This is a genomic window from Longimicrobiales bacterium (assembly GCA_028823235.1).
In the GTDB taxonomy this organism is placed as follows: Bacteria; Gemmatimonadota; Gemmatimonadetes; order Longimicrobiales; family Gaopeijiaceae; genus UBA2589.
In genome coordinates this window covers 57,672-173,014 of the sequence record JAPKBW010000002.1, presented here as the reverse complement: position 1 = coordinate 173,014, position 115,343 = coordinate 57,672, and the positions used below count along the sequence as shown (strand labels likewise).

96 protein-coding genes (2 of these 96 cut by a window edge) are annotated in these 115,343 nt (G+C 61.6%); 46 read left to right on the top strand and 50 right to left on the bottom strand.

The genetic code is table 11. The features are described 5' to 3' along the window. Nucleotides 1–44, bottom strand: the start of a protein-coding gene (locus tag OSA81_01590; protein ID MDE0897687.1) for a metallophosphoesterase family protein. The gene continues 448 nt to the left of window position 1, outside the view; the window shows 44 of its 492 coding nt (coding positions 1–44); the start codon lies at nucleotides 42–44; its stop codon lies beyond the left edge, outside the window. Nucleotides 45–148: 104 nt separating this feature from the next. Between OSA81_01590 and OSA81_01585 the strand changes: the two genes are divergently transcribed. The 4 genes from OSA81_01585 to OSA81_01570 are packed head-to-tail and all read left to right on the top strand — an operon-like array spanning nucleotide 149 to nucleotide 4,043. Next, nucleotides 149–1,108 carry a PhzF family phenazine biosynthesis protein gene (locus tag OSA81_01585; GenBank protein ID MDE0897686.1) on the top strand — a complete coding sequence of 320 codons (960 nt, stop codon included), beginning with the start codon at nucleotides 149–151 and terminating at the stop codon, nucleotides 1,106–1,108. Nucleotides 1,109–1,139: 31 nt separating this feature from the next. Then, entirely contained in the window at nucleotides 1,140–1,913 is a 774-nt protein-coding gene (locus tag OSA81_01580) for a carboxypeptidase-like regulatory domain-containing protein (GenBank protein ID MDE0897685.1), read from the top strand. A 29-nt stretch (nucleotides 1,914–1,942) separates the two neighbouring features. Next, on the top strand, nucleotides 1,943–2,929 hold the full coding sequence (locus OSA81_01575) for a polysaccharide deacetylase (GenBank protein MDE0897684.1): 987 nt from the start codon (nucleotides 1,943–1,945) through the stop codon (nucleotides 2,927–2,929). Nucleotide 2,930: 1 nt separating this feature from the next. Next, a complete protein-coding gene (locus OSA81_01570; GenBank protein MDE0897683.1) occupies nucleotides 2,931–4,043 on the top strand; it encodes a VCBS repeat-containing protein in 1,113 nt (370 codons plus the stop codon). Here OSA81_01570 and OSA81_01565 read toward each other — a convergent pair. The 3 genes from OSA81_01565 to OSA81_01555 all read right to left on the bottom strand — a co-directional run bounded on the left by OSA81_01565 (nucleotide 4,021) and on the right by OSA81_01555 (nucleotide 8,075). Continuing rightward, nucleotides 4,021–4,218, bottom strand: a complete 198-nt coding sequence (locus OSA81_01565; protein ID MDE0897682.1) for a hypothetical protein — start codon at nucleotides 4,216–4,218, stop codon at nucleotides 4,021–4,023. The two genes, OSA81_01570 and OSA81_01565, sit on opposite strands and share 23 nt — an antisense overlap. A 324-nt stretch (nucleotides 4,219–4,542) precedes the next feature. After that, nucleotides 4,543–7,728 (bottom strand): hypothetical protein, encoded by a 3,186-nt coding sequence (locus tag OSA81_01560; GenBank protein ID MDE0897681.1) that lies wholly within the window; start codon nucleotides 7,726–7,728, stop codon nucleotides 4,543–4,545. 173 nt (nucleotides 7,729–7,901) lie between these two features. Continuing rightward, the gene (locus tag OSA81_01555) at nucleotides 7,902–8,075 is read right to left on the bottom strand and encodes a hypothetical protein (protein MDE0897680.1); all 174 of its coding nucleotides are present in this window, start codon (nucleotides 8,073–8,075) and stop codon (nucleotides 7,902–7,904) included. A 677-nt stretch (nucleotides 8,076–8,752) separates the two neighbouring features. Between OSA81_01555 and OSA81_01550 the strand changes: the two genes are divergently transcribed. Genes OSA81_01550 through OSA81_01540 form a run of 3 tightly spaced genes read left to right on the top strand, consistent with a single transcriptional unit; the run spans nucleotide 8,753 to nucleotide 11,101 of the window. Next, nucleotides 8,753–10,153, top strand: coding sequence for an aminopeptidase P N-terminal domain-containing protein (locus OSA81_01550; GenBank protein MDE0897679.1), 1,401 nt, complete (start codon nucleotides 8,753–8,755; stop codon nucleotides 10,151–10,153). Continuing rightward, on the top strand, nucleotides 10,150–10,632 hold the full coding sequence (locus tag OSA81_01545) for a cupin domain-containing protein (protein ID MDE0897678.1): 483 nt from the start codon (nucleotides 10,150–10,152) through the stop codon (nucleotides 10,630–10,632). Before OSA81_01550 ends, OSA81_01545 begins: the two co-directional genes overlap by 4 nt. A gap of 1 nt (nucleotide 10,633) precedes the next feature. Next, entirely contained in the window at nucleotides 10,634–11,101 is a 468-nt protein-coding gene (locus tag OSA81_01540) for an MOSC domain-containing protein (protein MDE0897677.1), read from the top strand. On the opposite strand, the gene OSA81_01535 is transcribed toward OSA81_01540, so the two are convergent. The 9 genes from OSA81_01535 to OSA81_01495 form a co-directional block, all read right to left on the bottom strand. Then, the gene (locus OSA81_01535) at nucleotides 11,098–12,288 is read right to left on the bottom strand and encodes a hypothetical protein (GenBank protein ID MDE0897676.1); all 1,191 of its coding nucleotides are present in this window, start codon (nucleotides 12,286–12,288) and stop codon (nucleotides 11,098–11,100) included. The two genes, OSA81_01540 and OSA81_01535, sit on opposite strands and share 4 nt — an antisense overlap. A 2-nt stretch (nucleotides 12,289–12,290) precedes the next feature. Further along, a complete protein-coding gene (locus OSA81_01530; protein MDE0897675.1) occupies nucleotides 12,291–13,076 on the bottom strand; it encodes a tryptophan 2,3-dioxygenase family protein in 786 nt (261 codons plus the stop codon). Nucleotides 13,077–13,241: 165 nt separating this feature from the next. Further along, a complete protein-coding gene (locus tag OSA81_01525) occupies nucleotides 13,242–13,367 on the bottom strand; it encodes a hypothetical protein (protein MDE0897674.1) in 126 nt (41 codons plus the stop codon). Between the two features lie 15 nt (nucleotides 13,368–13,382). Next, nucleotides 13,383–15,668, bottom strand: a complete 2,286-nt coding sequence (locus OSA81_01520; GenBank protein ID MDE0897673.1) for a bifunctional salicylyl-CoA 5-hydroxylase/oxidoreductase — start codon at nucleotides 15,666–15,668, stop codon at nucleotides 13,383–13,385. Continuing rightward, nucleotides 15,665–16,834 (bottom strand): acyl-CoA dehydrogenase family protein, encoded by a 1,170-nt coding sequence (locus tag OSA81_01515; GenBank protein MDE0897672.1) that lies wholly within the window; start codon nucleotides 16,832–16,834, stop codon nucleotides 15,665–15,667. The genes OSA81_01520 and OSA81_01515 overlap by 4 nt, the downstream gene beginning before the upstream one ends. A 57-nt stretch (nucleotides 16,835–16,891) precedes the next feature. Beyond that, nucleotides 16,892–17,689, bottom strand: coding sequence for an enoyl-CoA hydratase family protein (locus OSA81_01510; GenBank protein ID MDE0897671.1), 798 nt, complete (start codon nucleotides 17,687–17,689; stop codon nucleotides 16,892–16,894). Between the two features lie 2 nt (nucleotides 17,690–17,691). Continuing rightward, entirely contained in the window at nucleotides 17,692–18,108 is a 417-nt protein-coding gene (locus OSA81_01505) for a RidA family protein (protein MDE0897670.1), read from the bottom strand. Continuing rightward, nucleotides 18,105–18,881 carry an SDR family NAD(P)-dependent oxidoreductase gene (locus tag OSA81_01500; protein MDE0897669.1) on the bottom strand — a complete coding sequence of 259 codons (777 nt, stop codon included), beginning with the start codon at nucleotides 18,879–18,881 and terminating at the stop codon, nucleotides 18,105–18,107. The genes OSA81_01505 and OSA81_01500 overlap by 4 nt, the downstream gene beginning before the upstream one ends. Beyond that, nucleotides 18,878–19,624 carry a creatininase family protein gene (locus tag OSA81_01495; protein MDE0897668.1) on the bottom strand — a complete coding sequence of 249 codons (747 nt, stop codon included), beginning with the start codon at nucleotides 19,622–19,624 and terminating at the stop codon, nucleotides 18,878–18,880. Before OSA81_01495 ends, OSA81_01500 begins: the two co-directional genes overlap by 4 nt. 32 nt (nucleotides 19,625–19,656) lie before the next feature. Between OSA81_01495 and OSA81_01490 the strand changes: the two genes are divergently transcribed. The 4 genes from OSA81_01490 to OSA81_01475 all read left to right on the top strand — a co-directional run bounded on the left by OSA81_01490 (nucleotide 19,657) and on the right by OSA81_01475 (nucleotide 25,169). Next, nucleotides 19,657–21,288 (top strand): benzoate-CoA ligase family protein, encoded by a 1,632-nt coding sequence (locus tag OSA81_01490; GenBank protein MDE0897667.1) that lies wholly within the window; start codon nucleotides 19,657–19,659, stop codon nucleotides 21,286–21,288. Nucleotides 21,289–21,318: 30 nt separating this feature from the next. Then, nucleotides 21,319–21,984 carry a uracil-DNA glycosylase gene (locus tag OSA81_01485; protein MDE0897666.1) on the top strand — a complete coding sequence of 222 codons (666 nt, stop codon included), beginning with the start codon at nucleotides 21,319–21,321 and terminating at the stop codon, nucleotides 21,982–21,984. Nucleotides 21,985–22,021: 37 nt separating this feature from the next. After that, on the top strand, nucleotides 22,022–23,602 hold the full coding sequence (locus OSA81_01480; protein ID MDE0897665.1) for an amidase family protein: 1,581 nt from the start codon (nucleotides 22,022–22,024) through the stop codon (nucleotides 23,600–23,602). Nucleotides 23,603–23,909: 307 nt separating this feature from the next. Then, the gene (locus OSA81_01475) at nucleotides 23,910–25,169 is read left to right on the top strand and encodes an isoaspartyl peptidase/L-asparaginase (protein ID MDE0897664.1); all 1,260 of its coding nucleotides are present in this window, start codon (nucleotides 23,910–23,912) and stop codon (nucleotides 25,167–25,169) included. Nucleotides 25,170–25,363: 194 nt separating this feature from the next. Here the strand turns inward: OSA81_01475 and OSA81_01470 are convergent, their stop codons facing one another. Then, entirely contained in the window at nucleotides 25,364–26,041 is a 678-nt protein-coding gene (locus tag OSA81_01470) for a class I SAM-dependent methyltransferase (GenBank protein MDE0897663.1), read from the bottom strand. Here OSA81_01470 and OSA81_01465 point away from each other — a divergent pair. Continuing rightward, the gene (locus OSA81_01465) at nucleotides 26,040–26,261 is read left to right on the top strand and encodes a hypothetical protein (protein MDE0897662.1); all 222 of its coding nucleotides are present in this window, start codon (nucleotides 26,040–26,042) and stop codon (nucleotides 26,259–26,261) included. The two genes, OSA81_01470 and OSA81_01465, sit on opposite strands and share 2 nt — an antisense overlap. A gap of 208 nt (nucleotides 26,262–26,469) precedes the next feature. Further along, nucleotides 26,470–29,211 (top strand): hypothetical protein, encoded by a 2,742-nt coding sequence (locus OSA81_01460; protein ID MDE0897661.1) that lies wholly within the window; start codon nucleotides 26,470–26,472, stop codon nucleotides 29,209–29,211. Between the two features lie 444 nt (nucleotides 29,212–29,655). Here the strand turns inward: OSA81_01460 and OSA81_01455 are convergent, their stop codons facing one another. Continuing rightward, entirely contained in the window at nucleotides 29,656–29,871 is a 216-nt protein-coding gene (locus tag OSA81_01455; protein MDE0897660.1) for a hypothetical protein, read from the bottom strand. Between the two features lie 126 nt (nucleotides 29,872–29,997). Here OSA81_01455 and OSA81_01450 point away from each other — a divergent pair, with 126 nt between their 5' ends. Continuing rightward, the gene (locus OSA81_01450) at nucleotides 29,998–31,356 is read left to right on the top strand and encodes a hypothetical protein (protein MDE0897659.1); all 1,359 of its coding nucleotides are present in this window, start codon (nucleotides 29,998–30,000) and stop codon (nucleotides 31,354–31,356) included. Between the two features lie 52 nt (nucleotides 31,357–31,408). On the opposite strand, the gene OSA81_01445 is transcribed toward OSA81_01450, so the two are convergent. Then, nucleotides 31,409–31,573, bottom strand: coding sequence for a hypothetical protein (locus OSA81_01445; GenBank protein ID MDE0897658.1), 165 nt, complete (start codon nucleotides 31,571–31,573; stop codon nucleotides 31,409–31,411). A 24-nt stretch (nucleotides 31,574–31,597) separates the two neighbouring features. On the opposite strand from OSA81_01445, the gene OSA81_01440 reads away from it, so the two are divergent. After that, nucleotides 31,598–32,170, top strand: a complete 573-nt coding sequence (locus OSA81_01440) for a hypothetical protein (protein MDE0897657.1) — start codon at nucleotides 31,598–31,600, stop codon at nucleotides 32,168–32,170. A gap of 25 nt (nucleotides 32,171–32,195) precedes the next feature. On the opposite strand, the gene OSA81_01435 is transcribed toward OSA81_01440, so the two are convergent. Then, nucleotides 32,196–34,616 (bottom strand): fused MFS/spermidine synthase, encoded by a 2,421-nt coding sequence (locus OSA81_01435; GenBank protein ID MDE0897656.1) that lies wholly within the window; start codon nucleotides 34,614–34,616, stop codon nucleotides 32,196–32,198. Nucleotides 34,617–34,746: 130 nt separating this feature from the next. Here OSA81_01435 and OSA81_01430 point away from each other — a divergent pair, with 130 nt between their 5' ends. Both OSA81_01430 and OSA81_01425 read left to right on the top strand, forming a co-directional pair. Then, on the top strand, nucleotides 34,747–36,456 hold the full coding sequence (locus OSA81_01430; GenBank protein ID MDE0897655.1) for a multicopper oxidase family protein: 1,710 nt from the start codon (nucleotides 34,747–34,749) through the stop codon (nucleotides 36,454–36,456). After that, entirely contained in the window at nucleotides 36,453–36,914 is a 462-nt protein-coding gene (locus tag OSA81_01425) for a hypothetical protein (GenBank protein MDE0897654.1), read from the top strand. The genes OSA81_01430 and OSA81_01425 overlap by 4 nt, the downstream gene beginning before the upstream one ends. Before the next feature lie 141 nt (nucleotides 36,915–37,055). Here the strand turns inward: OSA81_01425 and OSA81_01420 are convergent, their stop codons facing one another. The 9 genes from OSA81_01420 to OSA81_01380 all read right to left on the bottom strand — a co-directional run bounded on the left by OSA81_01420 (nucleotide 37,056) and on the right by OSA81_01380 (nucleotide 49,632). Beyond that, nucleotides 37,056–40,163, bottom strand: coding sequence for a hypothetical protein (locus OSA81_01420; protein ID MDE0897653.1), 3,108 nt, complete (start codon nucleotides 40,161–40,163; stop codon nucleotides 37,056–37,058). A 104-nt stretch (nucleotides 40,164–40,267) separates the two neighbouring features. After that, on the bottom strand, nucleotides 40,268–41,269 hold the full coding sequence (locus OSA81_01415) for a sugar phosphate isomerase/epimerase (protein ID MDE0897652.1): 1,002 nt from the start codon (nucleotides 41,267–41,269) through the stop codon (nucleotides 40,268–40,270). A gap of 8 nt (nucleotides 41,270–41,277) precedes the next feature. Continuing rightward, nucleotides 41,278–42,447, bottom strand: coding sequence for a Gfo/Idh/MocA family oxidoreductase (locus OSA81_01410; GenBank protein ID MDE0897651.1), 1,170 nt, complete (start codon nucleotides 42,445–42,447; stop codon nucleotides 41,278–41,280). After that, entirely contained in the window at nucleotides 42,447–43,931 is a 1,485-nt protein-coding gene (locus OSA81_01405; GenBank protein ID MDE0897650.1) for an MFS transporter, read from the bottom strand. The genes OSA81_01410 and OSA81_01405 overlap by 1 nt, the downstream gene beginning before the upstream one ends. Before the next feature lie 44 nt (nucleotides 43,932–43,975). After that, entirely contained in the window at nucleotides 43,976–44,704 is a 729-nt protein-coding gene (locus tag OSA81_01400; GenBank protein MDE0897649.1) for a gluconate 2-dehydrogenase subunit 3 family protein, read from the bottom strand. After that, complete coding sequence (locus tag OSA81_01395) at nucleotides 44,701–46,485, bottom strand: GMC family oxidoreductase (GenBank protein MDE0897648.1); 1,785 nt, start codon at nucleotides 46,483–46,485, stop codon at nucleotides 44,701–44,703. Before OSA81_01395 ends, OSA81_01400 begins: the two co-directional genes overlap by 4 nt. Then, a complete protein-coding gene (locus OSA81_01390; protein ID MDE0897647.1) occupies nucleotides 46,482–47,300 on the bottom strand; it encodes a sugar phosphate isomerase/epimerase in 819 nt (272 codons plus the stop codon). Before OSA81_01390 ends, OSA81_01395 begins: the two co-directional genes overlap by 4 nt. Before the next feature lie 107 nt (nucleotides 47,301–47,407). After that, a complete protein-coding gene (locus tag OSA81_01385) occupies nucleotides 47,408–48,142 on the bottom strand; it encodes a DUF1080 domain-containing protein (protein ID MDE0897646.1) in 735 nt (244 codons plus the stop codon). Continuing rightward, nucleotides 48,142–49,632, bottom strand: a complete 1,491-nt coding sequence (locus tag OSA81_01380; protein MDE0897645.1) for a Gfo/Idh/MocA family oxidoreductase — start codon at nucleotides 49,630–49,632, stop codon at nucleotides 48,142–48,144. The genes OSA81_01385 and OSA81_01380 overlap by 1 nt, the downstream gene beginning before the upstream one ends. A gap of 251 nt (nucleotides 49,633–49,883) precedes the next feature. Between OSA81_01380 and OSA81_01375 the strand changes: the two genes are divergently transcribed. Continuing rightward, nucleotides 49,884–50,636, top strand: a complete 753-nt coding sequence (locus tag OSA81_01375; protein MDE0897644.1) for an SDR family NAD(P)-dependent oxidoreductase — start codon at nucleotides 49,884–49,886, stop codon at nucleotides 50,634–50,636. Here OSA81_01375 and OSA81_01370 read toward each other — a convergent pair whose 3' ends face one another. Further along, a complete protein-coding gene (locus OSA81_01370) occupies nucleotides 50,637–51,134 on the bottom strand; it encodes a RidA family protein (GenBank protein MDE0897643.1) in 498 nt (165 codons plus the stop codon). 205 nt (nucleotides 51,135–51,339) lie between these two features. Between OSA81_01370 and OSA81_01365 the strand changes: the two genes are divergently transcribed. From OSA81_01365 to OSA81_01355, 3 genes are read left to right on the top strand one after another with little or no spacing between them, the layout of a single operon-like run. Beyond that, nucleotides 51,340–51,993: a hypothetical protein gene (locus OSA81_01365; GenBank protein ID MDE0897642.1), complete on the top strand. Its 654-nt coding sequence runs from the start codon at nucleotides 51,340–51,342 to the stop codon at nucleotides 51,991–51,993. 4 nt (nucleotides 51,994–51,997) lie between these two features. Further along, entirely contained in the window at nucleotides 51,998–53,356 is a 1,359-nt protein-coding gene (locus tag OSA81_01360) for a Zn-dependent hydrolase (protein MDE0897641.1), read from the top strand. An 8-nt stretch (nucleotides 53,357–53,364) separates the two neighbouring features. After that, nucleotides 53,365–55,227, top strand: coding sequence for an ABC transporter ATP-binding protein (locus OSA81_01355; protein MDE0897640.1), 1,863 nt, complete (start codon nucleotides 53,365–53,367; stop codon nucleotides 55,225–55,227). A gap of 16 nt (nucleotides 55,228–55,243) precedes the next feature. Here the strand turns inward: OSA81_01355 and OSA81_01350 are convergent, their stop codons facing one another. Next, entirely contained in the window at nucleotides 55,244–55,711 is a 468-nt protein-coding gene (locus tag OSA81_01350; protein ID MDE0897639.1) for a hypothetical protein, read from the bottom strand. A gap of 259 nt (nucleotides 55,712–55,970) precedes the next feature. Continuing rightward, nucleotides 55,971–57,185, bottom strand: coding sequence for an MFS transporter (locus OSA81_01345; protein MDE0897638.1), 1,215 nt, complete (start codon nucleotides 57,183–57,185; stop codon nucleotides 55,971–55,973). Between the two features lie 228 nt (nucleotides 57,186–57,413). Here OSA81_01345 and OSA81_01340 point away from each other — a divergent pair, with 228 nt between their 5' ends. From OSA81_01340 to OSA81_01280, 13 genes are all read left to right on the top strand, one after another. Beyond that, nucleotides 57,414–58,190: an SDR family NAD(P)-dependent oxidoreductase gene (locus OSA81_01340; GenBank protein ID MDE0897637.1), complete on the top strand. Its 777-nt coding sequence runs from the start codon at nucleotides 57,414–57,416 to the stop codon at nucleotides 58,188–58,190. Next, a complete protein-coding gene (locus OSA81_01335) occupies nucleotides 58,187–59,413 on the top strand; it encodes an MFS transporter (GenBank protein MDE0897636.1) in 1,227 nt (408 codons plus the stop codon). The genes OSA81_01340 and OSA81_01335 overlap by 4 nt, the downstream gene beginning before the upstream one ends. A 157-nt stretch (nucleotides 59,414–59,570) precedes the next feature. Continuing rightward, the gene (locus tag OSA81_01330; protein MDE0897635.1) at nucleotides 59,571–61,262 is read left to right on the top strand and encodes a M1 family metallopeptidase; all 1,692 of its coding nucleotides are present in this window, start codon (nucleotides 59,571–59,573) and stop codon (nucleotides 61,260–61,262) included. Nucleotides 61,263–61,365: 103 nt separating this feature from the next. Continuing rightward, nucleotides 61,366–62,316, top strand: coding sequence for an acetyl-CoA carboxylase carboxyltransferase subunit alpha (locus OSA81_01325; GenBank protein ID MDE0897634.1), 951 nt, complete (start codon nucleotides 61,366–61,368; stop codon nucleotides 62,314–62,316). A 7-nt stretch (nucleotides 62,317–62,323) separates the two neighbouring features. Continuing rightward, a complete protein-coding gene (ricT, locus tag OSA81_01320; GenBank protein MDE0897633.1) occupies nucleotides 62,324–63,211 on the top strand; it encodes a regulatory iron-sulfur-containing complex subunit RicT in 888 nt (295 codons plus the stop codon). Further along, nucleotides 63,208–64,758 (top strand): methionine--tRNA ligase, encoded by a 1,551-nt coding sequence (gene metG, locus OSA81_01315; protein MDE0897632.1) that lies wholly within the window; start codon nucleotides 63,208–63,210, stop codon nucleotides 64,756–64,758. The genes ricT and metG overlap by 4 nt, the downstream gene beginning before the upstream one ends. Before the next feature lie 217 nt (nucleotides 64,759–64,975). Continuing rightward, nucleotides 64,976–65,908 (top strand): M23 family metallopeptidase, encoded by a 933-nt coding sequence (locus tag OSA81_01310; protein ID MDE0897631.1) that lies wholly within the window; start codon nucleotides 64,976–64,978, stop codon nucleotides 65,906–65,908. 115 nt (nucleotides 65,909–66,023) lie between these two features. After that, entirely contained in the window at nucleotides 66,024–66,803 is a 780-nt protein-coding gene (locus OSA81_01305) for a hypothetical protein (GenBank protein MDE0897630.1), read from the top strand. Nucleotides 66,804–66,921: 118 nt separating this feature from the next. Next, a complete protein-coding gene (locus tag OSA81_01300) occupies nucleotides 66,922–69,141 on the top strand; it encodes a 3-hydroxyacyl-CoA dehydrogenase NAD-binding domain-containing protein (GenBank protein MDE0897629.1) in 2,220 nt (739 codons plus the stop codon). Then, a complete protein-coding gene (locus OSA81_01295; protein ID MDE0897628.1) occupies nucleotides 69,138–69,749 on the top strand; it encodes a nucleotidyltransferase family protein in 612 nt (203 codons plus the stop codon). The genes OSA81_01300 and OSA81_01295 overlap by 4 nt, the downstream gene beginning before the upstream one ends. After that, entirely contained in the window at nucleotides 69,746–70,600 is an 855-nt protein-coding gene (locus OSA81_01290) for an XdhC family protein (protein ID MDE0897627.1), read from the top strand. Before OSA81_01295 ends, OSA81_01290 begins: the two co-directional genes overlap by 4 nt. Then, nucleotides 70,597–70,935, top strand: a complete 339-nt coding sequence (locus OSA81_01285; GenBank protein ID MDE0897626.1) for an XdhC family protein — start codon at nucleotides 70,597–70,599, stop codon at nucleotides 70,933–70,935. Before OSA81_01290 ends, OSA81_01285 begins: the two co-directional genes overlap by 4 nt. Further along, nucleotides 70,907–71,464, top strand: coding sequence for a DUF402 domain-containing protein (locus tag OSA81_01280; protein ID MDE0897625.1), 558 nt, complete (start codon nucleotides 70,907–70,909; stop codon nucleotides 71,462–71,464). Before OSA81_01285 ends, OSA81_01280 begins: the two co-directional genes overlap by 29 nt. Here the strand turns inward: OSA81_01280 and OSA81_01275 are convergent. The 8 genes from OSA81_01275 to uvrA all read right to left on the bottom strand — a co-directional run bounded on the left by OSA81_01275 (nucleotide 71,461) and on the right by uvrA (nucleotide 81,498). Continuing rightward, nucleotides 71,461–71,655: a hypothetical protein gene (locus tag OSA81_01275; GenBank protein ID MDE0897624.1), complete on the bottom strand. Its 195-nt coding sequence runs from the start codon at nucleotides 71,653–71,655 to the stop codon at nucleotides 71,461–71,463. The two genes, OSA81_01280 and OSA81_01275, sit on opposite strands and share 4 nt — an antisense overlap. Next, nucleotides 71,652–72,143 (bottom strand): vitamin K epoxide reductase family protein, encoded by a 492-nt coding sequence (locus OSA81_01270; protein ID MDE0897623.1) that lies wholly within the window; start codon nucleotides 72,141–72,143, stop codon nucleotides 71,652–71,654. The genes OSA81_01275 and OSA81_01270 overlap by 4 nt, the downstream gene beginning before the upstream one ends. A gap of 16 nt (nucleotides 72,144–72,159) precedes the next feature. Further along, nucleotides 72,160–72,852, bottom strand: coding sequence for a thioredoxin domain-containing protein (locus OSA81_01265; protein MDE0897622.1), 693 nt, complete (start codon nucleotides 72,850–72,852; stop codon nucleotides 72,160–72,162). A gap of 180 nt (nucleotides 72,853–73,032) precedes the next feature. Then, entirely contained in the window at nucleotides 73,033–73,716 is a 684-nt protein-coding gene (locus tag OSA81_01260) for an HAD hydrolase-like protein (GenBank protein MDE0897621.1), read from the bottom strand. A gap of 37 nt (nucleotides 73,717–73,753) precedes the next feature. Beyond that, entirely contained in the window at nucleotides 73,754–74,728 is a 975-nt protein-coding gene (locus OSA81_01255) for a threonine/serine dehydratase (protein MDE0897620.1), read from the bottom strand. Next, nucleotides 74,725–77,325, bottom strand: coding sequence for a DNA gyrase subunit A (gyrA, locus tag OSA81_01250; protein MDE0897619.1), 2,601 nt, complete (start codon nucleotides 77,323–77,325; stop codon nucleotides 74,725–74,727). The genes OSA81_01255 and gyrA overlap by 4 nt, the downstream gene beginning before the upstream one ends. 214 nt (nucleotides 77,326–77,539) lie before the next feature. Further along, nucleotides 77,540–78,556 carry a glycosyltransferase gene (locus OSA81_01245; GenBank protein MDE0897618.1) on the bottom strand — a complete coding sequence of 339 codons (1,017 nt, stop codon included), beginning with the start codon at nucleotides 78,554–78,556 and terminating at the stop codon, nucleotides 77,540–77,542. A gap of 104 nt (nucleotides 78,557–78,660) precedes the next feature. Beyond that, the gene (uvrA, locus tag OSA81_01240; protein ID MDE0897617.1) at nucleotides 78,661–81,498 is read right to left on the bottom strand and encodes an excinuclease ABC subunit UvrA; all 2,838 of its coding nucleotides are present in this window, start codon (nucleotides 81,496–81,498) and stop codon (nucleotides 78,661–78,663) included. A gap of 650 nt (nucleotides 81,499–82,148) precedes the next feature. Here uvrA and OSA81_01235 point away from each other — a divergent pair. Continuing rightward, nucleotides 82,149–83,957: an ABC transporter ATP-binding protein gene (locus OSA81_01235; GenBank protein ID MDE0897616.1), complete on the top strand. Its 1,809-nt coding sequence runs from the start codon at nucleotides 82,149–82,151 to the stop codon at nucleotides 83,955–83,957. Here OSA81_01235 and OSA81_01230 read toward each other — a convergent pair. The 3 genes from OSA81_01230 to OSA81_01220 form a co-directional block, all read right to left on the bottom strand. Beyond that, a complete protein-coding gene (locus OSA81_01230) occupies nucleotides 83,954–85,456 on the bottom strand; it encodes a putative glycoside hydrolase (GenBank protein ID MDE0897615.1) in 1,503 nt (500 codons plus the stop codon). The two genes, OSA81_01235 and OSA81_01230, sit on opposite strands and share 4 nt — an antisense overlap. Before the next feature lie 107 nt (nucleotides 85,457–85,563). Next, nucleotides 85,564–85,902, bottom strand: a complete 339-nt coding sequence (locus OSA81_01225) for a rhodanese-like domain-containing protein (protein ID MDE0897614.1) — start codon at nucleotides 85,900–85,902, stop codon at nucleotides 85,564–85,566. Beyond that, nucleotides 85,899–87,281 carry a hypothetical protein gene (locus OSA81_01220; protein MDE0897613.1) on the bottom strand — a complete coding sequence of 461 codons (1,383 nt, stop codon included), beginning with the start codon at nucleotides 87,279–87,281 and terminating at the stop codon, nucleotides 85,899–85,901. The genes OSA81_01225 and OSA81_01220 overlap by 4 nt, the downstream gene beginning before the upstream one ends. On the opposite strand from OSA81_01220, the gene OSA81_01215 reads away from it, so the two are divergent. The 3 genes from OSA81_01215 to OSA81_01205 all read left to right on the top strand — a co-directional run bounded on the left by OSA81_01215 (nucleotide 87,280) and on the right by OSA81_01205 (nucleotide 89,593). Beyond that, the gene (locus tag OSA81_01215) at nucleotides 87,280–87,486 is read left to right on the top strand and encodes a hypothetical protein (protein ID MDE0897612.1); all 207 of its coding nucleotides are present in this window, start codon (nucleotides 87,280–87,282) and stop codon (nucleotides 87,484–87,486) included. The two genes, OSA81_01220 and OSA81_01215, sit on opposite strands and share 2 nt — an antisense overlap. 106 nt (nucleotides 87,487–87,592) lie before the next feature. After that, nucleotides 87,593–88,492, top strand: coding sequence for an SPFH domain-containing protein (locus OSA81_01210; GenBank protein MDE0897611.1), 900 nt, complete (start codon nucleotides 87,593–87,595; stop codon nucleotides 88,490–88,492). 33 nt (nucleotides 88,493–88,525) lie between these two features. Continuing rightward, nucleotides 88,526–89,593: an aminopeptidase gene (locus OSA81_01205; protein ID MDE0897610.1), complete on the top strand. Its 1,068-nt coding sequence runs from the start codon at nucleotides 88,526–88,528 to the stop codon at nucleotides 89,591–89,593. A gap of 138 nt (nucleotides 89,594–89,731) precedes the next feature. Here OSA81_01205 and OSA81_01200 read toward each other — a convergent pair whose 3' ends face one another. Further along, on the bottom strand, nucleotides 89,732–90,973 hold the full coding sequence (locus tag OSA81_01200; GenBank protein ID MDE0897609.1) for a sulfite oxidase: 1,242 nt from the start codon (nucleotides 90,971–90,973) through the stop codon (nucleotides 89,732–89,734). A 57-nt stretch (nucleotides 90,974–91,030) separates the two neighbouring features. Continuing rightward, complete coding sequence (locus tag OSA81_01195; GenBank protein ID MDE0897608.1) at nucleotides 91,031–91,186, bottom strand: hypothetical protein; 156 nt, start codon at nucleotides 91,184–91,186, stop codon at nucleotides 91,031–91,033. A 261-nt stretch (nucleotides 91,187–91,447) separates the two neighbouring features. On the opposite strand from OSA81_01195, the gene OSA81_01190 reads away from it, so the two are divergent. Both OSA81_01190 and OSA81_01185 read left to right on the top strand, forming a co-directional pair. Beyond that, nucleotides 91,448–92,347 (top strand): SDR family NAD(P)-dependent oxidoreductase, encoded by a 900-nt coding sequence (locus OSA81_01190; protein ID MDE0897607.1) that lies wholly within the window; start codon nucleotides 91,448–91,450, stop codon nucleotides 92,345–92,347. 40 nt (nucleotides 92,348–92,387) lie between these two features. After that, nucleotides 92,388–93,743: an MATE family efflux transporter gene (locus OSA81_01185; GenBank protein MDE0897606.1), complete on the top strand. Its 1,356-nt coding sequence runs from the start codon at nucleotides 92,388–92,390 to the stop codon at nucleotides 93,741–93,743. Between the two features lie 84 nt (nucleotides 93,744–93,827). Here OSA81_01185 and OSA81_01180 read toward each other — a convergent pair whose 3' ends face one another. Next, nucleotides 93,828–96,119, bottom strand: a complete 2,292-nt coding sequence (locus OSA81_01180) for a DUF5916 domain-containing protein (protein ID MDE0897605.1) — start codon at nucleotides 96,117–96,119, stop codon at nucleotides 93,828–93,830. A gap of 95 nt (nucleotides 96,120–96,214) precedes the next feature. Here OSA81_01180 and OSA81_01175 point away from each other — a divergent pair, with 95 nt between their 5' ends. Next, complete coding sequence (locus tag OSA81_01175) at nucleotides 96,215–97,954, top strand: formate--tetrahydrofolate ligase (protein ID MDE0897604.1); 1,740 nt, start codon at nucleotides 96,215–96,217, stop codon at nucleotides 97,952–97,954. A gap of 47 nt (nucleotides 97,955–98,001) precedes the next feature. Then, nucleotides 98,002–99,636 (top strand): M20/M25/M40 family metallo-hydrolase, encoded by a 1,635-nt coding sequence (locus OSA81_01170; protein ID MDE0897603.1) that lies wholly within the window; start codon nucleotides 98,002–98,004, stop codon nucleotides 99,634–99,636. On the opposite strand, the gene OSA81_01165 is transcribed toward OSA81_01170, so the two are convergent. Next, on the bottom strand, nucleotides 99,637–102,882 hold the full coding sequence (locus tag OSA81_01165) for a DUF5107 domain-containing protein (GenBank protein ID MDE0897602.1): 3,246 nt from the start codon (nucleotides 102,880–102,882) through the stop codon (nucleotides 99,637–99,639). A gap of 360 nt (nucleotides 102,883–103,242) precedes the next feature. On the opposite strand from OSA81_01165, the gene OSA81_01160 reads away from it, so the two are divergent. Beyond that, complete coding sequence (locus OSA81_01160) at nucleotides 103,243–104,670, top strand: rhodanese-like domain-containing protein (protein MDE0897601.1); 1,428 nt, start codon at nucleotides 103,243–103,245, stop codon at nucleotides 104,668–104,670. Between the two features lie 39 nt (nucleotides 104,671–104,709). Here the strand turns inward: OSA81_01160 and OSA81_01155 are convergent, their stop codons facing one another. From OSA81_01155 to OSA81_01145, 3 genes are read right to left on the bottom strand one after another with little or no spacing between them, the layout of a single operon-like run. Beyond that, a complete protein-coding gene (locus tag OSA81_01155) occupies nucleotides 104,710–106,977 on the bottom strand; it encodes a DUF5916 domain-containing protein (GenBank protein MDE0897600.1) in 2,268 nt (755 codons plus the stop codon). Then, nucleotides 106,974–107,273, bottom strand: coding sequence for a hypothetical protein (locus tag OSA81_01150; GenBank protein ID MDE0897599.1), 300 nt, complete (start codon nucleotides 107,271–107,273; stop codon nucleotides 106,974–106,976). Before OSA81_01150 ends, OSA81_01155 begins: the two co-directional genes overlap by 4 nt. 16 nt (nucleotides 107,274–107,289) lie before the next feature. Continuing rightward, nucleotides 107,290–108,624, bottom strand: coding sequence for a lamin tail domain-containing protein (locus OSA81_01145; protein MDE0897598.1), 1,335 nt, complete (start codon nucleotides 108,622–108,624; stop codon nucleotides 107,290–107,292). A 313-nt stretch (nucleotides 108,625–108,937) separates the two neighbouring features. On the opposite strand from OSA81_01145, the gene OSA81_01140 reads away from it, so the two are divergent. After that, the gene (locus OSA81_01140; protein ID MDE0897597.1) at nucleotides 108,938–109,117 is read left to right on the top strand and encodes a hypothetical protein; all 180 of its coding nucleotides are present in this window, start codon (nucleotides 108,938–108,940) and stop codon (nucleotides 109,115–109,117) included. A gap of 41 nt (nucleotides 109,118–109,158) precedes the next feature. Then, nucleotides 109,159–109,845, top strand: coding sequence for a class I SAM-dependent methyltransferase (locus tag OSA81_01135; protein MDE0897596.1), 687 nt, complete (start codon nucleotides 109,159–109,161; stop codon nucleotides 109,843–109,845). Here the strand turns inward: OSA81_01135 and OSA81_01130 are convergent. Then, nucleotides 109,842–110,507 carry a hypothetical protein gene (locus tag OSA81_01130; protein ID MDE0897595.1) on the bottom strand — a complete coding sequence of 222 codons (666 nt, stop codon included), beginning with the start codon at nucleotides 110,505–110,507 and terminating at the stop codon, nucleotides 109,842–109,844. The genes OSA81_01135 and OSA81_01130 overlap by 4 nt on opposite strands. 659 nt (nucleotides 110,508–111,166) lie before the next feature. Between OSA81_01130 and OSA81_01125 the strand changes: the two genes are divergently transcribed. Further along, nucleotides 111,167–112,114, top strand: a complete 948-nt coding sequence (locus OSA81_01125; GenBank protein MDE0897594.1) for a DUF1684 domain-containing protein — start codon at nucleotides 111,167–111,169, stop codon at nucleotides 112,112–112,114. 163 nt (nucleotides 112,115–112,277) lie between these two features. Here the strand turns inward: OSA81_01125 and OSA81_01120 are convergent, their stop codons facing one another. Together OSA81_01120 and OSA81_01115 are read right to left on the bottom strand one after the other, a co-directional pair. Continuing rightward, nucleotides 112,278–113,852: a M81 family metallopeptidase gene (locus OSA81_01120; protein ID MDE0897593.1), complete on the bottom strand. Its 1,575-nt coding sequence runs from the start codon at nucleotides 113,850–113,852 to the stop codon at nucleotides 112,278–112,280. Nucleotides 113,853–114,217: 365 nt separating this feature from the next. Beyond that, nucleotides 114,218–115,343: the 3' portion of a DUF5916 domain-containing protein gene (locus OSA81_01115; GenBank protein MDE0897592.1), read on the bottom strand. The gene runs 1,103 nt beyond the window's last position; only the last 1,126 of its 2,229 coding nucleotides appear in the window; its start codon lies beyond the right edge, outside the window; its stop codon occupies nucleotides 114,218–114,220.

Genomic DNA, 115,343 nt, shown 5'->3' with positions numbered 1-115,343 from the left:
CGGAGAAGTCCATGCGTATCCGAGATCACGCCGATATGACGCATATATGATTCCTCATCCAGGCCAGTTTGACACCCGTTGCACGCGGGGTGAAGGGTAAGACAGGTTGGGAGGCTTCCGCCCGACACCGCAACAGCGACTGAACGAAATGAATCTTCCTTTTCATACCCTCGACGTCTTCACGGACCGAACCTTTGGCGGAAATCCGCTCGGCGTTTTCCCCGATGCGGCACACCTCCCGACCGCGCTGATGCAGCAGATCGCGCTCGAGATGAATCTCTCGGAGACCGTGTTCCTGGGTCCTCCAGAGACATCGGAAGGCAGCGCTCGGGTACGGATCTTCACACCGGGACGCGAAGTGCCGTTCGCCGGGCACCCGACGGTCGGCGCGGCGATTTTCCTCGCATCCCAGTCTGAGGCACCGTCTAACCTCGACCCGGACGGCAACGGCGACGTTCAGCTCATCCTTGAGGAGAACGTCGGCCCCGTCCCGGTGAAGGTGTGTTTCCAGGGTGGCCGTCCGGTCTCAGCGATGTTCACGACCGCGATGCTCCCGGAGCACCGGCCCTCCTCTCACCCTGTGGCCGAGGTCGCTGCGCTGATTGGGCTCGACGCGTCTGACATCGGCGGAGAGACCCCGGGCTGTGGCCAGCTCGAGATCGAACAGGTGTCGTGCGGACTCGAGTACTTCATCATCCCAGTGAAAACGATGGATGCCGTCCGGCGAACGGTACTCGACATGGCCATGTGGAAGCGTATGCTCGCCGACGCGTGGGCCCACCACGTCTACGTAGTGTGCATGGATGGCGAGGGTAATGGGGTCGACGTTCACGTCCGGATGTACGCGCCGGGGTCCGGAGTCCCCGAGGACCCGGCGACCGGGTCGGCCGCAGCGGCACTGGGCGGCTATCTGTCCAAGGCCGATGGCAGTGAGGAGGCCTCGCTCTGGTGGACCGTCGAACAAGGCATCGAGATGGGCCGCCCGAGCATCATCGAGGTAGGTGCCGATCGGGCGAACGGGGCGACCTCGAGAGTACGGGTAGGAGGCTCAGCCGTTCCGGTAAGCCGAGGCACGATGGCCGTGCCTTACTCGGTATCGGGTGCGTAACCATGCGAGCGCCCACGCGTACACTCACACAATGAATCGTCTTCCTGCCCTCGCTCTGCTAGCGGCGCTCCTTCTTGGGTCGCCGGACACCGCGCACGCGCAAACGATTGTCGGGAGAGTCCTGGACAACATCAACGAGGCGGGGGTTGGTGGGGTCGTCGTCTCGCTCATCACTCGAAGCGGCGAAGAGTCCGTCCGCACGCTTACAGACGTTGCAGGAGCGTTCGTCATCGCACCGCAGGAGGCCGGAGAGTATCTCCTCGTTACGCAGGCATTCGGCTACCTCGAGACCCGTTCTCCCCTTCTCGCCCTGGAACTCGAGGGTGAAGCCACGCTCGAACTCATGGTATCGCCGGCCCCAATCGGCCTTGAGGGGCTGGAGGTGTCGGTGGAAGAGGCAGCAGCCGAACAGCTCAGTATCATGGGACTCAGCGCAAACATCCTCGGGCGACGATGGATCTCAAAGGATCAGATTGAGGCTATCCCGGTGAAGCGCGACCTGGGCACGGTTCTGGAGAACACCTCGCAGAACGGCCTCCGTATCGTCCGCCCCGAGAACCTGACCATGGGCAGCGAGAACATGGGCATGTGCGTATCCATGCAGCGGGCTCGGAGAGCGAACGGCAGCAATACGTGCGCACTCGTGGTTCTGAACGGCGTGCCGATTTCAGGAGTCCAGGCGCTCAACATCGACACGGAAGCGATTGAGACTATGGCCGTACTGACACCCACGGAGGCGGTGATGCAGTACGGTACGCTGGCAGCATCGGGCGCAGTTCTGGTCTGGACGCGCGCCGGGAGATAGGCTCAGGGCAACTCGAAAGGAGCTGCTCCATGAAGTCGATGTCGTCGTCCTTCCGGCACCTGTCTGCCGGCCTGTCTTTCGCCCTTGTCGCTCTAGCCAGCGCTTCGCCCGAACATATCTCCGCGCAGAACCCGGCCGAGCCCTGGAATTGGTCAGAGGAGTACGTTCGTGAGGTAGTAGGTCACGTGCGTGCCGGTCGAGATCTGAATCCCGACTCGTGGCCCGGCGGCGCTCGCGTAGCAGTGCTCCTGTCGTACGATGTCGACAACGAAACCGTTCAGGGCCTGCGCACAGGGGACATCAGCATCGGCCCGCTTTCCCAGGGTCAGTACGGCTCACGAGTCGCCCTGCCCCGGATCGTGAAGCTCATGGACGATGAGAACGTCCCTTCGACTTTCTTCTTCCCTGCGTGGAGTCTCAAGCTCGCACCTGAGCAGGCTGACCTGATCCAGGCGTCCGGGCAGCACGAAATCGCCGTGCACGGCTGGATTCATGAGCTCAACACCGCGCTGGACGGCCCGACGGAGGAGCGGCTTCTCAGACAGGCCGTCGACGAGATCGAAGAGATCACGGGGACGAGACCCGTCGGGTACCGAGCGCCGTCATGGAATCACTCTCCGAATACGCTCCGTATCGTGCGTGATATGGGCTTCCTGTATGAGAGCTCACTCATGCACGACGACCGACCCTACGAGCTGCTTCAGGACGGTGAGGCGACAGGGGTCGTCGAGCTTCCGGTCGAATGGATCCTCGATGACGCGCCGCTCTTCAACCCCCGCGGCAACAGCTACATGAACCCACGGGATGTCATGCAGGTCTGGATCGACGAGTTCGACAAGGCATGGGAGGAGGGAACGATGTTTCTGCTGACCATGCATCCCCACGTCAGTGGGCATCGCTCACGGATCGTGGCGCTCGAAGGGCTGATCGATCACATGAAGTCCAAGGGCAGTGTGTGGTTCGGCACGCACGAAGAAGCCGCGCGCTACGTCCGCGAGCAGGCAGGCATGAACTAGAATGAGATCCACGTACCAGCTCGCGATTCTGATTTCGCTTCCGGCGTGCCTAGCCGCCCAGGAGCGCTCCTTCGTCTCGACGGACCGCAACGTCCTCGGTACTGCTGAGGACCTCACCGCGTCCGTCGCCTTCGTTGATGTAGACGGAGACGGCGACCGCGACGCCATCTATGCGAACGGGCGTCACTGGGCTCAACTCAACGAGGTCTACCTCAACAACGGCGCAGGACAGTTCACGGTGGGCTACGCGCTCGGACCCGAGAAGGCCACGACGTATGCCGTCCCCGCCGGAGATCTCGACGGCGATGGCGACGTCGATGTTGTCGTGGGGAATGACCGAGCGGAGAACTGGGTGTACCTCAACGACGGGAACGGGCGATTTTCTTACGCCTGGGACGTCAGCGGAGACGTCGAGCCGACCCGAAGTGCTCAGCTGTTCGACATGGACGGCGATGGCTCACTGGACGTCCTCGTGACCAACCGCGGCACAGCCAATGGTTTCTACCTAAACGACGGCACGGGACACTTCGGTCCAAAGCGGACGTTTGGTGACCCAGACGGTTCGACCATCGCGGTCGCACTCGGTGACGTCGATTCCGACGGGGATATCGACCTGGTACTCGCGAACCGAGACGGACAGGCCAACCAGATTCTGTTCAATGATGGCAATCTCGGTTTCGCGGAGGTCCGCGAGTTCGGCACCGGGCACGACGAGACCCGATCCGTCCTGCTCGAAGACCTGAACGGCGACGGACGAGTCGACATCGTGGCCGGAAACATCGGCGAGCCGAACGCCGTCTATCTCGGTCATGGCGACGGAACTTTCGAATCAGGTGTCGCGTTCGGGCATGACGAGCAGACTTATATGAGCGTGGCTGCGGACCTCGATGGAGACGGCGACCAGGACCTTGTGATCTCGAACGTCCGCGGACTCAACGCGGTCTATCTGAATGACGGCAGTGGGACCGGCTGGACAGAAGTGTGGCTGGGTGAGGAGGAGAACTCGAGCTATGGCGTATCCGTCGCCGATCTGAACGGCGACGGACTCCCTGAAATCGGTTTCGCCAACTCAGGCGCCATTAACCGGTTGTTCATGAATACCCGCCCGCGCTGACACCGTATAGCAGCGTGCCGAGGTAGCTGCTCAATAGGAAGGTGAACCCCAGGCCCGTAACAGCCGAGACGACGAGTCGCATCGGCGTCGATTTTCCCTGCGCCACCAGCTCCCACTGGGCGCCGGGAATGTAGAACTTCAGATTGACCTCCGTGGTCAGTCCATTATGGGTCACGTCGCCAGCCACACCGACCACGACCACAGTCGCAGTCGCACCACTATGTAATGTGGCTCCCTGTGCTGCTCGCGAAACGCCTCCACCAGCCCTTGAAGCGATCCCTGAACCGCTTCGGACAGGCGTGGAGGAGCAGCCGATCAAGGCACTCCGAACGGGGTCGGCAGATCATCTTGCTCCGGCACCCGACAACAACAGACCTATCTCCCTTCGATGTGACACCAAGGGGAACGGTTAGAATCGATGACTGACCCATACACGAACGGCCCCGACCACAGAGGTCGGAGCCGCTCGCTCCATCATATCCTGCCGAACCGTTCGGCTCTACATAACCATGCAACCTTCCGGCTGCGCACAGCTCGGATCGATCGCCGGCAGGTCGAGTCCACCCAGGATCGCGTTGACCGCTGCGAGTTCCTCTGACCAGATGATGTCGAGCCGGTCCGTGTAGCCCTGCAGCTCTTCTACCAGAATGTCAAAGATGACAGGCATGTTGTTCCCGGGCCGTCCGTCTCCGCGCTCCGACATCGACATAAGGTTCGCGAGTCGGTTGTTCACTTTGATCGGGAAGTTGAGCGGATCCTGGCCCGCCTGATTCTGAACCTGGTAGATGTTCCCCTCGACTTCGGACGCGCTGCCATCGAGCCTAGCGCCAGCGTCCCGGAGGCGTCGGTCGTCCGACCGCTCGAGTCGGTTCTCGAGCTGGGCTTTCATGTTGCGAACCGAAATTACCGCGCTGTTCGCTTCAGTGACCTTGTCACGCACCGCCCGACCGAAGTCGTACTGAGCCTGCAGGTCCGCATCGGTCACATCAGTAATCCAAGGATTTCCCTGAACCGTGAGAGGCACCGTCTGAGTCGCACCGTTCGCAGTCAACCGAACGGAGTAGGTCCCCGGCGGCACAGCCGGGCTGAAGGTGCGCACGCCCCACAGGATCATCCCGGGAAAGACCGCAGCCGGCTCCGTCCGCAGGTCCCAGTGCAGGTAGTTGAGGCCAGCTTCGTTCGAAAGAGAAGGACCACTGTACCTAGCCTCCGGCCCGCCGCTCGGTGCGTCTTCCACGGCCGGCGTGTAGGTGCGAAGCACATCGCCAGTCGCGTCGAGAATCTCGAGCTGGGCGCCGGGGTCCTCATCGCCGATCCACCAGCTGATCGTCACACCGCCAGCCGACCGCGTCGCGGTCGGTGGCGTAAACAGCTTCGACCCGTCCGCGGTCATTCCCGGCATCATCTCACGAAGCGGGGCCATGTTGTCGAGTACCCAAAAGCCACGCCCGTGCGAACCAGCAACGAGCTCGTTCTCCTCAACGATCAAGTCGATAATCGGCAGATCCGGCAGATTCGGATTCAACGCCTGCCAGCGATCTCCGTCGTTGTATGAGATGTATACACCGCGGTTCGTACCCGCGTAGATAAGCCCGTCACGGCGAGGATCCTCACGCACCACGTGGACGTAAGCGTCGGCTGGAATGCCATTCACGATCATGGTCCAGGACGTGCCATAGTCGGCCGTCCGCCAGATGTACGGTGCGAAGTCATCAAGCAGCGGGCGGCGCACGGACATGTACACCCGACCCGAGTCGAACGAAGACGCATCGATCTGGCTGACACGCCCGAAGTCCGGCATGTCCGTGGGCGTCACGTTCGCCCAGTTCTGGCCGTTGTCGCGCGTGACGTGTACGAGCCCATCATCGGAGCCCGTCCAGATGACATCCGCATCGAGCTTGCCCGGTCCGACAGAGAAGATCGTCGCGTAGACCTCGGGCCCGTTCATGTCGCCCGTAATCGGTCCGCCGGTGTGCTGAAGCGTCGATGGATCAGCGCGTGTCAGATCATCACTCAACTGCGCCCAGGTCCCGCCCCCGTCTTCCGTCATCCAAAGGCGCTGGGACGACGTGTACATCCGGTTCTCGTCGACTGTCGAGAAGATGATCGGGAAGGTCCACTGCCACCGTTCACGAATCTCGATGGCCGGCTCCCCCGAGTAGAACCACGGATACGGGTTTACTTCACGCGAAGTCCCGAGTCGACGATTGAATTTGTCGATGTAGGACCCGTTGTTCGTCCCAGAAAAGAAGACATCGATGTCCTTGGGATCGGGCGCGATATAGCCGGGCTCTCCACCACCCGCGCGATACGCCACGTCCATCGAGCCTTCGGTGATCGAACCGCCATCACTGCCGCCCTGACCAAAGCCCATGCGGGACGCATTCCAGTTGCCCGGCAGGCAGAGTGTCGAGTTGTCCTGCTGAGATCCGCAGACATGGAACGGCTCATGCGCCGTCGTGACCACGTGATAGAACTGGGCCGTCGAGAACTCCTGGTCCGTCCACTTCTCACCGGTGTTCACACTGACCGCACCACCACCGTCATTGGCGACCAGAATATGCGTCGGATCGTCCGGATCGATCCACATGTCGTGGAAGTCGCCGTGCGTGCCGTTGTTGATCGACTCGTACGTCTCACCGCCATCCGTCGATCGGAAGAACGATGTGTTTTGCATGTAGACGACGTCGCGATCCATCGGATCGGCGAAGACGTGTGTGTAGTAGAACGCCCGCTGACGAATCGCGCGGTCGGTGTTGATCAACTCCCAGGTCTCGCCGGCGTCGTCACTGCGGAAGAGTCCGCCGTTGTCGTTCTCGTAGAGTGCCCACAGTCGGTTCGAGTCGGCGCCCGAAACTGCCAGGCCGATTCGGCCCACGAGACCTTCCTGAGGCATTCCCGGTGCACGGGTCATTTCCTCCCAAGTGGTCCCTCCGTCGACGCTCTTGAACATCCCGGAGCCCTCACCACCTGAGGACATCTGGTACTCCTTGCGGTACGCCTCCCACAACGCCGCGTAGAGTACGTCCGGGTTGTTGCGGTCGATCACGATGTCGATGGCACCGGTCTCGTCGTTCCGGAACAGAACGCGCTCCCAGGTATCGCCACCGTCCGTGCTCCGGAAGACACCCCGCTCTTCACTCGGAGCGCTGTACTTCCCGAACGAGGCGACGAAGATGATATCCGGATTCGTCGGATGAATTCGGATCTTCGAAATCCCGTGGGAATTCCTGAAACCGACGTGCTCCCATGTCTCACCAGCGTCGCGGCTGCGATACACGCCATCGCCCGGAAGAATATTTCCGCGAATGCAGGTCTCGCCGGTACCAATGAAGACCAAGTCCGGATTCGTCTCGCTGACCGCCATCGCCCCGACAGATGCCGACGAGATCTGGAAGTCGGTCACCGGGAGCCAGTTCTCCCCGGAGTCGGAGGTCTTCCACAGACCCCCACCGACAGCACCGAAGTACCCTTCGGCAGGGCGCCCCTTCACTCCCGACGCAGTGATCGAACGACCACCACGGTCAGGACCGATGTTTCGCCAGTTGTATCCGGCGAGGAGCGCCGAGTCGAGAACGACGTCGATGCCGCGGTCCTGAGCCTCAAGGGGCTGCGATGGGAGTGCGAATGCGGCAAACGCGAAGAGCGCGACCGCATTCGAGTAAAACAATCTCGAGGTCTTCATGGGATACCGTGAACGGATGAGTGAAACGGTGTGGGAGGGCGCTCCAAGGATTCTACTGCAGGGTCGACAAACCGGCACGGGGTAGGTGCCAACCTCTTTGTGTCGGAATCAGTCCGGCAAACGGTTCTTATGCTTCCGGTGTCCCTCTTCGGCCTATGGCGTGCGTTCTCTGCTTACGCCTTGCACCATTTTTTCGCGATCAACGGGAACTGGGGCAGCGGGACCAGAATCCAGCTTGCCCGAGCCAGGCCGATCGAGCCCGCCCACCCCATCATGATGCCGTAGTCGGTGCCCCACATGTTTTCGACGGATACGAGGCCCGGAAGGGTGCCGAACAGCGAGATCACCCTGAGCGTCGCTTACTCAAGCACGTCGCACTGGCTAATCGCTTGCCCCCGAAGGGATTCCCTCGCAACGGTTTCACACCGCCGTTACTGCGTGACTGGTCTCCGCACAGGTCCCTTCTGCCCTGAGAACGAGAATACGCTTATCAGGAAGACCTCGGACTCCATATACGGGTCAACGATCGACGTTGCCCAGGCGTGTGAGCTAGCCGACCTCGGGCTGCATGGCGCGGGCGATCGCATCCTCGACCCTAGCCTGAGGAGGAGCCTGCACGATGGAATCACCGTCTCGATAGACTCGGCATCTCGGGCCTGCATCGGGATTCCGTTCGGCCCACGGATGAGGGCCGGGCGCGACGTCTTCACCGTTCACCAGGACGGACGGCGACCCCAAGTTTTGCCCGTAAGGCGGGCACCTCGGGTCTTCGCTGTCCCACTCGGTCCAGACCGCAGGGATCTCGGCACTTCGGCAAGCAGTCGTCAAAACGACGCGCGCGAGGTCGACGTTCGGACAGCCGGTGTCATACACGAGTTCGATTTGAAGCTTCAGGGACAGTTTCGACCTCCTTGCAACACCGGTCAGTGCATGACCCGACACCGACGTCCGGGGGGGCTAGCGGGCTCCGAACAACACGCCCAACGTACCGAGGTCCCCTAACCCGCGCCCGGTTTTTTGTTACATGCGATCACTGATCGGCCTCTCGCTTCTCACCTCGGCCCTGCTCGCGGCTCCCTCCGCTGGGGCCCAGGAGCCTGAACCGGCCTCCCCCGAAGCCCCCGAGTTCCCACCTGAACAACGCTACGGCGAGTGGGTGCGCCGGCTCGACTTCCGGCCGCAGGAATATTCGTTCCGGCGTAGCAACATGATCCGGCTCCTTCGCCACACGGGCGGTGGAATCATGCTCGTCCCTTCCTCTGACGGGCTCACGCACGGAGACACGTTCAGGCAGCTCGAAGACTTCTGGTATTATACGGGGCTCGAGGTGCCAAACTCGATGCTCGTCCTCGACGCGGACCGCGACCGAACGGTCCTCTTCCTCCCGAAGACCGACTATCGCTTCGAGAACCCGGGCCGCCGAAACGATTTTCCCGGTCGCCCACTGCTCAATGATTTCCAGCTCCGCGGCAACGCAGGCATGGAAGAGTACAGAGATATCGAGGATCTACCCCGGTACCTAGCTCAGCGTGTGAGAGGCCGCACAGTCCTGCGTGTCAACGGAGGCTCAGGCGGCGCACTGCGGCAGCCAGAGGTCGCGATGTTCGGCGCTCCAGACGCTCTCCAGACCATGATCATGAAACTGCGTGTCGACTTCCCAGAAGCCCAGGTTCAGAACGCGTTCGAAGAAGTGGCTCGGGGACGCATGGTGAAAAGTCGTTATGAGTTGCAGAAAATGCAGATCGCGGCTGACGCCACGAGCCAGGCAATCCTTTCCTCGGCTGAATTGATCCGAGCGGGAGTCGACGAGCGGACGCTACAGGGAGAATTCGAGTCGACGTGTCGGGCGCTCGGCTCACAGACCATCCCTTTCACGCCGATCGTGAAGTCGGGGCCAAACAGTCTCTGGCCATGGCGCGTGCTCGCATCGCACTACGGGCGACGAAACCGTCCCATGGAGTCCGACGAGTTGGTCATCCTCGACGTAGGTTGTGAGATCGACGGGTACATCAGTGACGTGGGACGCACCTTCCCAGTGGACGGAACATTCACTCTGATTCAGAGAGAGAAAATGATGGTGAGTATCGTGGCTGCAGACGCCATCATCGCCGCGATCCGACCGGGCGTGACCTTCGCGGAGTTGACCGAGATTGCGTACGCCGCGATTCCGGATGACGAAGAGAAGTACATGCAGACCCCCTCGTTCTTCGGACACCACATCGGATTGAACGCCGGTGATCCCGCGCTGATCAATGAACCGCTCGAGCCCGGCATGGTCTTCACCGTCGAGCCTTGGTACTACAATCATGATCTTGAGATCGCGGTCTTCGTAGAGGACGTCGTGGTCGTTACGGAAGATGGCGTGGAGGTGCTCACGAAGAGCCTCGCACGCACTCCCGATGAGATCGAGGCGGTAATGCGATGAGCGACAAGAACGGCGAAACCACGGGCAACGGCACGGACACCGGCAACGATCCTGCGGAGCTCAAGGCACGTACCGAGAACGGCGACGGCATCCTCTGCATTCGAAATCCCGACACGCACAGGGGGTGGAACGGCATTCAGTACAAGACCGGCATGTCCGCCAAAAACGTCGGTGCCAGCAAGCTCTCCATGAACGTGGCGACCGTGCCGCCAGGCGCCGTGGCTTATGCCCACATCCATGTCGATTTCGAAGTCATGCTCTTCATCCTTCAGGGGCATGTGCGCCACGAGTACGGGGATAACCTCGAGAAAACTATGGACAACCAAGCTGGTGATTTCATCTTTATTGAGCCCGGTGTGCCCCACGAGGTTATCAACCTCAGCGACGCGGAGCCCGTGATCGCGGTGGTTGCGCGCTCGGACGCATCGGAGTGGGAGAACATCGTGAACGTGCCGTCAATGCGGCGCCCGGGAGACTGACATGAACGGACGAGTAGAAGCACTCTGGACCAAGAGAGCGCACCGGGGGGTGATGGACCCCGCGGACGCGATCACCTTGGTCGAGGGGAAAGGCATCGATTCGGACGCGAACCTCGGACGCTCAAAACGTCAGGTGACGATTATCGAGAAGGAGGTACTCGACCAGATCATGGCAGATTTGCCGGACGTCGAGCCCGGCATGCGGAGAGCCAACATCATGGTGAGCGGGATCCGACTGGAGAACACCCGGGATCACATCCTGACCCTCGGTGGCGTTCGTATCCGGCTGTACGGTGAGACGCTACCGTGCGAGCGAATGGACGCTCAAGTAGAAGGATTCACCGCCGCGCTCGATCCGCACTGGAATGGCGGAGCCTACGGTGTGGTCCTGAACGACGGAGAAGTGAAGGTCGGAGACGCAGTCTCGATCGACGCCCCAGTGGCCGAATCGGTGACCGCCGGGGGCTAGAGGACCTCCGAAAGCACCGCAATCGCATCAACGATTTGCGCATCACTGTGATACGGCGCAGGCCCGAAGCGGAGCACCGTCCCGCGGGCATCCGTCCGCACACCTCGCTCGAGTAGCCGCGTGCATAACCCTCCCGCTTCGGGCGCTTCAAGTGCCAGGAAACCGGCTCGCTCGGTCGTCAACACGTCGTGACGCAGGCGTACCGTATCCGGATCGAGATCCAGGCTCCGGAAGGTCTCGGCCAGCAACCCCACCTGATGCTGGCTCACGGCCCTGAGAAAACTCGCATCCAGCCCCTGCTCTTCGAAGAATCCCATGACGGCCGCAGCGCGATACTGCGATGTTGGGTCATATGTAGAGCCCGCAAAGCGTGCTGAGCCAACGCCATAGGGCACCTCACCGGGCGTCCGCGCCACAGCGAGCTCAGCGAATTCCGCAAACCATCCGGTGACGACCGGGCGCATAGAGCACCCCGGAGGGACACGGAGGACACAGACTCCCTCGCCACACTGGAGATACTTGTAGCCCCCGCCGATGACGAAGGCTTGGTCCATGCCCTTGAGCGAGAAGGGGACGACTCCTAGGGAGTGATACGCGTCGACCAGCATCTCCGCCCCAACCGCGCTACACGCTTCCGCCACCCTAGAGAGACCCGAAGCGATCAGACCGCTCCCGAAGAGGACCGAGGATACCATGGCGCAGGAGGTCCGATCATCGACTTCAGCCGCGAGACGTTCGCCGAGCGTATCGACGGGGTCGGCCGAGACCTTAACGACTTCCACTCCCTCTTCCGCGAGTCGATCAAGCTGCCGCCGGACGGAGTAAAATTCTCCATCGGTCGTGACGATTCGAGGCCGGTCACGAAGCGGGAGCGCAGAGAGGAAGCGCACGACCAAAGCATGTGTGTTCGAGTCGAGTGTCAGGTCGCCCTCGCAGCCACCCATGAGCGTTCTGTATCCGGCACAGACACGGTCGACCTGCTCCTGGACCGCATCCCACTTCCCGTCTGCGTGTAGCGCAGCATCGAGCCATGCCTGTTTTTGACCTGCGAAGCCAGCGTCCGGCCAGGCCTGATGGGAATGGCCTGTGAAAAGAAGTTGTTCCGAGACCCGAAAGGACGAATAGTGCGGCGCCAGCGAGTTCTCGCTTGCCTGCAGCGACGTGAGCGTGTGGGGTACGGCAACCATGGCTAAAGCTGAGCCCGGATCTCCCACAGATCCGGAAAAAGCGAAGCGTTGAGGGTGCTGCGAAGATATGCGGCGCCCATCGAGCCTCCCGTGCCCATTTTCACTCCGATGGTCCGCTCGACCATCTTCACATGGCGATACCGCCACTCTTGGATCCCCTCGTCGAGATCCACAAGACGCTCGCAGAGGCTCGTGTTCGGAGCGTCATTACGGTAGATGTCGATCAGGACGCTCTGGATCCCGGATGAGGGCTCGACCGGAGCTACCACATCGCGCTCAAGATGCGCTGCGGGGATCTCGTAGCCCTGGCTCGCCAGGTACTGGAGCACGGCATCCCACAGGGTGGACTGGCCCCACCGCTCCTCAAGCGCGACCCGCGCTCGACTACCCTCGGGAAAGCGATCGAGGGCCGATTGCGACTTCTTCCCCAGGGCGAACTCGAGCTGCCGAAACTGATCACTCTGAAATCCGCTCGCGCTATCCAGTCGCTCCCGAAACGTCAGAAACTCAGTCGGTGTCATCGTCTCCAGCACGTCGAGCTGGGACACCATCACTTTCAAGATGGTGAGTACGCGATGAAGCGTCTTCTGGGCTCTGATCGAGTCTCCCGACCCCAGAAGTCGCTTACAGAAGTCCAGTTCGTGCAACACCTCCTTGAACCAGAGTTCGTAGACTTGATGGATGACGATGAAGAGCATTTCGTCGTGCTCGACCTCATCTCGCGGCTGCTGCAGCGAAAGAAGCTCGTCGATTCTCAGGTACTCCCCGTAAGTAACCGCCTCGGACATCGTCTCTCCTGAAATAGGTCGGCCGGGCTTCGCCCGACCGTTATACGACGGCGTACAGTGTGCCCCAATAGCCCATGTAGACCAACAACATACCTATACCCAACGTTCGACCAATCGGCCGAGCCTTCGAGGCACACAGCGCGAGGACGCCACTGGAGATCAGCATTACGGGGCCGTCGTTCGGGTGCCGAACTCTCCCTGAACCGTCCGATACGTGATCAGACCGAACACGAGCATGCTCGCAAGCGACACCGATACCAGAGTTAGGACCAGCTTGGTCCGGATATCCACAGAGTCCTCCGGTCCCTACTCGCCGCCGAAATGGAACTCGAAACGGGGCGTGTAGCGTTCAACCGACTTGTACTGATTCGGCCACGGCAAGTGATACCCCAGCATGTGCGCCGCGTGTCGGGTCCAGTACGGATCGAAAAGATGGGCGCGGGCAATGAGGCACAAATCTGCGCGCCCAGCGGCGATAATCGTATTCACGTCCATCCACGAGGAGATATTCCCGACCGCCATCGTCGAGATGCCGACCTCGTTCCGAACCCGGTCGGCGAATGGTGTCTGAAACAGGCGTCCGTACACGGGCTGCTGGTCAGGAACGGTTTGCCCCGAAGACACGTCCACCACGTCGCAGCCATGACTTACGAGCATCCGGGACACCTCTACGGTGTCTTCCGGCCCAATACCACCCGGCATCCAGTCGACGGCACTGACCCGAACGCTCATAGGCAGTTCGTCCGGCCACACAGCCCTGCACGCGTCGAACACTTCGAGGGGGAACCGCATGCGGTTCTCGAGTGATCCGCCGTACCCGTCGGCGCGCTGGTTCGTGAGAGGCGAGATGAAGGATGCGAGGAGATACCCATGCGCCATGTGGACTTCGAGCAGATCAAAGCCAGCCTCGTTCGCGTACTCGGTAGCCCTCACATAGTCCCGCAAGACCTCGTCCATGTCCGCGCGGGTCATCTCCCGCGGCGTCTGGCTCCGATCAGGGAAGTAGGGCAGAGGCGAGGCCGATAGCAGTTCCCATCCACCTTCGCGGAGCGGTTCACTGTCTCCCTCCCAGAGGTTTTTCGTAGCACCCTTGCGGCCTGCGTGTCCAAGCTGCATGGCGACCTTGGCCGGACTCTCTCCGTGAATGAAGTCCACGATCCGCTTCCACGCGTCGACGTGCTCAGGCTTGTACAGCCCCGCGCATCCGGGTGAGATCCGCGCCTCCGGCGATACATCGGTCATCTCGGCATAGACCATGCCCGCCCCCCCGACCGCACGGCTGCCAAGGTGCTGCAGGTGCCAGTCGCCAACAGTCCCGTCTACCGCCATGTACTGACACATGGGTGAGACGACGACACGATTCGGAACGACCACCTCTCGGAGCCTGAACGGGGTAAACATCGGAGGCGGCACCGGGCGGCGAGATACGTGCGTGCGGCTCTGAGTTTCCGCCTGATCGGCGACGAGCGCATCGACTGAAACCAGGAAATCTGGATCCCTGAGCCGCAAATCCTCGTGGGTAATCCGGAGACTGCGGGTCAGAAGGGTGAAGGCGAACTGGACTGGATCCAGATCCAGATACCGTTCTGTCGCCTCGAACCATTCCAGGCTGGCCTGAGCCGCTCGCTGCAACGATTCAACCGCTGGCTGACGCGCCTCCTGATAGGCAGACAGCGCTGCCTCGACCGATGACTCTGCGACAAGCGCATCTCGCAGGGCGATCGAATCAAGCATCCCAAGGCGGGTGCCCGAGCCAATGGAAAAGTGCGCGGTGTGCACCGCATCGCCCATGAGAACAACGTTGTCAACAAACCAGTTCTTGCACCGAATCGTGGGGAAACTGCGCCATACGCTCCGGTTCTCGATGAGTTCGTGACCGGCGAGCTCTTCGGCGAACAACTCCGCGCAGTAAGCAGTGACCATATCTTCCTGGGCGTCCTCCATCCCTGCCGAGCGCCAGGTTTCCTCTGTGCACTCGACGATGAACGTCGATCGACCCGGCTCATACTGGTATGCGTGAACGCGCCATAGTCCGTGTTCGTTCTCGCGGAAGTAGAACGTGAACGCGGGGAACGGCTTGGTCGTACCGAGCCACACGAAGCGATTGGGGCGCCAATCGAACGAGGGCTGGAAACGGTCGGCCAAAGCGTCCCTGACGGCGGAATTCGCGCCGTCCGCGCCGATAATGACATCGTAGTCTTCCGGAGCACTGCCCTCCTCACCAAACCCGGCGAACTCGGTCTCAAACCGAATATCGACGCCGAGTTCTGTCGCCTGTTCTTGAAGAACCGTTAGCAATCGCTGACGACTCATCCCGCTGAACCCGTGGCCGGTGGACCGAACTACATCGTCACCGTAATGAACGTCGATGTCGTCCCAACGAATGAAGTGATCGGTGATCGCTCGATAGGTCTCGGGGTCGGCGCTCTCCACATCGGCGATCGTGGCATCACTGAAGACAACCCCGAAACCAAACGTGTCGTCGGGAAGGTTGCGCTCGAGCACGACGACCTCATGAGAGGCATCCGCCCGTTTCATGAGAATCGAAAAGTACAGCCCTGAAGGGCCACCACCGACTACGAGAATCTTCACCCTTCGAGATCCGCGACTTCGGCTTTCGCTTCAGCAATCATCTGGCCGGCGATGATCAGGTGCTGGATCTCGGTGGTTCCCTCGTAGATACGCAGTGACCTGACCGAGCGGTACAGCCGGTCCAACGGATGATCCGCCAGCACCCCGCGAGCGCCGAGAATCTGAATCGATTCGTCGATGATCCGTTGCGCAGCCTCGGTCGCATATGCTTTCGCCATCGCAGCCTCGATCGTGATTCGATCGGCCCCGCGATCCTTCTCCCAGGCAGCCCGGTAGACGAGCAGTCGAGAGGCGGCCAGCTCGATGGCCATGCGCCCGAACTTCTCCTGGATGATCTGGAAGTCGGCGAGCGGCTGTCCGAACTGCTCGCGCCGCACCGCGTGTCCCAGCGCCTCACGCAACGCGCGCTCCGCCATTCCACACGAAGCAGCTCCAACGGTTGGCCGAAGCTGATCGAGCGTCGCCATACCGATCATGAAGCCACGCCCCTCGTCTCCGATCCTGTTGTCCACCGGCACCCGACACTCGTCGAACACGATCTTCCCGAGCGGGTGCGCTGCACTCATGATCTGCGGGCCACGGAAGGTCAGTCCCTCCGCGTCGGCCGGCACAAGGAACGCCGAAATGCCACGGCTACCCTGGTCCGGGTCGGTCGAAGCAAAGACCACGTAGTAATCGGCGATTCCCGCGTTGCTGATGAACCACTTGTGGCCCTCAATGACATAGTCGTCGCCATCGAGAACCGCACGGGTTCGCATAGAGGCGACATCGGAGCCGGCTTCCGGTTCTGTGATCGCGAAGGCACCCATGATCTCACCGGCCAGCGCCGGCTCGACCCACTGTGCGCGCTGGGCGTCCGTACCGGCGATCAGGAGCGGCGTGATGGCCAGCCCTTGGAGGGCCCATACCGCGTCGGCGAGCGGTGATGCCGCCGCCACGAGTTCACGCGCTATGCAACAAGCACGGAGGTCGCGATGGCCAATCGGCGCAAAGATGCCGGCAGCGCCCATGAGCTTCAGAAGCTCCCGGGCCTCTTCTCGCCCGGCAGCGTCATCAACGGGTTCAGGGCGCTCCGCGAGCTCGCGGGAGGCGAACGAAGCCACCTTGTCGTTCCACTCGTGGTGGGCGGACTCGAGAAATGCGCGGACGGAATGGATATCAGACATCTATGTCAGGTCTCCTGCGATTCCCCGCCAGCGGATCCAGGGAACCGAACACACGATTTAGAGAAAGTTCGCGGGACGCTTCTCGATGAATGCGTCGTAGGACTCGCGGAAGTCTGGGTGCAGCATAAGCGCCGCCTGAATCTGAGCCTCGGCCTCGAGCGCACCGGCGAGGTCCATACTCGCCTCACGATTCAGTGAGTCCTTGGTGATCTCGAGTGCGAACGAGGGTCCGCGAGCGAGCTTCTGTGCCAGCTCAGTTGCGGCTTCCACCACCGTACCGTCGTCCACGATTCGATTGTACAGTCCGATCCGATAAGCTTCGGCGGCGCTGATGAAGTCCCCCGTCATGAGTAACTCGCTCGCCTTCCCCATGCCCACGATTCGGGGAAGCATCCAGGCCGCGCCCATGTCAGCACCGGACAACCCCACCCGGGTAAATAGGTAGGCAATCTTCGCTGACTCGGTGCCGATTCTCATATCGCACGCAGTCGCGATTACGGCTCCCGCGCCGGCGACCGTGCCGTTCAGTGCGGCGACAACAGGCTTTCGGCACTTCCGAATCGACAGAATGAGATCGCAGGTCATCCGCGTGAATTCGAGCAGGCCCCGCATTTCACGCTCAAAGAGTCGGCCAATGATGTCCTCAACATCCCCGCCGGTGCAGAAGCCACGGCCAGTGCCCGTAAGCACGATGACCCGCACGTCCTCTTCGTCATGGAGAGCGTAAAAGGCGCGCCGGAGCTCGTCGTACACTTCGAACGTCAGTGCGTTGAGTCGATCTGGACGATTCAGCGTGATTGTCGCGACACCAGTGTCGGCGTCGAGCGAATACAAAAATGACTTGGGCTGGAACACGATCAACTCTCTCCGGATGCAGCGATCACTGCTGTGGTCTCGATTTCGACTTGGCCGCGGGGATCCACCAAGCGAGACACCTCCATCAGGGCCATTGCCGGGAAGTGCCTGCCCATGTGCTCACGGTAGACGCCACCGATCTCCTTTCGGGCCGCACGATACGCATCCAAGTCGGTAACGAAAACTGTCATGCGGCCGATCGACGAGGCGTCACCGCCAGCGGCAAAGACGATCGCGAGGGTCTTGGCGAGAGCGATACCGAATTGCTCGACAAAGTCATCCGTAACTACGTGACCTTCGGGCATGGCGGCGTCCTGACCCGCGACGAACAGCACCCGCCCTCCGGCCGGTGCCAGCATCCCGTTGGTCCAGCCCTTGGGCTCGCCCAGAGCCTCAGGGTTGATGTGCTCGTAACTCACGGCGTCTCCGAAGCATCGAGTATCACGAGTTCTCCGTTCCGGCCGCCCGATTCCTCGAGGCAAAGCGAGACGATTTCGTCTGCTACCTCATGAGCCCGGATCAGGCGAGGCTGGCCTGACTGCCCCAGCAAGGACATCAACGCCTCCTCCCACGACTTGCCCGTGTGGTGCATGATCCGAGAGATCGTCTCGTCGGTCAGAGGGGTGTCTACGTAGCCGGGACATACTGCGTTCACGGTGATGCCCTTCCCTTTGGACTCGATCGCCATCGCCTTCGTAAAGCCGACCACTGCGTGCTTCGCGGCGGTGTAGGCCGAGATGTACTTGTCACCTTCCAAGCCTGCGATCGACGCAACATTGACGATCCGACCCCACCGGCGACTCGCCATCTTTTCGTACACTGCCTGGCTGCACAGAAAGGTGCCGGTCGCATTCACATCCATGATGTGCTGCCACTCGGCGTGCGTGATTTTCGAGAGCGGGTTCGACGTGGCGGTCCCAGCGTTGTTCACAAGGATGTCGATGCGACCCATGGCCTCGGTCGCCGACAAGGCCAGATCGCGCACCTGACGCGGATCGGTCACGTCACAACGAAACGCGAATGCTTCCTGGCCGTTGCGCCTGATCTCGGACGCGATCTCGACCACCTGCGCCTCGTTCCTGGCGGCCAGCGAGACCTTCGCACCGGCCTTGGCCAATGCCAGGCCCGCGGCCGCTCCAATTCCTCGGCCACCTCCGGTGACCAGGGCGTTGTATCGACTGAGAGCGCTCATGCGCCCTCTTCAACAATGGCGTCGGCGAGCAGTGCGCCCAGCGTTTCGATGGTGGCTTGTCCCTCTTCGGCGGTGGCGTCCGCAGGCCAACCGAAGTAAGCCCTCGTTCCGCCGGCCTCTTCAAAAGAGGTGTGTCCCTTTCCGATGGCAGTCGACAACGAAGCCGGATTCGGCTCCAGCTCTCGCGCCTTGTCCTCACGAAACAGCTCAGGGTTCTCCGCGAGGACGATACTTCCCTCGAATCGACCCGCATGGCAGGCACCGGTCTGGAACTCCTCGGTGAGCTGCTCGGCATTGCGTCTTTGCGTGAGATCCAGAAAGACGATCCTGGACCCGGCGGGAGGGTCGGATGCAACGGCACGGAGAGCATCCACGTGCGTCGGATCGAGGTGCGCGTTCGCAATCGCCAACGTCGTGATCCCCTGCCCTTTCAGTGAAGTCGCGATCTGACGAATGAGGTCGGACACGGTGCGTTCGTCCACGCAGATCGTGCCTGGAAAGTTATCCGCAAAGCCAGCCGCGGTATACCACAGCGGCGGGAGAACGAAGGCCACAACCTCACGCTCGCCCAGCTTTTCCGCACAGGACCGGGCCATGGCCTCAGCGATTACCACATCCGTGCCGAGTGGCAGATGCGGGCCATGCGCTTCGACAGCCCCGACCGGAAGAATTGCGACGCTGCCGTCCGAGCGAGCATCGCGTACCTCCTCCCATGTCATCTCTGCGAGACGGTGAATCGACATCGCTCTGGGGCCGTGGGAGTGAGGAGCTACGATTGACCATCATTCTAGCTGTCACGTATCCTCACGCCATGACTGCAATACCACTACAACCGTTGAACATCTACGACCCGTTCGTCCGGCACCACGCCGAGCAGCACGGGGACCGGCGCGCACTCCTGACGGACCGCGGAGAAACGACCTACGGGGAGCTACACGAGCTGGCCGGCCGATACGCGACGCTCCTGCAGGAGGCGGGCCTGAAGCCGACCGACCGGGTGCTCATCGCCCTGCCGGACGGCGTGGATTATGTCGGCGCACTCTTCGGAATTCTCCGAGCGGGTGCCGTAGTAGTCATGGTCAATCCGCAATTGAAGTCGGATCAGACCAGCTACTTCCTCGACTACACCACACCGACCGTCGCCCTCGTGCATACCGAGGTATTCGACGAGTTCAGTGCAGCCGCGACGGAACTGAGCGCGCCCCCTGTGTTCCTCGAAGTGGGGACCGAGTCATTCTCGGAACGACTGTCTTCTGCCAGCCCCGAGCCTGCCTTCCATCCGACCCTCGACGCTCACGCGGCCATGTTCCTGTTCAGCGGCGGTACGACAGGGAATCCGAAAGCGGTCGTTCAGTCACATCGGTCGTTCCTGAATACGACCAAGCTCTACGGACAGGGGACGCTCGGCCTGACGGAAGACGACGTCACGCTCTCGGTACCCAAACTTTTCTTCGGGTACGCGACTGGAAGCAATCTCTTTTTTCCGCTCTATGCCGGTGCGACCGCCGCCCTGTTTCCGGAGCGCTGCACGACCGAGGCCTTCTTCCGCCGCATCGAGCAGTTCCAGCCGACCGTCCTCATCAACGTCCCGACGATGGTGAACAACCTGCTGGGCACCGAAGAACAGATCCCCGACCTCGCCGGCATTCGGCTGTCGACATCGGCGGGAGAGGCTCTGCCGGTCGAGCTGCATCGCAAGTGGGAAGAACAGTTCGGAATCCCGCTGCTCGACGGCCTCGGAACCGCTGAGATGTGGCACATCTTCATCTCCAATCGTCCAGACGACGTCCGACCCGGTACGCTGGGACGTGTCGTGGACGGCTTCGACGTCCGGTCATGTGATCTCGCTGGAAACGATGTCCCAGCCGGGGAAATGGGGATCATGCGGGTCCGAGGAGATTCTCTCGCAATCGGATATTGGCAGGATGATGAAAAAACGCGAGATGCATTCCAGGGCGAGTGGTATGTCTCGAGTGACATGATCAGCATCGACGCTGACGGCTACGTGACATACGGAGGGCGGGCCGATGACATGCTGAAGGTCAGCGGCAAATGGCTTTCTCCGCAGGAGTTGGAGAATTGTCTTCTCGAACACGATTCGGTGCGGGAGGCCGCGGTCGTCGGCGTGAAGACGCCGGACGGGCTCGTGAAGCCGAGTGCTTTCGTCATTCTCAATCGCGATTTTGCGGCTTCAGGTGATCTCGCGGGAGTGCTTCAGGACTGGGCCAAGAGTCGTCTTGAGCCCTACAAGTATCCTCGTGACGTGACCTTCATGACGGACCTGCCGCGGACCCACCTGGGGAAAGTCGACCGCGGCAAGCTATCTCGAGGCGAAGGTCGGTCCTCCGACGAGACGATCAAGGTCCTTTCGGACGGCATCGAAACAGCGGACAACCTCACCGCCTGACCAGGACGGCACGTTATCGATTTCGACGGTATTCAGGCCGAGGTCTGCGCGTGCCGCGCCTGCCCCCGACTCGTCGCATGGCGGGAACAAGTCGCCACCGAAAAGCGAGCCGCATACCGCGACGAGCCGTATTGGGGGCGTCCGGTCCCCGCCTTCGGAGACCCGAGTGGACGCGTGCTGGTCGTGGGCCTCGCGCCGGCGGCACACGGCGCGAATCGCACCGGCCGGATGTTCACGGGCGATCGTTCCGGCGACTGGCTGTACCGAGCACTTCACGGTGCCGGCTTCGCGAGCCAACCTACCTCCACCTCATTGGACGACGGGTTGGTTCTGACCGACCTCGTCGTGACAGCCGGTGTCCGTTGCGCGCCGCCAGCGAACAAGCCTACCCCGGCGGAACGCGACGCATGCCGCCCGTGGCTCGAGGCTGAACTGGACGTCCTGACGAACGTTCGTGTCATCGTGGTTCTCGGCGGCTTCGCTTATCAGCAGACGCTGCGAATCTTGGGAGATCGAGGGCTCTCGATCCCCAGGCCTCGGCCGAAGTTCGGGCACGGAGCCGAGGTCGAGGTGTCGGACGCACTCACGGTCCTCTGCTCCTTTCATCCGAGCCAGCAGAACACGTTCACTGGCAAACTCACCGAACCGATGTTCGACAATATCTGGAATCGCGCCCGAGCGTTAATCTCGAGGTAGCGTCGCGAGTCACCCTGCGGGCTCGTAGCTTGGCTGGATGACTCGACAAAGATCTCGCGCCTTCCGTGCGCTCGCCTCGGCCGCCGTGACCACGGCGATCTTCATCGCCATCCAGCCCGCCGTCCATGCCCAAGAGGTCGGCGGAGTCGAGCTAATCGAGCTCACGATTGCCGAGGCGCACGAGGCGATGCTCGCCGGAACACTTACGTCGCGCATGCTCGTCGAAGCCTACCTCGACAGAATCGACGCGTACGACCGGAACGGCCCGACGATCAACGCGATCATTCTCACGAACCCTCGTGTGTTTGCCCGCGCAGATTCACTCGATACCGCGCTCCGACGCAGCGGTGAACTCACGGGGCCGCTTCATGGGATCCCGTTCATCGTGAAGGACAACTTCAACACGCATGACATGCCGACCACCGGTGGCTCGGCATCGCTCGCAGGGTCGATGGCGGCGGATGACGCATATCAGGTCCGCAAGATTCGCGAGGCAGGGGCGATCGTACTCGCCAAGTCGAATCTGGCCGAGTTCGCGTTCACGGCGCTCGAAACCGTCGGGTCGATGTTGCCCGGATGGACCTTCAACCCGTACGCGCTGAATCGAGTGACGGCAGGATCGAGCGGTGGGACGGCCGCCGCCGTCGCTGCGAACATGGGCCTGATCGGACTCGGCAGTGACACAGGAAATTCGATCCGCGGGCCTTCCAGCCATCAGGCACTCGTTGGGATTCGCTCCACCCAGGGGCTGACCAGCCGCGCCGGCATCATGCCACTCTTCGCCCACAGGGACATTGGCGGTCCCATGGGACGGACCGTCGAGGACGTAGTCCGAGTCTTCGACGTCATCGCCGGGAGTGATCCGGTTGACGCCGTGACCGCGGAGGCCGATGCGCGTCGCCCTGCCTCCTACCTGACGGCTCTCAAGACAGATCTCACTGGGGTCAGAATCGGTGTCGCGAAGCAAATCGCTTATAAGCAGAGCGCAGACGTCGAGATTCTGGCACGCTTCGGAGAAGCGATCCGCGACCTCGAGCGGCTCGGTGCCACGGTGGTCCGCGACTTTGAAATTGCTGACCTCGCCGAGCTCCGGAGAGGGACCGGATGCTCACGCTTTCGATACGATATCGAGAACTACCTCGCGGGGATCCCCGATCCACCTGTCCGCACGCTGAAAGAAATCTCGGAGAGCGGTCGCGTCTATCGAACCGTGCTGCCCTCGGTGATGCGCTTCCTCGAGTTCGAGGGGACACCTGAGACGAACGAGCAGTGCATCCGCGGATTGGAGCAGGAGGCGCGATTTCGCGAGGGCCTTCGTGCCGCGATGGCCGAATACGACGTCGAAGCGATCATCTATCCGAGCTGGAGCAACCCGCCCCGTCTCGTCGGAGACATGACGACGCCCGCCGGGGACAACAGCCAGTATCCGGCCCCACCCACCGGCTTCCCTGCCCTGACGGTCCCAATGGGCTTCGTTCGCGACCAGACATTGCCTGCAGGCCTGCAGGTTCTCGGGGACGCCTGGTCCGAGCCACTGATCATTCGAATCGCATACGCGTACGAGCAGGGCACAATGCACCGGAAGCCACCACCAACTGCGCCACCATTGTCTGACTAACGCACGACGGTCGGATATCGGTCCCGGTAGCTATCGCGGCACCGGGCAGGGGCGCCGAGGTGTTCGCGTCGAGCACGGACCCGATGACTGTCTGACCGACAACGGGCCGGGCGGCGCTGAGTAGCACAACCGCGATGAACGTTCCGAACCACGTCCAGACAAGGCCCGCGGGCTTGTTGTAGTGGCTCATGAGCAAGGACTTGACGAGAGTACGACTCGAATGTGGCAACGATCTGGAGGGCGGGTCCAACCCGCACATGCTATGCTGTCGGCCTGAACGTGTCGTCTCCAACATGACCGTACTCCTATGGACCGTCGAAATTTCGTACGCACCACGGCAGCCGGTGTCGCCGCTGCTGCGACCCCGGCATCTCTGGAAGCAGCCTCCGGCCCTATCGGAAGCCTAACTTCGGGTGCTCAATCGGCGCCCGCGGTTCATCTGAGGCGTGCCCGCCCGCTTTGCATCGCGGATGTAAGCAGCGTGCGCTACACGAATGGTGGCACGGAGACGGGAATCGAGCGTGCGTACCGGGGAATCACCGAAGGTGAGGACATGCTCGACGCGATGGTCGCGGGCGTGAATATCCCTGAACTTGACCCGGAGGAGCAGGGCATCGGGTATGGAGGGCTCCCGAACGCAGACGGCGTGGTCCAACTCGACGCGTGCCTAATGCACGGCCCCCGACACTGGGCGGGGGGCGTGGCTGGCATAGAGGGGATCCGCACTCCGTCACTCGTTGCAAAGGCGGTCGCTGAACTCACCGATCATCATCTCATCGTGGGAGAGGGTGCGCGTGAGTTCGCCCGCTCGCTGGGCTTCGAAGTGGAGGACGACCTAAACACCCCCGCTTCGAGAGAGCTGTGGCTGGAGTGGCGCCGCCGCGTCGACCCCGGCCACTGGCTGGACCCCGAGGAACGGATCAACGGCATGAGTCGGACCGGTGAAGACACCGACCCGGATACCATCCGTCGCCGCGGAGGAATGCAGTATCGCGACCTCGAGCACGAAGCGCGCCTCATGAATTTCCAGGAAGCGGCCCTCGCGGCTGGACTTTCCATGGTGGACGACGGTCTGATCGACCCGGACTCATTCTGGGGTACAACCAGCGTCGAAGCAGTCTCCGCAGATGGCGACATCTGCGGCGTCACGACGACCAGCGGCCTTTCGTGGAAGATCCCTGGGCGGGCTGGAGACTCGCCTATCCTCGGCGCGGGTCAGTACCTGGACAACAGTGTGGGAGCGGCCGGATCCACCGGCCGAGGAGAAGCCAATCTTTACAACTGCGCCTCGTTCTTGATCGTCGAGTTCATGCGCCAAGGCATGTCCCCCAAGGATGCCGGCATGGCCGCCCTGACACGGATCAAGGACAACACCATCGAAAGCCGCCTCCTCAACGAGCGAGGGCTACCCAATTTCGACGTCCGCTTCTTCGTGCTGAACAAAGCAGGTGACTATGCAGGCGTCGCGATGTACGGGTCGGGCGAATCGATGTTCGCGGTGTGTGACGAGAACGGAGCCCGCGAAGAGGCACTGGAAGGGCTCCTCGACGGGTCGCCGCGGGGGTAAGGCCTCCCCGGCCATCAAGTCCGCCCCGGTCAAGTCGCCCATTTCCTCGCGGTCATCCGATACCAGCTGGTATCGGATGTGTCGGAGGGACAGCTCATCGCGAGCGGATGCAACACGTGCCACACCCCTGTTTCGGAAGAATGGCTCGGTCGGGTCCCGAGAGTCCGATCCTGATCGGTGACCACGCGTGGTCACTACTCCGGCTTCCTCGCCACGACCACCCCGATCGGTCCCGCATACCAGACCCGCTCCGCCAGGAAGCCTGAGGAGCGGAGAGCCGTCAGCTCATCTGCTAGTGGCAGGTAGGTGTCCTCCCCCGCCCATTCGCTGAAGTGCTCCCAAGCGCGCTCCTCAAGGATCCCTTCCGACACCATGTGGTCCGCCCAGCCTCGGTAGAGCAGTTCCTGCTCAGCGGCGTCTCTCGGCATCGTGGCGTCCGCGTTCACGAGCACGCCGCCCGGACGCAGCGCGGCGAAGGCTCTCTGGAACAGCAGTGTCTTTGCTGCGAGCGTCGGGATGTGATGCAAGGACAGTGAAGCCGCAAACGCATCGCACGGCGAAAACGGGTCGTCGAACGATCGAAGTGTAAACCGAACCCGGTCGCTGAACCGAGCAAGTCGATTTCGAGCCTGAGCCATCATCTCCGGATCCACGTCGAGTAGCTCGACGATGTCGACTGATTCCTGCCCGAGCATCACCTCCGACAGTCCGCCGGTCCCTGACCCGAGATCAACGACCAGATCAGGCTTCACAGACGCGACAGCCTCGGCTGCAACCTTGAGCATCGTTTCATACCCCGGAATGAATCGCCGAATGGTCGCATCGTATTCGTCGATTTCGAGGCGCAGGTGGTGTCGAACGGAATGAGACATGGCCCTGAACTATCAGCATCTCGCACTCGTCGCGAGTCTTCCCGTCACCCGCGTCAGACACAAAGCGGGGAATCGAAATACCATCCGGTACCCAGGGGGCACCGTGCAGCGCCACGTTGGTCACCTCGGCTGGACCTTGCTCGTCGCACTGCCGAGCACTGCTCAGGCCCAGTCACGCGGCAACCAGCCGATCACCGACGGCCATGGTGGACTGCACTAGACAGTAGCGCCGGCCACAGACCGGTGGGTACGCTTTACGCGTGCCCGCCCTAGTTTGTTGTCCTTGCCTCGCTCCCCCGGGACGTCTAGCCTCCGATCCCTCAGCGCTCCCGTGGGTTTGGGAGTATTTTGAGGACCATCGTGACGGCACGCTCCGACGTGTCGCCCACCCGCCGCATCACCCAAGTCGTCATCCGGAGTCGCTCCACATGAAGTCCCTCCGCCGTGTTCTGATCGTCGCCGCTGCAGTTGCCGGTGTCGCACCGACATCACCTGCCTTGGCTCAGTCCTTGGACGAAGCTGTCCTCACAAATCTCGAGTACCGTGAGATCGGCCCCACCCGCCAGAGCGGGCGCTTCATAGACATCGCCGTTCCGGCGGACGACCCGCACACGTTCTACATCGCGACCGCATCCGGTCACCTGTGGAAGACGAAGAATCGGGGGATCAGCTTCGACGTGCTCTTCGACGATCAACCCGACGTCTTCTCGATCGGCGCGATCGCGGTCTCGCAGACGAACTCCAGCGTCCTCTATCTCGGAACAGGCGAGGGCAACAACTCCCGCTCCTCCTACTGGGGCAACGGGATGTACAAGTCGATGGATGCAGGGGAGACGTGGACGAACATCGGGCTGCCGAACTCGGGCCACTTCGGGCGCATCGTGATTCATCCGACGGACGAGAACACCGTGTATGCTGCAGCTCTCGGACACCTCTACTCAGAGAACGACGAGCGTGGTCTTTACAAGACGACGAACGGTGGGCGCAGCTGGGATCAGGTGCTCGCGCCTCAGGTCGAGGGACGCACGATCGGGGTCGTCGACCTGGTCATGGACCCGACAAATCCGAACACGCTCTACGCGGCGACCTACGACAAGGTACGCCTCCCCTACACTTTCGATCTCGGAGGGCCGGGCAGCCGCCTCTACAAGACGACCGACGGTGGAGACAACTGGATCCAGATCGGTCAAGGTCTGCCGGAAGGCATGCTCGGTCGCATCGGCATCGACGTGTACGAGCGCGACCCGAACGTCCTCTATACAACGATCGAGAACGCCAACAAGGAAGGAATGTCCGACCAGGACCGTCGCCAGGAACTTCTGAACCACGAGGCCAGCCGAGGCATGATCGGTGGCGAGGTCTATCGCTCGGAGGACGGTGGACTCAACTGGGACAAGGTCAGCCCGGACGGAGAGTCGATCGGTGGTGGGCCCGCTTACTACTACGGGCAGGTCATCATCGACCCGAACGATTCGGACATCGTACACGTCCTCTCGGCAGCTTCATGGGGAACGTACGACGGCGGTGAGACGTGGGAGCGTCAGCCATACGGCTTCGGTGGCGACGACCACGCACTATGGATCAACCCGAACGACTCGCGTCACATCATCCTCGGATACGACCACGGCCTCGGCATCTCCTACGATGCCGGCGAGAATTGGTACCACCCGGACTTCCAGTCTCTCGCACAATTTTACGCAATCGGAGTCGACAATTCGCGCCCCTACCGGATCGCAGGCGGCCTGCAGGACAACGGCTCGAGCATGGGTTATCACACGAACCCTGCGGGCGGACCCATTCGCTTCGAGGCATGGGAGCGGGTCGGTGGTGGTGACGGGATGAACAACGAGATCGAGTGGTGCGAGAACCGCTACCTCTACAACGAGTCACAGTTCGGACCGATTGCTCGCACCGACCTCCTAACCGGAGAGAGGAAAGGCATCCGTCACCCAGACGGGGACATCCGCTATAACTGGAATGCTCCAATCCTCGTGTCTCCGCACGACTGCAACGTAGTCTTCCACGCAGGCAACATGCTCATGCGTTCGGAGTTCCGCGGAGAGAGCTGGGACATCATCAGCCCGGACCTGTCGAAGAACGACACTTCGACCCTGACCACCGGAAAGGGTGGGGACGGCAACATTCAGTACGGCACGATCACCACGATCGACGAGTCTCCGCTGAAGGCTGGACTGATCTGGGTCGGGACGGACGACGGCAACATTCAGGTCACCCAGGACGGTGGCGAGAACTGGACCCTCGTGAACGACAACGTGCCGAACAATCCGGAGTACTGGGTCAGTCGCGTCGAAGCATCTCACCACGACCTGGGTACCGCCTACATCTCCTACACGGGGCTCCGGAACGATGACTTCCGCCCCTTCGTCTACAAGACGACCGACTTCGGAGAGACCTGGACGTCACTGGCAGTCGGCCTGCCGAGCGGATCGGTGAACGTCGTCCGGGAACACCATCAGAATCCTGACCTGATCTTCCTCGGGACCGAGCTTCAGGTCTGGGTTTCGAACACCGGAGGGGAAAGCTGGACGAGCATGAAGCTCGACATGCCCACCGTGCCGGTGCACGACATGAAAATACAGGAGCGCGACAACGACCTGGTCGTCGGGACCCACGGCCGGGGCATTTACATCGCGGACATCGCACCACTCGCCGAGCTCACTCCAACCGTGCTCGCACAGAGCGCTCATCTCTTCACGCCGGAGCCTGAGGTCCGCTGGATCGCCACGGACCGCATGAACTACTCCTCGTCAAATTTCGACGGTGAAAGTGAGGAGCCCGGGGCTTCTCTTTTCTACTACCTGACGAATGACGCGGCAGTGACGCTGACCGTGTATCAGGGACACATTCCGATTCGTGTGATCGAACACGGCGGGACCGCCGGTATCAATCAGGTGCAGTGGGATCTGGAGAAGTGGATCGAGCGAACCACTGCAGAGCAGGAACGTCTTGCTGCGGCGGGAGACGGCGGTCGTGGAGGCCGCGGTGGCGGAGGCTTTGGTCGCGGAGGTCCATCAGCCGCTGAGCGCATGCAGTTCGTGATCAGCGACGCCGTGCCCGGCGAGTATCGAGTCGTACTCTCCGCCAACGGAATGGACTACGAAAGCACGGTCACGATTCTCAAAGACGAATGGTGGGCGGAGCGCCGCTAGATCCATGGCATCGACCCTCGATCCTTCATGTGTCAGTGCCCATGGGTCCCCTCCAATTCCTCAATGTCACCCCAGAGAGCCTTCGTAACATCGCTCATCGTCGGAGTCACCTCGCCGTGTCTGCCTGCGCAAACACGATCGAACCAGAGGCCGAGGCTACCGCAGTGACTTTAAGTGAGGCGTCGGGCGGCTTCCATTTCGTCCTTGAGATGGCCAGCTAGCCTGACTCTGGCCACGCCGGTTGCCTATCGTCCTACCGCCCGAGGTGCTGGTCTAGGAAGTCCGTGATCGAGAGGCTGGGCTAGTTCGCAAACGAGAGCGGGGTTTCGCCAAGCAAGGGCAACGGAAAATACACGTCGTTCTTTCAGAGCTTCGATCGGGTTCTGCATGCATATGGATAGGCCGGGGAACAGCTTCGCCACGATTAACCCGACCCCTTCAGGGTCACGCGCCGATCACAACTTCCGCGCAAGCAGCAACACGTGCCGCGACCAACTCCCGCTGGCCAACATCAATCCCGATCTGACCAGGGAAGTAGTCTCCTGTCTCCGACAGACCCAGATCTGCGAGTGGAGCGCCGTAGATAGCCTCAATCGTCCGCCAGACGGCGCACGGCACCTCGATGATCTCATCTGTCTGGTCGAGTGCCCCGGACCCCATCGAGGTCGTAGTTGGTTCACGAGGGTCGATTGAACGATGGTCGTCCAACGTACGGAGCCTGTTGCCCGGTTCCCCCGGGCGACCCCACTTTCCGCCAATCGAATGGATGGCACCCTAGAGAGGTTGATGATGAAGAACGTGCGTATGCTTCTGGCCGCTGCACTCGTCGCTGCGACGACGGCACCGCTGGCCGCCCAGCAGGTCCCGTGGTCCCCCCTTCAGCGTGGCAGTGACAACATCGAGGTGCTCGGTCACCTCCCACTTGGCGCGAGACTGTCTGTCGCGGACATGGATCTCGAGCAGGAGATGCACAGGCCCTACGCCTACGTCGCCCGCATGGTCTACGGCTTCGATGGACCCAAGGGTACAGACATCATCAGTCTGGAAGATCCGGAAAACCCGAAGCTGCTCTACGAGTGGAGGATCGAGGATCAGGACCTCCATCAGCGTACCGGTGGCATGGACGTGAAGCATTTCAAATGGAACGACCGCTACTACCTGGTGCAGTCGCTGCAGTTTGGATCAGGCGGACCAGACAATGATCTCGGAGCCGTGATCTTGGATGTCACGGGTCTGCCCGACCCGTCGACGGTTCGTGAAGTGGCGCGGATTCGTGAGCCCGACTTCCCGGGTGGCTTCCATAACATCTTCATCTACAAGCATCAGAACGACCGGGTCTACCTCTTCACGACCGCCAGCGCGCCCGGAGCACTCATCTACGACCTCGGTATGATTGTCGAAGGCGATCTCGAGAACGCTCAGGTCGGCATGGTTCCGGTACCGGAGTCGGCGCTCGGCAGCGGAGGGGGGCGTGGCTACCACGATTTCTACGTGGGCTACCACCCCGACACAGGTGAGGACCGCTTTTACGGCGGAGGCACCGGCGGGTACTACATCTACGACGTTACGAGCCTGGAAAGCCCCGAGCTCCGTATCACGCTCAACGGAGTATCCGGGGTCAACTACGGTCACACATTCACACCGAGCCCGGACGGTCGGTACGTGATCGCAGAAACGGAGTATCAGTACGCCCCGCTCCGGATCTTCGACCTGCAGCCTGCGCTCGAAGGAGAGCAGACCAACATCCGCTCACCCATCTCGGCCTTCACTGCGAACTGGCAGAACCTCGTGCACAATCACGAGGTCCGCTGGCCATACGTCTTCGTGTCAGGCTACCTCGACGGCCTGCAGGTCTTCAACCTGCAGGATCCGCTGAACCCGCAGACGGTGGGCTTCTTCGACACCTACATCGGACCGCCAAACCCAGTGCGGACCAACATGTTCAACGGTGCCTTCGGGGTGGACGTGCGCAATGAGGACGGCCTGATCGTGATCAGCGACATGTCGACGGGCCTCTGGACGTTCCAAATGGACGGCTTCCAAGGCTGGAACGGTGAAAACTGGGGCATGCCGAACATCTCCTCAGCGCAGGACTGGGATCGACCCGTCGTGACGCGTCCGATCAGCGAGGATCGGGATCACTAACACGGATTGAGCACGCGGTGAGCGTGCGCCCACCGCGCGGCTGACACAGGCTTCATAAGGCCGGACGGCCCTCTGCTTCGGCGGAGGGCCGTTTCTTTGCGAGCAGCATCCATGCGGCGACCAGTGCCACCGGATATCCCACGAGTTGGAGGGTGCTGAACCACATCGGGTTCGGCACGAGGACGCCGGCGAGAACTCCGAGGATGTTGCGAACCACACTGCCTTCAGACTAGGGTCCAGCATGCTACCGCTCGCACTACTCCTGACCGCGTTTGGCTCGTTCGCCACCTCGTCGCCTACAGCTGGGCCGCATCTGGGCGATGCGGGGGGCATACCCGTGGCTGTATGCGCGGCAGAGGGTCCGGCCTATTACGCCTTCGAACTCTTCACTACGAAGAACATTCCGGGCACAGGACTCGCAAAGGGTCAGGTCGAGGTGTCCGTTTCAGGCACGTCACCGTTCTCGATCGCCCTCGGGCCGGACGGCAGCTACGTCTACGACGTTGAGATCGGTCTCGATCGGATGCGCGTGCCCCGGCAAGGCCAACTGGTCGCGTGGGTTACCACGCCGGAGATCGACCAGATCACGCGACTGGGTCCTCTCGACGACAACCTCCGTGGGTCGGGGGTCGTGGGCTGGAATCGCTTCATCGTCGTGATCACGCTGGAGGCGGGCGACGACCCGACAGCAGAACGATGGGCTGGGCCCATCGTATTCCGCGGCATGTCCCGGAGCGGCATGATGCACACGATGATCGGGCACGGTGCCCTGCAGCAGGAAAATTGCCAGGCGTTCGGATACGGCAACGAGTAGGCACTCGCAGTGCAGGCGGATCGCGCTAGCGGAAGCCCATCTGGTCACGGAGTATCGCCACCCTCTGCGGATCACCCCGGAACATCCCCTGAGGAAAAGTCCGATACTCGAGCAGGTCCGAGTAGATCGTGGATGCCGAGTACTGGTTGAGCCCTAGGCCCGCGAGGTACATCAGCCGAAGGCTCTTGTCTCGGTTGAGTTCCGCGTCGGACAACCAGCCGATGAGGTCGTCGGCGCTCCCACCATACGTGCCAAGGACATCGAGCGTCCGGGAGAAACCAGCCTCCGCCAGATCCATCGCGACGTACGAGTGATCCGGTGACATCAGACGATCCGCAAAGCGATGGAGGTCAATAGTGAGGCCTCCCTTCCGCGCGGCCATAACCACGTCATAGCCGCCACCCTGATAGGTGTTGCTCCACACCGACCCGTCGGGGAACACCTCGAAGAAGGTGGCCATCTCGCTCTTCACCGCGGCCTCAGTGCTCTCGTATAGAGGCACCCACTGCGTGATCACGCCGCCCTCGTTCAAGTGCTCACCGACGAGTTCGAAGTACTCCTCGCTGTAGAGAGCGGCCGCGCCCTTCATCCACGGGTGAATCGGGTCGGACGTAATCAGGTCGAAGGTCTCGTCCGTCGTCTGAAGGAAGTGGCGTGCATCGTCAAAGACGACCTCCACCCGCGGGTCAGCTAGGACGTCGTTGTTGGCATCCCTGAAGTAGGCCGAGGATTGTTCGACGACGAGCGGCTCGATCTCGGCGATGACGATGCGGTCGATCCCCGGATGGGTCACGAATGTGCCTGCGGTGACCCCGGCTCCAAACCCGACGATGAGAACACTCTTCGGATCCTCGTGCAGGAGTGCGGTCAGATGCCCGAGCATTCCCTGGAGACGCATGTCCTGGGGTTCGGTCGAGGCCACGATCTTTCCCCCGACGTGCAGATTTCGGATCCCACCATCTAGCTCGGTCACGGCGATAGTCGAGTTCCGACCCTCCCCGACATACAGAGCGTTCACCGGATCGTACGTCGCCGCATACCGGCCGTAGGAAACAAGCAGTTCCGGGACTGGGCCGATGCCAGGAACGAGCAGTATGGCGAGTAGCGCAGCTACTACAGCCCCCGCCCTCGCTCGACCTCGGATCGGTGCCAAGAGGACGAGCGTCGAGAGCAGCGCGGTGACTGCGAGTACCCGCTGTGCGTTTTGCGTACCAATCGTGGACACCACCACGACCCCGAATGCGAGCGCTCCAAGGATCGCGCCGACTGTGTTGGCGGCGTAGATACGACCAACGAGGAAAGCCGGGTCCTGGCCCTCCTCCGCGGCAGCAGCCACGGCGAGGGGGAAGCTGGCGCCCCAGAATAAGGGAGCCGGCACGAGTGCCCAGAGTGCGCGCGCTAGGTCGAGCTGAAAGACGAAGCCCGGGTCCGTCGCAAGCGACGGGTTGATGGGCCAGAAGGGTAGCTGCTCGGTGAGTGCGTGTGCGGTCCAGACAATGCCGAGCATCGCCCCGGCCTGACAAAGACCCAGAAGAACGCGCGGGCTCGACGCGTGTCGCGACGTGAAGGAACCCACTGCGCTGCCAACCCCGAGAGCTGCGAGAAACACCGCCAGAATGATCGAGAAGGTATAGGTGGTCGCGCCCAGCATAAGCGCCATCAATCGGGTCCAGACGACCTCCGATCCAAGCGCTACGAAACCGGACATCCCGATCGCCACGAGAAGTGCTCTATGCCTCTGGTTAGCCAACGACGGGCTGGCAACGTGGGAAACTGCGAGCGGGGCAGGTGTGGTCTCAGGCAACCCATCCGTCTTGTGGGAGAGCCAGTATGCGAGAGCCGCGACCAGCAAGTTGATTCCGACGCCCGCGAATGTCGCGATCACGACATCGTACGTACGAAGCAGGTAGAAGCCCGCGAGCAGGCACCCTACCACGGCACCCGCGATATTACCCCCGTAGAAGAAGCCCATCCATGAAACGCCGGCCGGCGTCGCCTCCACCGATCGTGCGATCGCTGGAAGCGTGGCGCCCATCAGCATGGTAGGCGGCAGCAACAACAACCCAGCCACCATAGCCCGGAATAGGACACTGGCGGTCCCAGACGGGACGACCGCCAGATACGCACCGCCCACGAGCGGGATCATACCCAAAAGGATGATCGCCAGCGCTCCGATAACCAGTTCGAGCGCGGCGTAAACCCGCAGTGGATTCTTCTCGGCGGACACATAGCGAGGCAACGCGAGGCTCCCCAGACACATGCCTCCCATGAACGCACCCAGCAGGACGCCCAGCGAAACACCGGTCGAGCCGACAACGAGCTGAAGCATCTGAAACCAGACGACCTCATAGATGAGGGCCGCGCAGCCGCTCCCCACGAATAGCAGGACAAGCGCCGGCAGATAGCGCGGACCTGTCGAGACATTTTCAGCGGTGGGTGATGTCATGAATGAGAGCCGAGGCCGTCTTGCCCACTTTCGGGGACTCCAACAACCTTCACGAGTTCTGAATGATGAGGCGAGTTAGATTCGCGACCGACGGCACCCTTGAACAGGACACTGAGAGGAATCCATCTCGATGAAGCGACCGAACCAACGCGTACGGGTCCGAGCAATCGGTGCACCACTGCTTAGTGTTCTGCTCGCCGCTGTCATTCTTCCCTCATCAGCGCGCGCTCAACACGACACCCACGACATGGGCATGGGCAGTGGGTGGCGCATGGTCCCCATGGATATGGAAATGCCCATGCTCCCGGGCCTAGAAGGCACGGTCCCGATAGTCGGCCCCTTCATGCCAGGGCTGGGCATGGACCCGGCCATGCTCCCAGAGGCTCGTCCATCCGAGGTCGTAGCGCTGGCTGACATGGACACCCTCGACATCTTCGTCTCCACCGTACGTCGAACCATTGAGGGACATGAGATGATCATGTTCGGCTACAACGGCCAGTATCCGGGCCCTCTGATTCAGGCACCGAAGGACGCCACGATTGTGGTGCGAGTGACCAACGACATCGAGATGCCGACGACGATTCACTGGCACGGCGTCCGACTCGACAACCAGTTCGACGGCGTACCCGGGGTGACACAGGAAGCGATCGACCGGGGCGACAGTTTTACCTACGAAGTGCATGTACCCGACGCCGGCATGTACTGGTATCACCCACATGTCCGAGAGGACGTCCAGCAGGACCTTGGACTTTTCGGCAATCTTTTGGTCACGTCGCCCGACCCCGACTACTACGGACCCGCGCACCGCGAAGAAGTTTTCGTGCTCGACGACATGCTCATCGACGATCAGGGCGCGCTACCGTGGGGTGACCGGGCTCCGACACACGCGCTCATGGGCCGATTCGGCAACGTCATGATGGTGAACGGAGAGACCGACTATCGCCTCACCGCTGACCGTGGAGAGGTCGTCCGCTTCTACCTCACGAACGTCGCCAATTCACGCACCTTCAACGTGACCTTCGGGGGAGCCCGGGTGAAGGTCGTGGCTTCCGACGTCAGTCGATTCGAGCGCGAGCAATGGGTAGGGTCCGTCGTCATCGCGCCCGCTGAGCGATACGTGGTCGACGTGCGTTTCGAGGAGGCTGGTGAAGTCGTGATCGCCAATACGGTTCAGGCGATCAACCACTCCCGGGGTGAATTCTACCCGTCTGTCGACACACTTTCGGTCGTCACGGTCTCGGACACCCAAGCGGACCCTGCGATTTCAGGCGCCTTCGACGAACTGCGAGAACACACTGCGGTTGTGGAGGATATCGACACCTTCCGCCCCTACTTCGGACGAGCACCGGACTACGAGCTCGAGACGACGGTGCGGGTACAGAACCTGCCTCAATCCATCGTTCTCTCCATGGAAGCAGACACGCTGTACGTGCCACCCATGGAGTGGAATGACGCGATGCCCATGATGAACTGGCTCTCCACGGCGGAGCAGGTCACGTGGATCCTGAAGGATCGTCAGACAGGCGCCGAGAACGGGGAGATCGACTGGAGTTTCGAAGTCGGCGAGGTAGTGAAGGTCCGGGTCTACAACACTCCCGACTCCTTCCACCCCATGAACCACCCGATTCACGTTCACGGCCAGCGCTTCCTGGTTCTCTCCATGGACGGGGTCGAGAACGAGAACCTGGTCTGGAAAGACACTGCGATCGTTCCGGTCGGCTCGACCATGGACGTGCTCATCGAAATGTCCAACCCGGGCGAATGGATGGTACACTGCCACATCGCTGAACACCTTCACGCCGGAATGATGTTCAGCTTCACAGTGGGAGACGGTGATTGAACCCTCCGCTCAAGTTTGCCCTGTTCGGAGCAGGCGGACTCGCGATCGCAGTATTAGTGGTGACGGGCGCCGACCGGGTCATCGAGCGCGAACGCACCAAGGCTGAGATCAATCGCCTGAGAGATGACCTCCACCGAGCGCGAATCTCGTCCGATCGATGCCAGGGCTCCCTTCAGACCAGCGAAGCATCCCTGCTGGACCTGGGCGTCACGATCGACTCACTCCGAAATCTCGTGGACTCTTTCGAGACGATGAACGGCAGAGGGGTCCCGGCAGAACGATACCCCGCGTACCTGGAGGTATTCGACAGCTACAACGACTCGGTCGCCTCATGGGAAAAGCGGGAGCAGCGTCTCCGCATTGCCGAGACATCGTGCCGAGAAACGATCCGGGGGCACAACGTGCTTACGGATTCACTGCAGGGCGTGTTGAGTGAAGCGGGTATCGACGCGGGTTGACGCGAACGGTGTACCCGAACTTGCCTGGGACCACATCACGGACGACAGGCCGGTCCGGGCGACACAGAAATGGCCCCGCAACGCTATCAGCGCTGCGGGGCCATTTTCTATTTCAGGCAAGGCAGCACCCGCCGCTCGGGCTCAGCGTGACGGCGCCGTGAGTGCCCAGCTGAGATCCAGCATCTGGGTGTAGTCGGTGCCGTCGACCGTGAGTGTCACAGTGTACTGGCCGGGTGCGGCCATCTGGGCCGGCTCCGTACGTCCGGGGAAGAAACCGCCTCCACCGCCCCGTCGTCCCCTGCGTCTACCCTGTGGCGGCTTCACCAGGTTCTGGATGCGATCCTGAAGGTTGGCTGGAGCCGCATCGCCACCTCCGCCGCCAGCGTCCACTTCGCCGCCCTCCGCGGGACGCTCGATGAAGACTCCGTCATCCGTGAACGGAAGCCCGGCACCACCGCCACCGCCAAAACCGCGTCCGCCACCACCCTGCTGATTCCGCAACGACTCGACGGCCTCCTCGACGGCATCCGACTCCTCACCCTCTTCGATGAGAGAGTCTGCCACCGCTAACAGGCGCGCGTCGATCGCGATGCTGTCACGCACCTCGGATGGCGATTTATCGATCGGCGCGGGTTCTCCCCGAAGCCCCCAGCGGGCCGAGTGCATGCCTCGGGTGCTCGCCACGCTCTGCGACCACATCTCGTTGCCGTCGCCATCCGTGACTTTGAGGTCGGCCTCTTCCGCGTCTTGTCCGAGCCAGTACGTGAACTCAGCACCGTAACCCGGGCTCGCCACCTGAAAGTACGCTTGGGCAGTGAACTCTCCGCCCGTCTTCGCCGTACCGAACTGATACGCCTCGGCGGGAGCAAAAAGGTGGGCATCGGCGTCGACCACCGCCTGTGCATACTGCTGTAGCGGCTTGATGTCAGCGATCCAGATAGAGCGCCCGTGCGTTCCGGCAATGATCTCGCCTTCCCGGGGGTGAATCTGCAGATCGTGAACCGGAACGGTCGGCAGTCCGGTCATGAACCGCTCCCACGATCCGCCGCGATCGAGCGACATGTAGGCGCCCACATCAGTGCCGACAAAGAGCAGATTCGGATTCACGACGTCTTCCCGAACGACATGCGCGAAGTCCGGCTTGCCGGTGGGCAGATTGCTCGAGATCGAGCGGAAGCTGCTACCGCCATCGTCCGAGACGAGGACATACGGCATGAAGTCGCCGCGGCGATGATTGTCGTACGTGACGTAGACACGCCCGGCATCGTGGTGCGATGGCTCTATACGGCTGACATACGTGCCATCAGGAACGAGTGAGATCGTCGCAGCCGTGAGATCAGTCCAGCTGTCCCCGTCATTTGACGACACCCAGAGATTCCCGTCATCGGTGCCCGCATAAAGAACCCCTGGCTGCACGAAGGACTCCGCCAGCGACACGATCGTCGCGAATGTCTCCGCGCCGGTCGCATCAGGCGTGATTCCACCGGTCGTCGTCGTGCTGATCTGGATCTTCTCCGCATCTGCCCGAGTGAGATCTCCGGAGATCAGATAGAGATCGTCACCACGCCAATCCGACTTCATTACACGGTTCGCCGCCGCATAGATGACGTCCGGATTGTGAGGTGAAAGGAAGAACGGAGTGTTCCAGTTGTAACGAAGCTGGAGACTCACCGAGTCTGCGGTCGCCCGAGCTTGCAGGTCCGCAATGCGCGCGCTGTGCTCATTCGGCATCGGCTGAGTGCTGTCCGGCCAGACCATCGCAATCGAATCCTGGAAGACCCGATATGAGTCCTGCCAGCTCGGCCGGCCAAAGCTTTGGCGCTCACCGCTCGCGAGATAGGAGCGACCCATGTTGCCGCCCTGCGACTCGGAGTAGACGCGATTGGGATCCCGCGGGTCCTGCTGCGATACGAAGCCGTCTCCGCCGCTGACCTGAAACCAGTCGTGACTGGTGATTCCACCGCTCGCCTTCCGGCTGGGTCCGCACCACGTGTAGTTGTCCTGGAGGCCGCCGCACACCCGGTACGGCATCCCCATGTCATAGCTGATGTTGTAGAACTGTCCGATCGCGAACGTATTCGGAAAACTGAAATTTCCGCCGCGATCGAAGCTCATCGCGATGCCGCCATCATTTCCGAGGACCATGCGGTCAGGGTCATTGGGGTCGATCCAGATCGCGTGAAAATCGACATGAACGCCCTGCGCCATGTTCCGCATCGTCGTCCCGCCGTCCTCCGAGAAGCGGAGCGATGAAAAGTAGACGCGGTCGGGATCCGATGGGTCGACCGCAACTTCGGAATAGTAGAAGGGGCGAGAGTTGTAGTCGTTCATCATGGTCCAGCTGTCGCCGCCGTCGTCAGACCGGTACAACCCATTCAGGTTGTCATCATCGGAGTCCTCAGGTGCCGCGGCTTCGACCATTAGGTACAGCACGTCGGGTGAACTCGGCGCAAAGGCCACGTTCATCTTTCCGAGCAGTGTTTCTGGAATCCCGTTCCCCTCCACCTCGTCCCAGTTGTCACCGCCGTCGGTGCTCTTCCAGAGGGCGCTGCCTGATCCGCCACTCTGCAGGTAGTAAGGGCCCCGATCCCGCTCCCAGCTCGTAGCAAAGATGATGTCGGGATCCGACGGATGGAGCTTCACATCGACAAAGCCTGCCCGGTCGCTGACGAAGTTCACGAGCTCCCATGAGTCGCCACCGTCGCGCGTGCGATACAGGCCGCGCTCCGGGTTCGACCGCCACAGGGCTCCGAGCGCCGCGACGTATACGATGTCCGGATTGGTCGGATGAACCTGGATGCGACCAATATGTTCGGTCGCTTCAAGACCTTTGAGTTCCCAAGTAATCCCGCCGTCCATCGACTTATAGATGCCGCCGCCAGGGGAAATCGAGTTGCGGGAGTCCTCCTCACCCGTCCCGGCCCAGATCTGCTGATGATCGCTGGGGGCAATCGCGAGGTCCCCCATAGCCACAACGCGCTCGTTGTCGAAGATCGGACGGAACGTCGTCCCGTTGTTCGTGGTCTTCCAGATCCCGCCTGCCGCAGCCGCGACATAGAAGGTCTTGGAGGGGCTCGGAAGCCCTTCTACGTCAGTTACGCGCCCGGACATGTTCGCCGGACCGATCGGACGCCATCGAAGCGCGCCGGACCAAGTCTCGTCGAGAGTCTGCGCAGCGACAGGAGGCACGGTAAAGGCGACGCACGCGAGTGCGCCGAGGCTTGGAACCAGCAGGCGGCGGTACGACATGTTCGTTCCAGGATTCGGATCTTGTGGGATGGGACGGTGATTCTCTGGCTGAGCCCTGCCACGCGCCAGTAGCAACGCGGCGATGGGCCGCCCGGTTCTCGTTGCTAGTCCTCGGAAAAAGCCACGTCGAACGCCGCTTGCGACGTGGGAAAATCGAGGTCCCGAACGAAAGCGCAGGCTTCCGCGGCACCATGCTCCCGATCCATGCCGGAGTCTTCCCACTCAACCGACAATGGGCCGTCGTACCCGGACCGATTCAGCGCACGGATGACCTCTTCGAACGGTACGTAGCCACGACCCAGAGATCGGAAGTCCCAGTATCGATCGCGGTGTCCAAACGGCAGATGCCCCCCGAATACACCTGAAGGCATCGGCTTGTGCGACCACCATACGTCCTTCATGTGCGCGTGATAGATCCGATCACCGAAGCGCTGGACAAAGTCGACGCAGTCCACACCCTGATACGCGAGGTGACTCGGGTCGTAGTTGAATCCAAACGCCTCACGGTGGCCCAGCACCTCGAGCGCACGAGCCGCCGTGACCGAATCGAATGCGATCTCCGTCGGGTGCACCTCGAGCGCGAACCGCACACCCGCTTCATCAAAGGCATCGAGAATCGGGTTCCACCGGTCGGCAAAGTCACGAAATCCAGCGTCGATCATTGGTTCAGTCACGGGCGGAAACGAGTAAAACAGGTGCCAGATCGAGCTGCCTGTGAATCCATTCACCACCGGTACACCGAGGTTTTCAGCGGCGCGCGCCGTGCATTTCATTTCCTCGGCCGCGCGGGTTCGGACGCCTTCCGGCTCTCCATCGCCCCACACGTGCGCTGGAAGAATCGACTGATGGCGTGCATCGATCGGGTCGCACACTGCCTGCCCGACCAGATGGTTGCTGATCGCGAACACATCCAGTCCGTGCGAAGCAAGCAACTCACGCTTGGCCACGCAGTAGCTCGGGTCGTCCGCGGCGCGAACGACGTCGAAGTGGTCTCCCCAGCAGGCAAGCTCGAGGCCGTCGTATCCCCAATCGGCCGCCTTTTCCGCGAGTGCGGCCAGCGGGAGGTCTGCCCACTGTCCAGTAAAGAGCGTCACGGGTCGGCGCATCGGTTCACTCATGAGGGAGGCGAGTAGCTGGCGTCGACCCACGCACGGGCGCGGTTGCTCTCGACGGCTTTGTGAATGAAGTGGACGCCATGGGCGCCGTCCTGAGCGGTCGGAAAATCACAGACGCCGGGGGCCGGGCTCGACGTATTCTGTCCCGAAGCGTCTCCCCGAACCACGGCAGCGACGCCTCGATAGACGTTCGCGAACGCCTCTATGAATCCCTCAGGATGCCCGCCCGGCAGGCGTGAAGCATCCCGTGCCGCTACGGAGGTCGCGCCGGCTCCCCGATAAATGATCCGCTCAGACCCATCTGCCTCGATCAGGCGAAGGCGGTTCGGGTCCTCCTGCGACCAGTCGAGGCCACCATCACTTCCGTAGACACGCAGCCGAAGATGATTCCGCTCACCCGTAGAGATCTGAGACGCCATAAGGACCGCGCGCACCCCTCCCTGTAGCTCGAGCAAGACCGTCGCGTCGTCTTCGAGGATACGACCCGCGACGACCGTACCGAGGTCCGCGAACAGTTGCTGGACCTCTAGCCCTGTTACGTACCGGACAAGATTGTGCGCATGGGAACCGATATCGCCGAGCGCCGAGGACACGCCCGCACGGTCTGGGTCACCTCGCCATTCAGCCTGTTTGTGCCCTTCGGCCTCGAGGAGCGTCCGGAGCCAGCCCTGGCTGTATTCCACCACGACTTTTCTCAACTCACCGAGATCTCCTGCCGCGACCCTGGCCCGAGCTTCCTTCACAATCGGGTAGCCTGTGTAGTTGTGTGTGACGGCGAAAATCAGGCCCGACGTGGCTGCGAGCCGGCACAGCTCCTCCGCATCTACAAGAGTCGTCGTCATGGGCTTGTCGCAGACGACATGGATGCCGCACTCCATGAACACCTTCGCCACAGGATGGTGGAGATCGTTCGGGGTTACGATCGAGACCACCTGGATGCGCTCTTCCGCAGGCAGCGCACTTTCCGCTGCGGCCATCGTCTCGAACGAGTCGTAAACCCGGCTTGGATCGAGCCCGAGCGCGGACCCTGTCTCAGCTGTTCGAGCGGCGTCCGACGAGAAGCACCCGGCCACCAGTTCGTAGCAACCGTCGAGCGAAGCGGCCATGCGGTGGACCGCTCCGATGAACGCACCCGGCCCACCTCCAACCTGTCCGTATCGAATCTTCATTAGGCGTCGGCGATCGACTCGACGCGATAGCCGCCCGCCCGCTTATCAGCCGTGTAAAGACCCAGGAATATCAGGGCGAGCATCGCGCACAACGGGACGACGTATCGGAAGGAAACCCTGCCTCCATAGTTGTCAGCCGGGCCAAGGATCGCCTGAGCCTCGCCCACCAGCCCCTCGTCGGTGTCCGACGCAATCATCGTGCGGAGCGCATTGGAGGTCTCGGGAGACGGGAGAGAGCCCTCGGCCTGATATGCCCGAGCGACGACGGTCATCGCGTCCTTCGTCGCCTGGGCGTCAGAGTCGCTCCGTGGCGCCAAGAGTCGCTCCGCCCGCTGAAAAAGCATGACAGTCTGCTCGACGGGCAGCTCCGCGTGGGCGTATTCGTCGGCAATCCGGCCCATCTGAGGCGCGGTCACCAGACCGACTGTGGCCATGCCCACCGTGCCCATGAGCCCGAGCCCAAGCGCACCCGATCGGGGAACTCGCTCCGAGACCACGCCCAGCATCGTCGGCCAGAAGTAACAGACCCCAACCGCGAATACTGTCGCGGCGCCGAACGTAGCGACCACGCCGCTCGCGTAGCTGAGGGCGGCAAGCCCAACTCCCGAGACGACCGACGACGCGAGAAGCAGCCCGGTGGGAGACAACTTGTGAACCACGGCACCCGCTCGGTAGCGCAGCACCGCCATGAGTCCACTAATCCAGACGAGGACAAGGATTCCGGCGACACCACCAGCCTGTAAGACTGCGGGAACCCATCGGTTCGGCCCGAGCTCTACGGAAGCCGTCATCGCCATGGCAATGAGCATCACCCACATGAAGGGCGTGGTGAACGCGGCCTTGAAGCTCTCAGCTATGCTCACGCCCGCATCAGCACCTTCCGTCGCAGGAAACGGCTCGCGCAGCAGCATCGCGCCGTACGCCAGCGTGGGAATGAGGATGAGCCCGATCTTGATCTGCCACCCGCCAACGCCTGCAGCGTCGAGCCCGAACGCCGCCAGGCCTCCAATGACCGCCCCGCCGGGGAACCAGACGTGGAACTGGTTCAACTTCACCGTCTTGTTATCTGGATAAAGTGCCGCGACCAGCGGGTTACACGCCGCCTCGACGAGTCCGTTCGCCATCGCAATGATCAGCGCGCCGGCGAACAGCGTCGAGAATCCATCAGCGAAGATCATGATCAAGGCCCCCGCGAGGTGCCCAACGAAGGAGAAGCGCAGGAGCGCCCTCATCCCGATCGAGTCTGCTAGTGGCGCGAAGACAAGCTGCGACAACGCGAAGCCCCAGAGCGCAGCGCCTCCGATCCAGCCAACCTCTTCATTGGTCAGAACAAAGTCGCGTTTGAGTGCGAGCATCACCGCACCGACAGTGGCAAAGGCCACGGACGTCGCGATGAGCGCGATGCAGCTGCCCAGAAAGAGCTTGTCCGCATTCACGGGAGGCGCGGCTGATATGGTCGCCGAAGAGGATCCGTTCTTAGTCATATGCCGCGGGGGTATGGAGGGTCGATCATGCGATGGGGAGCCATCTACTCGATGCCGATATGCCGCAGCACTTCCGGCGGAGGTGGGTCCCACTGAGGAAGCGGCACGTTGCCGATATACTGGAGGTCGTCCATGCCCGCCTGTGTCGTCCAGAACGCCGTGGACGTTAGGTCTCTGACTCGATCGAAGAAGCGCGCGCCAACCTCGAATCCAGCCGCAACGTCCGGCTGATAGCAGATGTCGTCACAGATCGCGCGCTTCTGCTGAGAGCTCAGGTCGCGAAAGCGCAGTCCGGTCCCGAAGCGACTCACCGCCTCACGGTCTATCCAGGCGAGTCCGCCCCGAATCGTGACGAGTTCTCGCCGGTGCCCATCGTACGGAGCACTCACCCACTCGTCGATGAAGTCATGAGCACCAATCTGACTGGCGGATGGAGACCGATCGTCCTCCGGAATGATTACATCGCACAACGCAGCAAGGGACTGCAGTTCGTCATCTAGGAGAACCCGCTCCCACGGCACCGACGGTGCGACGAGATCGGGATCCCACGCAGTGCCAGCGGCCAATGGATTACTCGTCGGATTCGGAACAGAGGACGCATCTCCTGCAGCGCTCCCCGCCTCTCCTGGCGAACAACTCCCGAGCCCAGGCGCCGCGGCAGCGATCGCCATGACCTTGAGCGCCTGACGCCGATCCATCGGGAGAAGCGATTCCAGCGGTGGATCTTGGCCGAGAATCGGCAGCGATCGATCCTTACGGTCCAGCCCACTCATCCAATGCTCCTCTGGCCGAGTTGCTGCGCGATGTAGTCCGACGCTCGCCACGCAATCGCCATGATGGACAGAGTCGGATTCTTGTCGGCATTCGAGGCGAAGCAGCCGCCATCGGTAACGAACAGGTTGTCGACCTCCCAAGACTGACAGAACTCGTTGAGCACCGAGCGCGACGGGTCGTCCCCCATGATCACGCCGCCGACCTCATGGATAATCTGGCCGGGTCGCGCGATTGCGTTGGCTCCGTCTTCCTGGACCGTGCTAAGCACCTGCCCTCCCATCGCATCGATGATTCCGGCGAAGGTATGCTGCATGTGTCGGGCCTGGTTCAGCTCGTGATCCGACCACTTCCAGTGGAACTTGAGGGTCGGGATACCGAACTGATCGACCCCATCCGAGTCGATCTCGCAGTAGGAATCTTCGTTCGGGATCATCTCGCCCCGGCCGTTGAAGGACATGAAAGACCCGTAGTACCTGCGGCAATCCTCCTTGAACTGGTGCCCGTATGAGCCCTGCGTGAGAGGCTCGATACCTCCGAACGCACCGTACCCGGGCATTCGCCGGCCACCGCCGAACTCGACGTGATATCCACGCGCGAAGTCGAGCTGTCCGCGCGCCTGCTCCTGATACAGCCACCAGGGCATGTACAGGTGCATCGCGGAAGCACCGTCCGCGTTGTGGGGCGGCATGTTCTCTAGGGTCGGGATTTGACCCGACACACCCGCGCCCACCGTGTCCATTACGTACTTCCCAACCAGTCCGCTGCCGTTCCCGATACCATCGGGGAACGCCCCGCTAGTCGAGTTCAGCATGATACGCGCAGACTCGCACGCACTGGCTGCAAGGACCACCACTCGGGCACTCACATGTTCGTCGAGTCTCGTGTGCTTATCGACGTAGTGCACGCCATTGGCGCGACCGGCCGAATCCACCGTGATCTCACGGACCATCGCGTCGGTCAGGATGTCGAGATTACCCGTGGCGACAGCCGGCGGGATCAGCACCGTCGGGGACTGGAAGTTGGCCTTGATCGAACAACCCCTGCCGCATGGCGTTGCATAGAAGCATGCCGCTCGGGAAAGCATCGATTCGGCAGTCACGCGCTGCGCGAGCGGATTCCCGGGCCACAACGCCTGCGCCAGGCGCTGCGCGTCCTGGCGCTGCGTCATGATCGCCAGATGGGCCGGAATTACCGGAATATCGATATCCGTGCACACTTTCTGCGTCAGAAGTTCTTCCGCACGCGGCGCCGGGGGCGGCTGAAGAACACCAGGCGAAGAGTTCGGCGTATTCTCGAGTCCCTCGTTCGAACCGTACACTCCGACGAGCATCTCTGTCTTGTCGTAGTAAGGCTCCACGTCCTGGTAGGACATTGGCCAATCGAAGCCGAGGCCATCTCGAGAGTATGGCTTGTAGTCATACTCACCCATCCGTAGCGAGATACGTCCCCAGTGATTCGTCCTGCCACCGAGCATCCGGGCACGCCACCACATGAAGTCGGTCCCTTCGGCGCTGGAGTAGGGCTCTCCCGGTACACGCCAGCCTCCATCCACCGTAGCGTCATAGAATCCGAACGGTTTCTCAGCCGTGCCCGCCGCCCGAAGAGGGGCGTCTGCGGGAGTCTGGAACATCGGCGTCTCCGAGACCGGGTCGTAGTCGCGACCTGCTTCGAGCATGAGAACCTTCACGCCCTGGCAAGCCAGCACGTAGGCACACATGCCACCAGCGGCACCCGAACCGACCACGATGACATCATAGTCCTGCTGTGCCTTTCTCCTCATGCAATCCGCTCCTCAAAAGGATCACGAGACACACCGGGCAGAGGTGCTAACGGGGTCGGTCCACGGCCCTCCGTCAAGTGGCGATAGCTCCTCAGTACGCTGTCGAACGGATCGTCGGGCCAGTCATGCTCCACGTACACGTGTTCGAGTCCGTGGCGTTCTCCCTCCGGGATGATCCGGTGGTAGTCGATCACCCCATCTCCGACGTCGACCATGTCTCCACTGGGCGAGCGATCCTTTACGTGTATTGAGCGCACCCGCCCGGCACGTCTGGCGAGTTGAGCCAGAGGGTCCGCGCCACCCTGGACCGTCCAGAACACGTCCATCTGCCAGTCGATCAGGTCGGGCTCAGTGTGGTCGAGCAGGAGATCCATCGGCAACCGGCCGTCCGCCAGCGGCTCGAACTCCCAGGCATGGTTGTGATAGCCGAGGCGGATGCCAACCGCGGCCGCAGCCTCTCCAGCGCGATTGAAGTCATCCGCGACTCGGACGAGTCGCTCGGCGGAGCGCTCGTCACTCGGAACATCCGGCACCACGATCAATTTTTGTCCCAGCGTCTGAGCGACATCCAACGTCTCTGACCACCGACTCCGGACAAGATCCATTCCAACGTGACTCGACGTCGCCGAGAGTCCTTCGCGGTCGAGCTTCGCTCGCATCCCACTCGCGCTGACTCCGTGGAGGCCGGCGAACTCGACCTCGGCGTACCCGATCTCTGCAACCCTGGCGAGCGTGGCGTCGACATCCGCCGCCATTGCCTCACGGAGCGTGTAGAGCTGCACGCCCAGGTGTTCGTAGGGCTGTCGATCATTCATGGCCGCAGACGGGGACCATTGTGAAGGGGTGCGGACCGAAACCCTAGCCCCAAGGTTCGTGCCTAGAAACGCGAGAGGAACCGTCCCGAGGAAAGTGCGCCGATCCATCATTGAATCTCTCTTACTTTGAGGTTCCGGTACCAAACAGGGTCGCCATGATCCTGTAGCCCGATGTGGCCCTTCGCAGCTCTGCCGTACGCGGGCCATTCGACGAACTTGCTGTCGGCGACGAGTGCCTCCCACTCCTCGCCCCCGAGGACGTATTCGACCACGCGGGTGCCGTTGAGCCAGTGTTCGACGTCCGATCCCTCGACGACCACACGCGATTCGTTCCATTCGCCGACCGGTCGCACTACACCCCGCGGCGCAGCGTTCAGCCCGTAGTTGGCACCCGCGCTCGTGAGCGGGTTCTGGCCGTCGGGGTGACGCTCATCGTCTAGGATCTGCATTTCTGGCGCACTGTGATAGATCCACTCCTCACCCTCTGCCGCGCGGTAGAAGATGCCGCTGTTTCCGCCGGGCTCCAGCTTCCATTCCACGGAAAGTTCGAAATCGACGAACTCGCGGTCGGTGACGATGTCCCCGCCTTCACCGGTGCGAGTCAGCATGCCGTTCTCGACACCCCAGCCGCCGGGAAGGCCGTCACGGTTGTATCCGTGCCACCCGTCAAGAGTGTGACCGTCGAAGAGGAGTTGCCAGCCGGCATCCATTTCAACCTGAGTCAGGACATTCACCGGTGTCAGGTGCTCCGCGTCTGTCATAGCAGGGCCGGCCTCGTCCTGAGCAGCCGCACAACCGACCGAGAGGCAGACCGCAGCAATCGCCAGCATAGTTCGGCGCATTATAGTGACCACCCGTCGCGATAGGCCCGCGTGAGGTACGCGTTGGCGTCATCGGAATTTAGTACGCGCATGTTGTCGGCATCGTATGCCATCCGAAAGCCTTGCCCACCCCGAAGTGCTACGAGCCCCAGGAGCATGACCTCGGTCAGCGGGGCGGCATACGAGAACGGGCTCGTCGGCTCGCCGATTCCCATGCATGCGTTGGCCCAGTTCATCTCGTGGCTTTCCTCGATGCGGGCATACGTCTGAGGCACGGAAGCCGCCTCTTCGTGCAGAGACTGCGGATACAGCTGTGGATTCTCCCCATAGGTTTCGTGCATGAGAATGCCCCGCTCACCAACAAAGATCACACCGCCACCACGCTCCAGCTCCACATCCGCGGGAAGCTCAGCTGGGCGCTTCGGCATCAGGCCGCCGTCATACCAGTGTAGGTCAACCGCGGGCATGAGGCCCCTGCGCGGGAACTCATAGTGAACCGTCGTCGCCATCGGGTAGGAGACCGGATCATCGGTCGGCCCTCCCCACGGAGTGGAGGTAGCCTCGACGTGGGTCGGGTAGGTCAGCCCGAGCGCCCAATACGGATGATCGATGAGATGGGCGCCCATGTCGCCGAGAGCCCCAACCCCGAAGTCCACCCAACCGCGCCAGTGGAACGGATGATAGATCGGGTGATAGGGGACGTCCTTCGTGATCGGTCCCAGATAGGCATCCCAGTCCAGCTGCTCGGGCACCTGGAAGTCGGCGTAGAGTCCCGAAGCCTGAGCCTCCCCCACAGAACCCGGCCACCATGAGCGATCGGGAGAAAGAGCATCAAAGTCGGCAGGCATCGCAGCCGGCCGAAGCAGGCCTTGCGCCCAGATGGGGCGATTGGTCCATACGTGCACCTCATGCACGTTCCCGATCACGCCTGCCTGAATCCACTCATTGATGAGCCGCGCTTCGTCGGTGGAATGACCCTGGTTCCCCATCTGTGTGACCACACCTGATTCTTCGGCGAGTGCGGCCAGCGCTCGCGCCTCATGAACAGACCACGTAAGAGGCTTCTGCACATAGATGTGCTTCCCCTCCTTCATCGCGGCTGACGCGATCACCGCGTGTGTGTGATCGGGCGTCGCGATCAGGACAGCGTCGATATCGCCCTGTTGTTCGAGCAGCTCTTCCCACCGGGTGTACTTCACGGCTCGTTCGTATTGCTCGGCCCAGCGATGCCCTTCCTCGCGAGGGTTCCCGTCTCCGTCGGTCATCTCCTCCCGGACCTTGTTCTCGACGAGTCGATGATCGAGATCACAGACAGCCACGATATTCTCAGACCCGAGCTTCTGGGCGTTGCTCGCGCCCATTCCGCCGGCGCCGATGATCGCCACGTTCAAAGTGTCGCTGGGTGCCCGGAAACCGGGCCCACCAATCACATGCCTCGGCACGATCATGCCACCAAGAGCCAACTTCGAAGTCGTTGACACGAAGTCCCGACGAGAGAGCTCGTCTGCCACACTGTCCGCCCAGGTACGAGAATAGGTCGGGACAAACTAGGCGGCCAAGGCCGTTTCGCTACGACGGTTCAGGGATGACCGTTAACAGCCAGCTGAATCAGCGCCGCCCCGCTTTAGCAACTCGCGGCCTTATCGTCATCGTCATCCGCTCCCTTCACCCAACGCAACCGCTCGTGGCCCCACGCGCCAAGAACGTGCACTCGTTCTAGGTTATCGAGACCCGAGGAGCGGTGACAGGTTTCGGAGCGCCAATGATTCAGACTGAAAAAAACCGCCCGGTCGCCTTGATCACCGGCGGAAGCCGAGGCATTGGAGCAGCTACGGCGCACGCGTTCGCAGACACAGGCTTTCGCGTGATCATTACGCATCGCGACTCCGAGGCGGGGGCTGAGGAGGTCCTGGGATCGCTGGACGGCACCGGGCACCGGATTCTCCAGGTGTCGGCCTCGGATACCGCTGGGCTGCAGGAGGCCGCGAAATCCGTAGCATCCAATGAGGGCCGACTCGACGTGCTGGTGAATAATGCCGCCACCACACGAGTGATCGCTCACGACGATCTCGATGGGATGGACGACGCGTTCTTCGATCAGATCATGAGGACGAATGTGCGGGGGCCGTTCGCGACGATTCGCTCGTTCCGACCGCTCCTCGAGCAGGCACCGGGCGGCGTGGTCATCAACGTCTCGTCCGTAGCCGCTCGAACAGCCGCGGGGAGCAACGTAGCCTATTCCGCATCGAAGGCCGCGCTCGACAACATGACCATGTGCCTGGCCCGGGCCCTCGGGCCTGCGGTACGTGTGATCTCTGTCGCGCCGGGCCTGGTCGAAACACACCTCACCCGCGAGTGGAGTGCTGAGCGTCGACGTCGCTACGTCGAGCGGACTCCTCTCGCGAGGCTTGGCACGCCTGAGGACATCGCGCACTCCATCGTCGCAGCAGCCACACGGCTCACCTTCACGACCGGTACCGTGATCTCAGTCGATGGCGGACGACCCCTGGCCTGATCAGCTCCCTTCGGGTGCAGCCGCAATGCACTCGATCTCGACCAGGGCACCTAGCGCGAGGCCACTCCCGGCAAGCGCCGAACGTGCGGGCGGGTCCGACGGAAAGTATTCCACGTAGACTGAATTCATCGCCGCATAGTCATCAATGTCGGCCAAGAAGACCGTGCATTTGATGAGATCCTCCAGCGTCACGTCAGCCGCCGCAAGGACGCTGATGATGTTGTCCATGGTCTGTCGGGTCTCGGCCTCGATGCCACCCTCGATGAGTTGGGGTGGCATAACCCCGGGCAGTGCGCCGAGCGCACCCGACAGGAAAATGAAGTCACCACTTCGAATCGCCGAAGAGAAGACGGGCAGTCGCGCTACGCCCTCCGGCTGAATGACCTGTCGCCGGGTGGACTCCGCTTCAGGTATGCGATCCAGACGGTCCTCGATCGTGCACCCAGTCGCGAGAACGAAGACAAGCCCAGTACACGTGACCCATCGGATAATCCGCATGATTTCGCACTCCTTCCAGTCAATAGATCCGGCGGGCGCACAACCTGGGTGACCCGGGAACGAGGCGCCAGCACGAGGTGCTGTGGGAGGCGCTCGTGACCGGATCAGTCTATTCTGAAATTCGTAGAGCCACCCGGACCGCTCGCCGCTCCGAGTTCCATAACGCACTTTCACGCAGCACTCTAGGAAGACCGTCCATGAGCATGTGCCGCAGGAGACTCGAATTCACTACGTCATCTCGGATGGCGGGCTCGCTCCGAACGTCGTCCCGGCGAAGGCCGAGGTGTACTACTACGTCCGTCACCCCGACGCGGGCGTCGTACGAGAGCTCTTCGAGCGCATGATCGATGTGTCCGAGGGAGCCGCACAAGGAACAGGTACGACGGTCGAACATGAAATCGTCAACGGCGTCTACAACCTCCTTCCAAACACCACCCTCGCCCGGGCGATGTTCGAAAATCTCGAGGAGGTCGGAGGCGTCGAATACTATGCAGAAGAGCTTCGCTTCGCCGAGTTGATGTACCAGACGCTTCCAGGGGGGGTTCTGCCGCTGTCGTCGGCCGGCGGCGACGTGAGTTGGGACGTACCCACGACCGGACTGTCGACCGCTACCCATGTGCCAGGAGTGGTTTTTCACACTTGGCAGGCCGCAGCAGTCTCGGGAACGACGATCGGGACGAAGGGCATGCTCCTAGCGGCACAAACCGTGGCAAGAACCGCTGTGGATTTGATAACCCGACCGGATCTCGTCGCTCAGGCGAGGGCCGAATTCGAGGAACGCCGAGGGACCGGCTCTTACATTCCGTTCGTGGGCGACCGGGAGCCACCACTCGACTATCGACGCTCGACCAGGAACTGACCTCATGAAGAGAAGAGATTTCGCGCGCGTGAGTGGGCTCGCCATGGCGGGAGCATGGACTGGTGCAACGCCTGTCCTTGGCGACCATCGTTCCGGTCCAGGTCGTGGTCAGGCCTTCGTAGTAGATGCGACACGACTCGGCGAACGTATGCGCGAACTCGCCACCTTCGGAGCGAACGCCGCCGGGGGAATCGACCGGGTCGCATTCAGTGACGCCAACATCGAGGCCCGCGACTGGGTCGCAGGCCTCCTACAAGCGGCAGGCTTCGAGACGCACACCGACTTCGCAGGGAACCTGATCGCTCAGAAGCCAGGCACGGAGCTCGGGCTTGCTCCCATCATGTTCGGCTCTCACATCGACTCCGTGCCAGGAGGTGGCAACTTCGATGGCCAGGTTGGATCCATGGGCGCGGTTGAGGTCGCCGCCACGCTGGCCGACGCCGGACGCCAGACGCGACATCCCATGGAGATAGCCTTCTTCACCAACGAAGAAGGGGGCAAAACCGGGAGCCGCGCCCTCGCGGGTCAGGTCGAGAGATTCGAACTCGATATCGAGACTGCCTCGGGCTTCACCATTGGGGAAGGCCTCGACCGGCTGGGGGGGAACGCCGCGCGACTGGCCGACGTCCGCCGCGACGAGGGCTCGCTGACGGCGTTCCTTGAGCTGCATGTCGAGCAGGGTGCGGTCATGGATCAGGACGGCATCGATATCGGCGTGGTCGAGGGCATCGTCGGGATCATGCGCTGGAACGTCACGGTGCATGGAATGACCAACCACGCGGGAACCACACCGATGGACCGACGTGCCGATGCAATGGTCGGCGCGGCCCGCTTCATCACATCGGCGTACCGCATCGCGCACGACACGCCGGGTCGCCAAGTGGCCACCGTCGGTCGGCTCGAAGCCGAGCCAGGCGCACCGAACGTCATTCCGGGGCACGTCCGCATGACGTTGGAGATCCGAGATCTCACGATGGAGGGAGTCGCGGACATATACGCTGCGATCGAGGAACGATCTGCAGAGATCGCCCGACAGACCGGCGTCACCTTTTCTTTCGAGCGCTTCTACACGAGTGGAGCCGCCCCGACCGACCTGCGCATTCGAGACATGGTCGAACGAGCCGCGAACGATCTGGGCCTTAGCCCGGCGCGGATGCCCTCGGGTGCCGGACACGATGCGCAGAGCATGGCCTTGCTCTGTCCGGTCGGAATGATCTTCGTACCCTCCGTGAACGGAGTCAGTCACGCTCCTGAGGAGCACACCGAACTGGAGGACATCGTGAACGGAAGCAATGTCCTGCTTCGGACTCTACTGGCCCTGGATGCAGCCGGCCTCGTGACAAAACAACTCCCGAGGCCATAGCCGCCTACATGAGTCACGCCCCGGACCATGCCGTAGCCCCAGCCAGAGGCATTATCCGCCACTACTGGCATGTGGTGGATGGCCGTTGGTGGCATCTCGCATTACCGATCGGGCTCATTCTGATCGCCGGCGTACTGGAGGGCGCGTCGTTCTCCCTGTTGATCCCGCTTACCGAAGCGATCTCTCAGAACTCGTTCGACTTTCTGGCTGACTCAAGAGCGTTCGGCTGGATCCTGCAGCTCGTACCAGACTCCGTTGTCGACCGCGGAGCTCGAGACTCGTTTCTCATCGTCATGGTCGTATCGCTCCTGATCGTCGGGCGTATTGCCAAGCTCGTCGTCGAATACGCCAGCAAACTCTTCGTCGTCGGACGCAACGAGCGCTACCGGGTCCAGGTCGGGGAGGAAACATTCGGGCGCGTCCTTCAGTTCGGGCGACAGTACTTCGACCGAAATGCTGTCGGACGCGTGGACGCCGAGATCGGGTGGTCGAGCTCGATCATGGGGCTGCTTGTCGCAATCGAGGAGCTACTGCGCAACGGCGTCGGCCTTCTCGTTAAGGCCGCAGTCATGTTCGGAATTTCGCTCCCGCTGTCGATCGCGTTCATCCTGTCGCTGCCCTTGGTGAACTGGCTGATGAATGCAGTCAACCGCGAGGTCCAGCGCATATCACAACAAGGCGTTGAAGTGGACCGGCGCATGAGGACGCGGATCCTCGACGTACTCGGATCGATTCCACTGGTGAAGGCGTACTCACAGGAACAGCAGGCCGCCGGAGCGTACGCAGACGTGCTCCGCGAAGCAGAAGTGCTGGCGGTTCGACGGGGACGTGTCATCAGTCTGCGGTATCCCGTCGAGGAAGTCCTGATCCTGCTGACCATGCTGCTCGTCCAGAGCGTCGTGATCTTCGTCTCGCCAGCCGCCTTCCGCCCCGGCGACCTGGCGGCATTCGGTGCGTTCTTGTTGATCCTCCAGCAGGCCCTGCGTGACTACAAATATTTCAGCGAGTTCAGTCTGAAGGTTTCACAGGAAATTCCCAGACTCGATGCGGTCGCAGACCTTTTTTCGGACGAAGGAAAGTACCTGGTGCCGGCGGGCAACAGACGTTTCGAGGCCCTGAAGGACGGAATCGCGGTCAAGCATCTCGACTTCCAGTATCAAGACGGTGTCGAAACCCTGCGCGACATCAACACGACACTGCGCGCCGGGAAAGTCACCGCGATCGTAGGCCCCACAGGAGCCGGTAAAACGACTTTCGTCGACCTGATCGCACGCTTCTACGATTGCGCACCCGGATCCATCTCACTCGATGGACACGACATCCGCGACTTCTCGCTGGAATCACTCCACGCCCGGATGGCCATCGTAAGTCAGGAGGTCTGGCTGCTAAATCGGACCCTGCGCGAGAACCTGACGTTCGGCCTCGACCGTCCGATCGATGAAGAGGAAGTCCTCGCGGCGCTCCATGACGTGGAGTTGGGCACCTTTGCCGAAGGGCTACGAGACGGGCTCGATACGGAGGTCGGTGACCGTGGCGTTCAGCTTTCAGGCGGGCAGCGCCAGCGTGCTGCACTCGCTCGCGCCCTTCTGCGAGATCCCGACATCCTGATTCTGGACGAGGCCACCTCGGCCCTGGACAGCGTCATCGAACAGCGCGTCGCTCGGGCGATCCAGCAGCGTGCGCATGGTCGGACGCTGATCATCATCGCGCATCGACTTTCGACTATTCGTGACGCCGACCAGATCCTGGTCATGAACAACGGCCGCATGGTCGAACAAGGCGGCTGGGACGACCTGGTCGCGGCTGGAGGAACCTTCTCGGAGTTACACAGGGCCCAGTTCGGGCAGGACTCCGCTCCTCATGCTCCGTGAGTCACAGCGGTGCATGTCAGGAGCGGTTCAAGCAGCCGTTGAGCTGACTGCGGGAGCTGCTCATCTTCAGTCTTTCTCGTCGGACACGATGAGAGAATGCCCGATCAAAGCGTAAGGCTCTCTCTCCCGGTACAGCGCGAACGGATTCCACCCCTGCCCCCTGCAGGGTCATCGCAGAAATCACAGTGAGCCATGGATACTCGGCCGCGCAACAGATTCTCGGCACAGACAGACGGAAGGAAATCGGCAGCGCGACATACTCAATGCCATAAGCCCCCGTTCGAGCGCTTTCGAAGTACGCGAGATTCACGCGCCCGATGCCTTCGTCTTGCATGAAGGTCCTCCCCTGCCCCCACTCCACGTTCGAATCGGAGAGACGCCGATGCCCTTCACGTCCGGCGGCGAGAACGCCCGAATAGGCCAAGAAGTACGGATAGACAGTGAGCACGGAGATGGCCTGCGCCACCACCAGAACTGGAACCACGACACGCCCGACACGAACACCGCGAGTAGTGGCAGGGCTGGCAGGGCATAGCGAACCCCCGTGTTCGGGTCGGAGCGCATGAGGAACGCGCCGAACGCCATGACCCACTGTAGAACACGAGTCGAGTGAATTCCCGTCGAACGTCCCGGACATTCGTACGGAAGCCAAGCGTGTGAGTCCGCCGGCACCGAGTGCCAGAACGGCGATCGCGACTACCGCTTAGCGTGCGGAGAGCCGCGGGGTCATGCGGAGAAATCCGTCAACTGGCGAGCACCCGGGGGTTTGGGACCTTCCGCAGCAGGAAGAGTCCGATAACGAACATCACCGTGATAACCAGAAACGAGGGCCGCTGGTTTCCACCCGCCATTACGGTCGCGGTACCAAAGAGAATGGGGCCCACCGTCGACGACGATTTTCCGCACAGTGCGTAAAAACCGAACAACTCCGATTCGCGTCCATCGGGAATCAAGAGGGACACATAACTGCGGCTCGCAGACTGTACGGAGCCAAGTCCGAATCCGGCCACGACCGCCAAGCCAAAGAACACACTCTTGTCTTGCACGAAAAAGGCTGACACTCCGGCCATGATCCAGAGCAGGAGCACTCCGTTCAGCACCGTCTTTGGACCCCACACATCAGTCGGCTTCGCCAATGCAAACGCCCCGGCGAGTGCCGAAAGCTGAACAATGAGAAAGAGCATGATGCTCTCGCTCGGCGTGAAGGCGAACGTCTCCTCGGCAACGGGACCGGCCATGACGATGATGGTCAGCACACCATCGATGTAAAAGAAGAACGCGATCAGGAAGTTGCGGAGATCCTTGAGTGCCCAGACCTCGGCGACGATGGACCTGAAGTTCGTCAGCCCCCATCCCATGGCCTGGGGTACGGACATCTCACTAGGCTCGTCCTTCGGCAGGTACAGGAAGGCCGGAATCGAGAAGACCAAGAAGAAGAGCGCCACCATGATCCACACCAGCTCGATGGTGTCGACAAGCGGGGCAGCCAGAAGAAGACCCAGTGCGGAACCCGCGTAGCCGACTCCGAAGCCCAGGCCGGAAACCCGTCCCTGCATCTCGCGCGGTGCGATGTCCGGCAGGAAGGAATTGTAAAACACGATCGCACTTTCGAAGCCGACGTTGGCAATGACAAACAGGACAAAGCCCTGGAGGGCCATCCCGGCATCGAGCGTCGTGAACATGGTCACGCCGAACAGACAGAGACCGGTGTAGAAGAGCATGAATTTCTTTCTGGCCCCGCCACGATCGGCCACCGCACCCAGCAATGGCGCGGTCAATGCGACGATCAACGCGGAAGCCGAGACTGCCCAACCCCACAGCTGTGTACCCCGACCGTCATCGCCTCCGACAACGAACCCCGAGTAGTAGGCCGAGAACACAGCGGTCGTGATGACCGCGGGATAGACAGAGTTAGCAAAATCGAACATCGCCCAAGCGCCGACCTGCTTCTTGTTCATCGCGCACCTCAAGAGGAAAATCGTAAGGCACGGTAGTGCGCCCCCGACCGCAACGTAAGGGATCGTCATGACCTAGAGCGGGGCCTGAATGACGCAGCAGGCGCGAACACCCGCGCCTGGGTTCGAGACATCGAGCTGACCCCGTTGCCTGACACCCCGACCTCCCCCAATCTCAGCGCATTCCTGCGGCTGCCGACCCGCTCCAGCGTCTCACTCAACTGCGCTTCAATGAACAGACTCACAGGCAAGCGTGTGCTGATCACCGGCGCCTCCGCCGGAATTGGTGCCGCTTGCGCTCACTACTTCGCAGCCCAAGGCGCACATCTACTTCTATCCGCCCGGCGCCTCGAGAAGGTCCAGGCACTCGCCACGCATCTAACCGAAGAGCATGGCATCAAGGCCCACGCGCACGCCCTCGACGTCACGAATCGCGACGCAGTGAATGAGTACGTCTTTGGACTGGTCGCGGAAGAACTCCTACCCGACGTGCTGATCAACAACGCCGGCAAGGCGAAGGGTCTCGACAAGCTCCAGGATGGGTCGCTCGACCACTGGGATGAGATGATCGACACGAACATCAAGGGTCTTCTCTATGTGACCCGTGCGATTCTCCCTCACATGGTCGAGCGCGACTCCGGGCATGTGATCAACATTGGTTCGATCGCCGGTCACTGGGTTTACCCGATGGGTGCGGTCTACAACGCAACGAAGTTCGCAGTCCGAGCCCTGAGCGAGGCCATGAACATCGACCTGCTGGGCACGAAAATCCGGGTCTCCAGCGTGGACCCCGGCCTCGCGGAGACGGAATTCAGCGAAGTGAGATTCGACGGTGATACGGATCGTGCCGAGGGTGTCTACTCCGCAACCGTGCCACTGAAGGCCGACGACGTCGCCGATGCGGTGGTGTATGTGGCAAACGCCCCCGAGCACGTCGACATCTTCAATCTGGTCATAATGCCGACGGTGCAGCGGTATCCGGGCTACATGGACCGGAACACGGATTGAGCGAAAGTGGGCCCGGGCGGGTCGCGGTCATGCCCTCCCGATTCGAGCCCTACCTCGTCGTCTTCACGCTCTGGCTCTTGGTCTTTTCCTCTGCCAGTCAGACGATGATCCTCTCCCCGATCCTTCCCATGATCGGCGACGAGTTGAGCATCGCGGATGCGGTACTCGGCACACTCGTATCCGTGTATTCGATCATGGTCGGGATCATTGCGATTCTTGCCGGCCCGGTATCGGACAAGATAGGTCGGAAACGCATCCTCATTTTGGGGTGCGGCACGATGACCCTCGCTCTTTGCCTGCACGGCTTCGTGACCGGCTACTTCACATTCGTCGCAGTGCGGATATTCGCAGGATCGGCGGGCGGGATCCTGAGCGGAGCCGCGGTCTCCTACATCGGAGACTACTTCCCCTACGAGCGCAGGGGCTGGGCGACCGGGTGGGTCATGAGCGGGTCGGCCTTCGGCCAGATCTTCGGTATTCCACTGGGGATCTTCATGGCTGCTCGATGGGGTTTTCGATCCCCATTCTACATGTTCGCCGTGACGATGGCCCTGACCGTATTTCTCGTGATTTTCCAGATTCCCCAGCCTGACGTCTTACGGACTAAAGGGAAACTCTCGGTGAGAAAGGCTGCCGGCGACTATCTAGCCATGCTCAAGCGACCCGAGATCGCATGGGCCGCCGCGGCCTTCTTCATGATGTTCTTAGGTGTCTCACTCTTCGTGATCTATCTACCCACGTGGCTCGAACGGGACGTCGGTATCTCAGGCAACCAGATCGCGGTGATGTTTCTGTTCGGGGGCGTCGCGAACGTCCTCACAGGACCGCGGGCAGGAAGGCTCTCCGACCGTATCGGCCGCAAGAAAATTATTCTCTTCGCATGCGTCGGACTGTCTGCGTTGCTGTTGTCGACCGTTTTTCTGGTTACCGGGCCCCTCAGCGCCTACGTCTTCTTTTTCTTGGCAATGGTGCTCGTGGCAATGCGAATCAGTCCGTTTTCGGCTTTGCTCACAGCACTCGTGTCCGATGAGCGCCGTGGCTCACTCATGAGCCTGACCGTGGCTCTCGGACAACTCGGCTTCGCACTCGGAGGCGCCATCGCAGGTCCCCTCTTCGCAACCGTCGGGTACGGGTCGAACACGGTCGTGGCTGCTGGATCCATCCTAGCGATGGGGCTGATCGTCTGGTTCTTTGTTCCTGAGCCAACCGTCAGACCGGCCTGACAGTTCCCCTGTCCCGTCTTCGAACCGGCCGTAAATTGCGATACGACTCACCCCAAACCCCGCCCGCTGACTTGAGCCCAGACACTCCACAAACCGTCCGCGTCCACCATAAGGACTTCACCGAGGTCGAGGCCTTTCAACAACTTGAGACGGACACATGATCAGGCGCCGGATTGCACGCCTGTTGTTGCTCGTGGGAGTCATGGCGCAGAGCGCGGCAGCTCAAGAACCTGAACCGATCCCCGCGGGCGTCGCACCCCCACCGGGCGAGTACGCGCCGGGTGTCGACGTGCTCCACTACGAAGTCGAGGTCGGTCTGGGCTACGGAATCCTCTGGTTTGAAGGGATCACGGAAATCCGCGTCGCAACCACGGCACCATCGCCCACACTTCCGCTCGACTTCTCCGGCATAGGTGTGAACAGCGTGTCGATCGACGGCTCGGACGTCGACTACACACACGAAGAGGGCATTCTCCGGGTCCCACTGGCAGGGACGAGAAGAGGCGAGACCATCACCGTGCGCGTGCATTATGAGGGCACACCCGACGATGGGTTGATCATTCGAGAGAACGTCCACGGAGATCCCGTAGCCTTCGTGGACAACTGGCCCAACCGGACACGCTTCTGGCTGCCCAGCGTCGACCACCCCGCCGACAAGGCCACGGTGCGCTATACAGTCCACGCCCCTGCTGACTGGAAGGTCATCGCGAACGGCCATCTCGCCTCCGAGCCCACCGCTACGCCATCCGATGCGATCGGTCCGGTGGGGCCTCGTCGTAGCTGGATCTGGGAAGTCGGTGTGCCAATCTCTTCGTACAACATGGTCATCGGAGCGGGCGACCTAACCATCACTACGGTCGGACTCGCGGCATGCGGGCGGGCGCCAGCCTCTCGTCGAGACGATGGATGCGTAGAGGTTACGACCTGGGTTTACCCGCAGGATGTGGCGAACGCCGAGCCGTCCTTCCGACGCGCTGCCGAAATGGTGGACTATTTTTCCGAGACCATCGGTCCGTTTCCCTTCGAGAAGCTTGCGAACGTCCAGTCGGCGACGCGCTTCGGCGGCATGGAAAACGCCTCCGCGATCTTCTATTCCGAACGTGGAATCGCGGACGGCAGCAACATAGAAGGCACGGTCTCACACGAGATCGCTCACCAATGGTTCGGAGACGCGATTACTGAGGCCAGCTGGCACCACCTGTGGTTGTCCGAGGGCTTCGCGACCTACTTCGGTGCGCAGTTTTTCGAGGCGGCCGACGGCATCGCGGACTTTCAGGGACGGATGGAGCAGAGCCGTCAGCGGGTCATCAGCTCTGAGGACACGAGTCGGCCGATATACGACCCGGAAGAGACCGATCTCTTCGCACTCCTCAATGACAACAACTATCCGAAAGGTGGCTGGGTCCTCCACATGCTTCGCGGCATCATTGGGGACGAGACGTTCTTCCGTGGCATCCGCACCTACTACGAGCGACACCTGCATACGGCGGTCCTCACTGAAGACTTTCGAGCGGTGATGGAGGATGTGTCTGGCCAGGACCTCGAGTGGTTCTTCCAGCAATGGATCTACGAACCCGGCTTCCCGACCTTCGAGGTCGACTCTGAGTGGATTCCGAACTCGCCCGGACCTGGCGGAAGCCTCGAGCTCACGATCCGGCAGGTGCAGCCGGACCATTGGCCGACATTTCGCGTTCAGATGGACGTCGAAGTCGGCACCGGCTCAAATGCTCGGCGTCAGGCCATCAAGGTATTCGAGCGCGAAACCAAAGTGCGGATCGGCATGACGGGCGAGCCGACCACATCCTTCACGCTCGACCCGGACGGGTGGGTGCTGAAGGGCGCAAACTGAGTCCGTCGTCGTCAGCTTGCGGACCCGACCGCGATCGGGCGAGCTTATCGGCCCTCGTACAACACGAGCTTGAAGCAAACCTGAAGTCATACTGGCTATTGCCGTGCATCTAGATTTTGAGCGTGACATCGTCGAGATCAAGGAACAGATCGACAAACTCCTGGACCTCGCCGACCGACGGGGGATCGACGTCTCCGACGAAGTGACGGTCCTTCGAAGCAAGCTCGAGGGTCTAAAGCAGAAGACGTATGCAAACCTCAAGCCGATGGAGCAGGTACAGGTCGCGCGCCATCCGCAGCGGCCTTACGCCCTCGACTACATCGAGCGGGCATTCACCGATTGGGTCGAGCTGCATGGTGACCGGAATTTCCGTGACGACGAGGCCATCGTCGGAGGCTGGGCACGCCTGAACGGCAAGTCTGTCATGATCGTGGGTCAGCAAAAGGGCCGCGACATGAAGCAGAACCTCCGTCGCAATTTCGGGATGCCACACCCTGAAGGCTATCGAAAGGCACTCCGTCTCATGCAGCAGGCGGAGAAATTTGGCCGTCCGGTGATCTCATTCATCGATACGCCCGGCGCCTATCCGGGACTAGGCTCGGAGGAACGGGGCATCGGTGAGGCGATCGCCTTCAATCTCCGTGAAATGTCCCGCCTGCGCGTGCCGATCGTGTCGGCGGTTCTTGGCGAAGGGATGTCCGGAGGAGCGCTCGGAATCGGGGTGACGGACAGGATCCTCATGCTCGAGCACTCGATCTATTCGGTCATCTCGCCGGAAGGCTGTGCTGCGATCCTGTGGCGTTCCGCTGAACACAAAGAGAAGGCGGCGATCGCCCTGCGGCTGACGGCGACCGACCTCAAGGCCGCCGGCGTTTGCGACGAGATCGTGCCCGAGCCCGACGGCGGCGCGCACACGGACTGGGATGGGGCAGCCTCGAATCTCGCGGAGGCGCTGAACCGCACGCTGACCGCACTTGGGAAGCTCTCGACCAAAAATCTTCTAGAACAGCGATGGGAGAAGTACGAAGCCATCGGTTCTTACCGGCTGGACTGACCCCCTCATGGCCGGCTTTGCGGAGATCCGCTTCAAGGGCACTCGTAAGGGATACTTCTCCTACGTCGAGCTCGACCTGCGGCCAGGACAGCACGTCATCGTACAGGCAGATCGCGGTGAGGACCTGGGCGAGGTCTCCGCGGTTGGCGCAATCGCGGAACGGAAATGCTCCTCTTCGGGTGGCTGTACCACCCCGACGCCGGAGCACTCTATCGTACGACACGCCCACAAAGATGAGATTGCTCGTTGGGAGGTCCTTCGCGGAGACGAGGAGCGCGTCCGCACAGAGACTCGGAAATTGGTCGCAGAACACGGCCTCAACATGAAGGTGACGGAGGCCGAGTGGCAGTTCGATCGTAAAAAAGTGATCATCTACTTTACCGCGGATAAACGGGTCGACTTCCGCCAGCTCGTTCGGGACCTGGCCAGAACCTTCCGTGCGCGTATCGAGCTCAAGCAGATCGGTGTACGAGACGAGGCGGCGCTCCTCGGCGGCGTCGGCCGCTGCGGCAGAGAGCTATGCTGCTCGACCTGGCTCCCGGAACTGAAACCGGTCTCGCTTCAGTTGGCCAAAGACCAGGGCCTCTCACTGAACCCAGCCCAGATCAGTGGATGCTGCGGGCGCCTCATGTGCTGTCTGATGTACGAGCATCGAACCTACGTCGAAGCACGTCGTCGCTTCCCGCGGGAGGGACGGACCGTCCAGACCGACTCCGGTGAAGAGAGGGTGATTGGTGTGGACATCTGGCACGATCAGGTGACCCTCCGCGCGAAGGACGGATCACGACGCACCGTTTCGCTCGACGACCTCAAGGAAGAAGTCGGCCCGCGCGCCAGCCACAGCCCAGAAGAGAAACCTGACACGGAATCTGCGCCCGCCGGAGATATTCATTGAGCTCGACACGCCGGTTCTACACGACCCCGATCTACTACGCCTCGGGCGAACCTCACCTTGGTCACGCGTACACAACGATCCTCACGGACGTCCTCGCTCGCTTCGCCAGGCAGGACGGCCACGATGTGTTCTTCCTGACAGGCACAGACGAGCACGGCCAGAAGATCCAAGACGAGGCTGAGAAGCGGGGCGTCAGCCCGCTCGAGCTGTGCGACACGATGGCTGACCGATTCGAAGCGGCGTGGGGGCGGCTCGGGATTTCTCACGACAGGTTCATCCGTACAACGGAAGAGGAGCACAAGGAGGTCGTCCGCGCCTTCTTGATCCGACTGTGGGAACGCGACCAGATTTACGAGGGACTTTATTCGGGTTGGTACTGCGTCTCCGATGAGCGGTATTGGACCGAGAAGGACATCGGCGAGGACCGCACCTGTCAGATCTGCGGGAAGCCCGTGATCCACGTGGAGGAGAAGAATTACTTCTTCCGGATGGGGAGCTGGCAGGACGCACTCGTCAAGCAGATCGAGGACAACCCCGAGTGGATCGTCCCTGACGTTCGCCGAAACGAGATTCTCGGGTTTCTCCGCCAGCCACTGGGGGACCTCTCGATTTCTCGGCCAAAATCCCGCGTGTCCTGGGGTATCGAGCTGCCGTTCGACTCTGAGCACGTTGCATACGTCTGGGTCGACGCGCTCATCAACTATCTGACTGCGTCAGGCGCCATCGACCCAGCCGCTGCCCCGGGAAAACAAGGCTTCGAAGATGTCACGGGGTCACGGTGGCCGACAGATATGCATGTCATAGGAAAAGACATTCTCACGACGCATTCAGTGTACTGGCCTACCCTCCTCATGGGAGTCGGACTGCCTGTCCCCTCCCGCATCCTGTCGCACGGATGGTGGGTGGTTGGTGAGACAAAAATGTCGAAGTCACTCGGCAACGTCGTCGACCCACTTTCCCTCCGGGACGAGTTCGGCTCCGATGCTGTACGATGGTATCTGATGCGTGAGATGCCGACCGGTGGAGATGCCTCGTATACACCCGAGCGATTCCTGATCCGCTACGAGGAGATCGCCAACGTCCTGGGGAATCTGGCGAGTCGCGCGATCGCGATGATCGCCAAGTACCGGGACGGAACAGTGCCCGAGCACTCGGGCAGCGGCATGGCCGCCGAGATCGCGGCGGCCATGAAGGCATCGCGCGAAGCCCGGGACCGGTACAAGATCCACGACGCACTCGGCGCCGCCATGGACCTCGGGCGTGCTGCGAATGGGTACGTCGAAGATCGACAGCCATGGCGCCAGGCGAAAGATGACGCCCAGGCCGAGGACCTCGACGAGACGCTTGCTACGCTGGCTCGTGCCCTCGTGGTGCTTGCCGCCCTGTTCCAGCCGGTAACACCAACGGCCATGGAAGAGCTCGCGAGTCGACTTGGCCTCAAAGGCGTGCCGCGACTTGATGAGGCCGCCGAACTGAAGGTTGCCGGGCTGAACGTCCGCAAGGGCGATCCACTCTTCCCAAAAGTGGAGCCGTCTTGGCTGGCATAGGAGTAAGCGTGAGTGCCTCGGCGGGCGCACCGAGGGCTTGCACCTTTTTGCACGTAGCCCGCCCCGGGGCTGCTTGACTTCCTTTTCGAAGGCCCCCTAGCTTTAACTGCTAAGCATCTGGCAGGTCCATTGAGCATTTTTGATGGGTCGGCTTCGCACCTCCCCCTGAGCGTGCAGTCGTCTGTAGTTCAAACGTTCGTGGATAAAAGGCGGAATCATGGCCGGAGACAGGTGGACCTTCCTCGTTATGCGAGGACAGGATGACCCGGTCCAACAATATTCGTTGTCGACACGCACCCTAAGAGCGGGTGTGTGGGCGTTAGGGATGGCCGCTATCGCGGTTGTCGCGAGCACGTTGATTTTGGGTACGAGTTCTGTCACACGCGTGAAGTCACAGAACCTCGAGACACGCAATGATGCCCTGGAAACCGAATTGGCCGAGTTCCAGGAGCGCATCCAAACACTGGGATCGACACTGGATCGAGTGGCGTCGAATGACGCACAGTTTCGCATTCTCGCGGGCCTCAAAATCATCGACCCTGATGTTCTGGAAGCTGGCGTAGGAGGGCCGGGACTCGGTCTCCCAGAGACATCGCCTCTATGGACAGTGGACTCGGTCACCACGAAGTCCATCTTCGCAACCTCGTACGACCTGAGCGCCCTCGAGCGTCGAGCGCAGCTCCTTTCAGAAAGTCTGGTGGAGGCAATGGATTCCCTCCTGGCTCATCGTGACCAGCTGGAATCGACACCCTCGATTCTCCCGACACGCGGATGGCTGAGCAGCGGCTTCTCGAAGGCGCGCATACACCCCGTACACAATCGTCCGCTCCCTCATCAGGGAATCGACGTATCCGCACCGACCGGCACTCCGATCTTCGCCTCAGCAAAGGGTCGCGTCATTCAGTCAGGCTGGGTCGTCGGGTACGGACTCACGGTAGAAGTAGACCATGGCTTTGGCTTTACCACGCTCTACGGGCACGCCTCGAAGTTGATCGTGGCGGTCGGAGACGAGGTGACCCGAGGCGATGTGATCGCTCAAGTTGGTAGCACCGGTACGGCAACAGCCCCAAACCTCCACTACGAGGTGAAGATGAACGGCGTGGCACAGGATCCGTCACTGTTTATCCTTCCGGATTACATCCGCAACTGACGGCTCGCCATAGCGTACCCCATGAGTAGGTACCGTCTGAGGTTGATCACCATTTTCAGCCCTACTACCTTGGAGCGCTTCGTGTTCAAAGTTTGACAACTGTTGGAGTTTGTTTATGAGAAGGAATCTACCGCTCGCCCTGAGCCTGCTACTGGCAACCGCTGCGTGCGGACCAGCAGAGGTCGTGGTCACGATGGAGCTCGATCTCCCGAATCTTGACGGAGAAGGCACATCGGCACGCGCCCTGCCCGACATCGAAGTGCAACTGATCCCGTTCGATCGAGATGTGGTCTTCGGAGAGATGGCTACCCTGTACGGAACGCCCGAGCCAGAGATTCCTCAGGAACTCCTTGAGCGCCGCAGCCAAGTCCAGACAGCACAGGCCGAGTGGGATGAGGCCAACCGCCGCTGGGCGACGATTCGGGACACGCTGCAACAGTTGAACAAAGCTATGGAAGGCTACTCACGCGGTGAGGCCGCATACGTGGCTCTGTTCCGCGAGTGGCAGGACTGGGACAGTGAGTACGGCGCAGCCGAGACTGAGGTCGAGCAGACCTTCGACGATTTCGACTCGCTTCAGCAGGGAACGATTCGAGCTTCCGACTCTGTGCGAATCATTCAGGAGCAGTGGGGCGACGAGGCCTTCGCCGACATCGGCACCGTCTTCGCTACTAAGCAATCGGTCACGGGGCTCGACTGGGTCGTAGACACGACCGATGCGAGCGGTGTGGCCCGCGGCGGCCTGAACGTGAAGCCCGGTGCCTACTGGGTGTACGCGCGTTACGAGACTGCTTACACCGAGCTGTACTGGAACCTGCCGATCGTGGTCGAAGGCGGCGAACCGCTCACGGTCAAGCTGAATCGGTCGAACGCTGACGAGCGCGTTAAGCTTTAGACCAAGCCGGAAACAGGGGCTTCAGCCGCCCGGGCGCCTTCAGTGCGCCCGGGCGGCTTCCTTTTGCGCCTCGGTTGCCTATTGTGGTGACGATGCAGCCCCTCGCACACGAGCCGCGATGACACACAGCGCGACCCCAACCTTCGAGATCGACTCCTCCCAGGTCGGTTGGATCACGTTCGACGACCCCGACCGTTTGATGAACGTCCTGACCGAGTCAGTGATGCTTCGGCTCGGAGAGTTGATCGACGAGGCGCGTGGCGCGGCCCGTGAAGGGCGACTCGTGGCGTTGATCGTGCGAAGCGGAAAACCGGACTCGTGCATCGCCGGAGCCGACATCGAGATCATCGGTAGCGTCGAAGACCCCGAAGCGGCCGAGCGAGCCATTCGGATCGGGCAGTCGATCTACGATGACCTCGCAGCCCTCACGGTTCCGACAATTGCGGCGATTCATGGCGTGTGCGTCGGTGGAGGAGTCGAACTGTCGCTCGCGTGCGGGTACCGGGTCCTGTCGGATGCCAAGAAGACGAAGATGGGTCTGCCTGAGGTCCAGCTGGGCATCCTCCCGGCGTGGGGCGGTACAACGCGCCTGCCCCGCCTGATCGGGCTCCAGGCCGCTCTCGACTTGTTGCTGACTGGCAAGCGCATCGACGCCTCCAAGGCGAAGCGTATTGGCCTGGCATCAGAAGTGTTCCCGGCAGGACTGTTCGAGGACAAAGCGAGGGCCTTCGCCCTCGGCGTGGTCCAGAACCCGGATCGTGGCGCGACGGGCAAACGACCGCTTCTGACCCGATTCCTCGACGAAACCGCTCTCGGGCGGCGAATCGTGCTCCGTACGGCACACAAAAAGGTCCTCGCGACGACCGGAGGCCACTACCCTGCCCCACTGCGGATTCTCGATATCCTCCGAGACCACATGGGTGGCCCGATTGAGGCCAGCCTCCTGGCCGAAGCAAAGGCCGCGGCTGAGCTCCTCGTGGCTCCAGTGTGTAAGAACCTCGTTCACGTGTTTCACATGCGTGAAGCCGCCCGAAAGGGCGACGGTGTAACTCACAGGGATGACACGTCCTCGACACCAACGACGAGCGCGACTCCTGGTCTGGAGCCCCCGTTGGTCGACGAGATCGGTGTCCTCGGGGCCGGAGTCATGGGTGGGGGCATCGCCCAGCTTGGTGCATCGAGAGGCATCCGTGTGTTCATGAAGGACATCGATCACGCCGCGGTGACAGGTGGCCTTCGGCACGCGAAGTCGCTCTTCGACAAGTCCGTGAAGCGGCGGCGACTGAGTCGTCGAGAGGCAGCGCAACAACTAGAACTCATTTCCGGGGGCCTCGAATACCATGGTCTCTCGAATGCAGGCTTGGTGATCGAAGCCATCGTAGAAAAGATGGCCGTGAAGAAGGCGGTGCTTCAAGAAATGGAGGTGCACATTTCGGAGCGGTGTGTCCTCGCCACCAATACGTCATCTCTTTCCGTGACCGAGATGGCCGACGCGCTGGATCACCCAGAGCGCTTCTGTGGCATGCATTTCTTCAATCCGGTGCACAGGATGCCGCTCGTCGAGGTCATTCGCGGTCCGAAGACCTCGGACGAGGCCGTACGCCTCGTGTATCGACTCGCGGTTCGCCTCGGCAAGGTCCCTGTCGTGGTTGGCGATGGACCCGGCTTCCTGGTGAATCGAATTCTGGGGCCGTACCTGAACGAAGCCGGATACCTGCTCGCTGACACAGGTTCGATCGAGACGATCGACCGGGTGGCCCTGGAGTTCGGCATGCCGATGGGCCCGCTCCGTCTCATCGACGAGGTTGGCATCGACGTATCGAGTCACGCCGGAGCATCTCTTTACGCCGGCCTCGGCGAACGTTTTGAGCCCGCGCCGATGTTGATCGCTCTCGGCAACACCGGACGTCTGGGGAAAAAGGGTGGCTCCGGCCTCTACACCTATGAGAATGGTGTCGCGAAGGGCGTCGACAATGGCGTCTTCGCAGAACTCGGAATGACGGCCCGAGAGCCCGAACAGACGAGCGGTGCGGATGCCGCCATCCGTCGACGGCTCGTCTTGTCGATGGTAAACGAAGCCGCACGAATTCTGGAGGACGGAATTGTTACTGCCGCCTATGACATCGATCTGGCCATGATCATGGGAACAGGGTTCCCTCCCTTCCGCGGTGGCCTCCTGCGTTTCGCCGACACGCTGCATCCGCGGGGTGTGCTCGATCAGCTGCAGGAACTTCATCGGGAGTTCGGAGCCCGCTTCGAGCCTGCCCCAGTCCTGGTCCGACTCGCTGCCGAAGATAGAGCATTCTACGAGGCGTTCCCGGGTGCGAGCGCCACGTGAATCCACTTCGGTTCGCGGGTGTAGTGCCGGCTTCCGGGGTCTCTCGCCGGATGGGATCTCCGAAGGCCGCACTCATGCTCGGCGACTCCAGCTTTCTGGAGCGCGCGGTCCGGGCGCTTCGCGACGGCGGCTGTGACCCCGTTTATGTGATCGTCGACGAGACTGACGTCCTCGTCATGAGGGAGGCGGAACGAACCGGAGCCACGGTCGTAAGAAATCCGGACCCAGGCGAGGGCCCGATCACTTCCCTCAGGCTCGCCATTAGAGCCGCTTCGCCGGAAACCGATGGGATTGCTTACCTGCCACTCGACTATCCGCTCGTCGAGGCCCAGACGGTCTCACGACTGATCGATGCGGCCGTTGAGTCCGACGCGCCTCTTACACTGCCCGTCCATGGCGCGAAGCGGGGGCATCCTGCGCTCTTCCGACGCAGGCTCTTCGACGAACTCGTCGACCCGGCACTAGAGGGCGGAGCACGGATCGTCGTTCATCGATACCTCGACCGGGCGCGAATCGTGGACTGGCCTGATGCCACTGTGATCACGGATGTCGACACACCCGCCGACTACGAACTGCTCCGATCCAACGGAAATGATCAGGCCCCATGAGCGCGATCTCCGCAGCTGAAGTCTCGGCGTCTCTTCTCTCCGCTGCGGAGCAAGGGCGCACCGCTGTCGGCGTTACCGTCGTCGCGTGTGATCATGCTCACCTACTCGGGCGACGACGACTGCAAGGCGACATCGAGGTTGGCGACCTTGGCACACCACCGCTGAACGAAGATGCCAGCGCACTCATGTCCGCTGCTCGGTCGGATCTGCGTGTCCAGGATGGCTTGCGCACCGTCGAGGTCGAAGGGCTCGGCATCGTCGAGCTGTATCTGGAGGTGCGTCGACCAATCAAGGAGCTACTGGTTGTCGGGGCCGGCCACATCGCTCAACCGATGGCCCACATCGGCGCACTGCTCGGGTACCGTGTGATCGTGCTCGACGACCGGCCGGACTTCGCAACGCGGGAGCGGTTCCCTGACGCGGATCGTCTGGTACGTGCCGACTTCTCAGACCCGTTCGCCGACGTCGTCCTCCATGAGCGCTCTCACCTATTGCTCGTGACCAGAGGCCACAAATACGACTACGAGTGCCTGATTCGGGCGCTCCGGACCGATCCGGCGCCGGCATACATTGGGATGATCGGCAGTCGACGTCGAGTGCGGGCTACCTATGTGCAACTCATCGACGAGGGCGTCGAGCGCCACCTGATCGATCGGATTCACGCTCCGGTCGGTCTCGACATCGGGGCAGAGACACCCGAAGAAATCGCAGTCGCGGTGGCGGCAGAGCTGATCATGCTCGATCGTGGCGGTACGGGGCTCCCGCTAAAGGGAGTCGAGCGAGTCGCTGAGCGATTTTTTGACGCGCCTGAGCCGACGAGCACGGATGACGATGAACAGGACGATTCATGACGCACGAAGATGATCGCACGCTCGCGGGGGCGCTGGCAGAAGCGAGCGCTGCAGGGCGCTCGTGCGTGCTTGCGACCATCGTGAGCACACGGGGATCTACTCCGCGGAAGGTAGGCGCCCGGATGCTGGTCGATCCGGAGAACGGCCTCACGGGAACGGTCGGCGGTGGATGTGGTGAGGCAGAGGTCATCGAGTCAGCCTATCGCGTGCTCGACTCTGGGGCGTCTGAACGTGTGCGCGTCGACCTCACCGAAGATTTCACGACGTGGAGCCCCGCGGTATGTGGCGGCGTGATGGACGTGTTCGTTGAGCGAATCGCCACCGAACGTGCCTGAACACCCCCTGATCGCGATTCACTATCGCCGTCCGCCTGACCGTCTTCGTGTCTACGTGCAGCAAGTCGTGCACGAGCAGGACGACGTCATTGTCACCGTGTCGGAACCCCTGGAACTGGAACAACCGGTGCAGGTGAACGGGGAGATCGTGCTTGAAACAGGCTCCCGCGCTGTGTGGTTCACCTTCCCGGATATGTGGCACGACATCGGTCGATTCCACCGTGCCGACGGATCATTTACCGGAGTGTACGCGAACATTCTGACCCCGCCCGTGATCGACGGGCCCATCTGGCACACGACCGATCTCTGGCTGGACGTCTGGGTGTCGCCAACCGATGTGAGCGAACTGCTCGACGAAGACGAATTTCTGGAAGGCGTTGCCCAGAAGCACATCGACCAGGAGACGGCGGATCGCGCGCGTTGGGAGGCCGAGCAGATCATCGGACGGCACCGACGGGGGCTATGGCCACCGCCGATCGTGGCTGATTGGACGCTCGAGCGCGTCCTTAAGGAACTTTCTGCTCCCTAGTCTTCGATGCGAGCGGAGACCAGTCGACCGACGTCCACGAAGAGCTTCTTCATGACATCGGTGTCCTCGAGGAAGCAGTCGATCAGCCGATCGTATCGATCAGCCGATGCGGCTGGAATTTCGACGGTCTCATGGTGGTATTCACCGTCATCTACAAAGAGAAGTCGAACCTTCACGGTGCAGTCACTCACGAAGTGCCTCCGCGCAGTCGCGGTATTTCAGGAAGCGAGGCTAGGAAGATAAGCGTGATCAGAATCGCTGAGATCACGCAGTACTGGCACCACGCGTTGATGACGAACGCCTCGAGGTAGGTGAGCCAGCCAGAGAAGACGACCCCTCCTCCAGATCCAGTCAACAGCAACCCACCAATCAGAGCGGAATCACGGTGGGCCGGTTGTAGCCCGACGAAGCTCAGAGCCAAAACGACGATGTACCCGAACACGCCGATGGACGAAACGGGTATCGGCCCAATGGTGGCATACTCGGACGACTGAACGGTCGCGCAGTCACCCACACCGCAAACTATGGGGCCGGTGAGTCCCGCGTTGTGCGCCCAGAGGTAGAGCGCCACGCACAAGCCGATGAGTGCCAGAATCGCGATGACCATTCGATTCGTGGGCGGAGCCACAACGCCCCCGACCGGGTCAGTCGGCGACGTTTCGCTCGCGAGATCTGTCACGCCTGAACCCAGTTGATCAGTTCGTGCCTTCCGTGCCAGTCATGTTCGCGATTTCCTGTTGAATGCTCTCGAAATCGAACCGGCTCAGTCGACGGGTCTGACCATTGAAGTTGATGAAGATGCTTGGCGTACCGCTGACACCCATGCGCGTACCCAGCTCCATGTTCGCGGTAACGACGTCCGCGTATTTGTCGCTACTCAGGCACGCGGAGAAATCGCCGCCGTCCAGCCCTACGTCACTCGCATAGTCCTCGAAGGCACTCGACGGCATGGATGCCGTCGCCCATCGAGCCTGATGCCTGAAGAGCGTCTCGTGATACTCCCAATACTTGTCCTGGTCCTCCGCGCAGCGCGCCGCACGGGCAGCGAGGAAAGCGTTGGGGTGAATCGAGACGATGGGAAAGTCATAGAAAACGAACTTCGCTTGACCAGACGCGACGATCGTACCGTCAAGCTGTGGCTTCACGGAAAGCGCGAATGATCCGCATCCAGGGCACTGAAAGTCACCGAACTCGACGATCGTCACAGGGGCATCCGCGTCACCCTTCTCGACGCCCTGCGCGAGCTCTACGAGCGCTTCGTCGTTCCCAAGGTCGAGCTCGATCGGCGCAGAAACTGCGCTACCGAACATGCCGTTCCCTACGTTGTACGCCACGGCGCCGATGCCGATCACGGCCACCGCTGCGAAGAGGTAGTAGAACTTCTTCATTTCGGACTCGGTTTCCCGCGCCTGTCGTCGATCTTCGCCTCTGGACACGTCTCGTTCTCCCTTAAGAGGTCTCGTAGCAATCGAGCCTCAGTGTTTTGTCACGCCACTCTCCAGAGTGGCAGTGATACAGCTGTCAAACATTCGTTTAGGTGAGGAAAATATTTCCGTCACCTCATTCGATCAAGCAATCAGTAGTTCGACCACCCGCTCCGTGTCACTCATATTTTCAAGTAAGTGATCCGGTTCGTGCGTTGCAAGCTCTGCAATCGTGAAGCCTCCAGTCGCCACCGCGAGAGTGCGGGTGCCCCCCGCCCGACCACACTGAACGTCCTTCGGCGTGTCTCCAACGACCACAGCATGCTCCGCAGCCACTCGCTCTCCCCACAAGTCGCGGGCTCGCTGAATTGCGATTGCCGGAAGCTCGTCCCGCTCGGCGTGGTCAGATCCATAGCTGCCGAAGGTGAACCGCTCCCATAGACCACCAGAGCTAAGCTTCAGCCGCGCCCCACCGACCACGTTTCCCGTCAGCAGACCAACACCAACGTCGTCGACATCGTCCAGGGCATCGAGCAGCTCGGGAACGCCAGGCAGCACGGTGACCGGGTCGGCGGGCAGGCGCGCTTCGAGATTGACGAGGTATCGCTCGAACAACAGGTCGAGTCCATCGAGGATCTGTGTGTGGCCGATCCCGGCTCCGGCCAAGAGTTCCCGTGCGATCTGAGGGTCGGTCTTCCCCGCAAAACTCACGCGTTCGAAGTCCCCAGGCATGCCATATGTCTCCACCATGGCATCCACGAAGGAGTGTTTGGCAGGTCCGCCGCGGATCAGCGTACCGTCGATATCGAAGAGAATGATGCGGCGCATTTGCGGCCGGTCGTGTGAGAGGGAGACCGAAGCCCGATCAGGTCAGGCTGGCGAGGATGGACGGGTCTAGGTTCCCACCGCTAATCACTGCCGCCACGCGACCGCCCTTCACGTCGACCTTCCCGGACAGGAGCGCAGCGGTCGTTGCTGCGCCGCTGTATTCGACTATGAGCTTGTGACGTCCGACGAGGACTTCAGTCGCGGCTCGAATCGCCTCATCGTCGACCAGGACGACATCATCAATGAGGTCACGAGCATGCTCGAAGGTGAGCTCCCCGGCGATCACAGGGGCCAGACCATCGGCGATGGTGTCGATCTCGTGGAGGAGTGTCGGAGAGCCGTTGTCGAGCGCATTGCGCATCGATGCCGCCCCTACTGGCTCGACACCGATCACCTTGGCCGACGGTAACATCCGCTTCACTGCAGCGGCGACACCACTCGCGAGGCCCCCTCCTCCGATCGGCGCCAAGACAATATCGACGTCCGCCCAGTCGCGAGCGATCTCTAAGCCAACCGTGCCCTGTCCGGCAATTATGTGACGGTGATCGAACGGTGGAATGACCACCAGGTCTTCGCGCTCAGCGATCTCCTCGGCCCGAGCTCGACGTTCGACTGAAGTCGTCCCCTCAAACACCACCTCTGCTCCGAGTCGCTCCGCTCCATCACGCTTCACCTTCGGGGCGGTGGTCGGCATCACGACGACCACGCGAAGTCCCCTGAGCTTTCCAGCCAGAGCCACAGCCTGGGCATGGTTTCCAGACGAGTAGGTGATAATGCCAGCACTTACCTGATCATCGGAGAGCTGCGAGATGAAATTGAAAGCGCCACGAATCTTGAACGACCCTGCACGCTGCAGGTTCTCGCACTTGAGACGAACCTGAGCTCCGATGCGCTCCGAGATGACGTCGGCAGGGATCAGAGGAGTCGGCACGATGATACCCGCAAGGCGTCGTGAAGCCGCCTTGATCTCGGTCAGCCCAACGAGCCCCTCGCCCTGAACGACGCCGCTCATGACTCGTCGGTGTCTTCGTTACTCGCCTCCGATTCAGGATCACCATCGTCGGGTGCTGCGGCCGAATCAGCTTGGTCATTCACCGGGGCGACTGTCTCGTCGGCTTCGATCGATCCGCCCTCGCCGTCGAGCTCCTCATCGTGTCCGTCGTCGATGACCACGCGGGCCACGTCTACAACGACGTCACCGTCGTCCAGATTCATCAGCTTCACGCCTTGAGTCGCTCGGCCGATTACGCGGATCGCTGAAACGTGCTGGCGATTCACAACACCCTTCTTCGTGATCATCATCAGCTGTTCACCTTCGTCCACGGCACGTACCGCTACCACCTCACCGGTCTTCTCGGAGACCTTAAGATTGATGACTCCGGACCCGCCGCGCTTCTGGTGGCGGTACTGGGAAAGCTCGGTACGCTTGCCGAGTCCATGCTCGGACACGGCCAGAATAGTCGAGTCCTCGCGCGCGACAACCATCCCGACGACCTCATCTCCTTCCTTGAGCCTGAGTCCGCGAACACCGCCCGTCGCACGTCCCATCGGCCGCGCGTCAGCTTCGTTGAAGCGGATGGCCATGCCTTTTCGACTCGCGATGAGGATCTCGTCTCCGTCCGACGTGACGCGCACCTCAATCAACTCATCGCCTTCCATGATGTTGATCGCGTTGAGCCCCACGGTGCGCACGTTCCCATACGCGGACAGTGCCGTCTTCTTCACCACACCCAGGCGAGTGCCGAAAATGAGGTACCGGTCCTCGCTGAACTCACGCACCGGGACGACCGCCGCGATCCGCTCATCCGGACCGAGGTTCAGAAGGTTCACGATCGGCTTTCCACGTGAAATACGACTGCCGACCGGGATCTCCCAAACCTTCTTCCAGTAGCACTGGCCCCGACGCGTGAAGATCATCACGTAGTCGTGGGTCGACGCGACGAAGAGATGCTCGACCCAATCTTCGGCCTTGGTGTCCATCCCTCGGAGGCCCCGCCCACCTCTGCGCTGGGCCCGATAGGTGTGGACCGGAAGACGCTTCACGTATCCCTGATGAGATACGGTCACGACCATGTCTTCCTCGACGATCAGATCTTCGACGTTGAAGGCCCCGATCGCATGGACAATCTCGCTCCTGCGGTCGTCACCGTATTTCGCTGAGACCTCTTCGAGCTCGTCATTGAGGATGCCCATCCGGACCTCCTCCGAACCCAGGATCCTCTGAAGCTCGGTGATGACCGCCTGGACCTCCGCCAGCTCCTCTTCGAGCTTCTCGATTTCGAGGCCGGTAAGCCTCGCGAGTCGCATGTCCAGGATCGCCTTGGCCTGCCGTTCGGACAGCTCGAAGCTCTCCTGCAACTCGGAGGAGGCGGTTTCCGTGTCCTTGGACCCTCGGATGACCTTGATGACCTCGTCGATGTTATCGACGGCGATCTTGAGGCCTTCGAGAATGTGCTCGCGATCCTGCGCTTTCCGGAGATCGAACTCGCTCCGCTTGACGATGACGACGAGTCGATGGGTGATGAAGTGCAGGAGCATTTCCCGCAGCCCCATGACCTTTGGCTCGCCATCGACAAGCGCCAACATGTTGGCGCCGAACGTCGACTGCATCTGCGTGTGCTTGTACAGTCGATTCAGCACGATTTCCGGCACGGAGTCACGCTTGAGCTCGATTACGATACGCATACCGTCGCGATCGGACTCGTCCCGCATGTCGCGAATGTCGGTGAGTTTCTTGTCGCGGACGAGCTGTGCGATCTGCTCGATGAGGCGCGACTTGTTCACCATGAACGGGATCTCGGTCACAACGATCCGCTCGGAGTTCGCGTCGATCTGTTCGATCTCTGCACGAGCGCGCATGACCACCCGACCGCGGCCCGTGCGGTATGCGTCTCGGATCCCTTCGGTCCCGCAGATGAACCCGCCGGTCGGGAAATCTGGCCCGGTAACGATCGACTCCAACTCTTCCTGAGGGAGGTCCGGGTCCACGATCAGCGCCGTAGTGGCGTTGACGATCTCACGGAGATTATGGGGCGGAATGTTCGTCGCCATTCCAACGGCGATACCTGACGAGCCGTTGATGAGCAGGTTTGGAACTCGGGCCGGCAGGACCGTCGGCTCCTGGTGGCTGCCATCGAAATTTTCTGCGAAGCGGACAGTCTCTTTCTCGATGTCTGCCAGCAGTTCGGTGGCCAACGGTTTGAGGCGCGCTTCCGTGTACCGATACGCCGCTGCTGAATCTCCGTCGACAGAACCGAAATTTCCCTGTCCATCGACCAGCGGATAGCGCAGGGAGAAGTCCTGCACCATGCGCACCATAGAGTCGTAAACCGCGGAGTCACCATGGGGATGGTACTTACCGAGCACTTCACCGACGACCGTCGCAGACTTCCTGTAGGCGCGCCCCGGGCTCAGGCCCGCCTGGCTCATCGCATACAGAATGCGTCGGTGGACCGGCTTCAGGCCGTCGCGCACATCGGGGAGGGCTCGCTGGACGATTACGCTCATCGAGTAGTCGATGAACGACTCTCTCATTTCGTCTTCGAGCAGGCGGGCCAGGACAGTCTGTCCCCCCCCTTCACTACCTCCGAGCTCGAGCTCGTCACTCATACGCACACACTTCCGGTCGTGGCTTGCGGCAGGGTCTCCCGGGCGGCAAAAAGCGCAGCGCCGGGAGGGTTTTTAAGACCATAAAAAATAACCCCGTCCCCACCCTTGACCAACCCGCGAAAAGCCTTTTCCCACAACGGTTTTCTGCAGATCGCAGACGCATCACGGAACCCTCGATGAAATGCGGCATGCGAAACCGAACGAGAACGACGGATCAGGCCACCGCGACGAAGTCTTGAAGGACGCTCAGGCCCGCGCCTCGCAGCTGCTCGAGAATGCGCTCGCGGGCTCCAACCTGGCCGACCGCCGCGAGGTGCAAGGGCATTCCTTCAGCCCCTGAATCCGCGTACCGACTGAGTGTTTCGTCTGGTGAAAGCACCGGGGCACCATGAATCTCTTGACCGATTTTCCTTGGGTCGAGTTCCACGAAGGCTTCCACCGAGGTCCCCTCCGCCTGCAGGGCCCGGGCCATCGTCTTCCCTACCGGCCCCGCTCCCCAGATCACAACCGGGCGTCCTCTGGCGAGCAGCGTCTCCCGCAGGTAGTGGACCTTGCAGCGCAGAAATGCGGACGGCGCGTACCGACCGTCTGTCCTGGAAAGGCGCTCGGGTCGCTCGCGCCAATAATGTAGAGCGCTCGGAACCTTTCCGAGCCTGTGGCCAGCCTCCCAGAGCCTCAGCACCAGATCGTAATCCTCGGGCCACCCTCGATCGACGTAGCCACCCACACCCTCGACAACATTGGATCGCAAGAAGAATGTCGGATGTGCGAGTGGGCATTCGACGAAAATCGAAGCCGCGATCTGCTCCGGGCTCACGAGGGCGTTGAGCCAGGCCTCGTAGCGGCGAGCGCCATCACGGACGACCTCCGGTGGAAAGTACTCGACATCACACCCGCAGCCGGCGAGTCCGGGAGAAAGCTCCATGAGGTCGAACTGGATCGCGAGGCGGTCGGGGTGGGCAATGTCATCGGCGTCCATTCGGGCCAGATACCGTCCCCTCGCGATCGATCGGCCGTGCTCGAGGGCCGCCACGATCCCCAACGGCGCCTGCCTCAGCACCGTGACCCTCGTGTCGCGTTCGCCCCAGGCCACGATGGCATCTCTTGTTTCATTGCTCGACCCGTCATCGACCAGAACGATCTCGAAGTCATCGAGCGTCTGGGCGAGCATCGACTCCATCGCCGACGCGAGCAGCTCTGACTCATCCCGGACCGGCATCAAGACGCTCACGCTCGGATCGCTGAGGCTCATGGATTGCCAAGGGGAGGGTAAAAGTTGAGAAGGCAGCTCGAGGACGACCGCCTAGAGAGTGAGTACATGAAAGAGCGGGGTGCCTAGAGGCGCCCAGCCACCTCAAGTATCGCCTCGGCGAGATATCGCCCGGTATGGCTCTCCGGAATGCTCGCAATCGTCTCCGGTCTACCCATACCGACGACCTGACCTCCTCGGGCGCCGGCACCCGGACCTAGGTCGATCACCCAGTCCGCTAGACGGATGACGTCGAGGTTGTGCTCGATCACGAGAACCGTGTTGCCCGCGTCGACGAGACGTCCGAGCACCTCGAGGAGCTTTCGGACGTCTTCTCCGGCCAAACCCGTCGTCGGTTCATCGAGGATGTAGAGCTTCCGGCCTTTCTTCCCAGACACCCGTGCGAATTCCCGCGCGATCTTCAGTCGCTGAGACTCTCCTCCAGAGAGCGTCGTCGCCGGCTGGCCGAGGCGGAGATAGCCGAGTCCTACCTGCTGAAGCTGCCAGAGCGTCTTCCCTAGCTTCCGCTCACGGATGAAAAAGCGGATCGCTTGGTCGACAGTGAGTTCGAGAACCTCAGCGACATTCTTGCCACGCACTTTCACATCGAGGACCTCGCGCTTGTATCGACGGCCGCCGCATCCGGCGCACGGCACGTAGACATCGGCCATGAAGATCATTTCGACCTCCACAGCCCCTGCCCCTTTGCACTCCTCGCATCGCCCACCCTCGACGTTGAAGCTGAAGTGCCCGGGCCCGTACCCGCGATCGTGAGATAAGGGCGTCTGAGCGAAGAGCTTCCGCACAGTATCCCAAGCCTTCACATACGTGACCGGATTCGACCTTGGCGTCCGACCAATGGGCGATTGGTCGACCAGCACGACTTCGTCGACGTGGACCAGCCCCTGGAGCGAGTCGTAGGCACCGACCACCTCACCGAGATGCTCCTTCGCACTCGTCTCGCCAGAGCCCAGCTCGCGCTCCGCGGCCCGGTACAGCACGTCGTGGATCAGTGTCGATTTTCCCGAGCCCGACACCCCGGTGACCACCGTCATGGTGCCCAGAGGAATTTCGATATCGACGCCCTGAAGGTTGTGCTGCCGCGCACCAAGCAGCGTGAGCGCTCGTCCTCCGACGTCCCGAGCTTTGCCCGGCAAGATAGGCTCCTTCCCAGACAGGTACCGGCCGGTCACGGTGTCCTGCCCCTCCAGTTCCGCAGGAGAACCCTCGAAGACGATCTGTCCACCATGCTCGCCAGACGCCGGCCCCAATTCGACTACGTGGTCGGCCACGCGGATTGCCAGCGCGTCGTGCTCTACGACGACTACCGTGTTTCCAGCCTCGCGAAGTTGGCCGAGGAGGTCGAGGAGTGCGCTGGTATCCCGCGGGTGCAGCCCAACGGTTGGCTCATCGAGGACGTACAACGTGTCGACCAGTGCCGAGCCGAGTGAGTTTGCGAGGTTGATGCGCTGTGCCTCGCCCCCGGACAACGAGCGCATCTGGCGACTGAGCGAGAGATACCCGAGTCCGACGTCTACTAGGAAGCCAACTCGAGCGGTGAGCTCGCGCAAGATGGTCGCGGCGATCTGCGCTTCCATATCGGACAACTCGAGCGAGGCCAGCCATGGCTGAAGGTCCTCGAGCGGCAGATCGGAGACATCGGCGATACTACGATCGCCCACGTGCACATAGAGCGCTTGAGCACAAATGCGAGCGCCGCGGCACTCCCGACAGATCTTGGGAGCCTGGTACTTCCGCAAAAATACGCGAATATACTGCTTGTATCGTTTGTTCTCCTTCGAGACCAGGAAGGGAATGACGCCCTTGAAGCCTTTCGTGCCGTAGAGAATCTGCTCTTGAAATTTCGATGGAAGATCCTGCCACGCAGAGTGTAGTGATACGTCCGCCTCCGTAGCGAAGGCTCGCAATTTTTCTCTCTCCTTCTTGTACCTCGGGGCGGCCCAAGGGTCTACCGCCCCATCTGATATCGACCGCATCTCGTTGGGGATCACGAGCTCAGGGTCGTAATCCAGCGTCGCGCCGAAGCCCGTGCACAGCGAGCAGGTACCGTACGGGTTGTTGAACGAGAAGAGCTGCGGAGTCGGATCCAGGAACGCGACGTCCGGGTGATCGGGGCATCGGAAGTGTTCGGTGAACCGAAGCCTGTCGGGCATGTCAGGTTCCGGGTCGGCGACAAGAACAAGCGCCTCCCCATCTCCCTCGATGAAACAGGTGCCGAGTGAGTCCGCGAGTCGCTCCGACTCATTCGGATCAATCTTGAGGCGATCAACGACCACGAGGAGTTCATTGGACACGGCGACGTCTCGCCCAAGAGTCTCGGGAGTGTCCGTCTCGGGGTCAGACAAGTCAACCGAGTCACCGTCGACGAGGAGTCGGACAAATCCCATCGCGCGCAGGTTCGCCACAACGAGTTCGTGCTTGATCGACTCGCTGCGGGGCAACGGAAAGGCCACGGAAACTCTGGTCCCCGAGGAGAGCACCTGCGTTCGGTCCACCGCAGATGTCACGGTATCCGGCTGCACATGCCGACCGCACTCGGGACAGTGGGATCGCCCCACCCTCGACCAAAGCAGTCTCAGGTAGTCGTATACCTCGGTTGCAGTTCCGACCGTTGATCGACTCGACTTGGTCGGATTCTTCTGCTCGATGGCAACGGCCGGTGAGATCCCTTCGACCGAGTCGACATCAGGTTTCTCCATCCGTTCCAAAAATTGTTTGGCGTAAGTGGAAAGAGACTCCACATATCGCCTCTGTCCCTCTGCGAAGAGGGTGTCGAGCGCGAGCGAACTCTTGCCGGACCCTGAGGGCCCAGTGATAACGGTGAGGCTTCGCCTGGGAAGATCGAGGTTGATCCCCTTCAGGTTGTGTTGGCGGGCGCCACGGATTCGAATCGGCTCGTTCATGGAGACATGATAAACGATGCGGCCAGATGTCGTGTGAAGGGCGCCCAGCTCGGGCGTATGGCTTGACGGTCATCGCAGTACCAGCCAAGCGTCCACTGCGGCGGAGAGCGAACGCATTCGACTCGCTTCCGCGGCCAAGACCTCGGGTCCGTAGCCGGACACGGAGTAGTACCGCTGACGTTCGGTGTCTCCTTGTCCCGATAGATCCGATACTCCCCCCTGTCCGGTTCGTGTGACGGCACAAGCTCCTCCTGCCATCATCGCATGTCGATCGGCTCAAGCCATGCCCTCATCCGCCAAGTGCCGGATATAGCGACACAGATCCCCGAGTTCGATCCGGATCCCGCCGCGACTCCTCGACTCGATCTCCTTCACGATCCCGTACCCGTGCAGGTCACCATCAGTGAGAACCAGAAGAATGTGGTACTCGGCGGACCTGTTCGATGGCGTGTGCGGGAGATCGTGAGAGAAAGGCCCTCACCAGAAACTATGATTTTTGTGCGTATATACTCATGATGATCACACACAGGCGCGAGGGTATCTCGCAGGGCCAAACAGCTCCATCTTCCCGGACCGGCGCATCTCCGTCCGGGTAACCGCAGCGCTCATACTTTTGACCGAAATCACCATCCGAGGACCCGCCAACCCGTATGGCTGACGCCGCGAGCTTTCAGGAAGAAGAGACACTCGGTAAGGCATACGACTCACGCCTCATGCGGCGCCTCATTCAGTATCTGCGGCCATACTGGAAGCATGTAAGTCTGGCACTGCTAATCCTGCTTCTGGGCTCCGCCATGGCGATTGCCGGGCCGTGGATTAGTCGGCTCGTCATCGACGAAGCGATCGAAAATCAGGACCGGTCGCTGCTGGCCGTTCTCGTCTGGGCCTACCTCGCGACGGTCGTCGTCGGATTCGGTCTCGAATACGCTCGCGCCTTGGTGACGACATGGCTCGGCCAGTCGGTCATGTACGACCTGCGCACGGAGATCTTCGCGAAGCTGCAGCAGCTCGACCTGAAGTTTTACGATCGAAATCCGATCGGCCGCCTCATGACGCGCATCACGAACGACGTCGAGACCTTGAATACGCTCTTCAGTTCAGGCCTCGTGACCGTCTTCGGAGACATCTTCACGCTGCTGTTCATCTTCAGCGCGATGCTACTCATGGATTGGCGACTGTCGCTGGTGACCTTCAGCGTCCTGCCCTTCGTCTTCTTCGCTGCGTTCCTCTTCCGCGCGAAGGTCCGCTCAGCGTATCGGGACATCCGGGTACGGATCGCCCACATCAATGCATTCCTTCAGGAACGCATCACGGGGATGCGCGTGGTACAGCTGTTCAATCGGGAGAAGGCCGACGCGGCGCGGCTAGCCGAGTTGAACGACAGCCACCTGCAGGCACACCTGAAGTCGATCACGTACTACGCACTCTTTTTCCCCGTCATCCAGCTGTTCACCGCAATCGCTCTGGCGCTGATCATCTGGTATGGCGGCGGTCGCGTCATCGCGGAGACCACAACCGTCGGTGTCATCACCGCCTTCCTGCTCTACGTCCGTCGCTTCTTTCGACCTATTCAGGATCTGTCCGAAAAATACAACCTCCTCCAGGCGGCGATGGCCTCCTCAGAGCGGGTCTTCCAGCTCCTCGATGGAGACATCTCCGTCATCGATCCGGTCGACCCGACACCCCTGCCCGTGCAGGGACCTGGAGAGATTCGTTTCGAGTCTGTCTGGTTCGCGTATGGGGACGACGGGGAAGGCGAGCCCGACTGGGTACTCGAAGACGTAACCTTCACGGTCGCCCCGGGTGAAAAAGTGGCAATCGTCGGACACACCGGGGCCGGGAAGACGACGCTGATCAACGTGCTGATGCGCTTTTATGATGTGCAGAAGGGGCGAATACTCCTGGACGGCATCCCGATTGATCAGGTCGTGTTGAAGGACCTGCGTGAGCGTATCGGGCTGGTCCTGCAGGACGTATTCCTGTTCAGTCAGGACGTCGCCTACAACATTCGGCTCGGATCTTCCGACATAGACCAGGAACGAATCGAGGCTGCGGCAGAGCGGGTCGGCGCATCGCGCTTCATCGAGCGACTCGAGCATGGATACGACCAGCCACTCGGAGAACGAGGGTCGACGCTCTCGGTTGGAGAACGGCAGCTGGTAAGCTTCGCAAGGGCGCTCGCTTTCGATCCGGACATTCTGGTGCTCGACGAAGCAACGTCGTCAGTGGACTCCGAACTCGAGGAGCGCATCGAGATCGCGACTGACGAACTTCTCGGCGGCCGCACGTCCCTCGTGATCGCGCATCGACTCTCTACGATCCAGAACGCCGACCGCATCATCGTGATGCATCATGGACGGGTTCATGAAGAGGGGAGTCACGGAGCCCTGCTCCAAGCGGGCGGACTCTATGCACGTATCCACGAACTCCAGTTCGCCGTGATGGGCGCTTCGGCCTAGCGGCGCGTCCTTGCGAAGAGCGTGTCGGTGACGACGGCGTCGATCGTGTCGACTGGGACGTCATCGACCACGGCACTAACCGTCGTCGCGGTGTCGGTGTGGAGCGCTGCGACGGAATCCATGACCTCGTAGCGACGCGAGACCGGGGTCAGCACACCCGCCACACGAACGAGTGGGTCGATCGCGAACCCCGTCACCGGCTCAAGCGCCGAAATGGTGTAACGAGTCGAAGCATTCCAGAGGATCCATTCCTGAATCCCGATATCATAGGTCGCCTGGATCTGAGCACGCACCTCGGGGGCACCATAGATCGGCTGCCCAAGCGAGAAGTCCTGCAGCCATGGACGTGTCATCCCCGCACCATCGACGCGCGCAGAACGACGGAGCGCATCACGAAGAGCGGCCAAGACGATCTCATACGGGTACGCGTTCGGCTTGTCGTAGCCGAAGCTGTCCTCCCAGTAGTGGCTCGGGTACACCATGGGGAGAGCCACATCGACGACGTCGATAAATGTCTCCCAAAGCTGACCAATGCCGATATCCCGACGGAATGACGTCGTAACGCCGAACACATCCGCCGTGGTCCGGACTGGCAGATCGGACAGCTCCTCACGCGCGTAGGACAGGAAGCCCCGGATCGCGTCCACACGCTCCATGTCCTCACTGCCCTCGAACACCGCGCGATTCATGTCGGACTGGGGCGCATCGGGAAAACGGATGTAGTCCCACTGGATCTCGGGGAACCCCATCTCGGTGACCTCACGCGCGAGGGCCACGTTGTATTCCCAGAGTCCGCGTGAGTATGGATTCATCCAGATGGTCTCTTTGCGGTCCACCCAGATACCCCCGGCTGTGTCCTGCACAGCGAACTCAGGACGTCCAGCAGAGAGGATCGGGTCCTTCACGACAACGATCCGAGCAATCGGATAGATGCCCTCTGCTTCGAGACGATCGAGCAGAGCCGGCAGGTCACGGATCCGGCGCTCTTGATCCGCGCCGATCTCCAAAGCGAGCGGCACCGTGGTCTCGTGGCTGATGTACCCGGTCGCATCCTTTATGTCGATGACCAGCGAGTTGATCTCAGTCTCGCGCGCAACGTCGAGTATCTCGGTCATGCGCTTGTTCGACCCGGACGCCCACGCATTCATGTAGAGTCCGCGTACATGCTGGGGGCGGGGGAACCGGGCGTCCGGGAAATCCTCCACCACGAGCGGTCGCGTGTGGATCATGGGGGCCGACGCGTCGGTGTCCATTTGGGGCCGGGAGTATGGTCGCGGACCCGACAGGCCTGTGCTAGCTGCCTCGCTCTGGTCTCCGGAGCTGGCACCTTCCTCACCGTTCTCCCTGCGATCAACTCTTGAGTCCGCCGTATCGGCAAGCGCGGCCTCACTTGCCGCCATGTCACCGGTTGCTGCGACTTGGCCACTAACCGCCACAACACCATCGACGGGTTCACCGCCGCCGAGCGATGCTGTCTCAGGCAGCTCAATCTCCGACATCGGCCACTCCTCACCTGGCTCATCCGGTGAGCCAGTGCAGGCGGTGATTCCAGCCAGAGCGGTCGCTAGGAAAGCGAGGAGCAGAGGGTGTGAAGGGAAACGCACGATCAGTATGCCCTCAACGTCGGATCCACTTCGGCACGCCATCCAAGAACACCGCCCGCGAGATTCAAGACGCGCTGATATCCCTGCTGCGCCAGAATGGCTGCCGCCCAGGCGCTGCGCCCACCGCTCCGGCAGTAAACGACGATCTCACTGTCCGTCGACAGTTCGCCAAACCGAGCCGAGAATTCACCGGTCGGGATCCGGAGCTGTCCGTGGTCCGGGAGATCAGTGATCTCGACCTCGAACGCATCGCGCACGTCCACGAGAACCGGGACATCACCGGCATCCAGTCGAGCTTTGAGCTCGGTGGGTGTGATTTCAGCTACCGCGAAGTCATTCATGCGTTCGAGTCAAAGTCAGAGAGGGGTGCGATCAGACCATCAAGAAGCTCAGCTATGCGGCCTGCCGCACCGAGGTGCACATCAATATACCGACGGGACAACCGTCCCGTGCGATCACATTCTGCTTCATCGGTCAGCCAGTTCTGGACCTCGCGCGCGAGTGCATTTGCATCCCGTGCAATCTTCGCGCCGCCCACGGTGACGAGGTCCGCCGCCGCCCGTGCGTTGTGGTGCTGCGGCCCGAAGACGATCGGCGTCGCGGCCGCCGCGGGCTCGAGCACAGAGTGCAGTCCATCTCCGCGGAATCCACCTCCGACGTACGACACGGCGCCCACGGCGTAGAGATGTCCGAGCACTCCGACGCGATCGACCACCACCGCGTCGATGCCCTCCGCAGACCCGTCGGCCTCCACTCGGCCCAATGTCTCCGCTCGCCACCCATCGCGGCGCAACTCACTCAGGAGTGACGCGACGCGACTCTCGGTGGGTTCGTGCGGTGCAATGATCGTTCGCAGTGTGGCGACCTCCGTCCTGACCATCTTCAGAGCGGGCAGGAGCACCGCCTCGTCTGCGGGCCAGGTTGAGCCAGCCACGACCACGGGTCTCGGATCATCCTGCAGCGGAGTGAGCCAGTCGGCGGCCTCAGGAGCAGCCTCGAAGCGACTTGCAGCCGAATCCACCCCGGGGTCACCGGTCGCGGTCACAGACTTGTCGGGGACGCCTAGCTCCCGCAGACCTCGGGAGTCCGCTTCGGTGTTCGCGCACCCCAAACTGAGACATGCCCACGTGGATTCCATCCACTTCCGGACTGGCTTGCGCATCCTTCCCGCGCCCGGTGGGACGGATGCCCCCACAATGGCAACCGGCACACCAAGGGCGGAAGCCTCAGCGGTGAGAATCGGCCAGACTTCGGTCTTCGTGAACACCAGCAGGTCGGGCTCAACCGCATCAAGCACGGCCGCCGAAGGAGACTGAAGATCCCACGGCAGGTACGTCGCGACCTCTGCACCCATCGTCCGCGCCAACTCTTCGGCAGAGGACGAGAAAAATGTGTAGACGATCTGGACGTCCGGAATGCGCTCACGAAGAGCCTCGATGACGGCTCGAGCCTGTAACCCTTCCCCCACACTCGGGGCGTGGAACCAGACGACGGGCCGGTCTCGGTCACGCACGGTCATGCCCCAGGTAGCGAGCAGTTCGTGCGCGTGGCGTCGGCCAGCCATCCCACGGGCCAGCTTCGAATCGCCTGCGGTCAGAAGCGGGGACACGAGCCGAAGCGACCCGACCGCTAGGCGGTACGGAAGGCTCACGTGAGACGGAGGGCGAAGTTCATGGGCGGAGGATAGGTCCTCGGACGAGCCATCGGTAGATTCCCGCATGCACTACCAGATCACGGTACGATACGGGGGCGCACACCAGCGCTATCACACGCTGGTCGTCGAGGCGGACGATGCCTCCACCGCGCTTCGAATGACCGCAGACCAGATGCCCCCGGAAATTGCGCCGGAAGTCGACCTCGTCGAACTCCGAATCGCAGTGAACCCGGAGCGCCGAAACTATATGGGTGAAGAAGAACCGGGGTGACCCAACCAGCCCCAACGCCCTCGTCCGACCTACATAGAAGAAATCCGGGACGGTGCCCGTATTTCAATCGAATCACACCATCCCCCTCAAACGAGGAGTATCTCACATGGGCTCGATCTTTCTTGCCATCCTAGTGATTCTCATCGGCGCAACGATCCGGGCCGTCGGGCCGTCAACCGCCCAGCCGGGCGCAGAAGGCGCCGCAAAGGTTGCCGGCTATGCCTTCATGGCAGCGGGTTTAGCACTCGCGCTCAGTAACACACTCACCGTGATCTCTGTCGGTGAAGTGGGGGTCGAGCACTTCCTCGGAACGGTGGAAGAACGACCACTCGAGGAGGGCGTCCATTTCGTGAATCCTCTGGCGAGCATCGAGAAGATGTCGATTCGCGAACAGAGCTTCCCCGAGGGCGGAGGAGTCGAAGTCATCGAGGCGCAGACGAGTGAGCAGCTCAACGTCACGCTCGAAGTCTCGATCCTGTTCAAGCTGGATGGAGCCGTCGCCCCCGATCTCTTCTCGCGGCTGGGGAGCGAGCGAAGTATCAAGTCGAGCATCGTGCTGAACGCCATGCGGAACGGTGTCCGTGACGCAGTGGCGACGAAGTCGATCAACGAAATCTTTTCACCAAATCGGCGACTGGTTGCGGTTGACATGATGAACGAGATCCAGGCCAAGGCCGGTGACCGCATCGAGGTCGTCGAGGTCTTTGTTCGTGACGTGCAGGCGCCGGCCCGTGTCCGCGAGGCGATCGAGGCCAAGCTCGAGAGAGAGCAGGAGGTCGAGCAGGAGCGCTTCCAGACGGAGATCATTCAGGAGCGCGCGCAACAGGCGATCGAGGAGGCAAAGGGTCTGGCGGAGGCTCAGAAGATCATTTCTGAGGGCCTGACTCCCGCGTACCTGACCTTCCACTACATCGAGCGGCTGGCCACGCTCCCACCTGGGTCTGTCGTCTACGTCCCGACGGAGGGCGGCGTTCCGCTCATGCGCCCGATCGGCGGCGGGAACTGACAGTCGCCACGCTGACCTGACCGGCGAGACGTCATGACTCGAAAACGCACCATTCGCACCCTGCTCGCCGTCACCGCACTGGTGATGGCGGCCGGGTGCATGGCGTGCTCCCCGGTTTACGTGGTGAAGGCCGGTATCGCCGAAGTCGGAATCCTCAGGGCGAGGCAACCGATTCATGCGATTCTGAATGACTCGACCGTCGATGCGGGCACGCGTGGGAAGCTCGCCTACGTGGTCGAGGCCCGACGATTCGCGGCGGAAGAACTGGGGATCGATGTCGGTGACTCCTACACGATGTTCACCCAACTCGACCGTGACACGCTCGCGATGGTCGTATCAGCCGCGTACAAGGACCGGCTCGTCCCGAAAACCTGGTGGTTCCCCATCGTAGGGCACGTGCCCTACAAAGGGCACTTCTCGCTTCAAGGCGCGCTCGACGAACAGGCGGGGCTCGATGCGGAAGGCTACGACACATGGGTTCGGCCCACGGCGGCCTTCAGCACGCTGGGCTGGTTCAACGACCCGGTTCTGTCGACCTCACTCCGGACCGATGACGTCGAGGTGGTGGCAACCGTCATCCACGAGCTGTCTCATCAGCATCTTTTCGTGCCCGGCCACGTGAGTTTCAACGAGAGCTTCGCGACCTTCGTCGGGCGGGTCGGCGCAGCTCGATTTTTCTGCTCTCGGGAAGGGAGTGGACCAGACTCCATCAAATGTGTCAGGGCCCTCGCTCGCTGGCGAGACCATCAGATATTCAGCGTCTATCTGGACACTTTTGTCGAGAATCTCAAAGGTGTATACGACGATTCCTCGCTCTCATTCGACGAGAAGGTCGCCCAACGGGAGATGATTTTCGCGGAAGCCCTCACGACCTTCGATGCCGAGGTCTCACCCCAGTTCGAAGCCCTGACCTTCGGTGGCTTCAGAAACACGCCCTTGAATAACGCGACCCTGATGTCACGCATCCGCTACTACAACAAGCTGCCTGCGTTCGACGCATTTCTCGCGTCCCACGGAGGCGACCTCGTCGCCGCACTGGACGACCTCAAGGCCCGCGCCGGCACGGTCGACGACCCATTCGATCTGCTGCCGCCCATGTGATATCGCAGGGCACCGACTCCCCCCGGACCGGAAGCTGCCATGCCTGCGCACTGCATCACATACTGCGGAGGCCAGAATTACGCGCGCCGAGAACGTGCCGAGGAAGTCCACCCGAAGCCGTCTGACATAACGCCCTGATCAGTCGATCGTGATCTCGCGCGTGACCGTTCCGTAGCTTTCCCAGTACGTGATCTTCTGAACCATGACCGCGTCTTCGGGAGACGGCTGAACCTCTCCGTCCACAGAGACCGCCCGTGACGTCACGGTGTGATCACCCGACGGCGCATCCCAGTCCAAATGCCAGAACGTCCAGGTGTGTGGGTCGTCCTGACCCTCGCCCATCGTAGCCGACTGCCAAGAGCCGCCGTCAATCTGGACCTCGACTCGGCCCACATCTTTGCCCCACGCAGCACCGTGAATACGAAAACCTCCGGCAGTGCGGACAACCTTGGCCGGAATCGAATTGATGTTCGTGCGACCGACGGAAGTCTCGGCCCAGACCGCATTGGCATCGTCACCTTCCTGGCGAAGCGTCACGTAGTCACGCGCCATGAATTTCCCCATGAAGCGCGTATCGCGGACTTCGACCTTCATCAGCCATTTCACGTTGGCGACTCCGTACCAGCCGGGCGCAATGAGCCTGACCGGAAACCCATTTCCGACCGGAAGCGGCTCGCCGTTCACCTCGTACGCGAGCAGGACACCCGCAGCAGTCGCGTCCTCGAGTGACATGCTCCGCGCGAAATGCTGCTCGACTTCAATATCCCGAATCGTCTCAGTCGCAGTGTCCGCGCCAAAGAAGACGATCTCGATACCCTCCGGCTGAACGCCCACCTCCGCGAGCAACGGTGCGAGCGGCGTGCCAGTCCACTCCGCGTTGTGTACTGCGCCCATGAACGTGGCGAAGCCCCGATTGCCTGCGCATTCGAGGAGCATCGTCACGCTCTCACGAGGACGGGCGCGGATCTCGTCGAGCGTGAACGACTTCGGGTTGTCCACCAGACCGCCCACCTCGAGGCGCCACGAGGTGCCGTCGACCTCAGGATTTCCGTAGTGTCCGACGCTGAACAGATCGGGGGTAGGCGTCGTCCAGGATGTCAGTGCCTCCCAGTCGAGTGTCCCTGCTTGCCCACCAGCTTCCGGGGCGTTGGTCCAGGGAACGACAGCTTCCTGCGGAGCGATGGTGGACAGACGCTTGGCGAAGTCGGACGGGAAGATCGCGGCACCGGCTGCGACAGCCCCGGAACGGCGGAGGGCCTCTCGTCGCGTGAGCGGAGAGTCGAAGACCGTCGGGCTACGGCCAGCGGGGTCCATTCCAGATTCCACGAGCCCGTAGAGTTCTTCGGGCGTCTTGATCCTGCGCGAGCTTCGGTCCGCCATCGTTCTGTCTCCGGTCCAGGGTTCAGCAAGCAATGTGGGAACCCAGACGACGCGGTGCTAGCTGGCGAGGATATCCGACCGAATCAGGCCGGTCCACGTGCCGCCGTTGACGCCCATGCGCGGGAGATCCGAGTGGATACTGTGGAACGTCATGAAGAGGATGAACGTGAGCCGACTTAGATACCACTGGAGGTCCAAAGAATGCTTGTTCAAGGGGCCTCCTCTGATCAGGCTTTCCGGAGCGTCACCGTGTGAGATTCGAGCCGACAGCTGCTAGGCACCCATACCGCCGATGCTGGTCCGTGACTCAGAAGCAAGCAAGGATATCACGACCCACCTCCGGTCATACACCCTCCGCTCGCCCGTCACGGACCAATCCACCCGCCCAATTGACTACTTGGTGTTACCCGAGACACTCGGCCGCTACGTTCGCTTGCTCCCAGAGCAAGTCACGTTCGCCACGCCGAGGATCCCATGGACCGTATCGCAAAAGCGCTGTTCGCATGTGCCGGTCTGGTAGCAGGGCTGACCGTTCTTGCGACGCCAAGCCATGCCCAGGACGGAGTCGCGCCCGCACCGGGCCAGAAGATCGTCCTGATCACGGGTTCGACGAGTGGTCTCGGTCGTGAGGTCGCGCTACGCATGGGACAGCGTGGCGCCCATGTCATCGTTCATGGTCGTGATCGTGATCGAGGCCTAGCAGTTGCTGCCGAGATCAATGCAGGACCGGGCACTGCGCGATTCTACGCCGCGGACTTCGCCGATTTTGAGAACGTCCGTTCGCTCGCAGCCGTTGTGCTCGCCGATTACGATCGGCTCGACGTCCTAGTGAACAATGCAGGCTTCGGTTCGGCACCCGACGAGCGATGGGTGAGCGAAGATGGCCATGAGTTCCGGTTCCAAGTGAACTACCTCTCGCCGTTCCTCCTCACGAATCTGCTCAAACAGCGCATCGTGGAGAGCGCGCCCGCCCGCATCGTGAACGTGTCATCGATCGCCCGGAGCCCGATCGACTGGGACGACGTCATGATCGAGAACAACTTCACCGGCGGGCGAGCGTACGGGCAGAGCAAGCTCGCTCAGGTTGGACACACCTTCGATCTGCACGAAGAGCTCGAGGGGACAGGCGTCGTGGTAAACGCGCTCCATCCGGCCACCTACATGCCGACTGGCATGGTGGCCCGCCTCGGCGTGCAACCTCGGGCGACGATCGGCGAGGGTGCCGACGGGGTCATGCAGCTCATCGTGGACGACGTGGAGGGCGGTCAGTTTTTCAATCAGCTCGAGCCCGCCCGGGCTCACGATCAGGCCTACGACATGGAGTCCCGAAGCATGTTGCGTGAGCTGAGTCGGGAGCTGACCGGAAGTCGCTAAGGGGCGCAAGGACAGTCACCACCCCCATTAGATTCCGCGGGTGAACACAGCGCAGCCCACCTCCCGTCGCACGATCGTCCACCTCGCATGGCCAATCGTCCTCGCGAACGCCGCGGTCCCCTTGCTCGGGATCGTGGACACCGCTGTCATCGGCAATACGGGAACGGTGGAAGCCCTGGGAGCGGTCGCGCTCGGTGCGATCGTCTTCAGCTTCGTGTACTGGAGCTTCGGCTTCCTTCGCATGGGCACGACTGGCTTCGTGGCACAGGCTTCAGGCGCAGGGGACTTCGCCGAGGTTCGAGCTACCGTGGGGAGGTCGGTCTTGCTTGGGGCCACGATCGGAGTCTGTCTGGTGATCCTCCAACGGCCGATCATCTCGGGCGCGCTGATGCTTTTCGGTGCCACCACTGAGGTCGAAGGGCTAACCCGCGCCTATTTCGATCTCCGCATCTGGGGGGCACCGGCCACGCTCACGACGTTCGCCGTGCTCGGGGCTTTCGTCGGGCTCGGTCGAACCAGCCACCTGCTCAGGACACAGCTCATTTTGAATGGGTTGAATATCGGCCTCGATCTCTTCTTCGCCGGATACTTGGGATGGGGTGTCGAAGGGATCGCACTCGGGACGGCCATCGCCGAGTGGGTCACACTGACCTGCGCGCTGTTGATGCTAGTCTCCGTCCTGCGGGCTGAGCACGTCGACGACGAACCGTTCTGGCCAATGGCTCGGATTCGTGACGCCGCCAAGGCGAGAGCAACGGTCCGTGCCAACGGCGACATCATGGTCCGCACTCTTTTTCTGCTGCTTGGCTTCGCCTGGTTCACAAATCAGGGCGCACGATTTGGTGACGAGGTGCTCGCCGCAAATCATGTGCTACTTCAGCTCGTAGCCCTGAGTGCCTACCTCCTGGACGGGTACGCACACGCGACTGAGATCCTCGTCGGTCGGGCCGTCGGTGCCGGCGAGCGGGCTCGCTTCGACGAAGCCGTCCGGGCGGCGTCACAGCTCGCGGCGGGTAGCGCACTCACTCTGGCCGTCATGGTGTTTGCTCTCGGGCCCTGGTTCATCGCGCTACTCACCGATCTGGACGCTGTGCGAGGGAGCGCAGAGAAATTCCTCCCCTACGCATCGATCTATGTTGGCCTCTCGTTCGCGGCGTTCCAGCTCGACGGGGTCTTCATCGGTGCTACAAGCACCCGGGCCATGCGGAACGCCAGCATGGCTTCTTGCTTGGTCTTTCTCGCCACCTCGAGCTTCGCGATTCCTCTCGGGGGAAATACCGGACTCTGGCTCACGTTCATTCTCTACGTTGTCGTGAGAGCTACTGCTCTGGGAGCCCATTACCCAGCACTTCGCAGATCATCCACCGAACCTGATACCCCCCAATCGCTCGCGTGAATCGATCAGGGGGTCTGATGTTGGGATCGGACTTTCGTCAGGAACTGGCTAGACGAAGTCCGTGCGCGGCTCTCGAACTGAGCCCTAACGTGTCATCAGGAACGTGGCCTTGATAATCAGGCTGCGATCCCGGTAGTACAGATCTGCGAGCGGGTCATTCATCGGTGCAGCAGGGTCGCGCTGTAACTCGTCATAGACGATGTAGATGTCGCTACCCGGCCGGTACGTCCAACGGAACCGTGCGCTGGTGCCGAACTGGTCACGCTGTGAGTTGTACTGTGTAACCGAACGAATCGACATCGTCGGGGACATCGCGAAGTCAATCCGGATCGAGGCGAGATCAACTTCGAAGTCGCCGGTAGGCAGATCCACGTCGTTTCTTGTGTACGAGGCCTCGGTTGAGAGCTGATCCGTAATTCGTGCTCCGAGCTTCGCCTGCGCGTCCCACCGCTCGCCACCGTAGAACTGCTGCGGTGAGAACACCCCACCGTAGTAGATCCGACGAGCAGGATTAGAATCGAACGTGACCTTGTACTCGCCAAAGTTGTAGTCGCCTGCCGGAATGAAGACCCCACCCAAAGAGAAGGGCTTCTGCACGCGGTCAAAGTGGTTGTTATACGACAAATTCAAAAAAGCACCGTTGTCGAAGCGGGCCCCAAGCATGTAGTGCCACCGATTGGCGAGACGAAAGCCTCCCTGATCAGACGTATAGGTGTAGTTGATCATCGGCGACAGAACGCGAATGCCCCAGAAATTCGGTCGCGGATTCCGTTCGAGGTGAAGCTTGGTAGTCCGGATACCAGCTCGCGGAAGGAACCCGACCTCCGGGTTGAAATCGTTGTCGAAGTCTGCATACTCACCGTAGATCCGCCAGGCCGTGTCGAGCCACGTCGCGTTGACATAGCTCCCGGTCTCACCAAAACCGACATCTTCCTGCCACGGAGTCGCCGGATCGTCGTCCGGGACCGTAATCCCCGGCGTTTCTGTCTTTGAAAAGAATCCCTGAATCGTAAAGTTCGGGTGCGGCGTCAGAAGCGCGTCGACAGCATAGGTGCGGTTGTAGTGGGCATCCTCGATGTCCCCGAAGTAGTTCGAGGACGATTTGTTGATCACGAGTGCCCCGATGCGTGAGCGCGACCAGAGTTTTCGACTGTACTTGGCAACGAAAAAGTTCTCAGCCGTGCTGCCGAACGCCTGATCTGTCTGAACGTCCATGATTGCGATGTCGTTCTGACCGATCTTACCGGTCATCCGCGCGCCGCCCATGATCGGGACATTGGTGCCGTCGTCTCCGAGGCCGACTCGACGGCTGAAGAAGAGGTCTGCGTACCGATTGAATGCGGTCGCCGTGGTGACCTGAAACTGCCCCGAGTTCTCGAGGAAGAAGTCTCGCTTCTCTGGGAAGAACAGCGGGAATCGCGTCAGGTTTACCTGTTCGTCGTCGACCTCGGCCTGTGCGAAGTCCGTGTTGATCGTGAGGTCGAGATTAAGACCGGAGGTCACTCCGTACTTCATGTCGAGCCCGACATCCCCATCCCAATCGTTCGCTTCGACGCTCTCATCGAGGACACTCTCGCCGCCGCCGGTGACGAACGGCGTCACCCGCAGGTCGAGTCCGCGATCTAGGTTGCTCAGTCCCTCGAGGCTCCCGGCCATGCTCACGCGATGGATCGTGAACTCCTTCGTAATCGGTGCCCAGAATGCCTGCTCATTTTTCCGGGCGATGTTGCGCATGAGATTCATGCCCCAGCTCTGCGACTGCGCTTCCGGGAAGCGGAGAGTGACCAGCGGAATGGCGATCTCCGCGACCCAGCCATCTTCCAGCGACTGCGCCGCAACGTGCCATACGCCGTCCCAGTCACGGTTGATGTTCGACGTCGCGAAGCCGAACCCACGTGTCGCTCCTTCACCTTCGTTAAATACCTGCTGATCGAGCTTCGCACCGAGTGGATTGGTGACGAACATGTAGCCCGAACGAGAATCCTTGAAGGTGTCGAAGATGATCTGGAAGTTGTCCTCATCGAGGATCCTGTCCGAGTCACGGCGCATTTCCGTCGCCGTCACACCACCCGTCTCTGAGTCCCAGGCTCGGACACCGATGTAGAGGGTCTCCGCATCGTAGAGCATGTAGACCTCGGTGCGCTCTGTCGCAGGAGCGCCCTCATTCGGCTCCTGCTGAATGAGACCCTGGATCAGCCCACCGCGTCCCCACTCGCCTTCCTGGAGGAAACCGTCGAGGAATGGCGGGGTCTGCGTCTCGGTTGCGCGCACCTGATGAGAGTCCCAGCTGGCTTGGCCAAGAACTGGCTGAACCGCGCTGAGCGATACGAGCACGAGGCCTGCGACAACCAAGCCGTTCCGGAGAATCAACCTCATTTATGGAGTGGGGTTTTGGGAGCGGGGCTATCCTATCGTAACTACGCCATAAGGACACGCGAGACACTGATTATGCGGGGCGCGTATCGAAAGCATTGCGCCACATAGACTTCCGCGCCGACTTTGGCGTCCAGTACATCGAATCCGACACCGTTTGCAGGGAGACCATCGTCAAAACCGATATCGAGATCGCACAGGAAGCTGAACTCCGTCCCATCCAGGAGATCGCTGCGAAGATCGGGCTCGGCCCCGAAGACATCATCCCCTACGGCCATCACAAGGCGAAGATCCCCCTAGACGTAGCGAAGGAACGGGGCGGAGAAGACGGTCGGCTCGTGTTGGTAACGGGCATCAGCCCAACTGCGGCGGGCGAGGGAAAGTCGACGGTCTCAGTCGGTCTCGCCGATGCGATGAACCTGCGAAATCGCAATCCGGTGCTCTGCCTGCGTGAGCCGAGTCTCGGTCCGGTCTTCGGTATCAAGGGAGGCGCAGCTGGCGGCGGCCACAGCCAGGTCGTGCCCATGGAGGAGATCAATCTCCACTTCACGGGTGACTTCCACGCGATCAGCTCGGCCCACGCCCTGCTGTCAGCGGTCCTCGACAACCACCTGTATCGGCCGAACTCGCTTGGCATCGACCCGACACAGATCACCTGGCCTCGCGCCATCGACATGAATGACCGCGCGCTTCGCAACGTCATTGTCGGTCTCGGCGGCCGGACCGGCGGAGTCCCTCGGCAAGACGGCTTCGTGATCACCGCGGCGTCCGAAATCATGGCGATCTTCTGCCTCGCGGACGGAATCGATGATCTCAAGGCCCGACTCGACCGGATCATCATCGGAACCGGCAAAGACGGGAAACCTGTCCGCGCTGCAGGCTTGGGCGTGTCTGGGGCATTGGCCGTACTGCTCAAAGATGCGGTCAATCCCAACCTCGTACAAACGCTCGGCGGCACGCCCGCACTCATTCACGGCGGCCCATTCGCGAACATTGCGCACGGCTGCAATTCGCTGTCCGCGACACGCGTCGGACTCTCGCTGGGAGACGTAGTAGTCACGGAGGCCGGCTTCGGAGCCGACTTGGGTGCGGAGAAATTCTTCGACATCAAGTGCCGCTTCGGTAATCTGCGTCCAGGTGCAGCCGTCATCGTCGCCACCGTGCGCGCTTTGAAAATGAACGGCGGCATAGCCAAGACCGATCTCACGCCTGAGAACGTCGAGGCAGTGCAGACAGGCTTCGCGAACCTCCGCGGTCACATCGAGAACGTTCGGAAGTTCGGCGTGCCGCCCGTGGTCGCACTGAATCGATTCGCGACCGACAGCGAAGCCGAAATCCAGGTCGTTCTCGATGGATGCGCCGAAATGGGCTGCAAGGCCGTAATCGCAGACCCGTGGGGCGGTGGTGGCGAAGGCTGCCTCGACCTGGCCGACGCGGTCTGGGACGTCCTCGAAAGTGACGAGGCTGACTACAAGCCTCTGTATCCCCTGGAGATGAGCCTCATCACGAAGATCGAAACGATCGCCACGGAGATTTACGGTGCAGAGGGCGTCGATCTGACACCCAAAGCCGCCAAGGATCTCGCGGCACTCGAGGAAGCAGGGATGGGCAACTTTCCGGTCTGTATGGCGAAGACGCAGTACTCCTTCTCCGATAACCCGACGCTTCTCGGACGACCGACCGGATTCCGGATTGGTGTCAGCGAAGTCACGCCGTCCGCGGGTGCCGGATTCGTGGTGGCGAAGACGGGGAACATCATGACGATGCCGGGCCTTGGCGTGGCGCCGTCAGCGACGAAGGTGGACGTTACCGACGGCATAGTGACGGGACTCTTCTAAGGCCGCTCCCGTCCGACGCTCACCGGACCAGCAACCAGGAGATGGAGATGGATCACGCCTTGCCCTCCCGCGCGACTTTTTCCTCATGGGTGCCATGGGGGGGACGCCGTGCGCTGCGCGTAGCAGTGCTCGTCTCAGGGGCATGGTTCGGAGCCTCTCCGCTTGCTCTGGTGGCACAGCAGGATGCCTGGCCGGTCGATCTCGAGGTCATTGCGAACATCCGTGAGGAAGGTCTCCAGCGCTCGCAGTTGCCCAACACGCTCTCGTACATGACGGACGTGCTCGGTGCCCGACTCACGAACTCTGACGACATGGAGCGCGCACAGCTCTGGGTCCTCGCGGAGATGGATCGCATCGGCCTCACGAACACGACGCGAGAGCCGTTCATGGACTACGGCGTGAGCTGGGACAACGAGTACGTCTCTCTTCATATGCTGGAGCCGGATTACACCCCTCTAGTGGGCTACCCGATCGCGCACACGCCGGGCACCGACGGCAAGCAGCGCCTGACCGCGATTATCGGAGACGTGCGGACACACCAAGATCTTGAGAGCTATCGCGGGAAGCTTCGCGGGATGGCCGTGCTGTCGTCCCCACCGCCGACGATCGACCAAACTCGGTTCGCAACAGGAACGCCCCGTCGGACCGAGGAGGAATTGCGAGCTCTCGAGGAAGAAGTGATCGTGCCGCCGCCCGGCCCGGACCCCTACTTCTCACGCCTTTATCCGCCCACGCCTGCGAATCCGGACATATTGACGGCCGCCGAGAAGCTCGCCTTCTACGTTTCCGAGGGCGCAGCGGTCGTTCTGGAGTCGAGCAGCGGATGGCCGGGCGCCGTGCGCGGCTTTGCGCGGCCGGGCGCGAAAGTCGATCAGTGGGCTCGTGACGAAACGCTGAACTCGGTTCCAGTCATCGCAATCACACCCGAGAACTACAGCCGGATGTACCGGGTCCTCGCCCGCGACATCCCAGTCGAGGTCGAGGTCGAGGTACGGAATCGGCACGGGGAGCAGGTAACAGAGGCGCACAACACGCTGGGAGAGATCGCCGGAGCGGACCTCGCCGACGAAGTCGTGATGCTGGGCGCTCATCTCGATACTTGGCACGCCTCACCCAACGCTTCGGACAACACCTCTGGCGTGGCTGTGATGCTCGAAGCAATGCGAATCCTCAAGGCGATTGGGGCGGAGCCGCGCCGAACAATTCGCATCGCGTTGTGGTCCGGCGAAGAACAGGGACTGTGGGGGTCGCGCGCCTACGTGCGCGAAAACTTCGGTGATCCGAACGACGCGGCCGTCGGAAAGCGCGACGGGTACGACAACTTTTCGGTGTACTTCAATCAAGACTATGGCCCGGGGCAGTACCGCGGTATCTGGCTCCAGGGCAATGAGCACGTTCGGGCGCCCTTCGCCGCTTGGATGGCGCCTCTGGAAGACATGGGGATGACGACGATTTCCCCACAGGGCGTGGGGAGCACGGACCACGTGCCATTCGACGACGTCGGGCTACCGGCGTTTCAGTTCCTGCAGGCGCGGGTCGGCGGAACCGGGGGGCACACCAACCTCGATTCGTTCGACACGATTCCACTCGATGACCTGAGGAAGAATGCCGTGATCATGGCGGTGTTCGTCTACCATGCGGCGATGACGGACAAGGTGCTTCCAAGAAGAGGATCCCGCTGACTACCGTTCGAGCATGAGCGCACGGTAAAGAAGCCGGCCCTCCGAGTCAGCAAACAGTTCAGGCGCACCCTCCAGCGTCCTCTGGAGCGCCCCGACGACGTCCCCGTCGGGGGCTGGGGCACGCCGCACAGAAGCGATAATCTGCCCTATCGCGCCTTCCCGCCGGTTCCCGAAGCCCAGAACCTCGTCACGCCTTTGCAGGGCCACGAGGGCCAGGATCGCCGGGAGGTCGTCGCGGGATGCCATGCCACCCTCACTCGCCACCGTTCGCGTCGATTCGACCACAGCTTCGAAGGCCGCGGTCGCGCCAGTCCCGTCGCCGGATGCCGCGAGTGCTACACCGAGGAGGTAGCGCTGGAGTCTCTCCTCGGGCTCGTACGGTCGGCCCAAGCCGAGTCTCTCAGGCCAGGTCATTGCTGTCTCAAAGTGACCGGCAGCCTCCTCTGGAGAGCCCTGCTCGAGCGCGGAAAGACCCGCTTGAGTATGCGCCACCGCGAAGATCCCATGGCTGGTGCTCGAGTGCTCGGACGGAAGAACAGCAATGTCGTCGAGAACTGAGATCGCATCTTCGTGGCTCAAGGTCTCGACGAGAGCCGCTGCATGAAGCAGGTCAAGATCGAAATCTCCAGGGAAGGCCACGCGCGCCGTGCGCGACACCTCGAGAGCATCCTCCCATCGGCCTTCGGCCTGTAGAAGCTGAATCAATGGGACGCGGATCACCCGCTCATCTGCAGCCAGTTCAACAGCTCGGCGCAGATCCGCTTCTCGATCAACTCCGTTGGATACACTCCTATTTTCGGCGAGCCCCGCCAGAGCAGCACGCGCCACATAGAACGCTCCGAAGTCCGGCACAGCCTCGAGAGACGTCACGATCTGAAAGGCTTCCGGCGCACGATCCCGAGCCCACAGGTTGAGCGCCAGCAGATAGTCCCACCCCCAATAATCCGAAGTGTCCGCGGCCCAGCGGAGCACGGCGATGGATTCGGGACGATACGGGAAGTGGAATGCCACGTCGGGCTCTGGCGGGAGCGTCGCGGGTGCGTCCATGAGCCAGGCTGCCCACGCACCGGCGACCAGGTGGTCATGACCAAGCTCGGCGGCCCGGAGAACAGCCACGGCATCGTCGGTGCGCCCTCGGCTCGCATACCGGATACCGGCTTCTAGTAGCTCTTCTCCGGGGTACTCGCCGCGGAGAGCCTCCACCATCGTCCGACCCGTCGCACTTTGAAGACTTCCACCAGCATCGAGGAATGTCTCGGCACGGACAAAGTGGTGGAGCGGGTCGATGCGAAGTATCTCGTCTTTTGTGACCCCAGTCAGTTCGGCATCCCCCGAAAGGCGTCCGACGATCGCCAGCACCTCCAACGCCGACAGGCTATACCGGTCGTAGTCAAGAGCGAGTTCCGCGTATCGGGCTGCATCAGGTACGTCGTCGACGCGCAACGCCAGCTCGGCGAGTTGAACGTAGGAAATTGACCGGAACGCCATCGAGCGGGCAGACCAGCCGAAGGCCTCGACCGCGTCGATGTGCTGATTCAGCGCTCGATACAGAGTGCCTGCCACGAAGTTCGCCTCGGCGTCATATGCGTCGAGCTCGAGTGCTCGCCGCGCATGAGCGAGTCCCTCTTCATAGCGACCGCGCCGAGACTCAAGGTCTGCCAGACCGAGGAGGGCATCCCGATTCCAGGGCTCGTCTTCGAGCACACCCGCGAACAACTCACGGGCCGCCTCGAGTCGTCGGCCCTGGACAAGCTCCCGAGCCGCCATCACGGCTCGGTCTGTGCCAGAGATATTCGGCATGGCCTCCTCATCGGTCGCGAAGGGCCGGTCCAAGGCCAGCACGCGTGGGTCTGAGTGCCAGATCAGTCCAAGTCGCCGCAACTCCACGACGATCTCTGCGTGGTCCGGGATCACAGCAGCGTGTCCGAACGTAGCCCCAACAGCGAAGTCACGGACAACGGGTTCCAGAGGCAAGAAGTTGATCGGCTCATTCAACACTTCCGTGCCATCGACCGTAATGCGCAGGGTATCCGCAATCCTGCCGAAGGCATGGGCACGAACGCGCAAGGTCCCGCCCTCAACCTCCGCAAACATGGCGCCGTCGCGAGACGCATCAGTGAGACCACCGAGTTGTTCGACCGGAAACCACGTCTCACTCCAGCGGTCCGTCGCGCCCGGTTCGAAGCCGACTTGCGAAATCGGATTCACATCTTCGCTCGGCGAATACTGAACGAGTAGCCGACCAGCCTGGAACTCCACGTACTGCCCATCCGTGTCTGTGAGCAGGTCCTCCCAGATCCCTCCCTGCCTCGACAGCGCCCACAGCCAGAGCTTCTGGCCCGGCATCTCGTCGTACCGTGCCCAATGGCCGAAACCATAGTCGTCCTGCAGGTAGTAGCCCCCGAAATAGTCGTTGAGCTCGCCGACGACGTGGTACGACTTGTTTCCGCCGAAACGGTTCTGGTCATAGACCGGCAGTTCTCGTCCATCTGGATCGATGGGCCACTCGCGCCGGGCCCCAGGGTGCTCTAGAAAAGCGTTGCCCGGAATCGCCATGACGAGGTCGTCCTGAGCGAAGGCCGCGCCCGTCATCCAGTTGTAGTAGGGCTGCTCGAGGGTCGTGGGGTTCTGCCAGAGCACGTTCGTCTCGAAGTACGCCCGATCAGCGGGAAGTCGCACTTCGACGCGCCAGTTGGTTCGCGATGGCAAATCCATGGCTCCGACGGTCACAGCAACACTGCCGTCGTCGTGCTCCTCCGTCACCCAGTCCACAGGGGATGCGGTCGACGGAGTATGGCCGATGACGCCGAAGTTGAACTCGATGCCCCCAGAGGTCCACGGCCCACGCAGGGCAATGTTCCGGAATTTCAGGACCTCATTCCGGTAGATGAACTCGTGTCCAGTCTCCTTGACCCGCGCTCCCCACACCTTGCCACCGATCTCGGGCAGCACCCACACCTCGATCCACTCGTTCTCCAGGTGCACCACGGTCCAGTCGCGGGCTTCCGAGGCGTGCGCGTATCCCTCAAATCGGTGGTATGGGTACAGTCGCGTATCGCTCGCAAGGATCGGGACAGGATTTGGATCCGAGAAGGGGTACGTCTCGATGGAGCGGGTCTCGACGGAGATCAATGCTCTCGCGGCGTTGTCGCCGACGTTGGCGTCCTGTGCCCACACTGATGAGCCGGGGAGAGCAGCCACGAGGACCGCCAATGCGATGGGCGGAACGCTCCGCGCGATAAACATGCTGACTCCTTTCGGTCCCGACTGCCGCGCGCCCTCGAGGCGCTCTGGCTCCCAACTTCGGAAGCGGCGGAGTTGGGCACAACGGCCTCCTTAACCGTGACGTCCCTCCTACGTCACCTGACCTACAGAGAAAAACACCCAAATTGCAAAGCCTGGGCGAACAAGATCCACCTGCCCTGGATGGCCCAGGATCAGGTCCACGATCACATTCACAGCCCTGATCTTGTCAGTGCCCCTTCTACGTATTGCTAGGAAACGGCGTTACGGTCATGGTCGCGGCATTCATCAGTGCACTCGCCGGAGCCTGGACCTACGGCGCGATGCGACACCGACTACCCCACAGCTGACGGAATTTGAGAAATGTTCTTTCGCCAGGTATTCGATCCCGATCTCGCACAGTACGCCTACCTCATCGGGTGTCAGCGCACCGGAGAGGCGATCGTGATCGACCCCGAACGCGATATCGACCGCTATGTCGACATCGCGCGGGAAGAAGGGCTCCGCATCGTCGCAGCCACGGAGACGCACATCCACGCCGACTTCCTGACCGGTACCCTCGAGCTCGCTGAGCAGCATGGGGTCAAGCTGTATCTGTCCGACGAGGGCGACGCCGACTGGAAGTACAATTGGGCGAAAAGCAGCAACTACGACGTCCACTACCTGAAGGACAACGACAGCTTCAAGGTCGGAAACATCCGGTTCGACCTGTTGCATACGCCCGGACACACGCCCGAGCACATGAGCTTCGTGGTGACCGACCTTGGTGGAGGCGCCAGTGAGCCGATCGGGATCGCATCCGGTGACTTCGTATTCGTTGGTGCCCTCGGGCGCCCCGACCTTCTCGAAACCGCTGCGGGGGTAGCCGGCGCTCGCGAGCCCTCCGCCCGACGCCTCTTCGCGTCTACGAAGCGGTTCCTGGAGCTCGAGGACCATATGCAGGTGTGGCCCGGCCACGGAGCCGGTAGCGCCTGCGGAAAGGCGCTCGGTGCCGTTCCACAGTCCACCGTCGGGTACGAGCGCCGTTTCAACGCGGGGCTAGGTTTCGAGGCGGACGAGCAGGGTTTTGTTGACTCTATCCTCGATGGTCAGCCTGAGCCGCCCACCTACTTTGCGCGCATGAAGGACATGAACCGCAACGGCATTCCAGTCCTCGGATCTCTCCCGGCGCCGAAGCTCTACACGATCGAGGAGCTGGCGGCGCTGGGGTCTACTGAGGACTCCGTCATCGTCGACACCCGCAGGGACCGAGATGCCTTCATGAAGGCGCACATCCTCGGAGCCCTCTTTGCCCCGGCCGGCATCAACTTCGCGATGGTGGTGGGCTCCTATGTCGACCCGTCGACGAATATCTACCTCATCGCTGACGCCGCAGACGTCGAGGCTTCGGTACGCACGCTCGTGCGCATCGGTTACGACCGGATCGCGGGATTTGCACCAGTGAGCAGCCTGACCGGCTCGGCCGTGGCCTCCACCAAGACACCGACGATCGACTTCTCTAACATGGCCACGGAGATCGACAGCGATCAGGTCACGGTGCTGGATGTGCGCGGGTCCGCCGAGTACGCGGGAAGTCATATCCCCGGCGCGATCCACATCGCCCACACACGAGTCGAACCGCGATTGAGCGAAGTGCCGACGGACAAACCAGTCTTCGTCCATTGTCGATCCGGAAACCGGGCGTCATTCGTGGCAGCCCTTCTCGAGCGAAATGGGTACGACGTCACCCTGGTCGACGGGATGTACGCGAGCTGGCCCGGTCTTTCGCCGGAGATCGCCGCGCTGGTCTAGGTCGCATCACCGGTCTGGGCCGGGCGAGCAGTTACTCGCTCAGAAAGCCAGCAGCTTCGTGATCTTGAGCGTGATTCCGCGTTCAAGAACCGTATCCGTCACCCCATCCGCCAGGCTGCGTCGTTCCGTGTAGACCAGGAACACGTCCGAGAGCGGCGAGTGAACGAGGTTGAAACGCGCATTGGCGATGAGTTCCTCAGCTGCTTCGTTGTACTGAACGAACGCCATGAAGAACGTGCGCGTGTTGTGGGCATACCGGACGCGTCCACTAAAAAGGTCGGCGGTGAAAGTAGACCCGCCGAGATTCAGGTCGTTGTGCTGCGCCCCCACATCGAACGAAAGGTGTGCGTTCGGTCGAAACGTGAGATCCCCGGAGATCGTCTTTCGTGTGCCGTCGTAGAAATCACCCCAGCGAACGGACCCACTGACGGACACCGCATAGTTACCAGGGGTAGCGATGCGAACCGCTGACTCGACCCAGTCGTACGTGCCTTCCTGCACGGTCACGCCTGCGATCCGCGTATCTTCGAACAGGCGCTCATGTCGGTCGGCCACAGTGAGGGTCACCTGGCCGCCTTGATTGAGCGAGAATACGGTCCCGGCCTCTATGGACCGTGTCTCAACGGCCCCTGACAGGTTGGTGTACGTGTCGAAGTCGACGTACGGATTGATCTCTCGCAGACCCAGAGTCGAGACCTGCGCATGGACTCCGACGGTCGCGAAGTACCTCCGCACGGCTGTTCGATCGATGAACCCCGTCTCTGGACTGAATCCATCGCCGACCTGTTTGTACAGGCCAGAGATATTCCAGAAGGCGTTCCTGTATGCCGCCTGAAACATGGCGATGTTCGTGTCATCCCCGACAGGATCGCTGTCATCGGTCCGCGCCCAATAGCTCGACACGAGCAGATTCTGAGTCAGCTGCACATTTGCGTCGACACCGTACGACCGATTGAAGCCGGAGGGATCGATTCCACCCGTCTCCTCCCGATTCACGAAGATCCCGCCAATCGTAGTGCCGCTTCCGAGCCGCGCCTTCACACGCCCGACAGCGAAGTTCTCAGCCACGTAGTTCGAACCATCAGACAGCCCCTCGAAGGAACGCGTCTGCATGTCGAGAAAGCCGACTTCCAGACGATCACCGATGCGACCAGTCAGCCGGGCACCGCCGCCAATGGGCAGCGGCTCACGGGTCGGGGACAGGCCGATCTGGCGGGAGTGGAAGAGTCTGAATTGCCGCCCACTGCTCCCGGTTCTGTAGTTCCGAATCGCAATGTCCTGGAAGCCGAATGTCCCTTCGTTCTCGAGGAAGAAGTCGCGCTTCTCCGGGAAGAACAGCGAAAACCGACTCAAGTTCACCTGCTCTCGGTCGACCTCGACCTGACTGAAGTCAGTGTTCACGGTGAGATCCAGCGTCATGCGCGGCGTCAGGCCCCACTTCACGTCGAGACCCACGTCACCATTCGTAACGCTTTCATCGTACCGTGAGCCGGTCAGCGCATCGCCAAGAGCATAGGGCTTTACCCACAGATTACGCGCGTCCGGGAGGTCTTCGAGGCCCTCGAGAGTACCAGCCATCGAGAACTTGTAGACCCGGTACTGCAGCGGCAGCGGCGCCCACATCGCGTCTTCGTTCCGACGGCGAATACGGCGCGAGAAGTTGATGCCCCATAGTTGTTCGTCCTGCACCGGATTGAACCGCAGGGTAGCAAAGGGGATCGCCATCTCCACGACCCAGGCCGAATCGTTGATCGAGGTGCGCACCTCGACGATTCCTTCCCATGCCGGCACCATGTCACGCTGGTCATTGAACGCCTGGGCGTCCCAAATCGCCCCCTCCGGGTTCACGGCGAACAGGAATCCATTCTGCCGATCGAGGTATGTGTCGAGGGCAACCCCGAAGATGTCAGAATTCGTGGTATCGAAGTCCTGCTCTATACCGGCGACGGTCAGATTGTGTGGATCCTCATCATAGAGAACTGCGCCGATATAAAGCGTGCTCTCGTCATAGATGATACGGAGAGTCGTAGGCTGGGTCGCCGGCATGCCCTGATCGGGCACTGTTTGAATCCATTGGTCCCGCGAGACGACCGCGTCGGCCCATGCCAAGTCGTCGAGGAGTCCATCGATGACCATCGGTCCACGAACCCGCGTCGCGGTGATCGACGGCCGCGGAATGGAGAGCGGGTCGACGGGATAGTTGACGTTCCCGACAGGTCCCGAGCGTTCCTGAGCGTGGGCAGGCGTCGAGAGAAGAGCGAGTGCGAACGCCAGCGCACCGACACTCGACGGCATAGCGAGCCTCATGGAGCGATGCTTCCCCCCGGGTCACGCTCCTGCAGTTCCGCGATGCGCTTTCCTGCCCCAACTCGTCGTTCTGCCTCGGCCTCCAAGTCACGCGTCGCCTCGGCCCAGAGCGGTTCGCCCACCGGTCCGAGCGGCACCCGGAGGAGCGCGCCCTCCACCGCGTAGTCCCCGAGCTCTACCACTCCGACCTGAACGACGATTTCGTCGTCCTCCTGGACTACGACCGCCAGTTCGCCTTCGACCCGGTCAACGACCCATGTCTCGATGTTTCCTTCGCTCGATTCGTTGGCGTTCAAGACCTCAGATCCCTTCTCAGTAGACGTACCGGAGCACGATCCGTCCGCGCTCGTCATAAAGTGTCGCCTCGTCCCCGTCGTTGTTCCAAACTGCCCGGCTGTTGTTCATGAAGAACGAGAAGCCGTCCGCGGAACCATACCCCGTGTAGACACGGACCTGTTCCCCGACCGGAATGCTGGATCCCGGCGGAAATTCGAAACACCGCGAGCGAAGATCACAGAACCGCCACTGGCCGATGTTGAGCAACCGCGTTCCGCCATTTTCGATGATCGCGAACTCACCGTTCAGATGCTCATGGTCATTCCCTGGGGCGTCTGCGACCACATCAATGCGCAGGCCCGGGACAGATGAGGCGAAGGCACTCGCCGAGGGGTCGATCGATGGCAGTGGATCGGCGGGGACTGTGGACGTGTGGTCTCCGGTCGAGGAAATAATGTCAGGACCGACCACCAGTTCATACCGCCCATCCTCGTAGCCGAGCACGGTCACATGTCCGTCGCGATCGGTCCGTAGTAGCTGATTCACGAACGTGCCGAAAGCGGTCAGCGCCTCCGGGCGAGGATGCCCGTACGTATTTCCTCCCCCGACAGAAACCACCACCACCTCCGGCTGGGCCGCCGCGAGAAACCCCCTGGTGAAGCCGTTCACGCTTCCGTGGTGGGGAGCCTTCAGTAGCGTCACGTCCGGAATCAGACCCTGCGTCGTCCACCAGTCGAGCTCGTACCGCTCAGAGTCTCCGCTGAAGAACGCGGAAAAGTCGCCGAACTCCAGCACGAGTCCGACGGACTGGTCGTTCAGATCGAGAGCACCTGGTGGCAGGGGCAGGACCTGGATGGACACCGACCCCATCGTGATCGTCCGGGGTGTCGGTGCGAGAACCGTGACTTCCTCGATCCGCTCGAGGGTGGCCATGAGTCGTTCGTACGTCAGCGTGGTGTGCGGCTGTCCGTTGTCCAAGTAGAAGCGAACCGGACGTGCCGTCAGGATGTCATCGATGCCGCCAATGTGATCCGCGTGCGGGTGAGAGGCGACGAGGAGGTCGACTTCGTCGATTCGCATTTGTTGGAGGAAGCGGAGCGGGTCGCCTAGGCCCGCATCGATGATCGCGACCTGCCCTTCGGGCGACTGAATCACGACCGCATCGCCCTGCCCCACGTCGAGAAAGCTAATCTGGACGTATGGCTCCTCGTGCTCCTCGGCCTGGCCCACCGAAGCGGATGCGGTGTCCCGCGAAGTCTCGACCTGAGCTCCCAGCGGGGCACATGCCAAACCAAGCAACAGGATGCCGGGCAGCGTGAGGCAGGGCACAGGAGAGAATGACCTGTGACTGGTGAGGCGCGATGTCGTCATGTCAGAAGGATCATGACGCCGGCCTCTTGTGCAAAGGCATATAGGCGCAGACGGCTTAGCGCCGCACTGAGTGAGCACGAACTATGGCTGCGGAAGGGCGAGGTGGCGTTGCTGCACCAAAGTCGCAGACGGGTTGAGATCGGATCGACCCTTGGCCATCTCAAGATCAAACGGTCGAGCAGATAAACAAATTAGCCCAAGAACAGCGACAGGCGAGCGCTTGAAGCGTCCAGCGGTCTCCCATGCACGAAGGGGCACATGACATAAATCCCTCCCATCATGCTATGGTGTTACAGCAACGCGCGGGGGAACGATGTCGACCAAGCGAAACATCGTCATTGAGTACAATTCCTGGAGCGCGATTCATCGTGCGATCGGCAAAGAGACATCCGTCACCGGCGAGCGCCTGACTGCCAGTGGCCATATCCGACGGGCCGTGACACGCGAACTCACAAAAGCCGGAGTCCCGGTAAAAACTGAGAACGAGAACTGACACGTCCGCACGACAGTTGGGCCCAACACTATGAGTCGGTCATGGAGCGCACCTACGGATCGCTTTATGGCCGCCTTTCTTCATCGGCGATGGCTGAGGTCGAAGGCCGCGTGCCTCGGGGCAGCAACGTCATCGACTTCGGGGCCGGCTGCGGCCGACTGACCCTCCCGCTCGCCCAAGCAGGCTATCGAGTCACAGCGGTCGAGCCGTCGGCCGGCATGCACGCGGAACTGACACGGTCATTGGAGGCGCTTCCCTCTGACACCACTGCCCGCGTCACGGCGGCCGAATGCTCCATGGAGCACTACCGGGGCGCGCCGAGCCACGATCTCGCGCTTTGTGTTTTCACGGTGATCGCGTTCCTTCTCGAGCCGGAGACCCTCTCCTCGGCTTTCGGAGCTGTGAGCGGGTCGCTGAAAACCGACGGCCTCTTCCTTCTCGACGTTCCGCACGAGTCCGTTTTTGTGGATGTCGACTACGACGACGACCAGATCATCCGCACGGTCCAGATCCGCCCCACGGGCGGCGGGCACTACAACTACTCTGAGCACACCGTGGTGCACACAGAGAAAGGCGAAGAGGCCTACCGGGACCACTTTCCGATCCGGTACTGGACCCGAAGCGAAGTGTCCGATGCGCTTCAAACCGCAGGGTTCGTAGCGGAAGCCGACGTCTCTGGTCACTTCACGGGACTTGGGGCAGACTACCTGTTGATGCGGAAGGCCTAATGCACGCCAGGGATCGTAATTGACACGCCCCACGGGTCCATCGAACTCACCGGGATCTGTGGCACGACCTCTACCCAACCCACGGACAGCTTCCTTGCCAGGATAGCGACAGCTGATCCGCCTATCGCTCCGAAGAAAAGCACGCCCCTGCGCTGGTCGGCTTTCAGCTGGCGCGCCCGATACTCGTCCGCCGGAACCGTATCCTCCAGCGAGCATTGAACAAGCGAGGAGGCGTCATTGAGCACACACCCCTCGACCTTCCCAAAGCCAAACGCCGGTCCGATGTAGTAGCCGGCAGCCCCGAAAGCGACCACGCCGACGACCCCGCCGAGGACCGTCCGCATATTGATATGTGACTTCTGGGTCCGCTTCTCGACGGTTACCTCGTTGAGCAGCATCTCGTCACGGATCAGCGGAGCCGGGTCACAGATGGGCGCGTCGCCGTGCATTTGTCCAGCCCGACACTTGGGGATCCCTCGACTGACAACGACCATGTTCGGTCCGTCGATGCGAAGGATTCGCCCGACCATCTCGCGGTTGATCCGCACAGAGTCTCCGGCAAACAGCTCGATTGGAACTGCTGCCTCCTGCGCAAAAGCCAATGGCGCCATCGCCAGCAGGGCGAGGCACGCGAGCGGCACCCCGCGCACATGCGGGCACATCTTTAACAGATCAAACAAAGGGCTGACGGGGATCGGGGAGTGCGGGCAACCCGCGTGTCACGCGGTCAATCAGAGCGTGAACCAATAAAGCGTGACAAGGGTTGAGCGTCGAGGGTCAGACTTCCGCGCTCGCCTTCTGTGAACGGCGACAAACGAAGAACCCAATCCCGAACTCGCCCACGACACCCAGTGAGATGAGAAAAACCTTGAGGCCACTGCGAACAGTCCCATGACCCAGGCTTCGAGCAAAAAGAAGCCGATGATCCCGGAGGCCGTCAGTGCTGTCCCCAACCTCATCACTATCATGCCACACACCCTGTTCTGAATCTCTCCCACCTGAGTCCCCCGTCCCGGGGCTCCGACCACGCTGTCTTCTAGGGGAAATCTGCCTTCCGTGTTTCAGATGGGACGAGACCCTCTTCGGCTTCACATCTCAGGGTAAACCATGGCGGTGTGCTATGCCTGCCGTGGTACGGACGCTCCGCGGGGGCCAGCGGATTCGGGACACCATCAAGAGGGAGCTGGGTGGTCTCCGTGAAAACTGCGTTGTCGCTCGGTGAGCGCTGTCATGGACGGTATCCACCTGGCATCGAATTCTCGGTCGCGCCTGCTTGTCGCTTGACCTAGCGCGCATCCGCGCCCGATGTTCGCCCCCTACCATGAACATCCGAACCCTCTCCATTGTTGCCACTCTTTCCGCGACCCTGCTCGTCGGATGTGGCGAGCCATGGCCAGAACCTCCGCCGGTCGACCAGATCGTTTTTCTCACCGAGCACGAAGAGTGGCGTATCGATCGTCAACGGAAGACGGTGACTCCACCGAACGGCCCTCTGCTCTGGATCGGGCTGTGGAACCTGCCCGAGGGCGAAACGCGATTCGGCTCCGAGTACGGAATCGGGATCACGATGCCGGAGGAGGACTCTCCAGCTTTTGCGGGCACACTTCATCGATCAGGCATGGACGTGCGACTCGTTCCGGAGAGCGGATCAGGGATCGGGCTCTTCGAAGGCGATGAGGTCACGGAGTCGATGGCTCTTCGTCACGACCGTATGGATGATCCGACTCGGCTACAACTCGGGTCACTCGGCCTGCGCGTCCACTCAGAGCGGGGGTCCGACCGACTCTGGCTGCGGGCGTGGGACGAAGATCATCCGGACATTGAGGGTTTTCTGCTCCCGGAGTTCTATGCGGTCGATCCGGCGTGGCGATTCCAGGCACGTATGGAGCTCTACCCGGAACCGATCATACTCACGGTTCCGGACGTCACTGGCGGCACCATTGAGTACACGGCGCCAGGCGAGTTGGTCTTTGAAAAGGACGGCCGAGAACACAGGTTGATCGCCACACAGACTCCGACCAGCACGAGCTACTTCGTGATGATGTGGGACTCAACGGCCACCACTGAGACTTACCAGGCGGGGCGATACATCCGGCCCCTGCTAGTCGATGAAGGAGGCTGGACGACGATCGACTTCAATCGGGGGTACAACGCTCCCTGCGTCTTTACGGGCTTCTCGGTGTGTGCTCTCCCGCCACGGGCGAACTGGCTCACAATGCATGTGACCGCCGGAGAGAAGCGGCCTGACAAATTACCCGACGGAAGTTAGTTAGCCGTCGTATGTCCCCAGATTGACTGGGTCAGCCGAAACAGACTGAAGCTTCAGTCTGTGTGGTCTCCTGCTCATTCTGACCTCCCGGATTTTTCAGCGACCAGAGCTAAATCCTAACATCCGCGCTGGTCTCGCTTCAGTGGGTCACGCCAATCTGAACTCATCGAGCCACGGGTGCCCCGTAAGGGTAGAGCATACTCAGGTCGACGTTTTCGTACGGCAGCGCATCAAGGAACGTGGTCCCCATGAAAGGCCCAGTCGCCTCGACGATGATGATCGTCTTGGCGAAGCCCGTCTCATCAAAGCCGCGACGGAAGTGAGCGCGCGACTTCACCACAAAGACATCGTAGTCCGCCGGGTCAATCCCACCCACCGCGAAGTCCTCCGGATACATGATCTGCGTGTACGCCGGCGCAATGAATACCGTGTTGCCGTCTCCGTAGTTCACGACCGCGGTGTAATCGTAGCCGGCCCAAGGACCCACGTACACGATCGTGCCCTCGATGCGGTACGGGTCTCCGCCGGATGCGGTATAACCACCGATTTCATAGTCGAAGGCATCACCGACAGAAGCACCGACAGACTGCAGTGCGTCGAGCGTCGCGGGCGAACTGATCGCGCCGTATAGAACTCTGGACACCCCGGCTGCGTCGAACGCACGAGTGATATGCGTAGCGTCGCCGGGCCGATCCGAGTAGTCTCCGATGGCAACGGGTGTCTGTCCGTTTGCGATGGCCTCTACGACCATGGGCGCCGCCGCGTTAGGGCGAGGGAAACCACCGTTCGCGAACGATTCACGCACACGCCACATATACTCGTTCATGTCGTCCGCGATCTCGTCGGCGAGAGCCTGATCGTTGTTCGTCATCACGTGGACGGTCGCCCCGACGTCCGGCACGTCCGACCAAGGGAAGCCATAGAAGACACTCACGAAGACATCCTGCGCGCGCGCCTCCCAGCGACGCGCGCGCTCCATGATATCACTGGCGGGCGCGGCTCCCGTCCATTGGAGGACCGTCGGCGTGATGATACCGGGCTTCCGGGTGGCAGTCGTCGAGGTGTAGGTGCCCGACATCGCGCGATGAAGCGCTCGGGCAGCTCGCGCGCCCTGGATCGCGTCGTCGTAATGCGGGAACCGTTTCGTCACGAATGCGAAATCAGCGTGCTCTAGGAACTGCTCATCTTCGTTGCCATGTAGGTCGAACGTGCCCGCGATTGGCACATCCGGCCCGACGATCTCACGAAAGCGCCGAGCGATCTCCGCTTCCGGGCGGGGGACCCCACGAACGGCCAACGCTCCGTGCAGAGCCAGATAGACACCATCCACAGGAAGCGCCGTTTTGAGCTCCTCCACCATGCCACCCACAAAGGTGTCGAACGACTCCTGGGTACTCCATGAACGGGACGAACCACCGAAGAGATTGTCCGGAGACGTAAGACCGAGGAGCTCTACGTCCGGGTAGTCAGCGGCCTGCGCGACAAAGCCATCGATGTACCCCCCTCCGTCAGTGAGAACTTGGTCGGCGACGAGAAGTGGACCGAGGCGCAGCCAATCTTCCGTCGGCGCATCCCCACCCGGGCAGAAGGTGCACGTCTCTTGTTGGAATTTGATGACAGCCACACGATAGTCGCCTTGGCCGTCGGAGGTGCAGCCGGTGAAGGCCAGGGCGCACACCAGAAGGAGGAGGGTAGCCCCGAGCCCACGCGTCCAAGGCGTTCGTTCAAACGAGTCCATGGTCTTGTTTCCAATTGTTGGGTGCCCAGGTGCGTTGTGCGGCAGGTGACGAATGGGCGCACCCTTGAAACTGCTCGCTCATTTCACGCAGCACAACGCGTTACATCAGTGGCCGAGAGCCAGGATCGAACGGGCGAAATCCTCTTTGTTAATGTTTGCCAAGAGCGTGGGGAACGTGGGCATAGCCGCCCACTCACGAGCCGGTGATTCGGGGGCAACGGAAGGCCTCGGCCCGTGAAACACTGGATCACCATGCCCCCCCGGACGTGTTCCACTCCGCTTTGCCGTGAGCTTGAGTTGGGAATTCTCAGCGCCCCGTTGTTGGTGGAGCCACGCTAGCCGCTCGCGTTGTCCTCAAGCCGGGATCAGAACTGGACGAGACGCGTCACCTTGAGGGTGAGTCCCCGATCGATAACCATGGCTTCACCTGCGATCGGCTGGGTTCGACGGCGCTCGGAAAAGACCAGGAAAATATCGCTGAGCGGTGCATGGATCAGGTTGAAGCGCACATTTGTAACCAGCTCCTTCGCCACACGGTTGTACTGCACGAATGACGAGAGGAAAGTGCGTGTGTTGTATCCGAACTGCATGCGCCCACGAAAAAGATCTGCATCGATCGGGGCCCCACCCAGTTCGATACGATTCCTCTGCGCACTCCCCTCGAGAAGTAGGTGCTCGTTGGGCCTGATCGTCACTGTTCCGGATACGGATGACCGATCGCCGCCGAAAAACTCGCCGGTGCTGAACTTGACGTTGCCAGACAGGATGCGACCACCACTGGAGGTGTAACTGAGGGATACTACATCGAACGCGTAGTCTCCGGCCGCCAGTGGGACACCAAGGATCGTGCTTGCCTCGCTCACATGCTCCTGTCGACGGGAGAAGTCAGCACTGAAGCGGCCCCCGTCGTTGGCGATCACGGTCAAGCCGGGCTTGACCTCGCGACTCTCAAAGTCTCCGCTAGCTGAGTAGGACTCGGTTACGTCGATATATGGGTTCACCTCCGTAAGCCATGACACGGGCCTCTGAAGGTGCACCCCCCCGGAGCCGAACCATTGGTTGACGTCAGTCCGACTCACGAATCCGACCTCAGGTCTGAAGTCACCGCCTACGTGCTTTCCGAGGACCGAGAAGTCGAAGACCGGATCTCGCCACCCCACTTGCACGGTCCCGATAGACCGGTCACCGTCGGGGCCCGGGTCTTCCGTGAGAGCGGCGTACGCGTTCACCTGTAGCCGGTCAAAGCGGAAATTGGCGTCCACTCCACCGGCCCTGGAGTAGCTCTCCCCGGCGGAGAGAGAAGTCGCTTGGCGGTTCACGAAAATGAAGCCGACGTCCGATCGCGTGAAAACACTGCGACGCACCCGCGCGACCGCAAAATTCTCCGCCGGACTATTCCCTTCGCGTAGCGTCTGCATCTCCATGAGCCCGACCTCGTAGCGACCGATGCGACCGGAAAGACGGGCGCCTCCACCGATCGGCAGAGGCTCA

Coding starts and splice junctions, on each gene's coding strand:
- OSA81_01585 (MDE0897686.1), top strand. CDS start 149: ATGAATCTTCCTTTTCATACCCTCGACGTCTTCACGGACCGAACCTTT.
- OSA81_01580 (MDE0897685.1), top strand. CDS start 1,140: ATGAATCGTCTTCCTGCCCTCGCTCTGCTAGCGGCGCTCCTTCTTGGG.
- OSA81_01575 (MDE0897684.1), top strand. CDS start 1,943: ATGAAGTCGATGTCGTCGTCCTTCCGGCACCTGTCTGCCGGCCTGTCT.
- OSA81_01570 (MDE0897683.1), top strand. CDS start 2,931: ATGAGATCCACGTACCAGCTCGCGATTCTGATTTCGCTTCCGGCGTGC.
- OSA81_01560 (MDE0897681.1), bottom strand. CDS start 7,728: ATGAAGACCTCGAGATTGTTTTACTCGAATGCGGTCGCGCTCTTCGCG.
- OSA81_01550 (MDE0897679.1), top strand. CDS start 8,753: ATGCGATCACTGATCGGCCTCTCGCTTCTCACCTCGGCCCTGCTCGCG.
- OSA81_01545 (MDE0897678.1), top strand. CDS start 10,150: ATGAGCGACAAGAACGGCGAAACCACGGGCAACGGCACGGACACCGGC.
- OSA81_01540 (MDE0897677.1), top strand. CDS start 10,634: ATGAACGGACGAGTAGAAGCACTCTGGACCAAGAGAGCGCACCGGGGG.
- OSA81_01535 (MDE0897676.1), bottom strand. CDS start 12,288: ATGGTTGCCGTACCCCACACGCTCACGTCGCTGCAGGCAAGCGAGAAC.
- OSA81_01530 (MDE0897675.1), bottom strand. CDS start 13,076: ATGTCCGAGGCGGTTACTTACGGGGAGTACCTGAGAATCGACGAGCTT.
- OSA81_01515 (MDE0897672.1), bottom strand. CDS start 16,834: ATGTCTGATATCCATTCCGTCCGCGCATTTCTCGAGTCCGCCCACCAC.
- OSA81_01500 (MDE0897669.1), bottom strand. CDS start 18,881: ATGAGCGCTCTCAGTCGATACAACGCCCTGGTCACCGGAGGTGGCCGA.
- OSA81_01495 (MDE0897668.1), bottom strand. CDS start 19,624: ATGTCGATTCACCGTCTCGCAGAGATGACATGGGAGGAGGTACGCGAT.
- OSA81_01480 (MDE0897665.1), top strand. CDS start 22,022: ATGACTCGACAAAGATCTCGCGCCTTCCGTGCGCTCGCCTCGGCCGCC.
- OSA81_01475 (MDE0897664.1), top strand. CDS start 23,910: ATGGACCGTCGAAATTTCGTACGCACCACGGCAGCCGGTGTCGCCGCT.
- OSA81_01465 (MDE0897662.1), top strand. CDS start 26,040: ATGGCCCTGAACTATCAGCATCTCGCACTCGTCGCGAGTCTTCCCGTC.
- OSA81_01470 (MDE0897663.1), bottom strand. CDS start 26,041: ATGTCTCATTCCGTTCGACACCACCTGCGCCTCGAAATCGACGAATAC.
- OSA81_01460 (MDE0897661.1), top strand. CDS start 26,470: ATGAAGTCCCTCCGCCGTGTTCTGATCGTCGCCGCTGCAGTTGCCGGT.
- OSA81_01455 (MDE0897660.1), bottom strand. CDS start 29,871: ATGGGGTCCGGGGCACTCGACCAGACAGATGAGATCATCGAGGTGCCG.
- OSA81_01450 (MDE0897659.1), top strand. CDS start 29,998: ATGATGAAGAACGTGCGTATGCTTCTGGCCGCTGCACTCGTCGCTGCG.
- OSA81_01440 (MDE0897657.1), top strand. CDS start 31,598: ATGCTACCGCTCGCACTACTCCTGACCGCGTTTGGCTCGTTCGCCACC.
- OSA81_01435 (MDE0897656.1), bottom strand. CDS start 34,616: ATGACATCACCCACCGCTGAAAATGTCTCGACAGGTCCGCGCTATCTG.
- OSA81_01430 (MDE0897655.1), top strand. CDS start 34,747: ATGAAGCGACCGAACCAACGCGTACGGGTCCGAGCAATCGGTGCACCA.
- OSA81_01420 (MDE0897653.1), bottom strand. CDS start 40,163: ATGTCGTACCGCCGCCTGCTGGTTCCAAGCCTCGGCGCACTCGCGTGC.
- OSA81_01415 (MDE0897652.1), bottom strand. CDS start 41,269: ATGCGCCGACCCGTGACGCTCTTTACTGGACAGTGGGCAGACCTCCCG.
- OSA81_01410 (MDE0897651.1), bottom strand. CDS start 42,447: ATGAAGATTCGATACGGACAGGTTGGAGGTGGGCCGGGTGCGTTCATC.
- OSA81_01405 (MDE0897650.1), bottom strand. CDS start 43,931: ATGACTAAGAACGGATCCTCTTCGGCGACCATATCAGCCGCGCCTCCC.
- OSA81_01400 (MDE0897649.1), bottom strand. CDS start 44,704: ATGAGTGGGCTGGACCGTAAGGATCGATCGCTGCCGATTCTCGGCCAA.
- OSA81_01395 (MDE0897648.1), bottom strand. CDS start 46,485: ATGAGGAGAAAGGCACAGCAGGACTATGATGTCATCGTGGTCGGTTCG.
- OSA81_01390 (MDE0897647.1), bottom strand. CDS start 47,300: ATGAATGATCGACAGCCCTACGAACACCTGGGCGTGCAGCTCTACACG.
- OSA81_01385 (MDE0897646.1), bottom strand. CDS start 48,142: ATGCGCCGAACTATGCTGGCGATTGCTGCGGTCTGCCTCTCGGTCGGT.
- OSA81_01375 (MDE0897644.1), top strand. CDS start 49,884: ATGATTCAGACTGAAAAAAACCGCCCGGTCGCCTTGATCACCGGCGGA.
- OSA81_01370 (MDE0897643.1), bottom strand. CDS start 51,134: ATGCGGATTATCCGATGGGTCACGTGTACTGGGCTTGTCTTCGTTCTC.
- OSA81_01360 (MDE0897641.1), top strand. CDS start 51,998: ATGAAGAGAAGAGATTTCGCGCGCGTGAGTGGGCTCGCCATGGCGGGA.
- OSA81_01355 (MDE0897640.1), top strand. CDS start 53,365: ATGAGTCACGCCCCGGACCATGCCGTAGCCCCAGCCAGAGGCATTATC.
- OSA81_01345 (MDE0897638.1), bottom strand. CDS start 57,185: ATGAACAAGAAGCAGGTCGGCGCTTGGGCGATGTTCGATTTTGCTAAC.
- OSA81_01340 (MDE0897637.1), top strand. CDS start 57,414: ATGAACAGACTCACAGGCAAGCGTGTGCTGATCACCGGCGCCTCCGCC.
- OSA81_01330 (MDE0897635.1), top strand. CDS start 59,571: ATGATCAGGCGCCGGATTGCACGCCTGTTGTTGCTCGTGGGAGTCATG.
- ricT (MDE0897633.1), top strand. CDS start 62,324: ATGGCCGGCTTTGCGGAGATCCGCTTCAAGGGCACTCGTAAGGGATAC.
- OSA81_01310 (MDE0897631.1), top strand. CDS start 64,976: ATGGCCGGAGACAGGTGGACCTTCCTCGTTATGCGAGGACAGGATGAC.
- OSA81_01305 (MDE0897630.1), top strand. CDS start 66,024: ATGAGAAGGAATCTACCGCTCGCCCTGAGCCTGCTACTGGCAACCGCT.
- OSA81_01300 (MDE0897629.1), top strand. CDS start 66,922: ATGACACACAGCGCGACCCCAACCTTCGAGATCGACTCCTCCCAGGTC.
- OSA81_01290 (MDE0897627.1), top strand. CDS start 69,746: ATGAGCGCGATCTCCGCAGCTGAAGTCTCGGCGTCTCTTCTCTCCGCT.
- OSA81_01285 (MDE0897626.1), top strand. CDS start 70,597: ATGACGCACGAAGATGATCGCACGCTCGCGGGGGCGCTGGCAGAAGCG.
- OSA81_01265 (MDE0897622.1), bottom strand. CDS start 72,852: ATGAAGAAGTTCTACTACCTCTTCGCAGCGGTGGCCGTGATCGGCATC.
- OSA81_01260 (MDE0897621.1), bottom strand. CDS start 73,716: ATGCGCCGCATCATTCTCTTCGATATCGACGGTACGCTGATCCGCGGC.
- OSA81_01255 (MDE0897620.1), bottom strand. CDS start 74,728: ATGAGCGGCGTCGTTCAGGGCGAGGGGCTCGTTGGGCTGACCGAGATC.
- gyrA (MDE0897619.1), bottom strand. CDS start 77,325: ATGAGTGACGAGCTCGAGCTCGGAGGTAGTGAAGGGGGGGGACAGACT.
- uvrA (MDE0897617.1), bottom strand. CDS start 81,498: ATGAACGAGCCGATTCGAATCCGTGGCGCCCGCCAACACAACCTGAAG.
- OSA81_01235 (MDE0897616.1), top strand. CDS start 82,149: ATGGCTGACGCCGCGAGCTTTCAGGAAGAAGAGACACTCGGTAAGGCA.
- OSA81_01230 (MDE0897615.1), bottom strand. CDS start 85,456: ATGTCGGAGATTGAGCTGCCTGAGACAGCATCGCTCGGCGGCGGTGAA.
- OSA81_01225 (MDE0897614.1), bottom strand. CDS start 85,902: ATGAATGACTTCGCGGTAGCTGAAATCACACCCACCGAGCTCAAAGCT.
- OSA81_01215 (MDE0897612.1), top strand. CDS start 87,280: ATGCACTACCAGATCACGGTACGATACGGGGGCGCACACCAGCGCTAT.
- OSA81_01220 (MDE0897613.1), bottom strand. CDS start 87,281: ATGCGGGAATCTACCGATGGCTCGTCCGAGGACCTATCCTCCGCCCAT.
- OSA81_01210 (MDE0897611.1), top strand. CDS start 87,593: ATGGGCTCGATCTTTCTTGCCATCCTAGTGATTCTCATCGGCGCAACG.
- OSA81_01205 (MDE0897610.1), top strand. CDS start 88,526: ATGACTCGAAAACGCACCATTCGCACCCTGCTCGCCGTCACCGCACTG.
- OSA81_01200 (MDE0897609.1), bottom strand. CDS start 90,973: ATGGCGGACCGAAGCTCGCGCAGGATCAAGACGCCCGAAGAACTCTAC.
- OSA81_01190 (MDE0897607.1), top strand. CDS start 91,448: ATGGACCGTATCGCAAAAGCGCTGTTCGCATGTGCCGGTCTGGTAGCA.
- OSA81_01180 (MDE0897605.1), bottom strand. CDS start 96,119: ATGAGGTTGATTCTCCGGAACGGCTTGGTTGTCGCAGGCCTCGTGCTC.
- OSA81_01170 (MDE0897603.1), top strand. CDS start 98,002: ATGGATCACGCCTTGCCCTCCCGCGCGACTTTTTCCTCATGGGTGCCA.
- OSA81_01165 (MDE0897602.1), bottom strand. CDS start 102,882: ATGTTTATCGCGCGGAGCGTTCCGCCCATCGCATTGGCGGTCCTCGTG.
- OSA81_01160 (MDE0897601.1), top strand. CDS start 103,243: ATGTTCTTTCGCCAGGTATTCGATCCCGATCTCGCACAGTACGCCTAC.
- OSA81_01155 (MDE0897600.1), bottom strand. CDS start 106,977: ATGAGGCTCGCTATGCCGTCGAGTGTCGGTGCGCTGGCGTTCGCACTC.
- OSA81_01145 (MDE0897598.1), bottom strand. CDS start 108,624: ATGACGACATCGCGCCTCACCAGTCACAGGTCATTCTCTCCTGTGCCC.
- OSA81_01140 (MDE0897597.1), top strand. CDS start 108,938: ATGTCGACCAAGCGAAACATCGTCATTGAGTACAATTCCTGGAGCGCG.
- OSA81_01135 (MDE0897596.1), top strand. CDS start 109,159: ATGGAGCGCACCTACGGATCGCTTTATGGCCGCCTTTCTTCATCGGCG.
- OSA81_01130 (MDE0897595.1), bottom strand. CDS start 110,507: ATGTGCCCGCATGTGCGCGGGGTGCCGCTCGCGTGCCTCGCCCTGCTG.
- OSA81_01125 (MDE0897594.1), top strand. CDS start 111,167: ATGAACATCCGAACCCTCTCCATTGTTGCCACTCTTTCCGCGACCCTG.
- OSA81_01120 (MDE0897593.1), bottom strand. CDS start 113,852: ATGGACTCGTTTGAACGAACGCCTTGGACGCGTGGGCTCGGGGCTACC.